This window comes from Paenibacillus sp. EB106-05-06-XG162 (assembly GCF_058791655.1).
This window is the reverse complement of record NZ_JBYTDT010000011.1, coordinates 57,672-173,014: the sequence shown is the minus strand read 5'-3', so window position 1 is coordinate 173,014 and position 115,343 is coordinate 57,672. Positions and strand designations below refer to the sequence as shown.

At 46.3% G+C, this 115,343-nt stretch carries 112 protein-coding genes, 5 tRNA genes, 3 pseudogenes, 1 riboswitch and 1 other annotated feature (2 of these 122 cut by a window edge); of the genes and pseudogenes, 29 read left to right on the top strand and 91 right to left on the bottom strand.

Features of this window, described 5'->3' with window-relative positions:
- The 15 genes from AC3WU2_RS21565 to AC3WU2_RS21495 all read right to left on the bottom strand — a co-directional run.
- Nucleotides 1-797: the 5' portion of a glycoside hydrolase family 65 protein gene (locus AC3WU2_RS21565; protein ID WP_492457090.1), read on the bottom strand. Its footprint begins 1,534 nt before the window's first position; 797 of the gene's 2,331 nt are visible here — the first part of the coding sequence; it begins with the start codon at nucleotides 795-797; its stop codon lies off the left edge, out of view.
- Between the two features lie 260 nt (nucleotides 798-1,057).
- A complete protein-coding gene (locus AC3WU2_RS21560; RefSeq protein ID WP_492457089.1) occupies nucleotides 1,058-3,280 on the bottom strand; it encodes an alpha-L-rhamnosidase-related protein in 2,223 nt (740 codons plus the stop codon).
- A gap of 150 nt (nucleotides 3,281-3,430) precedes the next feature.
- Nucleotides 3,431-4,441 (bottom strand): LacI family DNA-binding transcriptional regulator, encoded by a 1,011-nt coding sequence (locus AC3WU2_RS21555; protein WP_492457088.1) that lies wholly within the window; start codon nucleotides 4,439-4,441, stop codon nucleotides 3,431-3,433.
- A gap of 148 nt (nucleotides 4,442-4,589) precedes the next feature.
- On the bottom strand, nucleotides 4,590-5,678 hold the full coding sequence (locus AC3WU2_RS21550; protein ID WP_492457087.1) for an LLM class flavin-dependent oxidoreductase: 1,089 nt from the start codon (nucleotides 5,676-5,678) through the stop codon (nucleotides 4,590-4,592).
- Nucleotides 5,679-5,712: 34 nt separating this feature from the next.
- Nucleotides 5,713-6,285, bottom strand: a complete 573-nt coding sequence (ssuE, locus tag AC3WU2_RS21545) for an NADPH-dependent FMN reductase (RefSeq protein WP_492457086.1) — start codon at nucleotides 6,283-6,285, stop codon at nucleotides 5,713-5,715.
- 30 nt (nucleotides 6,286-6,315) lie between these two features.
- A complete protein-coding gene (locus AC3WU2_RS21540) occupies nucleotides 6,316-7,659 on the bottom strand; it encodes an LLM class flavin-dependent oxidoreductase (protein WP_492457085.1) in 1,344 nt (447 codons plus the stop codon).
- Between the two features lie 49 nt (nucleotides 7,660-7,708).
- Nucleotides 7,709-8,176 (bottom strand): DinB family protein, encoded by a 468-nt coding sequence (locus tag AC3WU2_RS21535; protein WP_492457084.1) that lies wholly within the window; start codon nucleotides 8,174-8,176, stop codon nucleotides 7,709-7,711.
- 13 nt (nucleotides 8,177-8,189) lie between these two features.
- The gene (gene solA, locus AC3WU2_RS21530) at nucleotides 8,190-9,356 is read right to left on the bottom strand and encodes an N-methyl-L-tryptophan oxidase (protein ID WP_492457105.1); all 1,167 of its coding nucleotides are present in this window, start codon (nucleotides 9,354-9,356) and stop codon (nucleotides 8,190-8,192) included.
- A complete protein-coding gene (locus tag AC3WU2_RS21525; protein WP_492457083.1) occupies nucleotides 9,353-10,534 on the bottom strand; it encodes an amidohydrolase in 1,182 nt (393 codons plus the stop codon). Before AC3WU2_RS21525 ends, solA begins: the two co-directional genes overlap by 4 nt.
- 39 nt (nucleotides 10,535-10,573) lie before the next feature.
- A complete protein-coding gene (locus AC3WU2_RS21520; protein ID WP_492457082.1) occupies nucleotides 10,574-11,590 on the bottom strand; it encodes an LLM class flavin-dependent oxidoreductase in 1,017 nt (338 codons plus the stop codon).
- Between the two features lie 12 nt (nucleotides 11,591-11,602).
- Nucleotides 11,603-12,355, bottom strand: coding sequence for an amino acid ABC transporter ATP-binding protein (locus AC3WU2_RS21515; protein WP_492457081.1), 753 nt, complete (start codon nucleotides 12,353-12,355; stop codon nucleotides 11,603-11,605).
- Complete coding sequence (locus AC3WU2_RS21510; protein ID WP_492457080.1) at nucleotides 12,352-13,062, bottom strand: amino acid ABC transporter permease; 711 nt, start codon at nucleotides 13,060-13,062, stop codon at nucleotides 12,352-12,354. The genes AC3WU2_RS21515 and AC3WU2_RS21510 overlap by 4 nt, the downstream gene beginning before the upstream one ends.
- Nucleotides 13,059-13,844 (bottom strand): amino acid ABC transporter permease, encoded by a 786-nt coding sequence (locus AC3WU2_RS21505; RefSeq protein ID WP_492457079.1) that lies wholly within the window; start codon nucleotides 13,842-13,844, stop codon nucleotides 13,059-13,061. Before AC3WU2_RS21505 ends, AC3WU2_RS21510 begins: the two co-directional genes overlap by 4 nt.
- 35 nt (nucleotides 13,845-13,879) lie before the next feature.
- Nucleotides 13,880-14,713, bottom strand: coding sequence for a transporter substrate-binding domain-containing protein (locus AC3WU2_RS21500; RefSeq protein ID WP_492457078.1), 834 nt, complete (start codon nucleotides 14,711-14,713; stop codon nucleotides 13,880-13,882).
- Between the two features lie 106 nt (nucleotides 14,714-14,819).
- Nucleotides 14,820-15,719, bottom strand: a complete 900-nt coding sequence (locus AC3WU2_RS21495) for a LysR family transcriptional regulator (RefSeq protein WP_492457077.1) — start codon at nucleotides 15,717-15,719, stop codon at nucleotides 14,820-14,822.
- A gap of 252 nt (nucleotides 15,720-15,971) precedes the next feature.
- Between AC3WU2_RS21495 and AC3WU2_RS21490 the strand changes: the two genes are divergently transcribed.
- Entirely contained in the window at nucleotides 15,972-16,514 is a 543-nt protein-coding gene (locus tag AC3WU2_RS21490; RefSeq protein ID WP_492457076.1) for a GNAT family N-acetyltransferase, read from the top strand.
- Between the two features lie 329 nt (nucleotides 16,515-16,843).
- On the opposite strand, the gene AC3WU2_RS21485 is transcribed toward AC3WU2_RS21490, so the two are convergent.
- The 3 genes from AC3WU2_RS21485 to AC3WU2_RS21475 are packed head-to-tail and all read right to left on the bottom strand — an operon-like array spanning nucleotide 16,844 to nucleotide 20,843.
- The gene (locus AC3WU2_RS21485; RefSeq protein ID WP_492457075.1) at nucleotides 16,844-17,383 is read right to left on the bottom strand and encodes a DUF1697 domain-containing protein; all 540 of its coding nucleotides are present in this window, start codon (nucleotides 17,381-17,383) and stop codon (nucleotides 16,844-16,846) included.
- Nucleotides 17,384-17,388: 5 nt separating this feature from the next.
- The gene (locus AC3WU2_RS21480) at nucleotides 17,389-19,128 is read right to left on the bottom strand and encodes an ABC transporter ATP-binding protein (protein ID WP_492457074.1); all 1,740 of its coding nucleotides are present in this window, start codon (nucleotides 19,126-19,128) and stop codon (nucleotides 17,389-17,391) included.
- Nucleotides 19,125-20,843 (bottom strand): ABC transporter ATP-binding protein, encoded by a 1,719-nt coding sequence (locus AC3WU2_RS21475; RefSeq protein ID WP_492457073.1) that lies wholly within the window; start codon nucleotides 20,841-20,843, stop codon nucleotides 19,125-19,127. The genes AC3WU2_RS21480 and AC3WU2_RS21475 overlap by 4 nt, the downstream gene beginning before the upstream one ends.
- 133 nt (nucleotides 20,844-20,976) lie before the next feature.
- Between AC3WU2_RS21475 and AC3WU2_RS21470 the strand changes: the two genes are divergently transcribed.
- Nucleotides 20,977-21,447, top strand: coding sequence for a helix-turn-helix transcriptional regulator (locus tag AC3WU2_RS21470; protein ID WP_492457072.1), 471 nt, complete (start codon nucleotides 20,977-20,979; stop codon nucleotides 21,445-21,447).
- Nucleotides 21,344-21,874 carry a GyrI-like domain-containing protein gene (locus AC3WU2_RS21465; RefSeq protein ID WP_492457071.1) on the top strand — a complete coding sequence of 177 codons (531 nt, stop codon included), beginning with the start codon at nucleotides 21,344-21,346 and terminating at the stop codon, nucleotides 21,872-21,874. The genes AC3WU2_RS21470 and AC3WU2_RS21465 overlap by 104 nt, the downstream gene beginning before the upstream one ends.
- 142 nt (nucleotides 21,875-22,016) lie before the next feature.
- On the opposite strand, the gene AC3WU2_RS21460 is transcribed toward AC3WU2_RS21465, so the two are convergent.
- The 11 genes from AC3WU2_RS21460 to AC3WU2_RS21410 form a co-directional block, all read right to left on the bottom strand.
- On the bottom strand, nucleotides 22,017-23,165 hold the full coding sequence (locus AC3WU2_RS21460; protein WP_492457070.1) for a WD40/YVTN/BNR-like repeat-containing protein: 1,149 nt from the start codon (nucleotides 23,163-23,165) through the stop codon (nucleotides 22,017-22,019).
- Between the two features lie 136 nt (nucleotides 23,166-23,301).
- Nucleotides 23,302-24,273 (bottom strand): hypothetical protein, encoded by a 972-nt coding sequence (locus AC3WU2_RS21455; protein WP_492457069.1) that lies wholly within the window; start codon nucleotides 24,271-24,273, stop codon nucleotides 23,302-23,304.
- A gap of 20 nt (nucleotides 24,274-24,293) precedes the next feature.
- Entirely contained in the window at nucleotides 24,294-25,292 is a 999-nt protein-coding gene (locus AC3WU2_RS21450) for a hypothetical protein (RefSeq protein WP_492457068.1), read from the bottom strand.
- 47 nt (nucleotides 25,293-25,339) lie between these two features.
- Nucleotides 25,340-26,242 carry a helix-turn-helix transcriptional regulator gene (locus AC3WU2_RS21445; RefSeq protein ID WP_492457104.1) on the bottom strand — a complete coding sequence of 301 codons (903 nt, stop codon included), beginning with the start codon at nucleotides 26,240-26,242 and terminating at the stop codon, nucleotides 25,340-25,342.
- Nucleotides 26,243-26,384: 142 nt separating this feature from the next.
- Entirely contained in the window at nucleotides 26,385-26,576 is a 192-nt protein-coding gene (locus tag AC3WU2_RS21440) for a hypothetical protein (RefSeq protein WP_379345018.1), read from the bottom strand.
- A gap of 128 nt (nucleotides 26,577-26,704) precedes the next feature.
- A complete protein-coding gene (locus AC3WU2_RS21435) occupies nucleotides 26,705-27,535 on the bottom strand; it encodes a sugar phosphate isomerase/epimerase family protein (RefSeq protein ID WP_492457067.1) in 831 nt (276 codons plus the stop codon).
- Between the two features lie 186 nt (nucleotides 27,536-27,721).
- A complete protein-coding gene (locus tag AC3WU2_RS21430) occupies nucleotides 27,722-29,122 on the bottom strand; it encodes an alpha-L-fucosidase (protein ID WP_492457066.1) in 1,401 nt (466 codons plus the stop codon).
- A gap of 197 nt (nucleotides 29,123-29,319) precedes the next feature.
- Nucleotides 29,320-30,246, bottom strand: coding sequence for a methyl-accepting chemotaxis protein (locus AC3WU2_RS21425; RefSeq protein ID WP_492457065.1), 927 nt, complete (start codon nucleotides 30,244-30,246; stop codon nucleotides 29,320-29,322).
- Nucleotides 30,247-30,336: 90 nt separating this feature from the next.
- Nucleotides 30,337-30,418, bottom strand: a tRNA-Leu gene (locus tag AC3WU2_RS21420).
- A 21-nt stretch (nucleotides 30,419-30,439) separates the two neighbouring features.
- Nucleotides 30,440-30,515, bottom strand: a tRNA-Lys gene (locus tag AC3WU2_RS21415).
- A 35-nt stretch (nucleotides 30,516-30,550) separates the two neighbouring features.
- Nucleotides 30,551-30,625, bottom strand: a tRNA-Glu gene (locus AC3WU2_RS21410).
- Nucleotides 30,626-30,773: 148 nt separating this feature from the next.
- Between AC3WU2_RS21410 and corA the strand changes: the two genes are divergently transcribed.
- Nucleotides 30,774-31,703, top strand: a complete 930-nt coding sequence (gene corA / locus AC3WU2_RS21405; protein WP_492457064.1) for a magnesium/cobalt transporter CorA — start codon at nucleotides 30,774-30,776, stop codon at nucleotides 31,701-31,703.
- Here the strand turns inward: corA and AC3WU2_RS21400 are convergent.
- Nucleotides 31,700-32,629, bottom strand: a complete 930-nt coding sequence (locus AC3WU2_RS21400; RefSeq protein ID WP_492457063.1) for a DNA-3-methyladenine glycosylase family protein — start codon at nucleotides 32,627-32,629, stop codon at nucleotides 31,700-31,702. The genes corA and AC3WU2_RS21400 overlap by 4 nt on opposite strands.
- 109 nt (nucleotides 32,630-32,738) lie before the next feature.
- On the opposite strand from AC3WU2_RS21400, the gene tlp reads away from it, so the two are divergent.
- Nucleotides 32,739-32,948 carry a small acid-soluble spore protein Tlp gene (gene tlp, locus AC3WU2_RS21395; RefSeq protein WP_492457062.1) on the top strand — a complete coding sequence of 70 codons (210 nt, stop codon included), beginning with the start codon at nucleotides 32,739-32,741 and terminating at the stop codon, nucleotides 32,946-32,948.
- 133 nt (nucleotides 32,949-33,081) lie between these two features.
- Here tlp and AC3WU2_RS21390 read toward each other — a convergent pair.
- From AC3WU2_RS21390 to AC3WU2_RS21380, 3 genes are all read right to left on the bottom strand, one after another.
- Nucleotides 33,082-33,173 (bottom strand) — tRNA-Ser (locus AC3WU2_RS21390).
- 9 nt (nucleotides 33,174-33,182) lie between these two features.
- Nucleotides 33,183-33,258, bottom strand: a tRNA-Asn gene (locus AC3WU2_RS21385).
- Between the two features lie 47 nt (nucleotides 33,259-33,305).
- A complete protein-coding gene (locus AC3WU2_RS21380; RefSeq protein WP_492457061.1) occupies nucleotides 33,306-33,782 on the bottom strand; it encodes a SprT family protein in 477 nt (158 codons plus the stop codon).
- 308 nt (nucleotides 33,783-34,090) lie between these two features.
- Between AC3WU2_RS21380 and AC3WU2_RS21375 the strand changes: the two genes are divergently transcribed.
- Both AC3WU2_RS21375 and cmpA read left to right on the top strand, forming a co-directional pair.
- Nucleotides 34,091-34,438 (top strand): hydrolase/acyltransferase, encoded by a 348-nt coding sequence (locus AC3WU2_RS21375; RefSeq protein WP_314586663.1) that lies wholly within the window; start codon nucleotides 34,091-34,093, stop codon nucleotides 34,436-34,438.
- A 238-nt stretch (nucleotides 34,439-34,676) separates the two neighbouring features.
- Nucleotides 34,677-34,811: a cortex morphogenetic protein CmpA gene (gene cmpA / locus AC3WU2_RS21370; protein ID WP_314586665.1), complete on the top strand. Its 135-nt coding sequence runs from the start codon at nucleotides 34,677-34,679 to the stop codon at nucleotides 34,809-34,811.
- Nucleotides 34,812-34,991: 180 nt separating this feature from the next.
- On the opposite strand, the gene AC3WU2_RS21365 is transcribed toward cmpA, so the two are convergent.
- The 6 genes from AC3WU2_RS21365 to AC3WU2_RS21340 form a co-directional block, all read right to left on the bottom strand.
- The gene (locus AC3WU2_RS21365; protein WP_492457060.1) at nucleotides 34,992-37,196 is read right to left on the bottom strand and encodes a Tex family protein; all 2,205 of its coding nucleotides are present in this window, start codon (nucleotides 37,194-37,196) and stop codon (nucleotides 34,992-34,994) included.
- Nucleotides 37,197-37,289: 93 nt separating this feature from the next.
- Nucleotides 37,290-37,640 carry a type II toxin-antitoxin system PemK/MazF family toxin gene (locus tag AC3WU2_RS21360; RefSeq protein WP_026263981.1) on the bottom strand — a complete coding sequence of 117 codons (351 nt, stop codon included), beginning with the start codon at nucleotides 37,638-37,640 and terminating at the stop codon, nucleotides 37,290-37,292.
- 3 nt (nucleotides 37,641-37,643) lie between these two features.
- The gene (locus tag AC3WU2_RS21355; RefSeq protein WP_018757642.1) at nucleotides 37,644-37,925 is read right to left on the bottom strand and encodes a CopG family ribbon-helix-helix protein; all 282 of its coding nucleotides are present in this window, start codon (nucleotides 37,923-37,925) and stop codon (nucleotides 37,644-37,646) included.
- 239 nt (nucleotides 37,926-38,164) lie between these two features.
- Entirely contained in the window at nucleotides 38,165-39,343 is a 1,179-nt protein-coding gene (gene alr / locus AC3WU2_RS21350) for an alanine racemase (protein ID WP_492457059.1), read from the bottom strand.
- A 197-nt stretch (nucleotides 39,344-39,540) separates the two neighbouring features.
- A complete protein-coding gene (locus AC3WU2_RS21345) occupies nucleotides 39,541-40,644 on the bottom strand; it encodes a LolA family protein (RefSeq protein WP_492457058.1) in 1,104 nt (367 codons plus the stop codon).
- Between the two features lie 392 nt (nucleotides 40,645-41,036).
- On the bottom strand, nucleotides 41,037-41,204 hold the full coding sequence (locus tag AC3WU2_RS21340) for a hypothetical protein (protein ID WP_492457057.1): 168 nt from the start codon (nucleotides 41,202-41,204) through the stop codon (nucleotides 41,037-41,039).
- 282 nt (nucleotides 41,205-41,486) lie between these two features.
- Here AC3WU2_RS21340 and AC3WU2_RS21335 point away from each other — a divergent pair, with 282 nt between their 5' ends.
- Nucleotides 41,487-41,810 (top strand): transposase, encoded by a 324-nt coding sequence (locus AC3WU2_RS21335; protein ID WP_492457056.1) that lies wholly within the window; start codon nucleotides 41,487-41,489, stop codon nucleotides 41,808-41,810.
- Between the two features lie 35 nt (nucleotides 41,811-41,845).
- Nucleotides 41,846-42,742: an IS3 family transposase gene (locus AC3WU2_RS21330; protein ID WP_492457055.1), complete on the top strand. Its 897-nt coding sequence runs from the start codon at nucleotides 41,846-41,848 to the stop codon at nucleotides 42,740-42,742.
- A 96-nt stretch (nucleotides 42,743-42,838) separates the two neighbouring features.
- On the opposite strand, the gene AC3WU2_RS21325 is transcribed toward AC3WU2_RS21330, so the two are convergent.
- Both AC3WU2_RS21325 and AC3WU2_RS21320 read right to left on the bottom strand, forming a co-directional pair.
- Nucleotides 42,839-43,513, bottom strand: a complete 675-nt coding sequence (locus AC3WU2_RS21325) for a DUF559 domain-containing protein (protein WP_492457054.1) — start codon at nucleotides 43,511-43,513, stop codon at nucleotides 42,839-42,841.
- A 177-nt stretch (nucleotides 43,514-43,690) separates the two neighbouring features.
- Nucleotides 43,691-44,242, bottom strand: a complete 552-nt coding sequence (locus AC3WU2_RS21320) for a GbsR/MarR family transcriptional regulator (protein WP_492457053.1) — start codon at nucleotides 44,240-44,242, stop codon at nucleotides 43,691-43,693.
- A 362-nt stretch (nucleotides 44,243-44,604) separates the two neighbouring features.
- Between AC3WU2_RS21320 and AC3WU2_RS21315 the strand changes: the two genes are divergently transcribed.
- The 4 genes and pseudogenes from AC3WU2_RS21315 (at nucleotide 44,605) to mgtA (ending at nucleotide 50,888) form a co-directional block, all read left to right on the top strand.
- Nucleotides 44,605-45,807 (top strand): quaternary amine ABC transporter ATP-binding protein, encoded by a 1,203-nt coding sequence (locus AC3WU2_RS21315; RefSeq protein ID WP_492457052.1) that lies wholly within the window; start codon nucleotides 44,605-44,607, stop codon nucleotides 45,805-45,807.
- Nucleotides 45,797-46,622, top strand: a pseudogene (locus AC3WU2_RS21310) (ABC transporter permease); the annotation flags it as partial. The gene AC3WU2_RS21315 and the pseudogene AC3WU2_RS21310, both read left to right, overlap by 11 nt.
- Nucleotides 46,623-46,663: 41 nt before the next feature.
- A complete protein-coding gene (locus AC3WU2_RS21305) occupies nucleotides 46,664-47,596 on the top strand; it encodes a glycine betaine ABC transporter substrate-binding protein (RefSeq protein ID WP_492457051.1) in 933 nt (310 codons plus the stop codon).
- A gap of 140 nt (nucleotides 47,597-47,736) precedes the next feature.
- A riboswitch (M-box (ykoK) riboswitch) is annotated at nucleotides 47,737-47,911 on the top strand.
- A gap of 343 nt (nucleotides 47,912-48,254) precedes the next feature.
- Nucleotides 48,255-50,888, top strand: a complete 2,634-nt coding sequence (gene mgtA / locus AC3WU2_RS21300; RefSeq protein ID WP_492457050.1) for a magnesium-translocating P-type ATPase — start codon at nucleotides 48,255-48,257, stop codon at nucleotides 50,886-50,888.
- 53 nt (nucleotides 50,889-50,941) lie between these two features.
- Here the strand turns inward: mgtA and AC3WU2_RS21295 are convergent, their stop codons facing one another.
- A complete protein-coding gene (locus tag AC3WU2_RS21295; RefSeq protein WP_492457049.1) occupies nucleotides 50,942-51,124 on the bottom strand; it encodes an H-type small acid-soluble spore protein in 183 nt (60 codons plus the stop codon).
- Nucleotides 51,125-51,556 carry a CBS domain-containing protein gene (locus AC3WU2_RS21290; protein WP_492457048.1) on the bottom strand — a complete coding sequence of 144 codons (432 nt, stop codon included), beginning with the start codon at nucleotides 51,554-51,556 and terminating at the stop codon, nucleotides 51,125-51,127.
- Between the two features lie 133 nt (nucleotides 51,557-51,689).
- Between AC3WU2_RS21290 and AC3WU2_RS21285 the strand changes: the two genes are divergently transcribed.
- Nucleotides 51,690-52,745 carry a glycosyl hydrolase family 18 protein gene (locus tag AC3WU2_RS21285; protein WP_492457047.1) on the top strand — a complete coding sequence of 352 codons (1,056 nt, stop codon included), beginning with the start codon at nucleotides 51,690-51,692 and terminating at the stop codon, nucleotides 52,743-52,745.
- 41 nt (nucleotides 52,746-52,786) lie between these two features.
- Here AC3WU2_RS21285 and AC3WU2_RS21280 read toward each other — a convergent pair whose 3' ends face one another.
- The 9 genes from AC3WU2_RS21280 to AC3WU2_RS21240 form a co-directional block, all read right to left on the bottom strand.
- Nucleotides 52,787-53,494, bottom strand: coding sequence for a DUF421 domain-containing protein (locus AC3WU2_RS21280; RefSeq protein WP_492457046.1), 708 nt, complete (start codon nucleotides 53,492-53,494; stop codon nucleotides 52,787-52,789).
- A gap of 103 nt (nucleotides 53,495-53,597) precedes the next feature.
- Nucleotides 53,598-54,119 (bottom strand): hypothetical protein, encoded by a 522-nt coding sequence (locus tag AC3WU2_RS21275; RefSeq protein WP_492457045.1) that lies wholly within the window; start codon nucleotides 54,117-54,119, stop codon nucleotides 53,598-53,600.
- A 28-nt stretch (nucleotides 54,120-54,147) separates the two neighbouring features.
- Nucleotides 54,148-55,476, bottom strand: coding sequence for an alpha/beta hydrolase (locus AC3WU2_RS21270; RefSeq protein WP_492457044.1), 1,329 nt, complete (start codon nucleotides 55,474-55,476; stop codon nucleotides 54,148-54,150).
- 2 nt (nucleotides 55,477-55,478) lie between these two features.
- Nucleotides 55,479-56,822 (bottom strand): alpha/beta hydrolase, encoded by a 1,344-nt coding sequence (locus AC3WU2_RS21265; RefSeq protein WP_492457043.1) that lies wholly within the window; start codon nucleotides 56,820-56,822, stop codon nucleotides 55,479-55,481.
- Nucleotides 56,823-56,848: 26 nt separating this feature from the next.
- Nucleotides 56,849-57,763 carry a LacI family DNA-binding transcriptional regulator gene (locus AC3WU2_RS21260; RefSeq protein ID WP_492457042.1) on the bottom strand — a complete coding sequence of 305 codons (915 nt, stop codon included), beginning with the start codon at nucleotides 57,761-57,763 and terminating at the stop codon, nucleotides 56,849-56,851.
- Between the two features lie 95 nt (nucleotides 57,764-57,858).
- Nucleotides 57,859-58,692 carry a sugar ABC transporter permease gene (locus tag AC3WU2_RS21255; protein ID WP_492457041.1) on the bottom strand — a complete coding sequence of 278 codons (834 nt, stop codon included), beginning with the start codon at nucleotides 58,690-58,692 and terminating at the stop codon, nucleotides 57,859-57,861.
- A complete protein-coding gene (locus AC3WU2_RS21250) occupies nucleotides 58,693-60,009 on the bottom strand; it encodes a sugar ABC transporter permease (protein WP_492457040.1) in 1,317 nt (438 codons plus the stop codon).
- Nucleotides 60,010-60,046: 37 nt separating this feature from the next.
- Nucleotides 60,047-61,342, bottom strand: coding sequence for a sugar ABC transporter substrate-binding protein (locus AC3WU2_RS21245; protein WP_492457039.1), 1,296 nt, complete (start codon nucleotides 61,340-61,342; stop codon nucleotides 60,047-60,049).
- A 149-nt stretch (nucleotides 61,343-61,491) separates the two neighbouring features.
- Entirely contained in the window at nucleotides 61,492-63,096 is a 1,605-nt protein-coding gene (locus AC3WU2_RS21240; protein ID WP_492457038.1) for an S-layer homology domain-containing protein, read from the bottom strand.
- Nucleotides 63,097-63,401: 305 nt separating this feature from the next.
- Between AC3WU2_RS21240 and cysK the strand changes: the two genes are divergently transcribed.
- The 5 genes from cysK (at nucleotide 63,402) to qoxD (ending at nucleotide 68,818) form a co-directional block, all read left to right on the top strand.
- Entirely contained in the window at nucleotides 63,402-64,337 is a 936-nt protein-coding gene (gene cysK / locus AC3WU2_RS21235) for a cysteine synthase A (RefSeq protein ID WP_018757621.1), read from the top strand.
- 660 nt (nucleotides 64,338-64,997) lie between these two features.
- Nucleotides 64,998-65,960 (top strand): cytochrome aa3 quinol oxidase subunit II, encoded by a 963-nt coding sequence (gene qoxA / locus AC3WU2_RS21230; RefSeq protein WP_018757620.1) that lies wholly within the window; start codon nucleotides 64,998-65,000, stop codon nucleotides 65,958-65,960.
- Nucleotides 65,961-65,989: 29 nt separating this feature from the next.
- Nucleotides 65,990-67,936, top strand: a complete 1,947-nt coding sequence (qoxB, locus tag AC3WU2_RS21225; RefSeq protein WP_314586687.1) for a cytochrome aa3 quinol oxidase subunit I — start codon at nucleotides 65,990-65,992, stop codon at nucleotides 67,934-67,936.
- Complete coding sequence (gene qoxC, locus AC3WU2_RS21220) at nucleotides 67,933-68,529, top strand: cytochrome aa3 quinol oxidase subunit III (protein ID WP_492457037.1); 597 nt, start codon at nucleotides 67,933-67,935, stop codon at nucleotides 68,527-68,529. The genes qoxB and qoxC overlap by 4 nt, the downstream gene beginning before the upstream one ends.
- A 4-nt stretch (nucleotides 68,530-68,533) precedes the next feature.
- Nucleotides 68,534-68,818 carry a cytochrome aa3 quinol oxidase subunit IV gene (qoxD, locus tag AC3WU2_RS21215; protein ID WP_026263979.1) on the top strand — a complete coding sequence of 95 codons (285 nt, stop codon included), beginning with the start codon at nucleotides 68,534-68,536 and terminating at the stop codon, nucleotides 68,816-68,818.
- 359 nt (nucleotides 68,819-69,177) lie between these two features.
- Here the strand turns inward: qoxD and AC3WU2_RS21210 are convergent, their stop codons facing one another.
- On the bottom strand, nucleotides 69,178-69,882 hold the full coding sequence (locus tag AC3WU2_RS21210; protein WP_492457036.1) for a hypothetical protein: 705 nt from the start codon (nucleotides 69,880-69,882) through the stop codon (nucleotides 69,178-69,180).
- Nucleotides 69,815-70,501 carry an HD-GYP domain-containing protein gene (locus AC3WU2_RS21205; RefSeq protein WP_018757615.1) on the bottom strand — a complete coding sequence of 229 codons (687 nt, stop codon included), beginning with the start codon at nucleotides 70,499-70,501 and terminating at the stop codon, nucleotides 69,815-69,817. The genes AC3WU2_RS21210 and AC3WU2_RS21205 overlap by 68 nt, the downstream gene beginning before the upstream one ends.
- Before the next feature lie 187 nt (nucleotides 70,502-70,688).
- Between AC3WU2_RS21205 and AC3WU2_RS21200 the strand changes: the two genes are divergently transcribed.
- Nucleotides 70,689-71,639, top strand: a complete 951-nt coding sequence (locus tag AC3WU2_RS21200; protein ID WP_492457035.1) for a tyrosine-type recombinase/integrase — start codon at nucleotides 70,689-70,691, stop codon at nucleotides 71,637-71,639.
- A 299-nt stretch (nucleotides 71,640-71,938) separates the two neighbouring features.
- On the opposite strand, the gene AC3WU2_RS21195 is transcribed toward AC3WU2_RS21200, so the two are convergent.
- The 7 genes from AC3WU2_RS21195 to tyrS form a co-directional block, all read right to left on the bottom strand.
- A complete protein-coding gene (locus AC3WU2_RS21195) occupies nucleotides 71,939-72,862 on the bottom strand; it encodes an LCP family glycopolymer transferase (protein ID WP_018757613.1) in 924 nt (307 codons plus the stop codon).
- Nucleotides 72,859-73,251: a cupin domain-containing protein gene (locus AC3WU2_RS21190; protein ID WP_492457034.1), complete on the bottom strand. Its 393-nt coding sequence runs from the start codon at nucleotides 73,249-73,251 to the stop codon at nucleotides 72,859-72,861. Before AC3WU2_RS21190 ends, AC3WU2_RS21195 begins: the two co-directional genes overlap by 4 nt.
- A 53-nt stretch (nucleotides 73,252-73,304) precedes the next feature.
- Nucleotides 73,305-73,601, bottom strand: coding sequence for a hypothetical protein (locus AC3WU2_RS21185; RefSeq protein ID WP_492457033.1), 297 nt, complete (start codon nucleotides 73,599-73,601; stop codon nucleotides 73,305-73,307).
- Between the two features lie 242 nt (nucleotides 73,602-73,843).
- Entirely contained in the window at nucleotides 73,844-74,890 is a 1,047-nt protein-coding gene (locus AC3WU2_RS21180; protein ID WP_492457032.1) for an NAD-dependent epimerase/dehydratase family protein, read from the bottom strand.
- 108 nt (nucleotides 74,891-74,998) lie between these two features.
- Entirely contained in the window at nucleotides 74,999-76,837 is a 1,839-nt protein-coding gene (locus tag AC3WU2_RS21175; protein WP_492457031.1) for a bifunctional diguanylate cyclase/phosphohydrolase, read from the bottom strand.
- A gap of 227 nt (nucleotides 76,838-77,064) precedes the next feature.
- Nucleotides 77,065-77,646: a DUF5317 domain-containing protein gene (locus AC3WU2_RS21170; protein WP_492457103.1), complete on the bottom strand. Its 582-nt coding sequence runs from the start codon at nucleotides 77,644-77,646 to the stop codon at nucleotides 77,065-77,067.
- A gap of 180 nt (nucleotides 77,647-77,826) precedes the next feature.
- The gene (tyrS, locus tag AC3WU2_RS21165; protein WP_026263974.1) at nucleotides 77,827-79,086 is read right to left on the bottom strand and encodes a tyrosine--tRNA ligase; all 1,260 of its coding nucleotides are present in this window, start codon (nucleotides 79,084-79,086) and stop codon (nucleotides 77,827-77,829) included.
- Nucleotides 79,087-79,165: 79 nt separating this feature from the next.
- Nucleotides 79,166-79,388, bottom strand: a binding site (T-box leader).
- Nucleotides 79,389-79,550: 162 nt separating this feature from the next.
- On the opposite strand from tyrS, the gene AC3WU2_RS21160 reads away from it, so the two are divergent.
- Nucleotides 79,551-79,913, top strand: a complete 363-nt coding sequence (locus AC3WU2_RS21160; RefSeq protein ID WP_492457030.1) for an HsmA family protein — start codon at nucleotides 79,551-79,553, stop codon at nucleotides 79,911-79,913.
- Between the two features lie 134 nt (nucleotides 79,914-80,047).
- Here the strand turns inward: AC3WU2_RS21160 and groEL are convergent.
- From groEL to AC3WU2_RS21130, 6 genes and pseudogenes are all read right to left on the bottom strand, one after another.
- A pseudogene (gene groEL, locus AC3WU2_RS21155) lies at nucleotides 80,048-80,215 on the bottom strand (chaperonin GroEL); the annotation flags it as partial.
- Between the two features lie 160 nt (nucleotides 80,216-80,375).
- On the bottom strand, nucleotides 80,376-80,966 hold the full coding sequence (locus AC3WU2_RS21150) for a pentapeptide repeat-containing protein (protein WP_492457029.1): 591 nt from the start codon (nucleotides 80,964-80,966) through the stop codon (nucleotides 80,376-80,378).
- A gap of 254 nt (nucleotides 80,967-81,220) precedes the next feature.
- On the bottom strand, nucleotides 81,221-81,850 hold the full coding sequence (locus tag AC3WU2_RS21145) for a recombinase family protein (protein ID WP_492457028.1): 630 nt from the start codon (nucleotides 81,848-81,850) through the stop codon (nucleotides 81,221-81,223).
- 276 nt (nucleotides 81,851-82,126) lie between these two features.
- Nucleotides 82,127-82,429 (bottom strand): hypothetical protein, encoded by a 303-nt coding sequence (locus AC3WU2_RS21140; protein WP_492457027.1) that lies wholly within the window; start codon nucleotides 82,427-82,429, stop codon nucleotides 82,127-82,129.
- Nucleotides 82,430-82,450: 21 nt separating this feature from the next.
- On the bottom strand, nucleotides 82,451-82,780 hold the full coding sequence (locus AC3WU2_RS21135; RefSeq protein ID WP_492457026.1) for a hypothetical protein: 330 nt from the start codon (nucleotides 82,778-82,780) through the stop codon (nucleotides 82,451-82,453).
- A 97-nt stretch (nucleotides 82,781-82,877) separates the two neighbouring features.
- A complete protein-coding gene (locus AC3WU2_RS21130) occupies nucleotides 82,878-83,078 on the bottom strand; it encodes a hypothetical protein (RefSeq protein ID WP_492457025.1) in 201 nt (66 codons plus the stop codon).
- A 762-nt stretch (nucleotides 83,079-83,840) separates the two neighbouring features.
- Here AC3WU2_RS21130 and AC3WU2_RS21125 point away from each other — a divergent pair.
- From AC3WU2_RS21125 to AC3WU2_RS21115, 3 genes are all read left to right on the top strand, one after another.
- Nucleotides 83,841-85,133, top strand: coding sequence for a YonV family putative phage-derived protein (locus tag AC3WU2_RS21125; protein WP_492457024.1), 1,293 nt, complete (start codon nucleotides 83,841-83,843; stop codon nucleotides 85,131-85,133).
- A gap of 551 nt (nucleotides 85,134-85,684) precedes the next feature.
- Nucleotides 85,685-86,407: a GIY-YIG nuclease family protein gene (locus AC3WU2_RS21120; RefSeq protein WP_492457023.1), complete on the top strand. Its 723-nt coding sequence runs from the start codon at nucleotides 85,685-85,687 to the stop codon at nucleotides 86,405-86,407.
- A 35-nt stretch (nucleotides 86,408-86,442) separates the two neighbouring features.
- Nucleotides 86,443-86,799, top strand: coding sequence for a YgiT-type zinc finger protein (locus AC3WU2_RS21115; RefSeq protein WP_492457022.1), 357 nt, complete (start codon nucleotides 86,443-86,445; stop codon nucleotides 86,797-86,799).
- 204 nt (nucleotides 86,800-87,003) lie between these two features.
- Here AC3WU2_RS21115 and AC3WU2_RS21110 read toward each other — a convergent pair whose 3' ends face one another.
- From AC3WU2_RS21110 to groES, 3 genes are all read right to left on the bottom strand, one after another.
- Nucleotides 87,004-87,915 (bottom strand): tyrosine-type recombinase/integrase, encoded by a 912-nt coding sequence (locus AC3WU2_RS21110; RefSeq protein ID WP_492457021.1) that lies wholly within the window; start codon nucleotides 87,913-87,915, stop codon nucleotides 87,004-87,006.
- Between the two features lie 160 nt (nucleotides 87,916-88,075).
- Complete coding sequence (gene groL, locus AC3WU2_RS21105) at nucleotides 88,076-89,704, bottom strand: chaperonin GroEL (protein WP_379351435.1); 1,629 nt, start codon at nucleotides 89,702-89,704, stop codon at nucleotides 88,076-88,078.
- A gap of 52 nt (nucleotides 89,705-89,756) precedes the next feature.
- Nucleotides 89,757-90,038 (bottom strand): co-chaperone GroES, encoded by a 282-nt coding sequence (groES, locus tag AC3WU2_RS21100; protein ID WP_018757602.1) that lies wholly within the window; start codon nucleotides 90,036-90,038, stop codon nucleotides 89,757-89,759.
- Nucleotides 90,039-90,368: 330 nt separating this feature from the next.
- Here groES and AC3WU2_RS21095 point away from each other — a divergent pair, with 330 nt between their 5' ends.
- Complete coding sequence (locus tag AC3WU2_RS21095) at nucleotides 90,369-90,728, top strand: transporter (RefSeq protein WP_492457020.1); 360 nt, start codon at nucleotides 90,369-90,371, stop codon at nucleotides 90,726-90,728.
- Between the two features lie 70 nt (nucleotides 90,729-90,798).
- On the opposite strand, the gene tatC is transcribed toward AC3WU2_RS21095, so the two are convergent.
- From tatC to AC3WU2_RS21070, 5 genes and pseudogenes are all read right to left on the bottom strand, one after another.
- A complete protein-coding gene (gene tatC / locus AC3WU2_RS21090) occupies nucleotides 90,799-91,572 on the bottom strand; it encodes a twin-arginine translocase subunit TatC (RefSeq protein WP_379351433.1) in 774 nt (257 codons plus the stop codon).
- 18 nt (nucleotides 91,573-91,590) lie between these two features.
- The gene (locus AC3WU2_RS21085; protein WP_492457019.1) at nucleotides 91,591-91,848 is read right to left on the bottom strand and encodes a twin-arginine translocase TatA/TatE family subunit; all 258 of its coding nucleotides are present in this window, start codon (nucleotides 91,846-91,848) and stop codon (nucleotides 91,591-91,593) included.
- Between the two features lie 56 nt (nucleotides 91,849-91,904).
- A pseudogene (locus AC3WU2_RS21080) lies at nucleotides 91,905-92,102 on the bottom strand (molybdopterin-binding protein); the annotation flags it as partial.
- A 50-nt stretch (nucleotides 92,103-92,152) separates the two neighbouring features.
- Nucleotides 92,153-92,650 carry a MogA/MoaB family molybdenum cofactor biosynthesis protein gene (locus AC3WU2_RS21075; RefSeq protein WP_018757598.1) on the bottom strand — a complete coding sequence of 166 codons (498 nt, stop codon included), beginning with the start codon at nucleotides 92,648-92,650 and terminating at the stop codon, nucleotides 92,153-92,155.
- 106 nt (nucleotides 92,651-92,756) lie between these two features.
- The gene (locus AC3WU2_RS21070; RefSeq protein WP_492457018.1) at nucleotides 92,757-93,398 is read right to left on the bottom strand and encodes a 5-formyltetrahydrofolate cyclo-ligase; all 642 of its coding nucleotides are present in this window, start codon (nucleotides 93,396-93,398) and stop codon (nucleotides 92,757-92,759) included.
- A 147-nt stretch (nucleotides 93,399-93,545) separates the two neighbouring features.
- On the opposite strand from AC3WU2_RS21070, the gene abc-f reads away from it, so the two are divergent.
- Nucleotides 93,546-95,489 carry a ribosomal protection-like ABC-F family protein gene (gene abc-f / locus AC3WU2_RS21065; protein ID WP_492457017.1) on the top strand — a complete coding sequence of 648 codons (1,944 nt, stop codon included), beginning with the start codon at nucleotides 93,546-93,548 and terminating at the stop codon, nucleotides 95,487-95,489.
- Nucleotides 95,490-95,875: 386 nt separating this feature from the next.
- Nucleotides 95,876-96,364 carry a CcdC family protein gene (locus tag AC3WU2_RS21060; RefSeq protein ID WP_492457016.1) on the top strand — a complete coding sequence of 163 codons (489 nt, stop codon included), beginning with the start codon at nucleotides 95,876-95,878 and terminating at the stop codon, nucleotides 96,362-96,364.
- A gap of 61 nt (nucleotides 96,365-96,425) precedes the next feature.
- Here the strand turns inward: AC3WU2_RS21060 and tsaD are convergent, their stop codons facing one another.
- From tsaD to cls, 6 genes are all read right to left on the bottom strand, one after another.
- On the bottom strand, nucleotides 96,426-97,472 hold the full coding sequence (gene tsaD / locus AC3WU2_RS21055; protein ID WP_314590583.1) for a tRNA (adenosine(37)-N6)-threonylcarbamoyltransferase complex transferase subunit TsaD: 1,047 nt from the start codon (nucleotides 97,470-97,472) through the stop codon (nucleotides 96,426-96,428).
- Complete coding sequence (gene rimI / locus AC3WU2_RS21050; RefSeq protein ID WP_492457015.1) at nucleotides 97,465-98,007, bottom strand: ribosomal protein S18-alanine N-acetyltransferase; 543 nt, start codon at nucleotides 98,005-98,007, stop codon at nucleotides 97,465-97,467. The genes tsaD and rimI overlap by 8 nt, the downstream gene beginning before the upstream one ends.
- A 15-nt stretch (nucleotides 98,008-98,022) precedes the next feature.
- Nucleotides 98,023-98,853 carry a tRNA (adenosine(37)-N6)-threonylcarbamoyltransferase complex dimerization subunit type 1 TsaB gene (gene tsaB, locus AC3WU2_RS21045; protein ID WP_492457014.1) on the bottom strand — a complete coding sequence of 277 codons (831 nt, stop codon included), beginning with the start codon at nucleotides 98,851-98,853 and terminating at the stop codon, nucleotides 98,023-98,025.
- Entirely contained in the window at nucleotides 98,850-99,368 is a 519-nt protein-coding gene (gene tsaE, locus AC3WU2_RS21040) for a tRNA (adenosine(37)-N6)-threonylcarbamoyltransferase complex ATPase subunit type 1 TsaE (protein WP_492457013.1), read from the bottom strand. Before tsaE ends, tsaB begins: the two co-directional genes overlap by 4 nt.
- 175 nt (nucleotides 99,369-99,543) lie before the next feature.
- Nucleotides 99,544-99,726: an H-type small acid-soluble spore protein gene (locus AC3WU2_RS21035; RefSeq protein ID WP_492457012.1), complete on the bottom strand. Its 183-nt coding sequence runs from the start codon at nucleotides 99,724-99,726 to the stop codon at nucleotides 99,544-99,546.
- A gap of 84 nt (nucleotides 99,727-99,810) precedes the next feature.
- Nucleotides 99,811-101,241, bottom strand: coding sequence for a cardiolipin synthase (cls, locus tag AC3WU2_RS21030; protein ID WP_492457011.1), 1,431 nt, complete (start codon nucleotides 101,239-101,241; stop codon nucleotides 99,811-99,813).
- A 231-nt stretch (nucleotides 101,242-101,472) separates the two neighbouring features.
- Between cls and AC3WU2_RS21025 the strand changes: the two genes are divergently transcribed.
- A complete protein-coding gene (locus tag AC3WU2_RS21025) occupies nucleotides 101,473-102,453 on the top strand; it encodes a M23 family metallopeptidase (RefSeq protein ID WP_492457010.1) in 981 nt (326 codons plus the stop codon).
- A 3-nt stretch (nucleotides 102,454-102,456) separates the two neighbouring features.
- Entirely contained in the window at nucleotides 102,457-102,867 is a 411-nt protein-coding gene (locus AC3WU2_RS21020; RefSeq protein WP_492457009.1) for a bactofilin family protein, read from the top strand.
- Nucleotides 102,868-103,269: 402 nt separating this feature from the next.
- On the opposite strand, the gene AC3WU2_RS21015 is transcribed toward AC3WU2_RS21020, so the two are convergent.
- The 10 genes from AC3WU2_RS21015 to AC3WU2_RS20970 form a co-directional block, all read right to left on the bottom strand.
- Nucleotides 103,270-104,121, bottom strand: a complete 852-nt coding sequence (locus tag AC3WU2_RS21015; protein ID WP_492457008.1) for an SDR family oxidoreductase — start codon at nucleotides 104,119-104,121, stop codon at nucleotides 103,270-103,272.
- Nucleotides 104,118-104,678 (bottom strand): dTDP-4-dehydrorhamnose 3,5-epimerase, encoded by a 561-nt coding sequence (gene rfbC / locus AC3WU2_RS21010; RefSeq protein ID WP_492457007.1) that lies wholly within the window; start codon nucleotides 104,676-104,678, stop codon nucleotides 104,118-104,120. Before rfbC ends, AC3WU2_RS21015 begins: the two co-directional genes overlap by 4 nt.
- A gap of 17 nt (nucleotides 104,679-104,695) precedes the next feature.
- Nucleotides 104,696-105,802 (bottom strand): L-threonine 3-dehydrogenase, encoded by a 1,107-nt coding sequence (tdh, locus tag AC3WU2_RS21005; protein ID WP_492457006.1) that lies wholly within the window; start codon nucleotides 105,800-105,802, stop codon nucleotides 104,696-104,698.
- 113 nt (nucleotides 105,803-105,915) lie between these two features.
- Nucleotides 105,916-108,111, bottom strand: coding sequence for a right-handed parallel beta-helix repeat-containing protein (locus tag AC3WU2_RS21000; protein ID WP_492457005.1), 2,196 nt, complete (start codon nucleotides 108,109-108,111; stop codon nucleotides 105,916-105,918).
- 173 nt (nucleotides 108,112-108,284) lie between these two features.
- A complete protein-coding gene (gene cps2T, locus AC3WU2_RS20995) occupies nucleotides 108,285-109,523 on the bottom strand; it encodes a beta 1-4 rhamnosyltransferase Cps2T (RefSeq protein WP_492457004.1) in 1,239 nt (412 codons plus the stop codon).
- Complete coding sequence (locus tag AC3WU2_RS20990; protein WP_492457003.1) at nucleotides 109,520-110,905, bottom strand: glycosyltransferase; 1,386 nt, start codon at nucleotides 110,903-110,905, stop codon at nucleotides 109,520-109,522. Before AC3WU2_RS20990 ends, cps2T begins: the two co-directional genes overlap by 4 nt.
- A gap of 4 nt (nucleotides 110,906-110,909) precedes the next feature.
- Nucleotides 110,910-112,049: an acyltransferase family protein gene (locus tag AC3WU2_RS20985; protein ID WP_492457002.1), complete on the bottom strand. Its 1,140-nt coding sequence runs from the start codon at nucleotides 112,047-112,049 to the stop codon at nucleotides 110,910-110,912.
- The gene (locus AC3WU2_RS20980) at nucleotides 112,033-113,262 is read right to left on the bottom strand and encodes a hypothetical protein (RefSeq protein WP_492457001.1); all 1,230 of its coding nucleotides are present in this window, start codon (nucleotides 113,260-113,262) and stop codon (nucleotides 112,033-112,035) included. The genes AC3WU2_RS20985 and AC3WU2_RS20980 overlap by 17 nt, the downstream gene beginning before the upstream one ends.
- Before the next feature lie 39 nt (nucleotides 113,263-113,301).
- The gene (locus AC3WU2_RS20975; RefSeq protein ID WP_492457000.1) at nucleotides 113,302-114,537 is read right to left on the bottom strand and encodes a glycosyltransferase; all 1,236 of its coding nucleotides are present in this window, start codon (nucleotides 114,535-114,537) and stop codon (nucleotides 113,302-113,304) included.
- A protein-coding gene (locus tag AC3WU2_RS20970) for a hypothetical protein (protein ID WP_492456999.1) crosses the window boundary here: on the bottom strand, nucleotides 114,538-115,343 show its 3' portion. It continues 403 nt past the right edge of the window; 806 of the gene's 1,209 nt are visible here — the last part of the coding sequence; the start codon falls outside the window, past its right edge — the gene reads right to left on this strand; the stop codon is at nucleotides 114,538-114,540. It abuts the gene before it with no gap.

The window sequence follows — 115,343 nt, the reverse complement described above, 5'->3', positions numbered from 1 at the left end:
AGCTCTTGACCTTCGAACGCTTTATCCCGACTCGTATGCACGCTGCTGATTTTCTCCATCACCAGTGTCTCACCGCTACCGATCCTGCATGAATACTCCATTGCAATTTTACGTCGATCAATATCCATCTTCGGTGTCAATTCAACCAACTTACCATTCAACGTAAATTGATGACTTGCATGAACAACGAAGTCAACTTTTGATTCGGTCGTTGTCTGTAATAGCTGCAAGTATTTCTTGTCAAAAATCCGTTTCTCGCCCTCATGGAAATGTTGGCTTCCCGTATTCGATAACTGAGCATTGATGCCTGAACGAACCGTAAAGTCGATCTCGCCATTCAATGGCGTCACTTCTAATTTCATTCCGATCAGATGGACTTGATCCAGCGATACGAACCGGCGGAATGTATATCGGATTTGCTTGCCTTCCGGGCTCTCCCAGACAAATGATCTTACGAGTTCCGCATGCCGCAGGTCGAGTACACGGGAATATTCTTGCGTACTGCCTTGTTCTAAGGAGAACTGTCTGCCATCGACGAACAGCTCTAATCTGGTTACATCAGCTGCATTCGGAAGTTCTGTAACTTCGTTCTCATCGAACTTGTTGAACGTTCCATTAACGAATAAGTTACGAGTCTCTCCGAGATAAGGCTCTTCTGTCGCTGATCTCAGTCCCATATACCCATTTCCTAGCGACATGATCGATTCACATTTCCCTAGAAGCAACGGTTCAAATTTCTCTTCGCTAAAAGCCCAGTTTTTCAAGGATTCTGTTAATGTCTTGTTGTAATTAAGCATATAAACCTCCTACCCCGAAAACGATTTCGATTTAACCCTTAAAAAACGAAAACGATTTCGGTGTAGTCAAAAAAATAATGTACTGTTTCTCGAAAACGTTTTCATAGGGATTATAGCACTCGAAAGTTTTGGGTGTCAATATTTTGTTTAAATTTTATTGTTTCTTAGAATAAGCAGTGAAGGGGCAGCGATACGATCTGCCAGTGCCCCCAGAATAACTACGATAAGATGACGTCGGGAAACCCATCTTAACTCAATTACTACAGGACCGCTTCAACGATAGCATCGTTGAACGAATACGTCTTCCCATTCCAATCGACTTGAATATTCCATTGCGATTCATTCTTCACGTTCAGTGTCAACTGTCCTTGATCCACACGAATCTTAATATCGATCCATGCATCACCGACACGAACGCGGTTCAATTGAATGTCTTTGCCCTGCCAAGCGGTCGGAATCTTCGGAGCGATCGTTACCTTGCGGCGATGCGCTTCCGGTTGAACCCCGATCATGTGTCCGATTGTCGGCACCATCATGGCGTAGACCGTCCAAGCCTGTACGGCGCAGCCATAATCCGGGGACATCTCATTCATCGAACCAGGCAATACGCGAGAGAAGGATTGATTCATCCGCAGCAATAAATCGAGTGCTGCATCGATATCGCCGTACATCGCTTCGGCTACGGCGTGGACACCCGTACTAATGGTCATCGTGCCCTGCTGGAATGTGCCCGACAGATATGAACCGTAAGGTCCGATAAAGTCTGCGTTGCGCATATGGTGGATGGCACTCTCGCCTTTGGCGCGATCCGCAATCCCGGCTTCCATCGGCGTGGAGATTACCCAGTTCTTATTGATTAACCAACCTTGATCGACGGTCTCATCCTGGACGCGTACCAGTTGGTGCTCTAGATATTCGCGATAGCCTTGAATGCCGTTCTGCTCCGCCATGCCGATCAGGAATTCGACCTTCGGAAGAACATCCCGCTTCGCTGCTACCGCATCGGCATAAAGCTGCTGTTCTTCGCTCCAGAAGGTTGTATTGATGGCTTCGACGGCACGTTCAGCCAATGTTGTGTACTGTGCTGCACGTTCCTGTTCTCCGAGCTCGCGGCTCATCTGAACGAGCGATTGCATCGCTTTAGCCGTATACACGGCAGAATCGATCAGCTCCATATTGAGCCCTGCGATCTCAATGATGCCATAGCCTGACGGGAAGAGATCGCCGTCCGGATCCATCTCATGCAAGAGCCAGTCCATCCCTTGCACGCAATAGGCGTAATGTTCCTCAAGGAATGTACGATCGCCAGTCCAGCGATACATATCCCATACCATGCTGATATAGTGCGCTGTTTCTTGCGTGTTCCCCGGGTTCGAGACCGCGCCCATCGTCGTAATCTCATGCACGACTCGGCCATTGCCGTTCTGCTTCTTCGAGCTGTCGAGCAGAATACGCATCGTATCCTTCGCTAACTCATGATCCCCAATCGCGAGTACGCCTTGCAAGGAATACGAATTATCGCAACCGAACCACCAAGGATAATGCGGGCTGCCCGCCGTTAATCCGCGCCCGATGCCATCGACTTGTTGAACAAGCCACTGATTGTTCCATTTCACCCATGTGAAAATATCGCTGAATGCCGACTCGCCTTCAATCTTCAACTCCGCACGCTCACGGATCGCGTCGTACGTCGCTTTCTTCTCCGCGAGCAGGCGCTCATGATCACGCACAAGTGTCTCATAGGTCGCCTCGCACTCCTGCTTCGAAGCATACGAACCCGCCACGAAGAGATGGAAGGATAGACGCGCACCCGCTTCGAGCGTCATCGTCGTCTCGAACTTCATGCCGCAGCCTTGACCGCTCGTGAATTCCGGCCCGAATAACGATTCACCGATCTCGTAGTCCTCACCCGGCAAGCTCGTCCCAATCATCGCATGCCATTCATGATCGCAATCCTTCGCATGCATCACACGATTCGTACGCGCTTCCACCACGTCCTTCGCGCCGTCCAGAATGCCGATCTCATCCGAGAACCAGACCGGACGCAAATCTGTACGAGCTAATAGTTCCAACTTCAGGCGCGTAGGACGATCTGCGTAATTATGCAGGTCGTAGCGAACGACTAAGCCTTTCTCGTGTTCCGGCGCGAATTGCTCGCGTTCGATCGCAACCGGAATATGCCCCAGACCGTGATCGTAGCGGAATCCGTTGCCCCACGGGTAAGTTATATATTCATCGGACTTCGACCATACGGAAATATTACGGTCCAGATCGGTTACCCGAAGCCAGAATCCGTCTAACAACTTAATGGGATGCAGCCATATGCCTCCCATTTCGTTCGCAACATGATGCCCGAAATCCGGGAAATAACCATCTTGCGTTCCAATCGCTTTTACATACTCACCTGCCGTCAGGTATACATTAAACGGATGTTTACTCTTTACGGCCTGCGTCGATGATAATTGACTATTGCTGTTATACATAGCTCGACCAACTCTCCTTACAACTCCAAGGTACATTCTCTAAACTATGATTCTGCGCCTTCGTTCGAAAACGTTTTCGATTATCGTCAAAAAAAGAAATGTTTTCGAGATTCAATAAAAAATGAATACATGAAAGCATTTGCACAATGATTATAGTTCTTTGATTGTCTCTCTGTCAACTATTTTGAAAGGCATCATAATATGCCGGCCTTTCTCCTCTTTCTCTAAAATATGAATGACCTGTTCGCAGGCTTGATAGGCAAGCTTATGGAAATTCTGACGCACAGTCGACAGCTTCGGCGTCGTATAACTCGATAATACAATATCATCGAAACCAAGAATCGAAATATCCTCTGGAATCCGTACACCGATCTCGCGGCACCGATTCATGAAACCAATCGCCATCAGATCACTCGCGAAGAAGATCGCTGTGACATCACGATGCTCCTGCAAGTAAGAATCTGCTAGCTCGTAGGCCGATTCTTCCGAATAGTCCGAATTGACAACGATCGCAGTATCGAAAACGATGCCTTGTTCGGATAGAGCTGCCTTATACCCCTCTAGACGTTGACGGCTGACGACCGCGAATTCATGGCCGTTAATCATGCCGATCTTCCGGTGATTTTTCGAGATCAAAAACTCGACAGCCATCTTAGCCGCACCCACATTGTCCGTAGATACCGAGCCAGTATGTTCGCTAGCCAGATCCGTATCGAGGACGACGCACGGGAAATCGCTATTTACGATTTCTTGGAAATAAGGGTCCGTTGTCTTCAATCCAGTGACGACTGCACCCGCTATTTTATGGTCTTTGCAAAATTTCCAATACGATATATTCTGCTGCTCAGACAAGCTGCGTGTGTAGATCACAACCTCATACTTGAAATCTACAGCAGCTGCGTAAATTCCACTCATAATCTGGAATAAGACGCCATCCTTGCCGTTAGCGCGTTCGAAGTTCGAGAAAATCAATGCGATGGACTTCGTTACTTTTTGTTTTAAGTTCTTCGCTAGCATATTCGGCGTGTATTTGAGCTCTTCAGCTACTTTTAACACTTTGCGCCGTGTGTCCTCATTGACATCCGAGTAGCCGTTTAACGTTTTCGATACAACTGTGACGGATACATTAGCCGCTTTAGCTACATCTTTAATTGTTACCATCCATTTCCCACCACCGTATCCATACTCTCACAAACAATAGCAAGTCCTTATATATGTGTCAAGCAGGTTACGGCTGAACAGCACGATAGGGGAGATACGATTCCCCCCTATTGCATCTTCTCCGCTATCCAATTGTCCCTCTGAGTACTCAGCTTGAGGCAGGAGAAGGAATTGCTGTATCGTCTTCCGTTAGAGCAGGTGGCTTATTCCACACGGTACTTGGGATTTCCCGCCTCAGCACAGGAAGCACTTCCTCGGCAAAACGATGCAGCTGTTCCTCTTGCTCCGATTCTGTCAATCCATCGACGCTGATGCTCAGCACCTGATGGCCAAAGGCCTCGTGATAATGCAGAATTTTCTCAATGACCTGCTCCGGGCTCCCGATCAGCGCCGGACCATTCGCGATGATATCTTCCAGATTTATGAAAGGCGATTGATTATGCTTCGACGATTCCGTTACGCTGAATGCATTGTAGTAGGGTCGATACCGCCGGATGGCTTCCTCGCCAGTGGTACCGAGATATAGACTGCCTGAGCCCGCACCGACGACGGCTTGAGACGGATCATGCCCATAAAAGGCTAGCCGCTCGCGGTAATGATCAATCAATGCTTTGTATTTGGCCTGCGGATGGAACGAATTTGAGGAGAAAATCGGCTCTCCGAACTGGGCCGCTAGCTCCGTCGAGAGCGTGCTGGAGGCGCTGCCGTGCCATACGGGGATCGATTTCTGGTAAGGTCGCGGATAGGTCGTCACATGCTCAATCGGCGGACGGTAACGGCCTTCCCAAGTGACGCCTTCTTCCGTCCACAACCTTTTCAGCAGCCGATAGCGTTCAGCCATGGATTCCCACTGCTCCTCCTCGTTGATCCCGAAGAGCGGATAGTGCCGCGGATCATTGCCTTTCCCGATGATCATTTCCAGCCGGCCTCCCGAGAGATGATCCAGCGTCGCATAATCCTCTGCAACCCGTACCGGATCGAGCACGCTCAGCACCGTCACCGTGGTCAACAAGCGAATGCGTGAGGTCTGGGCTGCAATCGCGGTCAATACGACCGGCGGCGACGAGGACAGAAATGGCGCCCCGTGTCTCTCGCCTACCCCATAAGCATCGAACCCTAACTTTTCCGCAAGAACGGCTTGGCGGATGACGTTCCTGAATTTTTGCTGCGCTGTCCATGATTCTCCTGTCACGGCATTCGGGAGATTCATCATCAAGCTAAATAATGCAACCTTCATGATCCTGAGCCCCCTTTCGAACGAAACTGATCAATCAGTCTATCGGTTCCTGTCTGTCTTGATTCCGAAACACGGCTTCGCGTTCCAGCTCTAGGGTCAGTTCGCTGATGGAGGCGTCAATACGCTCCTTCAGCTCTTCGGTCAGTTCAAATCCCCCATGCTCCGTGCGGCTAATCCATTGGTCGACTGCATACACACCGCTAAGAATATTCGTTCCTCCTAACGCGGCAACAACCGGCTTCAGGGCATAATCAATAGCCAGCAAATGAGCAATCGTCCCGCCAATAAAGAGCGGCAGCACCACTTTTCCTTGGAACCCTTTCTGCGGGACAAGGTCAAGAATGGTCTTCAACGCGCCCGAATACGAAGCCTTGTAGACGGGGCTGGCGATAATAACAGCGTCCGCCTGCGATATCGTTGCAAGCGCCTGCTGAATGGACGGGCTGTTAAAATTCGCGTGGAGCAGATCCTCTGCCGGAAGCTCGGCAGCCGAGATCACATCGACGTCAAAGCCAGACAACGCGAGATGATCCGTGGCGTATTGCGTCAATCCGAATAATCTCGATCCGTTCGTAGGACTTCCTGCAATCAAAACGATTTTGCTCATCTTCATCCTCCTTAGGTTTGCATAACTATGCTAGGAGCGAACTTCTTCCGCTTCGGCTCTGGCCTTCGTATACCGGTTCTCTGGCACGGATAAGCCCAGATTCCCTCGTAGCGTGTCGCTCTCGTATTCCGTTCTGAAAATTCCGCGCTCCTGTAAGATCGGCACCACTTGCTCCACGAAATCCTCCAGTCCGCGCGGCACGGCAGCGGCTAACATGAACCCGTCGGCTGCGCCCGCTTCGAACCATTCCTGCACGCGGTCCGCGACCTGCTCAGCTGTTCCGATGAAGCTGCTGCGCGGCGTTGCCGACTGTAGGGCTACTTGTCTCAGCGTCAACCCTTTCTCCTTCGCGTCCTTCTTGATTTTGTCCGTACCACTCTGGAAGCTGTTCTTGCCCAGATCCCCGAGTTCCGGGAACGGTTCATCCAGCGGATACTGCGAGAAGTCATGATGCTCGAAGAAACGTCCCAAATAATTGAGCGCATTCTCGATCGTGACGAGGCTCGCCACCTCTTGGTATTTGCGTTCCGCCTCTTCCTCCGTGCTGCCGATAATCGGTCCGATTCCAGGGAAGATCAACACATCATCTGGATTGCGACCGAAGCTGGCAGCACGGGCTTTCACATCCTGCGCGAACCGAATGGCTTCCTCCAGGTTTTCGGCGCCAGTGAAGATGGCATCAGCTTCCTTCGCAGCATAATTTCTGCCGACTTCTGAGGCTCCTGCTTGGAAAATAACCGGACCACCTTGCTTCGAACGGGCAATATTAAGCGGTCCTTTTACCGAGAAGAACTCGCCTTCATGACTCAGCGTATGCACTTTCTCAGGGTCAAAGAAAATCCCCTTCTCCTTGTCGCGGACAAAAGCATCGTCCTCCCAGGAATCCCACAGCCCCCGTGTCACCTCAAGATATTCCGTCGCGATCTTGTACCGCTTATCATGCTCTGGATGCTCCTTCTTCCCGTAATTCAGAGCAGAGCCCTCGAGCGGGGAAGTTACCACGTTCCAGCCGGCGCGTCCACCGCTGAGAACATCCAAAGAACCGAACTGACGGGCGACCGTAAACGGTTCGCTGTACGAAGTCGACAAGGTGCCGACCAGACCGATATGCTTGCTGACCGAAGCCAGCGCACTTAATAGCGTGAGCGGCTCGAACCGGTTCAGAAAGTGGGGAATGGACTTCTCGTTAATATACAATCCGTCCGCAATGAAGATGAGGTCCAGCTTGCCTTGCTCCGCTTTATGCACCCAGCTCTTGTAGATCTCGAAATTAACGCTTGCCCCCGGATCCACATCCGGATGCCTCCATAGGGAGGTCCCTCCACCGACGCCATGCAGAAGCGCCCCGAGCTTTAACTGTTTTTTCTTTGCCATGATTCCATCCTCCTTATCTGAAATGCTCCAGATTAACATCAATTGTGATCTATACTGCGACGGCAGCCTGTTTCGTCCTTTCAATTTGTCCGAGATGACCTTGGACATGCCGGATAAAGCCTTGAATGATCGTCTTAATACTAACCGTCTCGCCTTTGAAATTAACGCCCGTCTTCTCCAGCTCCTCATCGCTTAACCGTTCAATGAGCAGGCTGTTGTATTCCAAGATCGCGTGAAAAGCATCCAAAATATCCGACAATTGACCCCGGTTCGAATGCTGACCGCTAACCCAAGCATCCTGCCCAAAAGCCGGAAGCTGCGCCGATGTGCCGGCGAGAATATCCCTAATCCGGAACGAGATCACGAAGCTGTGATCCACAAGATGGGATACCACCTCCTGCACGCTCCATGCCTCCGGCGATGGCTTCCATTTCAGCTGTTCCTCGCTCAGTCCTTGGACGGCATTCACCAGCTGACCATGGGTATTTAATAAGGCTTCTAAATTGATCTCGCTCATTTCCTTCTCCTCCTTATGACAAGTTTGGTGCAGACACGGCCTGCTGTGTAAAACGTGAGAGCGCGAATGGGCGAACATCCAGTTGCGGCGCTTCATCCAATGCAAGCTGCGAGCATATTTCCCCTACGATGCTCGAAAATTTAAATCCATGGCCCGAGAACCCTCCGGCCACAAGGATATGTGAATATTGCGGGTGCCGGTCAATGATGAAGTCTTCGTCGGGCGTCAGCTCGTATTTGCACACCGCGCCTTGGACCAACCTACCCGCTGCACCGGGCATATACCTCAGCAGTGCGCCGCGCAGATCTTCTTCATCCTCTGTCAGGCTGCCGAATGGAAAGACCGGATCGCCCGGCTTCCAATCGAGTCCGGTATCATGGCGGCCGATCTTGAGTCCGGCACCACCAATGTCCGGAAAGCCGTAATAGATGCCCTCCTTCGTATGCAGCGTAAATCCGGGGAATCGTCCGGCATGAAAATCGGAGCCGCTCGTCTCGAACCATCCGACGACTTTGCGGACGGCTCGGATGGGAAGCGTGATGAACGGCGCCAACGTGCCGAACCACGCACCCGCCGTCAGAATTAACTTCGCCCCGTAGTAATCGGCATCCCGTGTATGAACCACGACGCTGTCTTGCTGGGCCGTAATCCCGCTAACCGTGGTATACGTCAACAATTCTGCACCGTGTCTTAACGCTAACGCTTTATATGCATCGATGCAGGCTTCGCTGCGTAAGTATCCGGCAGCAGGCTCATACATCGCTTCGAAATGGTCGGGAAGCTGAATCCCCTTCCAGCGGTTCTGTATTTCGTTCGCATTCAGCCACTCCGTAAGAACGCCTCGCTTCGCGGCTTTTGGTGTACGTTCCTTCAAAGAATAGAGCGCCGGGTCCGTTATGTTCAGGACGCCGGACTGAATTAGCAACTGCCTTTCCGTCTGTAATTCCAGTTCATTCCACAGCTGATGGGCGCGTACCGCCATGTCTGTGTAGACAGCATGACCGCCGTAAGCATGCCGGATCAATCGCGGCTCCCCGTGATGGCTGCCCTCCCGGTGTGGCGGATCAAAGGCGTCAATGAGCAGTGTTCGTACGCCTTGCTTGGCAAGATGATATCCAGCGCTCATGCCCATGGAGCCCGCCCCGACAATGATGACGTCATAACTTTTCGCAGATGTTATGGCTGTTCACCTCCGCCAGCCCCAAGCTGCTTCAGAGCACGTTCCGCAAGCTCCGTGAAGAATCGGATGCTGATGGGAATTGCAGCTTCATCCAGCGTAAAAGCGGGGTGATGCCATTCCTGCGTCCCTGCCGTGCCCATAAAGACGAATAATCCCGGAATGTCCCGTTGATAGACGGCGAAATCCTCACCCGCAGGCGAAGGCATAGGCACCACCGCCTTGAGCCCGGCGGCAGCCGCCGCTTCATTGCCGAGCTGCGCAAGCGCATCGTCATTATTCACCGGAGGCGGGCCTTCAATCCAACGTACACCGCCGCTGGTGCCAAAAGCCGTCGTGACTCCTTCCACCACTTGGCTGAACCGTTCCAGCACCTGCTGACGTACCTGCTCGTCAAAGGTTCGAACCGTTCCTTCCAGCACAGCTTTATCGGGAATGACGTTCCATGCCGTGCCGCTGTGGAGCTGGGTTACACTGATGACAGCACTTTGCAGGGCACTCACGTTCCGGCTCACGATCGACTGCAGCGCCGTAATGACATGGGCCGCGGTGACGATCGGGTCTAGTCCCGCTTCCGGTACCGCGGCATGCGAGCCTTTGCCCTCGATCTCTACGCGGAAGCCGTCTGCCGCCGCCATGAGCGGACCGCTCTTAATACCTACCGTTCCGACAGCAAGATCCGGTTTGTTATGCATCCCGAAGATCGCCTGCACACCTTCAAGTGCACCGCTGTCGATGACTTGTCTCGCCCCTTTGGCTCGCTCCTCAGCAGGCTGGAAGATGAGCCGAACCGTTCCTTCAAGCTCGCCTTCCCTTGCTTTCAAAGCATAAGCCGAACCGATCAAGGATGCGGTATGGAAATCATGCCCGCAGGCATGCATTTTTCCAGGAATCTTCGAAACAAAATCAAGGTCCGTCTCTTCCTGAATCGGCAGCGCATCGATATCCGCACGCAGCGCAATCACAGGTCCCGGACGGAGTCCTCCGACTTCAGCAATGATGCCGGTTGCCAAGGGATAGTCGAGAACTCGGATATCCGCCTCCTCAAGCCATCCGCGGATCGATCTCGTCGTCTCGAATTCCTCGTTCGACAGCTCTGGATATTGATGCAGATGGCGGCGAATTTGAATGAATTTTGCTTCGTCAATGCCATATATGGACTCTAGTTGATGACCAGACAACCCATCACCCTCCTTCGCATATTTGATAAGCCGCTATGCCTACACCTCAGCTACCGTGCCGCTAAGTGCCTCACTTAGTAGCTCGAACGAGCGGAGACGTTTATCGAACGGAGCAATGTTGCTCGTCACAATAAATTCCTCTACGCCGGATGCTTTATGCAGCGCCTCGAACTTCTCACGAACCATCGCCTTCGTTCCCTTGGTGATAAATGGTTCCAGCTCTTCGATCGTATACTCTTCATTTGCTTGCCGTCCGAACTCCTCCGCCTGCTCGCGTGTTCCGAGCGTGAGCGTCTTCCCACTGGCAAGGTGAATCTTCACTAGCTTTTGAGATCCGACAAGGCTTGCTGCCTCTTCCTCGGTATCGGCAACGGCCACCGCTAGCGCGATAATCGCCTGCGGCTGTGTGTCGTGCGCTCCATTGAAGCGATTGCGATAGCTGCGGATGGCTTCCAATGCCACCGCCTCATCTCCGTTGATAAATAAGGAGAAGACGTATGGTAGCCCCAAATCAGCCGCTATCTCTGCACTCCCAACGCTAGCGCCCAATACGTATAGTTCAGGTGGAACCTCCGGCGAAGGAGATGCCTTCAATCCGATCAACGGATGATCGGCCGGAAGACGATGATGCACATACTGATCTAGCTCCGCGATTTTATCCGTCAGTGATGCCGGATCAGAACCCCCGCGCTGCAGCGCTTGTGTGCTGCGGGGCAGCCCGCCCGGTGCGCGTCCGATGCCTAGATCGATGCGTCCCGGCGCCAAGGATGCCAGCACGTTAAAGTTCTCAGCCACCTTATAGGGGCTGTAATGCTGAAGCATAACGCCGCCGGAGCCGATACGGATCTTCTCCGTTCTAGCCAGCAGGTAGGAGATCAGCACCTCCGGCGATGATCCTGCCAGCAGCTCCGAATCGTGATGTTCGGATACCCAGAAGCGCCGAAATCCAAGCTGCTCTGACTTTTGTGCCAGCTGGACCGTATGCGCCAGCGCCTCTGCGGCCGTCTCCCCCGGATAGATTGGACTTTGATCAAGAACGCTGATTGTAATGGTCATACCCTATGCCTCCTAAATACTATAGTTAAGTTCCGGGGTAATCCGTTTCAAGAACTGCTTCGTCCGTTCTTCCTGCGGATTATTGAACAGCTCCACAGGCGTCCCCTCCTCGACAATGACGCCCCCATCCATGAACACCACATGATTCGCCACATCTCGTGCAAATCCCATCTCATGGGTGACTACGATCATCGTGATGCCTTCCTTCGCAATTTTACGAATAACCGCTAATACTTCGCCGACCAGCTCCGGATCGAGCGCCGATGTCGGCTCATCGAATAGAATCACTTCCGGCTCAAGCGCGAGCGCCCGGGCAATACCCACACGCTGCTGCTGCCCGCCAGAGAGCTGACTTGGGTAAGCTTCCAATTTGCTGCCAAGCCCCACCTTCTCGAGCAGTGCAATACTCCGCGTCTTCGCCTCCTCCTTCGACAGCTTCTTCACAACCACAAGTCCTTCCATGACGTTCCCAAGCGCTGTTTTATGTTTGAACAGATTATATTGCTGGAACACCATCGCTGATTTCTGCCGGAGCTGGTAAATGTCTTTCTTACTCGCGTGCTTGCAGTTCAATCGGTAATCGCCAATGACGATCTCGCCGTCATTTGGCTTCTCCAAATAGTTCACGCAGCGCAGCAGCGTCGTTTTGCCGGAACCGCTAGGGCCCAGAATGACGACCACCTCGCCTTTCTGCACGGTTAAATCAATCTTATTCAGCACCTGGTGGCGTCCGAACGATTTCGATATATTCGTTAGTTGGATCATGCAACTCCACCTCGATTGTACAAATTGATTCGTTTCTCGATGACAGCGGTAATCCGTTCGATCAGGAGCGTCAATCCCCAGAAAATGACGGCCGCCGCCATATATGCCTCGAAAAACTTCCAGTTAGTCGACGCCACAATCTGCGCCTTCGCGTTAATATCTACGACCGATACGGTAAAAACAAGCGTAGAACCGTGCAGCATCCCAATGACCGAATTGGACAAGTTCGGCAGGCTGACTGCCAAGGCTTGCGGGAAGACGATTCGGCGCAACGCCTGCGACGTTGTCATCCCCACCGAATAGGCCGCTTCCAGCTGACCCCGATTGACAGCGAGCAGTCCGGAGCGAATGACCTCCGCCATATAGGCGCCCGCCGTGAGCGAGAACGAGATAAAAGCGAAGCCAATCATCGGAATCGACGAGGATTTGAAGCCCCATCCGAACTGCGCGGACATGGCATCCACCAGCATCGGAAGCCCGAAATAAATCAGCAGTAAATGCGTTAGCATCGGCGTTCCGCGAATGAAAGTCACATAACCCGCCGCAATCTGGCTCAGCACTGGGATTTTATAAATCCGCAGCAGCGCGGTAATTAACCCAATAATAAAGCCTATGGTGACCGATACGGCCGTAATCACCAATGTCGTAGGAATTGCTGACAGCAGCTGGATCAGCGCCGTCCAGATAAAGGATGGATCCAGTTTCATACTTCTGTTCCTCCTTTTCCGGCATCCACGCTGGCAACCATGCGGCGATACGAACTTTTCCGCTCAAGCCGAAATCTTCGATGTCCTGTGGAATCCGTTTCTTCATGTCTTAACAAGCGTCGTTCCGCAATGAGAAGCAGCTTCTCGAGCGTTATGCTAACGACGAGGTAAATCAATGCAAGCGAGATATAAGCTTCGATAAAATGCTGCGTGAGCGATCCAAGCGTCTGCGCCTTGCCCGTCATCTCCATCACGCCAAGTGAGAAGGCAAGTGACGTATCCTTCAGCAGCGCGATGACCAGATTCGAGAACACCGGCACCGCGATCGCCATCGCCTGCGGTAGCACAATTCGGGTAAAAGCCTGATAGCTCGTCATGCCTACAGCATAGGCCGCTTCCACTTGTCCGCGATCCACCGCCGTCACTGATGCCCGTATCGTCTCCGACATAAATGCGCCGGTATGAAGACCGTATGTGATGATGACGAACACCAGCACCGGGGCTTTTGAAATATCAAGATGCACCAACTTTAAGATTTCAGGCAACCCGTAATAGAACAGGAACAGCTGGATCAAGATCGGCGTCCCGCGGAAAAAAGAAACGTATATTCTAGCCAGCGTGTTCAGCACCGGAATCCGGTATAGACGGGGAAGGGCGATGAGAAATCCCACGACAATCCCCACCAGTAGCGAACCTCCCACGATCAGCAAAGTCATGCCCAGCGTCGATAGCAGCTTCGGTAAGTAGCCAAACACATACGTCATATCAAACGGGGCTCCCATGAGCTTCCTCCTCCCCTTTTAGGACCTGTAATGCCTTATTTCTTATCCACGGTAAAATCTGAGCCGAGCCACTGCTTGCTGAGCTCGCCCAGCGTACCATCCGACTTCAGCTCCTTAATCGCTCCGTCAATGTCATCCGCCAGCTTCTGCGATGCCGGATCATCCTTACGGAACACGAAGAGGATATCGGCTTCCGAGAGGTCGTTGCCCGTTGTCTTAAGCTTGCCTTGCGGATCGATAAGCGGTAGCGAGAAGTCTGCGCCAACCGTGGCTTCCACGCGCCCGTTCGTAATCTGATTAACCGCATCCTTTGCTGCGCCGCTCTGATAGACAATGTTGATGGCGTTGTTATTCGCTTTGTTGTAATTCTCCAAGATCTGAGCCTCGGCGCTTGTCGCTCCGGTCAGCACCTTTTTACCTTTCAAATCATCCAGCGATTGGATGGCATTGTTATCCTTCGCGACGATAATCTTATTTCTCCAGTGCGCATAGGGCTCTTTATTGAACAGATACTTTTGTTCGCGTTCCGGGTTCTTCTCCATCTCATGCGCGACAAAATCGATTTTCTTTGTCTCTAGACTTAAAAGGAGATTCGCGAATTCTTGGGTTTGCAGCTCGAATTCATATTGTGGAAGCCGCTTATCGATTTCTCTGACCAATTCCACATCAAAGCCCGTCAGTTTACCATTCTCGTCGATGAAGCAGATTTTAGGAAAATTCGTGCCTGTGCCGACCACAATTTTTTTAACCCCCGCAGATGCATTGACAGTACCTTCTTTCTCCGGATCCGCTGTCTTTGCACTTGTGCCGCAACCAGCAATCACCCCCGTGAGCAGTAACGTTGCAACGAATAGCCATGATTTACGCATGATCTCATCCCCTTTTCACTAAAGTTAGATAATTCCTATCTGTTTAGTATGAATTTGTTGAAACTAACTTTACCGCGATTTGCCCTTCGCGTCTAATAGAGTTTTTCTATTCGTATATGCAATTCCTTAATGGAGCACATCCGCTCCCCCATTCCAGCAATGACTCCGCGAATTCCGTATGGACATCATGTAATGTAATCAGGTTGGTCTGAAGCGCAATGCCCATTGTCTCTGTAATATTCACAGGGACGAGCACACCCGCCTCGACTTCCTCTTGCACGCATAGCCCAGGGAGGAAGCAAATACCTGCCTGGCGCAAAACTAGCTTCTTCGCAGTCTCCGAATTATCGACCTGAAACACAATGTTAGGAGGCTGTTCCAGGCTCTCGAATACCCGGTGAATCCGCAGCCAATCGAGCGATCCGCATTCGAAGAAGATCAGCTTCTCATGACGAATCTCACGAATATCCGCTCTTCCTGCAGCAGCCAGCGGATGGTCCTGATAGACATACAAGCGGATCGGATCTTCAAAAAAAGAATAGGACTGAAAAGCAGGGTTCACCAATTTGCGCACGATGGCCAAATCCAGCTCCTTGGAAGACAGCTTGGCAGCCAGTTCATCCGTTGTCGCGGTCGTAATTTTAAATCGCATATCCGTGAACCGTTCTTGGAGCCGCATCAGCAGATGGGGCATCAAATAATTCGACACCGACACGGTGCATCCGATCCGCAGCTCGTTAGGTGTTGCACTCTTGGCGTGTAGATGATGTTTGCCTTTCTGATACGTCTGAACAATTTGCTGCGCAAAAGGGAGGAACTGCTTGCCTTTGTCCGTCAAATGAATTTGCTTGCCGAAGCGGTCGAACAACCGGCAGTCCAGCTCACGCTCCAGTGACTGAATGCGGGCTGTAACCGTCGGCTGGGACAAGAACAGCACATCCGCCACCTTATTAAAGCTCCCGTAATGATTGATGTAGACAAAGGCTTCAATATTCTCAATATTCAATGAACCCACCTCCATATTCACATTATTCATATAAAAATAGACGGTTTTATAACAGTCGTAAGGGACATAAATTATTTTTATCTTATGGAGTTGAATTTTTATTGTCAATCCAAATTTACGGTGAGTACGGCGCTTTATCATTAAATTTTTCAATAACGTTATCGATATTTGTTATTTCCTATATGTTTAATCGGAATATAAAGTTATACTGGATTACAAATTTGATGAAATCGATGAGAGGGAGTGACCGAGATGACAGCACCACAAGACATTCGTATCCGTGATGCAGAGGAATTCGAACAAGAGGCGATCGCGCAAGTCATGATTGAAGCCTATCAGCAATATGCGCATGATCTGCCACAGCCTCGTTGGGAGGAATACCGGGATTCCATTCGGAACTCCGTCTACGGTAATGCGACTTATGCCCGAATTGTCGCTGAACTCGATGGGGAGATCATCGGCAGCGTCCAGATGTTCCTCTCCTCGGAAGCCGCCTATGGCAAGCCAGAACTGGGAATTCATTCGCCCATTATACGGTTGCTAGCCGTATCGCCTGACTACCGCGGACGCGGCATCGCCACGCTTTTGATTCAAGAAGCCGCACGCCGATCGGTACTGCTGGGTTATTCCACGCTCCATTTGCATACATCGGACATGATGGCTTCCGCCGTGCAGCTGTATGAACATCTTGGGTTTAAGCGTGCATATGAAGCGGATACCCGTAACGGCGACACGCTCGTGAAGAGCTATTGGCTCGATTTACGCAAGGCATCCCTACTGGAGCGTGTGGTATAGCTCAAAATTCTGAGCCAACAATCTAAAGGGTTATTCCGTAAGAAATGACATCCAATCGTGCCACTCGCGCCATTCTTGACTCCTATCGTGGATTCCATCCATCATAGCGAAGCGTACTACGTGATGTGTCGTACCTATAGTGGATTCCTGCAGGGTAGGGCACTCAAATCATCTCTCATTCGCCCAAACCGACCAAAATTATTGCAAAGTTCCACTATAGGAGTCCAACTGCGGCATTATTAGCCGAAGTTACTGCAAATATCCAATATGGCTATGTGTGGTGAATGAAAGAAAAAGAGGGGGCGCATTACCCCCTCCTGTATTTCCCCCTATGTCATCGCCTTCACCATCTCCGACAGCTTCTTCATAGTGTTCCAATTACGCGTCGTTACGCGGTCACCGAGCTTCTGTAGATTCGTTGCGAGCTTGGAATCCAGAACGCTCTGGCGGAATAAGAAGTAGATCTCGCACCCTTGCAGCTGAAATTCATCGATTTCACTCTTCCCATGCGATAAGATTTCCGCGATCTGCTGATCCGGCTTTTCCGTTAATACCGAGACTTGTATCGTCTGCCCTTCGGTTAGGCTTTCTGCCGCATAAGGGCAGTCTGCTATGATCTTCTCCATTTGCTCTGCCGTGCGGAGTACAACCGTCGGCGAGACGCCGAATTGCTCGCTTATCTTAAGCTCGATCCGCTTGCGCAGCGCCTCCGCCGTATCATCGGAATGGAACAAAATATTCCCCGTCTGCAAATACGTCTCCGCACCAGCAAAGCCCATCGCCTCCAGCGACTTCTTGAGCTCAGCCATCTTAATCTTGTTTTTGCCGCCAACGTTAATGCCACGTAGGAATCCAATATAGACCGTCATCGTCATCATCCTCTATTCGTAAATAGTCGAACATAATGTCCCTGCTTCTTCATGAGCTCCTCATGCGTACCCGCTTCAACCAGTCTACCCTGATCTAGCACAAGAATTCGATGGGCTCGTCTCGCCAATTCAACGTGATGCGTCACGATGACCGCCGACTTGCCGTCTAGGAATCGAAATAATTGTTGGATGACCTCTTGTTCAGTATGAATATCTAACGAAGAGGTCGGTTCATCCAAGATATACAGCTCCGAATCTCTTAAAAATACACGAGATAACGCGAGTCGTTGGCGCTGCCCGCCAGATAGATTCATCCCTCGTTCATCCAATAAGGAATCGTATTGATCGTCCAGTTCCTCGATATAAGAATGCAATGCCGCAGACTTCGTAGCTTGTATCATCTCTTCCTCTGTAACGTGCTCAAGGTCCAGCTTGATATTCTCTCTGATGGTTCCCGCAAAAAATGCAGGATGCTGGGTGAGATACGTTACGGCATTGCTCTCTTCCATCAGTCGATCGGATGCCGGTCCACCTGATAACATCACTTGTCCTGATGTCGGTTCATAAAGTCCGGCGAGGAGCCTGCACAATGTTGTTTTACCTGAACCGCTGGAACCGACGATTGCCACGACTTCACCAGGGTGGATTTCCATCGTCATACCATTCAACACTGGAGCCTCTAATTCCTCCGGCTGAAACTGAACATTCATCATCTTCACAACGGGCTCCCCTGTTGATGAAATATCAGATGGCGTGGCTAACGGCTTGCGATGCGGTTCCATCTTAAACCAATCATAAATCCGATGAAATGCGCCCGCTCCTTCCTGCATTCGACTCCACTGACGAGATAGTCCCAAGATCGGCCATACGACGAGTTCAAACAATAAGCTGCAAGTCACAACCATACCTGGCGTCAGATGATGCCTTGCAGCTGCTAATGCAATAATAATCAGGGCAGCGAGCTGCGTGACGCTAAATACAGCCAGTGCCGTATTATCCGATACACTTTCCGTGATGGCCAGCGTCAATCTTCGTTGATTCAAACGTTGCTGATGGTTCATCAACCGATCCAGAAGCCACGGCGCTGCTTCATACTGCTGAACTACCCCTAGCCCACGCACATATTCCTGCATGTGACCTTGAACGACCGCTTCGCTGGATTCCACCTGATCGGATTCCGAACGCAGTCGACGATCGAAGAAGCGACTGGAGAAGAATACCCCTATAACGCTAGCAACGGCTATCATAGCAAGGATTGCGTCTACTTTCAGCAAGTATCCGAAAGAAAAGACAATAATCAGAATGACTGTCATCATTTCCGCTGCCGAATCAATCAGTTCCGAGCCGTGCTCAGTATCTTCCTTCACGCGGAGCTGGATATCCCCCGAAGATTGCTTCTGAATGAATCCGAAAGGCATCTTATTCACCACACCGAATAGATGCGATGACATACCTTTGTACACAGCCCCATGTAACCAGACAAGCAAATATCTATGTATCCCCAGCAGCGTAACGAACCCGATCAGCGCGGCCATGGCGATAAGTGCTATGCCATGAAATTGTGCCACACCCTTATCCCGAATCGCATCAATGAAGAACCCTTGTCCAAGCGCAACGCTGATCTCGAACAACCCATCGACAGTAATCAGAATCAGAATGAACACCACGACAATCCAATAGGGCTTCAGAAATTGAAAAATAATCGGCCATTGTTGTGATAGCTTTGTTGTTTCTTGCTGCTTCATACCCATTCCTCCACCCGTCCATCATGCTCCATCATAAACCGATCATACTCGCTTCGACGTCTTAGCAGCTCCTCATGAGAGCCAACATCAACAATTCGCCCCCGCTCCATAAACATAACGTGGTCCGCAAGCTGAATGAGAGGTAAGCGATGCGTCACGACAATCACAGTCATTCGTGCGGCACATTCCTGCAGAGTTTGAATGACCTGACGTTCGTGTACTGGATCGAGGGATGAAGTAGGCTCATCGAGTACAAGTACAGATGGATTTCTTAGAAATACCCTAGCGAGTGTAATCCGCTGCTTCTCTCCTCCCGACAATGGAACGCCTTGATCCCCAATGAGGGTGTCATACCCATTTGAATGCTCCATAATCCTGTCATGAATCGATGCGCGTTGTGCAGCCTCAATCCATTGATCTTCGGTCGCCCCATTACACCCGAATATGATATTCTCACGAAATGTGCCGGAAAGAATAAACGCTTCTTGGGGGACGTAGGTCCGATTTCCCGCCATATAGACGTTTCCTTCATCCACCTCATATCCACCCATCAGGATCTGGAGTAATGTCGTCTTGCCGCAGCCGCTCGGGCCCGTAATCACGGTCATTCGGCCAGCTGTAGCCGCAAATGAGAGATTCGTTAGCGTTCTTTCCTCTGCATGAGGATAGGTAAAACTGACTCGTTCAACCGATACACCGCTGCTGATCGAATCCGTTGCAATAGATGTGTTCGACACGTTCTTATTCGGTTGATCCAGTATCGTAAATACACGATCTGCCTGCGAAATCGCTCCCATCAGTCCTGCCCAAATCCCGCTTAGCGACTCAATCGGCCGGGTTAATTGACTGCTCGCAACGAGAAATGTAGCTAAGCCGCCGACATCCATATGGCCCGAATACACTTGTAGCCCACCGACATACAGGATAAAGATCATCCCGCCAAACGTAGAGAGTCTTCCTGAAGCATCCAAAAGACGCTCAATGATCGAGACACGTAATGCGGCAGCGAATACACGATTCAGCTTCTGCTCGAATTTAATCTGAATATAGGAGCCTAATGCATAGGTTTTTATTTCTTCAGAGGCATGGACCGTATCTGTTAGGAATGAATCTCTGTCCGCAGCTGCTGCATTTCGCTCGTCATATCTCCGCCGAAGCACCCTGCTGATCGGAACAGCAACGAAGGAAAAGAATATCGTATACCCAATCACGCCCAAGGACAGCGGAATATTAATCCAACTGAAATATAGAAATGCAATACCAAGCTGAATCACGCCTTGAAGCATGGATAAGAGCTTATCGTTGATCCCGAGCTGCGCTTCCCTTGCAGAATCCCATACGCGACTCGTGAGGTCTCCCGAATGAACCTGCTGGATGGTCGGCATCGAAATTTTCGATAGCTTCTCTAACATCGTCCATTGTAGATGGGTTACCGAAACATTGTTCAGTAATGCACTTATTCGTGAGGCAAACGCCGCAATAACGAATCGAATCACAATGATCCCTGCCCCTAGCATCGCTCCGCTATAGACCATTCCCACGTTCGTCTCAACCGCACCATTTACGAGTCTTCGGATCGACTCCATGTATCCCGTCTCCATGATGGCCGTCAGGACAGAGAGTACTAGAATCCCGACCATATAATTCCAATGCTTACTAGAAAGCCGCATCATTCGCCGTAATGCTGCGTAGGATGTGTAAGTTTGTTTCTTCATTTCAACCACGTTCTCTTCCCCATTCTTGTCAATAACTAGAGTTAAAGGTTACTATACCAGAATAAGGAATCTAATAATGAACTTTTCTTGCTACCTTTCACATTCAACTTTAGAAAAATGGAGATTCACAATCATGAGATCCGATTTACAGCAAGCTTTTGACGATATTTTCGACTATATCGAGGAACACATTACGGACAAGCTCACGCTTGAGAAGATTGCGAGTACAGCCAATATTTCCAAATATCATCTACATCGACTGATCAAAGCACTCAGCGGTCAGCCCCTTGGCGAATATATAAGAGCCCGCAAACTCGCTCGAAGCTTCGAGCAACTCATGAATCCAGCATATAAAATCATTGAGATCAGCCAGCACTACGGATTCGAGCATGAACAAACGTATATCCGTGCATTTAAAAAAGCTTACGGGATTACGCCGGCACAATATCGCAAACAAGATAACGTTGATTTGAACATCCACTGCGAAAATAACCACGTCCATGATCACACCGCTCCAAGAGGGGTATATCTTCTCGCCGACCTATGTTCGCAAACCATCGATGAAGCTCATTGGACGCCTCAGTACCATTCGTTATATCGATAACGAGCTCTATCATGAAGCGAACACGGCGGGGAATCATTTTTTCGAACAAGATTTCCACCGTATTCAACATCAATTGGAGCCTGTTCGGTATATTGGTTTAACGAAAGAAATCGATAACACCTACAGTACGTATCTCACTTCCACGGAAGTGCACACCTTGGATCAAGTCTCTGAAGGCTGGGACTGGGACGAACTGCCTGCGAATCAATATGCGGTCTTCCGGTATGTATGCGACTTTCACCCAAGTACCATTACGATCGATCATCTCGATCAAATATGGACCTACATTGATGAATATTGGCAACATTATTCCGGTTATCAGATATCGGAGCCTTACTACTTCGAATCGATCGATCTTAACTTAGCACGCGAGGATTATGGAGAGATGGAAATCTATATTCCAGCCAGACAGGTGGCGCGTGAATAGGATGTAAAAGAGAACAAAGGGGAAGACCGAAGTCCTCCCCTTACCGCAATCCGATATCATGGAACCGATTGATTGATTCCTTCTATACGGCATATGCTTAATCACTTTCCATTTATAAGTTACGTTGATACAATTGGAATAACTAATTATTTGGGAAGACAGATTCCCAAGTTAATTGATCTTTGGAAGTTAATATTGTCCCAAAATACCCAATCCCAAGAACAATATCTTTGTCAGCATATATCCTTTTGACATCTGTATAGATCCCTTTCTCTATATGAAATTTCCAAATATCGAACGTGAATTTCTCATAAATTTGATCAATTGAAGGAGAGAATTCCCAATTTATTGCATCCTTTGAATACATAATCAGCCCATACTTCCCGCTTACTAAATATCTGTCACCTGTCCATGCGATCGACATGAAAGGTTTTGATAGAAACATATCCTTTTCTTGTGAACTCCAATTCATACCGTCTTTTGATGTATAAATGACACCCTTGGGTTCTGAAAATCTACCATCCCAACCCACTGCAATCCATTGTTTCTCACGATATATTAAATCACGAATATCCCCTTGAATATTACTGGAAGATGTCCATTGGTTTAAATCTTTTGAAGTGAAAATAAGATCATCTCCAGTAACTACATAACGATCCCCGTTCCAATATATAGCGTTTAGATCTGCATTTGATCTACTCGCATCTGCCTTATTTGAAATCAGATTCGTAACCTCGAATTTTCTAAGCTTCCAATTTATCCCGTCTGTTGATTGAACAATTATTTGATAAACATAATTCCGATTCTCAGCATCTGGTTTTATGATTTTTCCTATAGCTACATACTGCTTGCCGGTCCAAATGATATCTCTTAAAGAAACATTTGCATTCGTTATCGTTAAGCTAAGATCTTTTTTGGAGTAATTAGCGATATAACGTTTATTCACCATATCCTTCAAGGTCAAATTAACCTTGAATTTAACATTCTCCCATTTGTCTCCACCTACGGAACGAAGAATATTTCCCTTATCCCCTACTGCATAAAATGCACTCTTGTTACTTACGACAGCATTAATATTTTCTTTTTGGTTAATATTAACTTTCTCCCATTCCTCACCATCCACGCTCTTTACGATAGTACCTGATTCGCCCACTGCAATAAAGACGCCATTGTCAGCACGTGTAATGTCGTGAAGATTACCCACATCACCATTTTTAGATGAAGAAGCGAAAACAGACTGCGAAATTGCAAATAACATTACCATGCTTATTACTATAAATTTTTTACACATAAGTCCACTCCTACATTTTTCTATTTATTTCCTTATTCTTCTTTTATCGACATAACCCCTTTTCAATTCAATACATTTCATTCATTCGCCGTCTTTATGGATAACTAGAAAAAAAGGGAAGACCGAAGTCCTCCCCTTAGCGCAAACCGATATCATCGAACCGATTGTGAATCGTCTCTCGCATCAAGCGCTTGAGCGTTTGAACAGCATTCCGCTCTGCCGTCTGGGCATCTCGGAAGAGATCGATGAACGTGTTGATGGGGGCAAGGTCATCGCTTCGGTCCACGGCAACGAGCAACCGCACCGCTTCTCCCCACTGCTGTGCTACGACGCGATATTGCTCAGATGCGTCACACAGCTCCGGCCAATAACGTTCCAAGGCGGCGACATAGACGGCAATATCTTCTTTCGAAGCCGCGTAATAGGAGAGCACTTCCCTAACCCCTGTCAGATCATAGTTCCCCGTTCGAAATGCTTCGATCATCGCATCATAGGCCGCTTCACCGCAGGCATACTCGGCTTCAGGCAGCATCAGTTCATGCGTCTCCCATTTGAAAATCGCTTGGACCAATGATTCTTGATAAACTGCAATCTCATCCAATACGACATGACCTTCAAGAATTTGATAGTACCAATAAGGACTATCACCCTTGCCGAACTGCGCATAAGGGAGCACTCGATAACCTTTGACCTGCCCGTCCGAGATGTAGAGCATTTGCTGGTCTTCATCATACCCCGCTACGACCACGAACCGATCCTGCCAGATGGTGCAGCCGATCCCGCGGTCTAGAGATTTCCGAATATCGCTCAGCGCCTGCTTCTGATATAACGGAAACGTCGGTTCGAAATGGAATCCGGCAGCTGACGAGGCGGTAACCCCGATGAAGTCCGCAGCTAGAAAGTTCTCCGCTATCCAGTTATAGGCCGATGTGGATTCAGCTGTGAGTCTACAATCTACGGTAAATCGAAAAGCCGTTGCAGTCATCCCGGCGAGCATCGATTTCGAACAGGTGATCCACCCTTGATGCGTTAGGATCGCATGCAAGGCATCGATATAGCTGTTCGCACGCTGCGGCAACGTCAAATTTTCCAATAATACCTTCTGCAACACCATCCCTCCCTCTCTGTTCAACGTGGCGAATGGGCTCCCCATCTGGGAAGCGTGGTCCTCTTCAGATCAGGATACCGATCACTAATCACTTGGAAAAGGCGAATCGCCTGATCTTCTAGCACCTCCGCCACCCCAAATTCAGCGACGAGCACCGCGATTCGATCCGAATCAATCTGACGTACGCCTTGATTCTCCTGCATACAACACATCATGTTCGGAAGCATCTTCACAATCTCCTCGTAACAATTCTGCGCTCCCAGCAGCTCGGGCCACATCCCTTGGACATCTCTCAGATAATCTCGAATTTCCGTTCTTGAGACCGCATAAGCATCCAAAATATAGACCGCACCGCCTGCATCATACGCTCCGCCATGCAGCCCCTCCCGAAGAAAGGTGTAGGCAAGCTTACCTGAAGCGATGTCGGTGTTCGGCAATGTTTTATAAGGCGTATGCCAATCCTGGATCGCAAGCCGCAGTGATTCAAGAACCATATCCTGAAGCGCAATCGCTACCCGATCCCCGAAAGTTTCATAGTACCAGAACGGTGTGAAGTTCAGCCCAAAATTATCATACAATACGACCTGACTCTCCGCGTTCCATCCATCCTGGACAAAAAACACCTGATCCGCATCATCATACCCCTGAATCACCCCGAACTCGGGAATCCAATAGATGGCGCCTACCCCACGATCTAGACTTTGTTTGACGGCGATCACAGCTTGCTCTTGATACCATCGAAAAGTAGGATGCCTCGTTCGTCCTGCATCGGTCTCCGACAAGAGACCAAGATTTGTAACCGCCGGTTTATGCTCATTACCCCACTGCCCATAGGCAGATACCGAGAGAGGAAGAAGATGCTCATGGACTGACATTTTGAAAGCCATTCCGGTTAGTCCAGAGAGCATATATTTGGGACCTTGAAACAGCCCCGCCGCAGTTAAGATCGCATATAGACTATCGATATAGGATTTCGATTCACGTTGTAGACAGATATTATGTAAAAAGACGTTAGACACACCGGTTAATCTCCTTTCCGTTTATTCATGAAATCATCGCACACGATTCACTCATCACGTCTTAATCGATCGACTGTATCTTGACATCGGGCTAACAGTTTCTGTCGCAGCCATTTCGGAGATCGCAGCGACTCCCATGGTGATGTCAATAAATGCTGCAGGAATGCGTCAATATCATGGAACTCCACATCCATCGCTGCCTCATCTTGGGCGACAATGCGGTAACCGTGCCAAGAATCACCTAGATGTGGGCGAGTAAGAATGACGCGGGCGACAAAGGGTTTGCGACGCAGAGCTTGATGTCCTCCAACGCCATCCATATCCAAAGTCGAGCTAAGTTCGAATCGCTCCTTCAGCACCTGGATTTGCAGCAATTGATCGAGCCGAATCGTGCGCTGTGAACGCGCCGTTTCACAATAGACAACAACATAATCCGCGTTAAAGCGAGAGATAAATTTCAGCGGGTACATACGAGCATGTTGCGAACTGCCTGCATCGTCTAAATAAGTCACATCCACCTTCACAGCATCTTTGATCGCCTGTGACAACTTTTCAAAATGCTGAATTATTCGGGGATTCAACTCAAACTGCGGCAATCGGTTATTCATGTCGTAGGCTTCGTTATCCGTAAACCGATCGAGCACATGGGCGATGCGCTGCACCGTCTCCCCATTATCATAATCATATTGCCGATAGCGGTAAGCCAGATATTTCAGCACCTTCTGCTCTTCTTCCGTCATATAGAGGTGCGGCAGCACATACGTCTTATCCTCATAGCTGTAACCTCGATGCCGTGCGATATAGAGTAGTGGAGCTCGCAGGGACGCTGCCATATATTCAATATCACGCTGGGCCTGTCGCCGAGAGATCTCGAATTGTTCAGCGATATGACCGCTGTTCGGATACTTCCCCTCACGAATCCGTTGATCGAACCAGTGAATGCGATGCATATGGCTCAAGATTTCCCCTTCCTTCCTTTTGTTGTCAAAAACAAAGATAACTCTATTACATCACTCGGATATCTTGCTTGGCAAGCCCGAATCAATCGAAAAGCCCGTCCCCTTCGGGACGGGCCTCACTTATCTGCACGCATTAAATTAACACGGCGGAATCCACTCTGCTCTGTTCTGCTTTGGAGCACTTCTTACAGACGGTCACGGCTGTACCATCCGACTTCGTACGTGGATAGAGCAATTTAATTCTTGTGCTGCTGCAGACCGGACAAGTACCTCGACTGCGGGATGGGAGTCTCCACAAGGAGCGTCCTCTTTTTGGTTTTGACATGGCTATTAGGCCCCTTTTCTATTTTTTTCCATTATAAAATAACTCCTACGACATATGATGTCGTAGCACACCACGAATTGGAGAACATGAAAAAAAGCCCCTCGAAATGGGCTTAAGGGGATGTTCTGTCATCGAAATGATTTCACGAGTGCTTCATAGGCCGCTACAATCGCATGGAAGCTAGCAACGACATCCTTCGGATCTTGGTATTCAGCTTCGAACATAAAGGGGCCTTCATACCCGATATCCACGAGTGCTTGCAGCACTTCCGCCCAATTGACAATACCTCGACCTGGAATCCAGTGCTTCTCATCGATGCCATCATAGTCTGATACATGCAGCGTCTGAATACGAGATCCGACTGTTCGAATAAAATATTCTGGAGTTTCGCCTAGTAGATGATTCGTGTCGCAGCATACGACGGCTTCTGACGCATCTGCGATCAAAGCCAGAATCTCCTCTGCATGCTTCCCTAAGCAGGAGCGCGGAAGATCCTCCACTGCAAGACATAACCTCCGTTCTGCCGCCTTCCCACTCAAGATGCGAATGGAGTCACTCGCAGCCTCTAGACGGCCTGCATGCTCTTCATCACTGATCGGCTCGAAGCTGGGATGAATGACGACGCAGTTCGCTCCCCAGCCCTGTGCCCAATCCATAACTTGCACATTCGCTTCGACGATCGCCGCGCGGGCAACCTCATCGGTGAGTGAGATGTCCCATAGATCGCCGAACGGCAAATGGACCGACCAAATTTCAAGGCCTACTTCCTTCGCCGCCAATACCGCTTGATTGTAACGATCATAATTTTCTTGCTTCAGCGTCTCCGATAACGATTGATAATTATCCAAATTCAGTTCAATGCAATCGAATCCCGTTTCTTTCAGCGCTGTCAGCGAATGGGACTCTCGGTCCGACCAATACGTGCCTAGTCGCCACGATGCAGGTTGTACTGTTTGCATGATTACATTCCCTCCTTATACCGCAATGAAATGAAATATCGATTTGGAGTATATAGTTTTTAGTATATATTTCCATTTATCAAAATTCATTCAACATCCCCTATCCCATTCTCTATATTTAATAAGAAAAGGCCGATTTCACCCTCTTCCCAAGGCGCATCGGCTTGATCTAATCGTTCAATACGTCTATTCAGTCACGATTCGAATCACATGGGCAATCGGACAGGAGCCCTGTACGGCTTGTTCTGGCAGCACAACTTTTAACCCTGTATCTGTATGTGTGTAATCTAACACCTCACTATTATCGAACCATTGTACGTCCAAGACCGCTTCGTCATATGGAATGTGTATTTCTTGTTCCATTGCAGCATCTGCTGTCTTGTATAGCTTGAAGCAGAAGATCTCGCCGCCCTTCCGTGTGAACGCATATCCATCTCGGAAATAAGGCTCCGCAATCCGTGTGCCATATACAGCTTCACCGTATTGCGCCAGCCATGCGCCCAATTCCTTCATTCCCCGAATTGCGCCCTCAGGCAGTCTGCCATCCGGCTGCGGACCGACGTTTAATGCTAGATTCCCACCCTTAGACACAATTTCGAGCAGAAGATGTACGATCTCACGACCGGATTTGTAGGTATCCTCATATTTGAATGAAAATGACGTGCCCAACGTAATACAGCTCTCCCAAGGGATATGCATCGCCCGCTTCGGAATCGTCTGCTCTGGCGTAACTACATTCTCATACGGCCCTCCAACGGTACGATCCACAGCTAACAACCAAGGCTGATGCTCGCGCATTCGATCCACAATTTCATCCAGCCGAATGTCCTGCTTCCGCTCTCCACCGCGAACCCATCCCGCATCGAGCCACAACATATCAATGCGGCCGTAACGCGTCAGCAATTCTTCAATTTGGTCGTGCGTGAACTTCACGAATTTCTCCCATAGCCACGGATACTCGGTCGGATCATAGGATGGCCCCCGCCACATATGCTGCCCGCGTTCCATCCCAGGCGCCCAATAATATGGTGTGTTCCAGTCGGCTTTGGAGAAATAAGCCGATATCGCGAGACCTCTGCTGCGGAATGCATCAAAGATGTGCTTACATAAGTCCGCATATCGATGCGCATGAAAAGGCGTCTCTGATCCGGTAATCCGATAATCTGTTGTCCGTGTATCCCACATGCAGAAGCCGTCATGATGCTTGGTCGTGAAGGTCAAATATTTGAATCCGCCCTCCGCCGCAAGATCGGCCCATAACTCCGGTTGCACGCGAATCGGATTGAAGGTCTTATTCAAATCAACATATTCTCTTTTGAAGTTCTCCATATCTTCAGTCCAGTCCACGCCGCCACGGGACCAATCGCCATCTGCATCACTTAAAGCCCACGATTCGACTAATCCGAGTTGTGAATAAGGACCCCAGTGCATCATCAGGCCAATTTTCTGATCTTTGAACCATTCCAATCGCTCCAGCAGAACCGGGTCAGTCGGCTTCACCCATTCCGATTCAGCACTATAGTTATGAACTCCTTCTTCAACCTCCGATTCGTTCACAACGTTTTGATCTGATTCTAATGCATCCATTTGATACCCTCCCATAACTTCGCTTTAAGTTGAATTGAAATGTTGTGCATGCCCCCATTGTAGATCCCCACGTGTTAACCAACAACAAACAAGAATAACCCGGTTTAACCTTTTTCACTTGCCTATATAACAAGAAAAAGCAGCGATCCTCATCGCTGCTTTCACTGTTTTCTACTACCAAACTATTTTCAACAGAACTATACCAATTGGCTGAGCGCCTTTGCCTGCACTTCAAGCTTACCTGTCGCTTCACCAATCCCTGCAAAGACATCCACAGCGTACTGAATTTGTTCCCGGCTATCTTGAATGGCCGCTTGGGAGCTTTTCGTACTGACGTCAATCAGCTCGACTTGCTTGGAAATGCCTTCAACCGTGTCCTGTATCTCTTTCGCGGCTTCTTGAACCTGGTGCGCAAGCTTCCGTACTTCTGTCGCTACAACATTGAAGCCACGTCCATGTTCACCGGCATGCGCAGCTTCGATGGCTGCATTCAGAGCAAGAAGGTTCGTACGGGAGGCAAAATCATGTATCATTCGAACAATACCCCCAACAGCTTCTGTCCGCTGCTCCAAGTCTCGAAGAAAATCCAAATTGCTCTCATTCTCACGAACGACCCGTGAAATGGCCGATACCACTTGTCTACTACGATGAATTCCTTCTTCCGTCCGTTCCAATAATTCTTCCGCCATTTGATGCAGCTCACTCGTTACCCTGGCTGCAGCAGCTTCTCGTTCTGTAATATCTGTAGCAACTTTAAGAACCGCCACGACCTCTGCATTCTCATTATGTATCGGCATATACGTAGCTTCGAGACAAAGAATCCTCCCGTCTTTCGCCACGCGAATGATCTTCTCTTGAAATTTCTTACCTCGCCGTAAATTATCCCACAGCATATTGTACTCTGCGCTCTTTGCGAAGCTTGGTGTACAAAATTGACGATGATGAATGCCCTGTAACTCCGAAACCTGATATCCCATCGCCTGAGCAAAATGTTGATTCGCCCATAGAACCTCCCCCTGCACATTAAACTCGATCATAGCCAAGGATTGCTCTAATGCTGACAACACCGCTTCGACATCTAATACCTGCGTACTTTTATGGACCACACGTGTCTCTATACTCAAGCTTCATCTTCCTTTCCGTGCCGAATCAAACCGTTCTATTGATACGAAAAAACCTGGAATCCTCTAGGAATTCCAGGTTGCTTCATGTAATGCGGTCGGCGGGATTTGAACCCGCACACCCTATGGGCGCCACCCCCTCAAGATGGTGTGTCTGCCGTTCCACCACGACCGCATGTTACGAGGGATATAAAACTGGTGAGCCATGAAGGACTCGAACCTTCGACACCCTGATTAAAAGTCAGGTGCTCTACCAACTGAGCTAATGGCTCTTACTGACTGAACATGATGAGCTCAGTATAAGAAATGGTGACCCGTAGGGGATTCGAACCCCTGTTACCTCCGTGAAAGGGAGGTGTCTTAACCCCTTGACCAACGGGCCTTGCGTATTAATTTCGTTCACGATCTTCCGTGACAACAGAATTTATATTATCAGATATTCTTGGACATGGCAAGTGTTTTTTTTAACTTTTTTTCATGAACAGTCGATATGGTATAATTATTCCAATTCCAGGAGGTGTACAAGCATCATGCTAATTTACAATCAAGCAACACACCAAGTCTCAAAAGCCCCCCTCCGCATGCCGGAGGACCACGAAATCGTATGGATTAATATGATTCAACCTTCGAGTGAAGAGATTCACCATGTGCTCCAAAATATGTTCAATTGCCACCCGCTATTGATTGAAGACTGTATCAAACAGAACCAACGTCCCAAGATCGATCAATATCGCGATAATGTACTCATCACATTCTATACGCTAGTGAACCCACTCAAGCTGATTGAACTCGATATTGTCATCGGTGCGAATTACATTATTACCATTTGTCAGACACCACTGCCCTTGCTGCACGAGCTATACGAGAAGCTTCAACAAATTGAAGGACGAATCGACCATACCGGTCGGATTCTGTACTTCATTCTCGATCGATGCGTAGACCAATTCGTAGATAGCATCTCTGTCATTGAAAATAAGTTGGAGAGTTACGAAGAAGCCGTGTACAAGGACCCCTATGTCCGTATATCGCAGCAGGTCTTCAAACAAAAGCGCGCGCTCCATCATATCCGCCAAGTGCTCGCTGATCAGAAGACCTTGATCAGCACGATCAGCCACCGTCAGTTCCCTTATACGAAGGAAGAATCGAACGCCTACTATATGGACATATACGACCATATCTCCCGGGCAATTGATTCGATTGATATCTACCGTGAATCGCTTAACAGCCTGGTGGAAATGCAGATGAGTATGAAATCTGACCGGATGAATGAGATCATGAAGACGTTGACGATTTTCAGCGCCATTTTCCTGCCTCTCATGTTCATGTCCAGCTTATACGGCATGAATTTCGAATATATGCCCGAATTGAAGTTCAAGCTCAGCTACCCGATTATTCTCATCATCATGGCGATCATTGCCGGAAGCCTCTATATTTATTTCAAAAGAAAGAAATGGCTCTAACTGCCGGCCCGTTCCTTCAACTTATCATTGAGCGTCTCCCACAGATAGAACGTGACATAACTGGACCACGGAGCCCAAGCGGCTCCGATCCGACGCACTTCCGCTTCGGTCGGTTTGTCCTCCATCCCGTAGAGCTTCTTCACCCCATTGCGAAGACCGATGTCGGCTGCAGGCAGCAGATCCGTCCGCCCCATTCCGAACATCAGGAAGCATTCAACGGTCCAACGTCCAATCCCGCGCAGACGACTAAGCTCCGTAACAATCTCATCATTTGTCTTCGTGAAGAGTCCATTCAAATCAATCTGTCCCTCTGCCACCAATCGTGCAAAATCAATAACGTACTCTGCTTTACGCTGGCTATACTGCAATTCGCGAAGCTGACCGTAATCAAGACGCGCCACATCTTGTGCCGAAGGAAACACAGGCAGCTCTAGCCCCTCCCACATGACGGGTTTCGCTGTCAGCTCCATCAGTCGCCGATTAAGCGTCGATGCGAACGCCAAATTCAACTGCTGTCCAATAATCGTCTTCGTCATGCATTCGAACAAGTCTGCTTCAAGAATGAATCGTAAGCCGTAGAAGCGTTCCACTAAAGGTTGATATAGCACATCCGCTGCCATCTGATCGTAGAAAGATTGGATATCCAAATCCGCCGATAACATAACACGAATGTATTGCTTGAACCCCTCCACATCGTTGATATGTCTAAGCCCCTCCCCATACAACGCAATTTGCAGCTTCGGGTTCTCGATACTTCCAATCGAATCGACCGCAAGCACAAGAACCTGATCATCGAACCGGATCGTTCGCAATAGTCGATCACCCTGGAAGCGGAACATTTCGTGATTCACACCTTGCACACGACGTATCATTTTGCCAAAATCATAAGGCGCACGGGGTTCCATTTCGTACATCAATCTATCCATTCATACGAACCGCCTTTCAAATTTACAGAATAATAATCCAATGCATGAGAATCCTCCGTCCAAGGTATCTTATAGGATGGATTCAATAAACAACGAGGAGGCACACCACATGGCTAAACCAGATGACCGTTCTGATAACGCAGAGAAAATTCAAAACGCAATTCAGAACACCAAACAGAACATGGAAGAGACGAATCAATATCTCGACGAGCATGCCGACGAGATTTCCAGCAAGGAGAACCGTCAGTTAGAGCATAAAAATGAGAAGCGTAAAGCCGCGATCCGTGGACTGGCTGATGAGCTGCAAGACGAACAATAATGAGCGTATGAAAAATACCCCCACAAAGTGATGGATTGGCTTCGAGGTGATTCAGGTACTTTGCGGGGAAGCGAAACTTTATCAATTCTAATGAAAAAAAGAGCCTTCACAGGCTCTTTCTAATTGTTATGTATGGCGGAGAGAGAGGGATTCGAACCCTCGCACCGCTTACGCAGTCTAACCCCTTAGCAGAGGGTCCCCTTATAGCCACTTGGGTATCTCTCCAGATAAGAATGGCTCCCCGAACAGGACTCGAACCTGTGACAACTCGATTAACAGTCGAGTGCTCTACCAACTGAGCTATCAGGGAATATTCAAAAGTGACATGATTTAATTTATCACGAAATGTAAGCGAAGTCAAGTCACTTCAAGCAAAAAAAGTTCAAGCCTCCCTCTACACTTTCCACAAGCATATTTTCGCGGATCCATACGCCGTTTGCGCTTATACGACATCCCGCATCGTCCACATCGCAGCTCATAGCGATAGGGCTCAACACGTCGCTTTGGCTTCATTGTCGTCGGCAGATGACTGCAGAATCGACTCCCGCCAACCTGCTCGAGTAAAGTCTTAAACTCTGCATCTCGATGCTGATAACCTCGCTTCTGAATATGCAGATGATAGTGGCATAATTCATGCTTAATAATCTTTTCAACCTCATCCACTCCATGGGCCTCCAGTTGATGGGGATTGATCTCAATATCATGGCTCTTCAGAAAATAACGCCCGCCCGTCGAACGCAGCCTGGGGTTGAATCTGGCGCGATGCCGGAATGGGATCCCGAAAAACTCTAATGAAATGCGTTCAATCCAAGCTTGTAATTCCGCGTCATCCACTGTCCATCTCCCCTTCCAATGCTCGTCCGCCAACTCTTAAATTGTAACGCCTACTTAGGCTGCACTGTCAAGTAGTGATTGCTTTGAATTCTCTGGATATCCCCTATGCGATGGCAGCTCGCCGGATCAATTATCACGTAAGAATGGCGGATATACCGATCAGCGCCGTCAATCCAAATGCCTGTATTTCCGAGTCATTCTACCGTCCTTTTCCCTTCCGCATGCCCTCCCTATAATGCTTGAATTGTAACGCCTACTTAGGCTACACTGTCAATTAGGATCGTAAATTGAGGGGAGATTTACTACAAATGTCGAAGATGCGTTACATCATTCTACAGCATGAGAGCAGCCTTGAATTTATCGAGATGCCTAGCGATTATGCTTATCAACTTAGTGCATTGAATCTACGCCTGAACAAAGAAGTAAGCAAACTTACCGCCGAAGAGGTTCCCGTTCTTCCATTAGCGATTGCAGAATGCGATTCGCTGGAGCTGCTGCAAGAGACTTCAAAAATCGAGGGCGGCCTTGATTATTTGAATCGTCTGGAGCAATCCTTCGCATCCATTCAAGAGAAGAGCTATCCGCTCATCTCGCTGCTTACGGAAATCCGCGCCTTGCAAGCGCAATTAGAACAATGGTACGAAGAGGAAGCATAAAAGTACCCCACAAAGTGGAGCAATGGCTTCGAAGCGGAATCAGGTACTTTGCGGGGACCCCGGGAACATACAAAACAACTCACAAATTGAGGCCTTGGCTGTGATGTCAATTCAGTTGCTTTGCGGGGACCACAAAGGCATATAAGTTTTATTCCTTGTCATCTGCAACAGGACGTGCACAGGATCGCCTTTCCGCCCATATGGTAATATTACACCAGGTTTGGGAGGAGGAAGGGCAATGCCGCAATGGCTGTGCAATCAACTCATGAAAGCCTTCCACAAGAAAGACCGTCGGCAAATCAAGTTATTAAATGATTGTTGGTTCTTCTATTCACGAAGATCCATGTCCACTCACGAAGAGACGCAAGCATAAGCGACTTCGTCGTCCTTGTAAGGACGGGAAGCGTTTAAGCGAGACATATAAGAACAGTTTATTCGTGAAACTAATAAATTCTTATATTTTCGAAAATGCAACAGGGTAGCGCCCAGGACATCATCAACTGAAGTCCCACGGGCCGCTACCCTGTTTTATGCTATAAGCGCTCTGTAATGGTTAAGATGGCTTGCGCATCGTTAACCCAACACGCCCCTTCTTCTCATCCACATGAAGTACCCATACTGTCACATTATCTCCGACCGAGACCACGTCCATCGGATGCTTCACGAACTTGTCGCTGAGCTGTGAAATATGGACAAGCCCGTCGTTCTTGATTCCAATATCCACGAAGGCTCCGAAGTCGATTACATTACGAACCGTTCCGTGCAACTCCATCCCTGGCGTTAGATCTTCCAGCTTGAGTACGTCCGTACGGAAAATCGGCGGCGGCAGCTCCTCACGTGGATCACGGCCTGGACGCTGCAAGCTGTCTAGAATATCACGGAGCGTCGGAACCCCAACCCCAAGCTGATCCGCTACACCCGAGGGATCAACGGTCGAGAGCGCCGCTGCAAGTTCCTTCGAGCCCACTTGATCAAGTTCATAACGCAGCTCTTTGAACAATTGATCCACGACATTGTAGGATTCCGGGTGAATCGGCGTCCGATCGAGTGGATTCTCTCCATCACTAATTCGCATGAAGCCAATACACTGCTCATACGTCTTCGCCCCGAGACGTGGTACCTTCTGCAATTGCTTCCGTGAGGTGAATTTGCCATTCTCTTCGCGATACTTCACGATATTCTTCGCAATCGTGCTGTTCACGCCTGCCACGTACGACAGGAGGGACGGTGACGCTGTATTCACATCGACGCCTACGTGGTTCACGGCCGACTCGACGACTGCGCCTAAGCTCTCTTCTAATCGTTTCTGCGTTACATCATGCTGATATTGTCCAACCCCAATTGCCTTCGGATCAATCTTCACCAATTCCGCGAGCGGATCTTGCATCCGGCGTGCAATCGATACGGCGCTGCGCTCAGCGACATCCAGATCTGGGAACTCTTCCTGGGCAATCTTCGATGCGGAATACACGCTGGCACCCGCTTCACTAACGATCAGATATTGCAATCCGCGTCCTTTATTCTTGCTCATCACATCTACAACGAACTGCTCCGTCTCCCGCGATGCCGTGCCGTTGCCAATGACAATAAGCTCAATGTCATATTTGCTAATCAATCGGTTGAAGATGGCCTCGGCTTCAGCTACTTTATTGTTCGGCGCTGTAGGGTACGTCACCGCTACCTCGAGCAGCTTGCCCGTCTCATCCACGACAGCTAGCTTGCAGCCAGTCCGGAATGCCGGATCGACACCTAACACGCACTTCCCTTTTACTGGGGGTTGTAAGAGCAGATTCCGAAGGTTGCCTGCGAAGATCTGAATCGCCTGTTCCTCCGCCTTCACCGTTAATTCATTACGAACCTCACGCTCGATCGAAGGTGCAATGAGACGCTTATAAGCATCCTCAATGACCACCATCAATATGTCTTGAACGACGGAGGCACCTCGAATTACTTGTTTGCCTATATATTGATGTATACGATCTGTCTGTACATCAATCGATACTTTGAGGATATCTTCTCGTTCTCCACGGTTAATCGCGAGTGTACGGTGGGGCGGAAGCTTCTTGATCGGTTCCTGATAGGCATAATACATCTCATAGACCGATTCCAGCGCCGCATCCTTCGTTTCCGAACGAAGGAGTCCTTGATCCACTGTGTATTGACGCACCCACGCTCGAATTTTCGCATCATCCGCAATGATTTCTGCCAGGATATCCATTGCGCCTTGTAATGCTTCCTCTGCTCTTGCTACCCCTTTTTCGGCGTCTACGTATGCAGCAGCCTCTTGCAGGGCATCCCCTTGTTTCGGCTGTGCCCAAATCCATGCAGACAAAGGCTCTAGCCCTTTCTCCTTCGCCACACTCGCTCTCGTCTTCCGCTTCTGACGGTATGGACGATACAAATCTTCAACCTCTTGCAGCTTCTCTGCGCTTACAATCGCCTTCTGCAGCTCTTCCGTCAACTTCCCTTGCTCATCAATGATACGGATCACTTCACGCTTCCGCTCTTCTAAGTTACGCAAATAATTCAGTCGTTCTTCAATGGAGCGAAGCTGATTCTCATCCAGCTCTCCCGTCATTTCTTTTCGGTAACGTGCTATGAACGGGATTGTATTCCCTTCGTCAAGCAATTGGACGGTCGTCCGCACCTGCTTCAGCGCGAGCCCAATCTCCTTCGCCATCTGCTTCATTATACGTTCGAGTTCCGCGGCTTTCATTGCTCCTTCTGCTGTTCCAGCCACCGCTGTCTGTTCCGTCATTCACAATCCCTCACTTTGTTAACATACTTCTTCTATTGTCTCAAAATGACAAAAAAAAACAAGGGCTCGAAGAACCCTCGCAAGTCTAGTACTTCAAAATTCGATTAATCCGATGCTGATCTGGAGACCATCGTCTACCTTGCGCATCGTTTCCTCATCAAGATGAGTGATTTTATCGGTAAGCCGCTGCTTATCGATGGTTCGAATCTGTTCGAGCAAAATAACAGAGTCCCTGTCAAATCCGTGGGTCTCTGCATCAATTTCCACATGCGTCGGCAGCTTTGCCTTCTGAATTTGCGCTGTAATAGCCGCGACGATGACGGTTGGGCTGAAGCGATTGCCGATGTCATTCTGGATAATCAATACAGGTCTTACCCCACCTTGCTCCGAACCGACGACAGGCGAGAGATCCGCAAAAAATACGTCGCCACGCTTCACTATCAATGGTTACACCCCGCTCACTAGACGACCAAGAGTGCCCTCCGCATCTTCCTCCGCGTAAAATGCTTCCGATGCCATGGTCAAATTAATTTTGGCCATCTCCATATAGCCACGTTGCATCGATTCCCGAATATACCGTTTCTTCCGATCCATTAAATACAACTTCATTGCTTGCCGAATAAATTCACTTCGGTTGGAATTTTCCTTTGCCACGATCCCATCCACTTCTTGCAGCAGATTGTCCGGCAGACTGATCATGATCCTTTTCGTGTTCTGAACATTGGACACTTTTACTCGCACCCCCACAAACTTTCAACAACAATTAATACCAGTATGTCGATAACCGAGGAAATTTATACAAAAGAATATATATGCTTGATATATACCAAGTATGATCACTGGATTAGCATATGCCCGCGAATCGGGTGTTATCGGCTGCTATACTCATGTACTTATTCGAGAATAGGATGCGAAAACCCTTTAAATACGACAATGAAATTATTGGTAAATATTGCTGTAGTTCACTTTTATATCAATCGATTGTCAATTTCGACTGGCACACCGTCACGCATATAGATACGCGGTACACGATTGGCCAGCATACAGATGATCTCATAGTTGATAGTACCTGTATGTACTGCAATTTCTTCAACACGAATCTGTTCTTCGCCTTGTGAGCCGATCAGGACAACCTCTTCCCCAGCCTGAATCTCCTCTGCATCAGCTTCCAGATTGCTTAACTGCACCATGCATTGATCCATACAAATCGTACCTACGACAGGTACACGTTGACCTCGGATCAATACTTCCACTTTACCGCTCATCATGCGTGAAAATCCGTCAGCATAACCGACAGGCAACGTTCCGATGCACTCATCTTCCTGCTCGGTGATATATCGTTTGCCATAACTAATCCCGATATCTTTCGGCAGCCGTTTCACTCGTGTGAGTCTCGTCCGCACCGTCATTATCGGCTCGAGCTCTACCCGCTCCTTGAGCACTTCTTCGGAAGGATAAAGTCCGTATAAGCTAATTCCTAGACGCAGCATATTACCTGTCAATTCAGGCAGATCAATCCCTGTTGCACTATTCCCTGTATGAATGATGGGAAGCGTGATGCCGCGCTCTTGCAACATATCAACCGTTGCTTGAAAACGCCGATGCTGCCCCATTGTATATTCCTTATCTACCTCGTCTGCACAGGAGAAATGTGTGTACATGCCTTCGACTTCAACCTGCGGCAAAGCAAGCATCTGTTCCACAAAATCTGCTGCTTCCTTACCATATAAAAGTCCGAGTCTGCCCATTCCTGAGTCCACTTTGATGTGAACCTTAAGCTGCTGTGGGTCTTGAGGTAAGGCTGCAATTGCCGCTGCAACCTCTTCACTGAACACGGTTAGTGTAACACCATGTTGTCTTGCAACAGCAACCCCTTCGGGGCCTGTATATCCTAGGACGAGTATTGGCGTCTGTATTCCTGCATCACGCAGTTGAAGGGCTTCATCCAAAAACGCTACGCTCAAATAATCGATACCGAGCCGCTCCGCTTCGCGTGAAACGCCAACCGCTCCATGTCCGTACGCATTCGCTTTGACACAAGCGAGAAGCTTCGTGTCTGCTGGAATCAAGCTGCGGAATGCCTCGATGTTATGCTGCAATGCGTTTAATGAAATCTCAGCCCGTGTCGGGCGATAATATGAATTCAATAACTCCACCTTCTCTTCAAGCGTCACTAAGTCCGATTCTAATACACATTATTTAATCCTAACGGCCTGGAACTGTCAATGCAATGCACTTAATCATGGGATATAATATATATTTTTCCAATTGAATAGGTTCAAAAAGAAAAAGCTGTGCTTCGGGCATTGGTTTACCCTTCACACAGCTTCATCCTATAAGGTTCTTATTTACCCGATTGGTCGATCAAGGAAGTTGCAATGCTGACCATCTCGGGCTGCGGCAGGTCTGCACTGGAGAGACGGTATTCGATACCTTCATCCGTCATCCAAGTTAATGTGCGCTGTTCTGTGCCTGTCAGATGACCAATCGTGAAACCAAGGTCCACGCTCTCGCCGTCCATAATCGCCACTTTACGATCTTGAGGTCTAGATTCGCGAAGGCTGAAGTTATAATCGCCTGAATATCTGAGAAGCACGGCATAATCTGGCGCTTCCGAAATTTCTTTGGCATCCTGCAGCGTCACATTTGCTGGAATATAACCTGGCTCAATCATACCGAATGGACCCAAATCTTGTGTTGGTTCAGTCGTTGTCTCCTTGCTCGGCTCCGTGGATGGTTCTCCTTCCTTCGTGGAAGCTGCAGGATCACCCTTCTCGGTTACTTCACCCGTCGTAGGCAAGACCTCGATGTTCATGCCTGTTGTCATGTTGCGCTGCATCTCGAAGGAATCCTTCTCGAATTTCGCATTGAAATCGAATTGGTCGAATTTCACCTCGACGACGACATTCGAATTTGCATCGGTCACTTGAACTTGTTTAGGCGCATACGTCTCTTTATTTAACCAAATCTTCTGGCGAACCAGTGCACTCGTCTGATAATTCGCTAGCACATCGAACACGTAAGATTCTTTCTCCGATGCGAACTGGCGCGTATTGTCTTGAAGGATGCTATGTACCAAGGTTTGGTAAAGGTAGACCTGACCTTGTTTCTCCGGCCAATCGCTCTGGAAGCGGAAGCTCTTGTTCAAGCTAGGCGTCAAGACGAACACGCCTTCATCGTTGCGCAAGACGATTTGAGTAATATCTTTCTTGGCATTTTTGAGCGCAATGCGGTAGTACGATGGATTCTGATACCACACTTCAACCTGATACTCCTGCGGCTGCTGTCCCGTATGCAGTGTCATCGTACCTAATCCTTGATAACTCGATAGTTTGCTGACCACATGATCCAAATCCTTGACAATCGCTGCTGCATCTTTTGTCCCACACCCTGATAGCAAAAATGTTACACACATCACTATGGCCGTTATCCATGTGATCCGACGCATGAAATCATCCCCTCTGCACAATTGTTAATTCATTGATACATGTCTATGAGAGACCTTGGCCAATTATGCAGACTAGCATGACAAGCGTGACAACCTCTTTGGAGAGCTTGTCCGGGGGATTGGGCTGGTGGTGTGGGCGGCGGCGAGGGAAATAACTGTTTTTTAGCAGTTATTTCGGACGGGACGCAGCATGGAGTGCCATTTAACTGCATTTGTGCAGTTATTTAACGCGTTCCGCGGCCGCTCGGGCTATTTAGCTCCATTTGTGCAGTTATTTCGCTCGTTCCACCGCTGGTCGGGCTATTTAGCTGCATTTGTGCAGTTATTTCACGCCATTCGGGACATTTAACTGCATTTGTGCAGTTATTTAACTCGTTCCGCGGCCAGTTGGGCTATTTAACTGCATTTGTGCAGTTATTTAACCTCGTTCCACCGCCGCTCGGGCCTAATAACTGCATTTGTGCAGTTATTTCGCTCGTTCCGCGGCCGCTCAGGCCATTTAACTGCATTTGTGCAGTTATTTCACTCGTTCCGCCGCCAGTCGGGCCATTTAACTGCATTTGCGCAGTTATTTCGCTCTTTCCGCAGCCGTTCGGGCCATTTAACTAGATTTGTGCAGTTATTTCTCTCGTTCCGCAGCCGCTCGGGCCATTTAACTGCATTTGTGCAGTTATTTCGCTCGTTCCGCAGCCGCTCGGGCCATTTAACTGCATTTGTGCAGTTATTTAGCTCATTCCGCTGCCGATCGGGCTAATTAACTGCATTTACTCCAAGGCCCCCTAATTAAATTGGAGTCTCCCTACCCAAATAATTTAGAATAGAAATAAGGGAGATGATTTGGTATGGGTGGTAAGAGGCTGAAAGAGGAAATACGTATGAAAATTGTTCGAGAGGCGCTATCTGGTATTAAGGTTGGGGTGCTCGCCCGCATGTACGACGTCCATCCTGAAACCATTCGTTTATGGGTTAGAGATCACCGTGACACCATTCCACCAGAGGAGATACCTGTGACAGACGAGCACTTGCAAGAGCTCCAGCGACTGCAGGAAGTGGAAGAACGTTACGAAAAAGCGGTTAAGGTTCTTGGTGAGAAGGAGCTCGAGATCGAGATTCTTCGTGAGTTACTAAAAAAGAAAAACCCTGCTTATCCGAAAAATTTGAAGTAGCAGAACCATTCATTAAGCGGGGTGAAAGAGCAGCATTGGTTCTGCGTATCCTTGGTATCTCAGAATCCACTTATTACGATCGTAAAAAGAGAGCTGTTAATCCAGGGCCGGAACGTTCCACAAAAAGCCGGAGAGGCCGCCCAGTACCTGGATGTTCTTATACGTTTACGGGTGAGGTAGTGAGTGATGAACAAATTAATGAATGGCTGCTTGAGCTCATCGAGGGCGAAGAGCATGTTTATGGCTACAAGCTTCTTGCGCAGTGCATTCGTGACCAACATAACGTTAAGTTGAATAAAAAGAAGTCGTATCGTCTATGTAAAGAGCTAGGCATTCTCCAAAAACCGCGGGAGCGAGTACAGACGCACCCACGCAGACTGCCGAAGAACCAAGTAGTAACAGGATCCAACCAATTGTGGCAAATGGATATTAAGTACGGCTACGCCATCAAACAGAAGCGTTTCTTTTTTATGCTCAGCATCATCGATGTGTTTGATCGCGTCGTTGTTGGACAGTACAAGGGGCGGGTATGTGAGGCAAAGCTTGCCGTCCAAACGCTTTGTTATGCACTACAGAGTCGAGTTATACCGGATGAAGAGAAGCCTGTGATCCGCACAGATAATGGACCGCAATTTGTCAGCAAACTGTTTGGAGACATGTGTGAGTGCCTGGACATCGTCCATGAACGCATCCCACCACGGACGCCTAATATGAATGCTTATATTGAGTCGTTCCACAGCCTGTTAGAGCGCGATATATTCAGTAAAAGAGAGTTCATGACCTTTGAAGAGGCTTGTGAGGCACTCGATAAGTACATGGATTTCTACAATAACCGTAAAATGCACGGTAGCTTGAAGAGGATGCCTCCAACGGTATTTTCTAAGTGGGTCAAGACGCTGGAGGACTCCTCGGCATTTCATAAAGCGATGTAATGGCTCGAAATAAAGAGCTATGCTACGAATGAGTAATTTTTGTAGGGCAAGACTCCGGATTTAGGGGGCCTAGCCGTTTATGCAGTTAATTCACGCTCACCACATCACCTCATTCAACGATTTTGCGGCTAAACCGTACTTCGTCACTCTGATCCCATCCCTGCTTCGTACTGGGGTGAGCCAACCTTGCGCGCAGAGACCTCGCAGAACGCTTACTGCTGTGCGGTGGTTCAGATGCAATTGTGTTTCAATATCCTTCGGCCGAATCGGCCGTGCCAGCTGAAACGCCAATCGAATCACCTCTCTCTCAGCCCGCATCGCAAGATCATTCGATTCCACAACTGCATGGTATCGACTGAGGATCATGCGCAACAAAGTCATACATAGCTCAGGTCGATCTGCCACATCATCATAGGCGAATGATATAATGCGATACCCCATCGCTTGCAGAAATGTCTCCCGATTCAGTTCGTGACAGTATCGTTTACGATCCATATCCCTAACATGAGGGCCAAACCCCTTAATCTCAATGATCATTTTCAGCTCGCCTATGATCCAAGCAAAATCCGCGAAATACGACCTTCCCCTCCAATCCATCACTTCATACTCCGGATGTAGATTCTCTAGATTCCCTAATATAGGCCACCATACCTGGCGCAAAAAGAGCTCTTCTCCATGCTGATGCCCGCGTTCCAATCGCCCTTTTCGCTCGCCCGATCGTCGTCTCAGATGTGAGTTCAGCCAAACCTCATGCGCTTTTTCAAAATCCAATTTCCATCATCTCCGCTTCTGTACACAACAAAAAAAAAAAAAACGCCCCTGACCTTATCAATCGATAAGCAGAGACGTTCTTCGTCATGTCTTTCATATTTCATTCTTAAATGTGATCTTGATTTCTTTCATCATACCTGCCACACAACATCATTTCAACTACCCACTTACTGCGGCCTACTCCTTCGGTACCAACTGATAGATGTCCCCATTCTCTAAGCAGTCAATCAATCGATTCAACCAGGTGTAGTACCGAACCGCACCCTCCATCTTCCGCTTGTCCACTTCGAGAACACCGCGAATAGCCGTATCTTCAGGAATCTCCCGCATCATCCGACTGATCTCCTCAATCGAACGCCGAATGATCTGGATGTTCGTCTCCACCGCTTTGCGCCACTCGATGGCAAAATAGTCCGTAAACGTCTGGTACCAATCATATTCCACCTCATAGAGGTCCTTGCGGGAGCCTTTCTCCCACACTTTATTCACCATATTCAAATCAAGCAGCGTACGCATACTGGTACTCATGCTTGTTTTACTCATACTCATTTCCCGACCCATCTCATCGAGGGTCATCGGCTTGTCCGCGAAAAAAAGAAGGCCGTACAAATGCCCGGTAGATAACGTAACGCCGTATAAATCCATATTACGCCCGATCGCCTCGATGACACGTTTGCGTACGCGAAGCACAGCGCTTTGTTCCTCTTGACTTAACTGGTCCAAGCTCATTGCTTGTAACCTCCTATTCTCAATCCATCATAAAGCAGGCTCCGTTCTCCGTCCTGCAATGATCTCGCTACATTATTATGAATGATATTGGTAATTATAGTTATACCGTACTGTTTGTGATTTATGCCAAACGGCAGATCATTGTCTATTTTAAGGAAAGGGAAATTAAATGTAAAGGACCGCAAGTGTGCATTAGATCAAGAAAAATCAGGGAATATCAAGCAAGTATACTTTGTACAGTTTTTTCTGTACATACCAAATATACAGAATTTACGGTTGATCAATTGTGACTATCTCTGTTACAATGGGTAGCACATTATACATGCACCGAAGCTACCTATCAACTCAAAGGGGTGAATCGTATGGCTATATTAGAAATTAAAGATGTGATTAAACTGTTCGGACCTAACCAGGAGCAAGGCGTTGCTCTCCTGAAGCAAGGCTATACCAAACAACAGCTTGCCAAAGAAAAGCAGATTACGGTCGGGGTTAATCGCGTCAATCTCGATATTCAGCAAGGTGAAATCTTCGTCATTATGGGTCTCTCCGGTAGTGGTAAATCGACGCTCGTACGGATGTTCAACCGTCTTATCGAGCCGACATCCGGTCAAATCCTCGTGCATGGCAAAGACCTGATGAAGATGAACAAAGAACAACTCCGCCATGTTCGCCGCAAGACGATCAGCATGGTATTCCAGAAATTCGCACTCTTTCCGCATCGCTCCGTCATAGAGAATGTGGAGTATGGGCTAGAAATCCAGAAGGTCGATAAAAAGACACGTCGAGAAAAAGCATTACAATCATTAGAACTCGTCGGTCTTAAAGGTTGGGGAGACAAGAAGCCCGATGAGCTCAGCGGCGGGATGCAGCAGCGTGTCGGTCTCGCACGGGCGCTCGCCAACGATCCCGAAGTGCTGCTCATGGATGAAGCCTTCAGCGCGCTTGATCCCCTCATCCGCCGGGATATGCAAGATGAGCTGCTGGAGCTGCAGTTACGAATGAAAAAGACGATTATCTTCATCACGCATGACCTTGATGAGGCCTTGCGTATCGGAGATCGGATTGCGCTCATGCGCGAAGGTTCGGTCGTCCAAGTCGGTACGCCCGAGGAAATTCTGATGCAGCCGGCGAACCGGTTCGTAGAACGTTTCGTAGAAGATGTAGACTTGTCCAAAGTCTTAACCGCCTCCCATGTGATGCGACGTCCCGAGACAATCACGCTCGATCGGGGTCCAAGAACGGCACTACAGCTCATGCGTGAACGCGGTATCTCCAACCTCTTCGTCATTGACCGCTCCAAGCATTTGCTCGGCGTCATTACGGCCGAAGATGCGTCGAACGCTTATAAGCATCATCAGTCTCTCCAAGATATTCTGATCACCGACGGCCCGAAGGTCACGCCTGAACGCTTGATTGGCGAGTTATTCGAAATTACCAGCTCTGCGAAAGTACCGCTGGCCGTTGTAGACAGTGATAACCGATTGCTCGGCGTCATTGTCCGTGGGGCGCTTCTCGGTGCATTAGCCGGCGATTTCGACTTAAAGGAGGTGACCGATCATGCCTAAAATTCCTATTGCGGAGTGGGTGCAGAGTCTTGTGGAATGGATGAGCGATCATCTCTCCGTTCTATTCGATGCCATCTCACTCATCATTGCAACCGTCGTCGATTTTATTGCGTGGCTGTTCTTGCTCCCGCATCCGATTATTTTCATTCTCATTCTAGGGGTCATTGCGTACTGGGCTGGCCGCATCCCGCTCGCACTTTTCTCCATGGTCGGATTCCTATTGATCTATAACCTGGACTATTGGACTCAAACGATGGATAGTCTCGCCCTTGTCATTACGTCCGGGCTCGTCTCTATTTTACTTGGGGTACCGATCGGCATTCTAACAGCCTACAATCGTACAGCATCTCGCATTATCATTCCGATTCTGGATTTCATGCAGACGATGCCTGCCTTTGTATACTTACTGCCTGCGGTTACCTTTTTCAGCCTTGGCGTCGTGCCTGGGGTTATTGCATCGGTTATCTTCTCCATCCCCCCTACCATTCGGTTAACGCAGCTTGGTATCAAGCAAGTACCGGAGGAACTGGTCGAGGCATCGAATGCCTTTGGATCGACTGCATTTCAGAAGTTATTCAAGGTTCAATTGCCTTTGGCGATGCCAACGCTCATGGCAGGCGTGAACCAGACCATCATGCTCTCGCTATCTATGGTCGTTATTGCATCCATGATCGGAGCACAAGGGATCGGAGCGGAAGTCTATCGCGCCGTTACGCAGCTCCAGATCGGTAAAGGCTTCGAGGCTGGTCTTGTCGTTGTTGTTCTAGCGATTGTGCTCGACCGTCTGAGTCAGAATATATTCAAGACGAAGAAGAGATAAGTACGCTCTTCCTATTCGCGAAAGGAGTGAACAGACATGCGCAATTTAAAAACGATCCAAGTCGTTCTGGTTAGTCTCCTGATGGTCACATTGCTATCGGGTTGTCTTAATCCAGACCGACGAACATTAGGTGAGACTATACCGAAGAGCAATAAATCAATAACTTCCGATGAATCCGTAGGGGCACAGACGAACTATCAGATTATTGGAATTGATCCCGGTGCAGGGATTATGAAGGCGGCGCATAAAGCCCTCCAGGATTATCAATTAACGGATTGGAGTCTTGTGGAAGGATCAGGTGCAGCCATGACTGCTACGCTTGATAAAGCCATTAAGCAGCAAAGCCCCATCATTATTACGGGATGGACACCGCATTGGATGTTCTCGAAATATGAGCTCAAATATTTGGAGGATCCAAAAAAATCTTTCGGAGAAGCGGAAGAAATCCATACCATTGCCCGTAAAGGCTTAAAGAAGGATCACCCTGTCGCGTATACCTTTCTGGATCGATTCGAATGGACACCGGAAGAGATGGGTCAGATCATGACTGCCATTCAAGAAGGGGTCTCACCTGCTGACGCAGCAAAAAAATGGGCCGAAGCCAATCCAGGGCGCATTAAACCATGGATTGAAGGGCTTCAGCCGGTCAAAGGCGATTCGATAAAAATCGGATATGTCGCATGGGATTCAGAGATTGCCAGCACAAATCTACTCAAATATGTGCTTGAGACCAAGCTTGGATATAAGGTTAACGCCTTACAAGTCGAGGCTGGACCCATGTTCACGGGTGTAGCGAATGGCGATGTCGATGTCTCGGCTGCGGCATGGCTGCCATTAACACATGCGGATTACTGGGCGAAGTATAAGGATAAGCTCGATGATCTCGGACCGAATATGACCGGTGTGAAGACGGGATTTGTTGTACCAGCCTATATGAATATCAACTCTATTGAAGATTTGCATTCGTAAGCAAAAGCAGGCTTAATAAGATAGGCTGATTTCATGTAGCAAGTTCAATCATGCAACATAAAATGATGTAAAATAATCGATATGAAGTAAAAAAAAGGTTTGACACTTCCTTTCATCGGGAGTATCATTCGGAAGTATTCATATGTCCTCGTTAGGTGAGGCTCCTATACAAATACAGGCCACTGCCCGGAAACATCGAAAGATGCCAATGGGTAGAACAGGGATTGCCGGATTAAGGCTTTTCATAAGGTGGCTAAGAGATGTATCCATCTCTTTACGTTGTATAGTGCCAAAACTCGACTAGGGGGAACGGATGTTTATTTGCGCGTCCTTAAACCCTCTAGTCCTGCTAGAGGGTTTTTTGTTTTCATTTGAAACTAGGGGGGAACTTCCACATGGACGGTAGTCCGAGTTGTAATTGTTACAGTCATAATCTTCGTACAATGAGGGAGAACGATGTTCTCATCGCTCACATTTATACTCCATGCGTTCGTTCTCGGCGTTCCCTAGCATTAGGGCAGGTCTATTTAACGATGCGTATGTGAACTGTAAGCGAATGACATCACGCTTAATCGGGCGGCTCTCCCTCATCCCGGGGAGAGCTTTTTTAATGCCTATGTATAGCACAATCATTGTGCAGTAATTGGAGGGATGACCGATGAAACAACAAAAAACAAATGTAGAAACATGGAACAAAGAAATCGCATCACGGCTTATCGAGGCATCAACATGCCACTTGGACGACTTAATGGAGGATCTGAATTCAAATACACAAGGACTCAGAGAATCCGAGGCTTCACTTAAATTAGAACAGATCGGCAAAAATCAAATTGCGCATGATAAGCCACCTGCATGGTTCATTCAGCTGCTATCCTGCTTCAAGAACCCATTCATTCTCATTCTGCTCGGCCTTGATCTTTTCTCATATTGTACGAATGATACCGTAGCCGTCCTCATTATCAGCACCATGGTATCGATCAGTGTCCTTATCACGTTCACGCAAGAATTCCGCTCGATTCGAACGGCTGAGAAACTGAAAGCCATGGTCAAAACAACGGTTACCGTCACACGGGATCACGTCAAACAAGAAATCGATATGGAGCAGCTCGTGCCCGGCGATTTGATTCACTTCTCGGCAGGAGATCTGGTTCCAGCGGATGTTAGACTGATTGCGTCTAAAGATTTGTTCGTTGCCGAATCTGCACTGACGGGAGAAGCCTTACCCGTTGAGAAACAAGATACCCTGTCACGGGGAAATATCATCAAGAAACGGACACATCGTCCCATTAATGCGCTTGAACTTCCGAATATGTGCTATATGGGAACGAACATTATAAGTGGTACTGCATCAGCTATCGTCGTATCGACAGGCACATCCACCTATTTTGGCTCGATGACGAAAACTTTAGTCGGCAAGCGCCCAATGACAAGCTTTGACAAAGGAGTCAATAGTGTAACCTTCGTCATCATTCGTTTTATGCTCGTGATGGTCCCTATTATCTTCTTCATCAATGGCTTTACCAAAGGCGATTGGATGGAGGCCTTCTTCTTCGGTCTATCCGTCGCCGTCGGCTTAACACCTGAAATGCTTCCGATGATTGTAACAGCCAATCTAGCGAAAGGTGCTGCCGTTATGGCTCGCAATCAGGTTGTTGTTAAAAAACTCAACGCCATTCAGAACTTCGGCGCGATGAACATTCTATGTACTGACAAAACAGGCACCCTGACGAAAGATAAAATCATCCTCAAACGGCATCTCGATATCTATGGCAATGATGATGAGGAAGTATTGAAGTACGCCTACTTGAACAGCTACCATCAGACGGGATTAAAAAATTTGCTTGATGTCGCCGTGCTGGAGCATGCGGAGTTGTCTGATGTGCTTGGAGTGGCGGATAACTACATGAAAATCGATGAAATTCCGTTCGACTTCAACCGGCGTCGGATGTCTGTCGTATTAGAGAAAAGCGGCAATGGACATATCTTGATCTGCAAAGGCGCGATGGAAGAAATACTAACTCATTGTACCTATGCACTGGACCATCAAGAAATCGTTCCGCTTACAGTGGAGATGACTGACAACGTTAAAAAGCTTGTGGACAATTTAAATATGGATGGACTGCGAGTTATTGCCGTTGCGATGAAGAAATCTGCACCGAAGCAGGATCCATATGGCGTGCAGGACGAGAGCGATATGATCCTTGTCGGTTACATTGGGTTCCTGGATCCGCCAAAGGAAAGTGCCGCAACTGCAATTCGGGCGTTGCATGAAAACGGCGTTGCTGTCAAGGTGCTTACAGGCGATAATGCCGCGGTCACACGCAGAGTGTGCCAAGAAGTGGGACTGGAAACTGGCCAAATCATCCTAGGAAACGATATCGATCAGCTCTCCGAGGACCAGCTCGCCAATTTGGCTGAGCAGACAACCGTGTTCGCCAAGCTCAATCCGATGCAAAAATCGCGAATCGTCAGAGCACTTCAGAGCAAGGGACATACCGTCGGGTTCATGGGTGACGGCATCAACGACGCCGCTTCACTCAAAGATGCCGATGTTGGGATTTCTGTGGACACGGCTGTCGATATTGCGAAAGAATCGGCAGACATTATTTTGCTCGAAAAAAGTTTGATGGTCCTGGAAAAAGGCATGATCGAAGGCCGTAGAACATTCGGCAATATCATCAAATATATCAAGATGACCGCAAGCTCCAATTTCGGCAATATGTTCAGCGTGCTCGGCGCTAGTATTTTCTTGCCATTCTTGCCAATGCTACCAATTCATCTGCTAATTCAGAACCTGTTCTATGATATCTCACAGCTATCGCTTCCGTGGGATCACATGGATAAAGAATTCTTGGCGCGGCCGAAAAAATGGGATGCCAAATCCGTCGGCAGATTTATGATCTTCATTGGACCGATCAGCTCTATCTTTGATTATGTCACATTCTTCGTCATGTTCCATGTATTCTCGGCTAGCACTGTAGGGGATCAATCCTTGTTCCAATCCGGCTGGTTCATCGAAGGGCTCTTATCGCAGACATTAATCGTGCATATGATTCGAACAGAGAAAGTTCCATTTATTCAGAGCAAGGCGAGCTTACCTGTTATATTGCTCACAAGCGTCATTATGATGGTTGGTATTTACATCCCGTTCTCCGCTTTTGGCAGCAGTATCGGATTACAACCATTGCCAATGAGCTATTTCCCTTGGCTTGTTGGGATACTTCTCAGCTATTGCGTGCTTACGCAATGGGTCAAAAAATGGTATATCCGTAGATTTAACGAATGGCTATAAGACAAAAAAGCAGACTGACGACTATAAAACTATAGCGTCAGCCTGCTTTTTTGTTATTCGTGCTCAATAAGCATGTGTACTGGAACGTTCTGCTCATGTTGCGGATGATCAAGGGGGTATATTCTTGCCATATTATTTTCTTCATTCACATGCTGAATGTATACCCGCTCCCCTTCGTAGATCACATTTGCCATGACCGGTGATACAGAAATTTCAACAGCTCTTTGTGTATTCATTTAATGATGCGGCACATCCGTATGCTGGGAAATATCACTTAGCGCACCGCTGGCTAAATGATCGTAATGATCCTCAATAGCCAAATCTCCAATTGCAACAATACCGACAAGATTACCGTTCTCGACGACCGCTAAGCGGCGAATCATTTCTTGTGACATGATCTTGGCAGCTTCATCGACGGTTGTATCCGGCGTTGCTGTGACAATGTTCTTCGTCATCACTTCTTCCGCCTGTGCAGAGCCTGGTCGCTTGGCAGCATATCCACGTACCGCTAGATCGCGGTCTGTTACGACACCAATCAGCTTGTCATTTTTCACAACGGGGACGAAACCGATATCATTCTGCTCCATCATCACTGCGATCTGATGAATGTTCTGATCCGGTGCAACGGTTTCAACATCGGTTGACATAATCTCACGTAAAGTTTTCATTAGATCCCTCCTTATTCAGTGGTTAGAATGGCCTGAAACCGTGCTTCTTATTCGGATGAATTCCAGTGAGTACGTACGAGGCCGCAAGGGAAATATACAATTCGTAAACATCATTTGATGAAGGGATTGTTATATGATGCGACGCTTTATCATCCCCCTGCTGTTCTTCGCAGTCATCCTACTGACCTCATGTAATGCTTCAACACAGCCACCCCCACCAACACAACCACCCAAACAGAAACAAGCTTCGAACTGCGGGAATCGCATCGTCTTGGGATGGAATGCCTTCGGTACAACCGAGAAGTATATAGAACAAAACAATACCGCCCCCAGCCTTAATGTGGTATCTCCTAGCTGGTTCCGATTGGAGGCAGAGCAATTCGTTCAATCAACAGTTGACCCTAAGTACATCCGCTGGGCGCATCAATCAGGCCACCAAGTATGGCCATTGTTCGGTAATCGATTTGATCCCGAGTTAACGCATCTCGTCCTAAGCAATACGAAGAAACGCGAAAAACTGATTCATCGCCTGCGCAATATTCTCGTTCATAACGATATCGATGGGATTAATGTTGATTTCGAAAATATAGACATCAAGGATAAAAAAATCTATGTATCCTTTATCCAAGAACTTCAAGAGACTCTTCATCCCCACGGCATTCTCGTCTCTGTCGATGTCAGTCGTGAGAACCCTGATCCATTCTGGTCTGGCAGTTTTGATCGACATGAACTGGGCAAAGCAGCAGATTATATCATTATGATGGGGTATGATGAGGATTTAGGCGGCGGAGGGAAAGTCAGTTCCGTTGCATCTCTACCTTGGGTAGAGAAAGGGATCCAGCTATTATTGCGAGATGTACCTGCGCGCAAAGTTATTCTTGCTGTTCCCTTCTACACAAGAGATTGGGTTACCGATCTAAAAACGCAAAAAACCGAACAAAAAGATCTTACTTTAATCGAAGTGAAGAAGATTATTGCGGACAAAGGATTAAAGAAGAAATGGGATCCGCAATCCAAACAAAATGTTATCGAGTATACAGAAGAGAATAAAAAACATCAAATATGGGTTGAGGATGAACAATCGATGCAACAGCGACTAGGCCTTGTTGATCAATATAAGTTACGGGGTACCGCCATATGGTTTATAGGTCAAGAATCGCCAGAAATTTGGGATGTATTCCGCAAGTAACAACGACAAAATGCTTATTACGCAAAGCTCGTTCCTTTGGGCTATTCCTTGTCGATTGGATGTTTAATCTGATCCGTATAAGGATCCAAGAACAAATGGCCGTTCGAGCTTTTCACCGCGTAATTGATATCTTTAACCGTGAGGCCTCGCTTCTTCACTTGCTGCAAGAGCCATTCCTTATTTACGTCGCTCAATTTCAGATTATCGTCAATAAGTTCACCATCCATAATGAGCTCAGTCGGAAAGGATTGCTTCTTGCTTTTCATCTTGAAATCTTTACGCGTGACAGGCAGATACTCCTCTTTGCGCAGCACGGACAATTTGCCGTTCAGTTCCAACACCGCATATTCGACTTCTTCGATATTGAATATATTTTTTTCGCGCAGCTCCTGATTTAAGGTATCGAGCGTAAATTTCATCTTTCGCATATTGTTCTCTAATATTTGCCCTTCTTGAATAATGATTGTCGGCTGACCGGAGATCCATTTGCGAATCGTCCGGTTTTTCATTGCCAGCACAAGGAACAAATAAGCAATACTGCCGAAAATAAATAGCGAAACGAGCAGCTGCCAACCGTTCATTTTCACATTAAATGCAAGATTGGCGGTTATCGCACCGAGTGTGATCGCTGCAACAAAATCGTGATAGGTCATCTGTGAAATCGTCGCTTTGCCTAAAATCCGAGCGATAACCATCATAATTCCAAAGGAGGCTATTGATCGAATCACAATCTCGAACATCTGGTTCATCTCTTATTCTCCTTATCCCGTTCATTTACCTTATAAGCATGCTGCTAATATGCCCATAACCATGGAGAAATAAACAGATATTACCAGATGTTCGTCATTGGATTTATAGCGCACGGAATTTAAGATCTTTACAATCGATATAGAAGGAGAACTTTCTCTGTTTGTTTTTCCCCTCTACAGAAAAGCTTAACGTCATATTTCTAACCTTTTTATCTGATAGGGCTTTATAGCTTAACCAACCATACTTTTCTTTGTTCGGTTTGATCGCGCTATCGCCAAAGTCGGGATTATCTGATATGCCCACTGTTTCCTTGGTTTTACCTTGGATCTGAACATTCGCACCTGCGATGCTATGAACCAATTCCGGTGTAATCGTCTCATCATCCGTGTTGTTCTTGATCGTGATTTCGAAATCCGTCGTCTCTTCCGTCAACCTCACGGCATGAATCGTAACCTCGACATCGTTTATTTTTTGCGTGATGGGTAACTTCTGAAAATTGTAAATCTGCTTACTGCTAGCCTTGGCTTTAGGCTGTTCACCCTTCGCCGGTAAGCTCGACGCCGCATACGCAGCCCCTGAGAATAAAATCACGCTGCAAATCAATCCTATGAGTACTTTTCTCATGTTCTATCTTTCCTTTTCTGTTGCTCACCTAAGACCATCGCTCTACATATATTTCGACGGTCCCATTAGCAGCAGCCTTATATTTGTGCTCTACCGGATTCCCATTCCGATCTAACTCGATACGCCCATCCGTTCTTGTCACTTGAAACACAAGCTCCGTGTGCAGAGGAAGACGCAAATGATTCGTATACGTTCCATGACCCGCATCAGCCAATGGAAACCACGCGTAGATCCTAACAACCTCCGGCGTGTTCGGCGGAACGTGAACGATGATGTCCAGCGTTACATGTTCTGGGGTCTCCGGAATAACTCGAATGGTTCTGCTCGCTTGAAGCCCCTGATATTGCACGGTGACCGTAGTTTCTCCTGTAGATTTCGGAACAAGGGTACCATCCGCCCGAACATCGAGTATTTCAGGATTCAAGACTTGATAATCTGCACGCAACAAGGTCATCTGAAGCCCATTCTCCATCTCGACAATCGGATTGAGTCGGCTCTTCATACCCATCATGCCCACCTCATCGTTACCGTGTAAAGTAATTGCACGTGCCTTTCCCTTATCTCCAAAGAAATGAATGAGCGGTGAAATCAATCTTGCCGCCCAATCCTTCTCTACATGAGCCGCTTCGGGCGCGTACAGATAGAGCAGTTCGTTGTCTGCTTCATATCCGAGCTCCACCAGCTTCTCGGCCGCTTCGCGCACATGCTTCTCAATAATCAGCAGGCCTTCGCTGCTGCCCAAATCGATCCAGATGCGGGAAATCGGCTGCTTGCTCTGAAAAGAGTGATATTGCGGGAATTCCTCCAATGTCAGCGGATCGACGTAATACAAATACGGTGAGATAATGCCGAGCTTGCTGAAAATATCTGGACGGCGAAGCCCGATATGATATGTGACCTGTCCCCCACGGGAAGAGCCCATCAATGCGGTATGCTCGGCACCTGGTTTTGTACGAAAAATCCTGTCGACATAAGGTTTTACCTCTTCGATGAGGAATTTCTCATACAAGTGCCCCAATGGCCGAATATCAACCTTATCATCCAGATAGCGTATGCCGTCCATATCGTGGGTAAATTCATTCGACCGCTCCATGCCCATATTGGAGATGCCGACAACAATGATTTCTTCCATCTTGTTATCCTGAACCAACTGATCGATGGTCTCCTGGACGTTCCATGAATACCCGTTAAATGCCGGATGAAAAATGTTCTGACCATCATGCATATACAGCACCGGATACCGTCTACTTGAGTCTTGGTCATAACTAGGCGGCAGATAGACAAACAAATCTCTTTGATTATCTAGATAAGACGAATAGAAACCTTCAATTCTAAGCATGCTTGAACGATGCTTCATCTTTATTGCACCTCCCTCGCTGGTACACAATCCACCCAATTCTCCACGACGTAATTCAGGATTAACCCATCCGTGACCGTAAATTTGCGATAAGGGACCTCGTGGCCATAGCGATCCGTCTCGTGCTTACCCAGTCCTCTGGAAATACGGAATTCGAAAGACATATCTCGCGGTACTTCGAACGTGCCTCCGAAGAGTCGATTATGAATCATCGGCAATTCAATGCCTGCATATAAGGAATCCGTCTGCGGCGTCGTAGTCGGCACTTTCACGAAGACATTCACAGTAGCGGTCGGGGACAGATGAGGGATAACGCTCAGCTCTAACGAAGCCGTCAAATGCGCATAGTGATAGGTCACCTTTGTCTGCCCTATTTTCTTGGCAAGGAGTCTTCCATCCACCGTCACATCCAGCAGTTCAGGATCAGCCACTTCATAGGTCCCCTGTAAATCGGTCATCATAAAACCACTGTCGAAGTGAACGATCGCATTTAAATTACGCTTAGCCCCTTGCAGCCCAACCGTCTCAGGCCCATGCAATTCCACACGGATCGGCTTGCCAATCTCCCCGAAAAAGTAAAGGAGCGGCGCGTGAACTCTAGCTGCCCAATCTTTCTGCGAATGACCGGAGTCTACGGCATAGTAATACATCAAGTCCTCACCAGGCTGATAACCCGTGTTGATCAGGATATCCGCCACCTGGCGCACATGCTTCTCCATCACGGTAAAGCCTTCAGCATCGCCGACATCCATCCATATCTTCAAATCCTTCTTCTCCGTGTACACATGGCTTAACCAGCGGTCTTCCATCGTATTCGGGTCAACACTGACAAAGAAAGGACATAACGCGCCGATCATGCCGAATATATCCGATTTTCGAAATCCAATATTGTAGGACACTAATCCTCCAGCTGACGAGCCCATGAGCGCTGTATGCTCTCTACCCGGCAACGTACGGTAGGTTGTATCGATGTAGGGCTTTACTTCTCGAACGAGAAATTCCTCGTATAATTCCCCTTGATTGGTTGTGCCAAAAATATTATGTCCTTGCGGATTCGCATGCATATATTCGGCAATTCTAGCATCTTCAATATGCGAGATCGCGACCACAATGATTTCTCTCATTTTCCCTTCCGCAACCAACCGATCTACGGCCGTATGCACATCCCAGGATTCGCCCTTCTGATCCGCGAAGAAAACATGCTGACCGTCATGCATATATAAGACTGGATACCGCTCTTGATCATTCAGGTTATAGCTTGGCGGCAAATATATGAACACTTCTCTCGTATTCTTTAATATCTTCGATTCGAAATTTTTAAGTTGTATGAACCGCGAAACATCCACTCCGCATTCTCCTCACCACATAAGAATCATGATGTGGCGGTCAATAAGAAAAACTTCTCCTCTTTGACATACGCCGCATCATTAATATAACTGTCCATCATATTAACAACTTCCGTGTAGCCATTGAGATTAAATGATATCTTCATCATGTCGTCCGGAAATAACTCCTCGCAATGGGATGTACAGCATGCCACCAGATTCTTATGCGTCTTCCATGCTCCATTCGCCAAGAACTCGTTGATTACGATCCCAGGCTTACCCGCAAACTTTGATAAAAAAGCTTGCATCCCATCACGATTTTCATAGACATAAATTCGATCTTCGTCCAATCCCGATTGCTGCTTGATGACTTCTCTTAATTCTGTATTGTTATAGGCATCCATCACGAGAAACTCCGGCGCTTGCCCCAGTAACGTCTGGGCCGCTGCAAAGCCTTGCCCGAAGTTCGGCATAATTTTGTGAAACAACGAATCTTCGATATAGCTATCGATGACGAATACCGGAATCCCGAACCCAAATTGATTCGAGATCGCATAGAATTTCTCCCGATCCGCATTAATTAAGAACACACCATCCAAATTCCGTTCCATAATGACCTTATAGGATAAGGATGCGCTGTCCAATTGCATAAAAATCACATGATATCCGAGATTTCTGCACAGCTCCTCCAGCTTGTAGATCGTCTTGGCATATTTCAAGGCCGATCCAGGGCTTTGATAGGCGTCCTTGAACAACAGAATACCCATCAGTCCTGTTTTCTTGATCTTTAACGATTGAGCAGAACGGTTCGCCACATACTTCAGCTGCTGCGCGACTTTGAGCACTTTGACACGGGTTTCATCCGAGATGGATTGTGTCTTCACATCATTCAGAATGTAAGACACGGTTGCTATGGATACATCTGCTGCTTTCGCAATATCTTTAATCGTAGTTTTTTTCATATGAATCCGACCTCTCACCATGACTTAAACGTTTAAGTTAATTTAAGCATACTGCCTTTTCAGAGTCAATTTTGCAAGTCATGAGAGGGTCAGATTTATCCTTTGTCTGCGCCTGCTGTCATGCCGTGGATTAAATACTTCTGGAAGTACATGTACAAGAGCGTGATCGGCAAGGCCACTAATACCGCGCCAGCAGCGAATACCGTAAAACTCGAATTGGTCTCATTCGCGACCATGCTGTATAGCCCCTGCGCTAACGTCATTTTCTCCGATGACCGCAATACAATTTGCGGCAGTATGAAGTCCATGAACGGTGTAATGAAGCTATTCAGGGCGACAAAGGTAATCGACGGCAAGGATAAAGGTAGAATAATTCGGAAAAACGCATCTTTATTGCTCGCGCCATCGATAAAAGAAGCTTCCTCTAGACTTCTAGGAATGGTATCAAAATGACCTTTCATCACCCAAGTCCCCATCGAAATCGAACCGCCGACATAGATGAGAATCAGCCCTAGATGCGTATCGAGCAATTTGGTCTGCAGCAGCAGCACAAAGATCGCCATAATCGATAAGAAGCCCGGGAACATCTGCAAAACAAGCAAAGTCATGAGTCCCTGCTGCCGTCCTTTGAATCGAAATCTGGAGAAAGCATATGCCGTCATCGCAACGAGGATGGTCGATAGAAATGCATTCGCCACAGCAATCTTAAGTGTATTGCCGAACCATAGCATAAAATCGGTATTCCGAATCAACTCAACATAATGCAGCAACGACGGATTGTCCGGGAACATCTTGCTGACCAATAAGGTATTCCCTGGATTGAGCGAGGTTCCGACAACCCAGATCATTGGATAAATGGTCGTGATCAACAGCACGATAAATACCATATAAATCCCTGTGACGACTAAATTGCTTTTTAATTTAGACATTTAGACCCAATCCTCTTCTTGATTTGACTTCATTCGCTTGTAGTTCCATAAAGAGAACCCTGCTATGAGTATAAACATGATGATGGATACAGCGGAAGCCATGTTGAACTGGCTCTGATTCAGCGTCATTTTGAATATCCACGAAATCAGAATATCCGTACTTCCGGCGTAGAAGTAATCCGGTTGATTCGGGTTACCATCCGTTAGTAAATAAATCAAATTGAAATTATTAAAGTTAAACGCAAATTGCATAATCAATATGGGCGCAGTAGCTAAGAGCACAAGCGGAAGCGTAATTTTGCTAAACTTCTGCCTCCATGATGCACCGTCAACCTCTGCAGCTTCGTACAGATCGCGCGGCATCGTTGTGAGCACGCCCGACATAAGCGCCATGAGAAATGGCGTCGAGAACCACAGATTCACAAGAATAATCGATACTTTTGCCATGGTTGGATCCGAGAGCCAAGGTACTGGCGAAAATCCAAGTTTGACAATCAGATCATTAATCGGACCGAACGACCCATTCAGAAGCACCCGAAATACAAGGATCGAGATAAATTGTGGAACCGCCCATGGCAGGATGAACGCCGTGCGCCAGAACTTCTTGAACTTTACTCTCGGATGATTCACCATCATCGCGAGGATCAGACCACTTAAGAAAACCGAAATGGTAGACACGGTAGCCCAAATGATGTTCCATACCGCAATGCCTACAAAAGTAGATCGCCATGCCTCTTGCGTAAATAAATCGTAGAACGATGCGAAGCCGATCCAATCAACCAAGGAACGGTCAGGAATATGATCCGGAGCCGAATAGTTCGTAAATGCAATCAATACATTAAAGACTAATGGCATGACTGTCACGAATAGTACGAAGAAGGAGGCTGGCAGCAAGAGTAAATAAGGAAAGTTCCGAAATTTAGCCCTCTTCAGGGATGCAATAAATCCGAGCACTTGGCCCCCTTCATCCCGAATCTCGCCATTTTTCTTCGCGTCAACAATATTCATGATGTACATGCCCAAGAACAATAGAATGATCACAACGGTGATAAGTCCATTAATAAGCAAAAAGATCGAATGATCGCCTTGGACCACTTTCCCCTTCATGATTCGTGAAGGCACGTCGCCTAACGTGATCAGGCCGGTTATGCCTTTAAAGGCAATGGGATAATACGTCCAGAAGAACAGTTGGGCTACGACCATCCATAGGAAGCCCTTCACATATTGCCGATTATAAAGCTGTCCTAACCCGATAAATAGTGCGGAAAAAATAGCAGCTTTGGTCCGATAGCGACGAGCGTCTAGGTTTACATGCATTCTGCAGACCGCCTTAGAAATAATTTAAAAAATTCATTTAGTGCTTCGTTTTCATTGCCGTTTTGATCTGTTCTACCGCCTTATTGAGGGCTGCCGCAGGGTCTTGATTGTCATTCCAGATCGAAGCAATTGCTGCGCTGGCCGGCTGCCACACATTCCCCATTTCCGGAATGGAAGGCATCGGAGTAGAATACTTCGCTTGCTCTAGGAATGCGAGTGCATTCGGATTCTCCGTCAGAATCGGATCATTCGTTAGATCATTCCGCGGTGGCAGCTGCGTCGTCATTTCGAAACGTAATTTCAAATTCTCCTTGTTCGTTGCAAAGCTAGCGAACAGCTTCGCAGCAGCTGGATACTTCGTATAGGAATTGACATACAATGCTCTGATCCCGGAGAAGCTCTTCGGATGTTCGCCATTCGGCAGCAGTGGCAGCGGTGCGACTCCATAATCCAGGTTGTCTTTGGATAGACTGGAAATCAGCCACGGCCCGTTAATGATTGCCGCCGTTTTACCCTCTTGGAAGAAACCCGTGATGATATTGTCATTCATATCATTGACGTTAATCGGAAGAATTTGCTTAAGCGACTGTAGGAATTTCGCCCCTTCGATCGCTTTCACATTGTTCAAACCAATATCATTCGCGTCTGCACCCTCATTGCCGAATATATACCCACCATAGCCCGCTAGGAACGAATAGGATTGATACAGCTGTGCGACATCCCACATGAAGGCAAACTTCTTATTGGCTGGATCATTATAGGTCACTGCGAAGTTGATGATATCCTCATAGGTTTGAGGGGCTTTATCCATCAGCTTCTTGTTATAGAATAACGCATACGTATCGATCGCCGTCGGGAAGCCATAGAGCACGCCTTGATACTTGACGCCGCTGATGGCACTGGACATAAATTCATTCGTCGTCTTCTCGTCGAACACATCATTCTCCAGCATGAGACCTGCCGTAACGGCATTTCCTAATTGATCATGCGGTGCAGAGAAGACATCGGCTCCGATTCCTGCCGGGCCGTCTGTCGTCAGCTTCTTAACACTGTCTATCGCCGGAACCGCTTCGACTTTTACTTTCACACCGTATTTCTTCTCAAATTCCACTGAGATCGCTTTCAAAAAATCGAATTCAGGACCTTTCGATTCCCAGACAAGCAATTCTGCGCCTGGTTCAGGCTGCAATCCTTCAGAGCTATTACTTTGTTGTTGCGCTTCGTTACTCTGCTCTTCCTTCCCAGGTGAGTTCTCTGCCTTGTCGCATGCAGCAAGAAATGAAAAACTGAAAAGAACAGCAATAACTGCAGTCATCATCAACCGTCTTGACATGTATTTGCCCCCTCCATTTGGACCTTAAACGTTTAAGTGCTGAAACGTTTAAGTAACTTCAGTAATATGATAACTTCAATTTCCTCGTTATGTCAACCCATATCAAAATGAAAAAAAGGAGCCTTAGAAGGCCCCTTATTATCCATGATTTATGGTTGCATTGACGCTCCAGCTTGCAGCATCACAGCCAGTTCAGCACGTGTCACCGCACGTGTCGGACGGAACGTTCCGTCTTCATAACCGCTAACGACACCGCGTTGTGCTAAGCTAGCGATCGCAGATGCCGACCAGCGGCTGCTGCTCACATCCTTGAACGATGCAGTGGTCAACGATGTTGGCTGCTGCAGCACCTTAGCCAGCATTACAGCCAGTTCCTCCCGTGTTACGGATTGATTAGGTAGGAATCGACCGTCTTCATAGCCGTTAATCAGTCCGCGCTGCTTCGCAATCTGAATGTCCGCTGCTGCCCAATAGTTCGATGGAACATCTTTGAACAAGGTGGTCTGGCTCCCTGCTTGCAGTTTCGCGCCTGACATTCGTACGAGTACGGATGCCGCTTGTGCGCGCGTTAATGGCGTTTTAGGCTGGAAAAGCCGATTCCCCGTCCCTGTCATCCATCCTTTATCCGATACAAATTGTATAGATGCGTCTGCCCAATGGCCGATCGTATCCAGATATGAAGAATTGTTCAGCCAGGTCGAATAATAATCCCACGTGTTGCCGGACTCTTCATTCAGACTCCAGTTGCCTGCGCCTTTCAGATTGTACTTCTGGACAAGACCCAGCTTCGCCTTAATCGATTGCTCATTCTCATACCAGACCGTATAATTGCCTGCTGTGATTCGCTTCCCATGGACCGTTGTTCCCGGATCACCGGCTGGAATCGTGAAGGTCGCTTTCGGCGATTGACTCGCAGCATCAAAGACAACTTTCCCGTTGTATTTCTCAATGAGACTGGTTACAACCGTGTTCTGAATTCCAAGCCCTTGAATGCTGCCATCCGATTTCCAGTAACGACTGTAGAACGGGATCCCCATCACAATCTTGTCGCTTGGCACATGCTTAAGCGCATACGCAATGGATTTCTGTACAAATGGTAAGCTTGCAACAGGACCAGGATCTCCGCCCTCATAGCTCTCATCATACGTCATGATCATGAGATAATCACTTACCTTCGCGAGCTCGGCATAATCGTAGGACCCATGCCACCCCGTATCCCAACCATCTGGGTTCGCCGCTACAGCGACCGAGACCTCTTTATGGGCAGGAATGGCTGCACGAAGCATCTTCACGAAGGCAGTATAATCATCACGCTGTTTCTCTGTGACATTCTCAATGTCGACATTTACACCGTCTAGGTTATATTTCTCTATCGCCTCAGCAATTTGCTTCGTTAATGCTTCTCGATTATATAGCGCAGCAACGCCCAACTTCCGATCCCAGTGATTGCTTAGGAACGGGACGACCTTCATCCCTTGCTTGTGCATCTCCGCAACAAACTTCGGATCCACCGCTTCAGTCAACTTCAAGGAACCATTCTCGTTCAAATCAAAATAACTCGGCGATACCATATCCAGACTGCCCTTGGTCTGGTTCACGGCTTGAAGATATTGATCCGGCTTACCAAAATAAATATAAGACATAGCGAATCGATGACTATCCGCTTCCGCTTCCATCTTCGGTATGCTCGTTAACGTGACTGCAGCAATGGAAAGCCCAATCACCGCACCCTTTATGTATTTTGAAACACTCATCCACACTTCATCTCCTTCACTAGCAAAATTTGATAGATTCGCATAATTATCATGACATCCGTGAATGATATGGGACAATATATAAATAATGGTAATCACGAAGAAAACCTGTCTCCGCACCGCTAAAATTGTGTTTTGAACGCATTCATGATACGGTTATATAACCGATTAATCTTATAGGAACAAGCATAAGCGACTTCGTCGTCCTCTATAGGACAATAAGCGTTTAAGCGAGAAATATAAGAACAGTTTATTCGTGAAACTTATAAATTCTTATATTTGAACATATTTTGGAGGGAATTGCATTGCCGAATATCTATAAAAACTTAACGGAACTTATTGGCAATACACCGTTGTTGGAATTGTCCAACTACAATAAAATACACCAACTAGAAGCGTCAATTATTGCGAAGCTCGAATACTTCAACCCTGCGGGTAGTGTCAAAGACCGTATTGGATTCGCGATGATCAAGGATGCCGAGGAGCGCGGATTGCTAAAACCCGATTCAGTCATTATTGAATCCACGAGTGGGAACACGGGGATCGGACTTGCCTTTGCGGCAGCCGCTCTCGGTTACAGACTCATCATTACTTTGCCAGAGACGTTCAGTATTGAGCGGAGAAAATTGCTCAAAGCGCTCGGCGCAGAACTCGTACTAACCCCTGCTACAGAAGGCATGACCGGAGCTATTCGCAGAGCGGATGAGCTAGCCAAGGAAATCCCCGGCGCATTCATTCCGGAGCAGTTCGATAATCCTGCGAACCCTGCCATTCATCGCAAGACGACGGCGGAGGAAATCTGGCGGGATACGGATGGTCAAGTCGATATCTTTATTGGAGGCGTGGGTACAGGAGGTACGGTTAGCGGTGTAGGCGAAGCGCTCAAAGCCAAAAACCCTGCCATTCAAGTCATCGCTGTTGAGCCCTTTGACTCGGCTGTTCTTTCTGGCGGCAAACGTGGCCTCCATGCGATTCAAGGTCTTGGCGCAGGATTCGTTCCAGGAAACTTCAAAGCAGAAGTGGTTGATGAGATCATTACCGTCAAAAATCACGAAGCGATCAATACCGCACGCATTCTCGCGAAACGTGAAGGCTTGCTCGTCGGCATCTCTTCTGGTGCTGCTGCCTATGCTGCAATGCTCGTCGCTAAACGTCCTGAGAACAAAGGCAAGAACATCGTCGTGGTTCTACCAGATACAGGTGAACGTTACCTATCCACGCCATTATTTGATGAAGAATAAAAGATAACCCCACAAAGTGAGGACTTGACTTCGAAGCTGATTCAGGTACTTTGAGGGGGACTCGACAATGATAAATGGAAGGAGACCATACTGGGCATGTGCCTGGCATGGTCTTTATTTGTTCACATATTGTGAATTTCGTCACAAAAAATTCAAAAATGAAAAACGAAGAAAATCGGAGATTTTAGGCGATATTTCAAATTTCCTTTTATTAGAAAACACCATCCAATGCCAAACAGATCCTGCTGCCGCCTTATTTTGATCACAGATCAGACACGTAATAGTCAAAATTTTAACTTCTTTTTCCTCTCATTTTCGCTTATTTTCTCATGAATACCTCATTTTTTCTGGTCATTACTTCCAAAAAACCGTGATTTACCGCTTTCAATTGTGACGAATATTTGATATTTGTACTTTCTATCACATTTATGAATAAAAATCAAAATCGGCGAATTTGGCGCTTTTCAGTGATATTTAACACATTTTCGGCTTTTATTATGAAATCGTCATCTTTTTTTGTTAGAAATAAAACCATTAAATTCCATTATTGGTTCTCAATAGGGTTTGTTATTAACTGAATATCTTAATAAGATAAAAGAAAATTAAGTTCTCTTGAAATACATCAACATGTGAATTGCATTGTTAAGGAAGGGGTTACTTATGAAAAAGAGAGGACCGCTATTATTATTGTTCATCTCACTCATTATGCTATTAAGTGGGTGTAGTTCGAAACTGCTGGTACTGGATCCAAAAGGTCCGGTAGCGAAGACGCAATCGAGCACGATTATTTTCTCCATGATCATCATGGCTGTCGTACTGCTTGTCGTCTACGTCTTGTACATTTACATGCTGACGAAGTATCGCGCTACGAAAGCGAATGAAGGTTATGAACCGCCTCATATTGAAGGCAGCAAGTGGTTGGAGCTGATCTGGACGATAATCCCGATCATTATCGTCGTGATTCTATCCGTCGTAACGGTTCGTTCGACCAATGCGGTCGAGAATGTTCCCGTCGGGTATGAAGATCAGAAGCCACTTGTTATTTATGCGTCATCTTCCGATTGGAAATGGCACTTCAGTTATCCGGAAGAAGGCATTGAGACGGTTAACTATGTCAATATCCCTACGAACCGCCCGATCGAATTCCGTCTCTATGCATTCGGACCGATCACAAGCTTCTGGGTTCCACAGCTTGGCGGCCAGAAATATGCGATGAGCGATATGGTGAATAAACTCAATCTTGTCGCTGAACATGAAGGATCATTCTATGGTAGGAACTCGAACTTCTCGGGTAAAGGATTCGCACATATGGAATTCGAAGTTTTGGCTCAATCCCCTGCGGATTACACCAAATGGGTTGACGATGTTAAGAAAACAGCTTCGAAATTAACGCCGGAAGAGTTCGATAAATTACTGGCTACACCGGTTGTCGGACGTAAGACATACTCTTCTACGCATCTTGAATTCCGTCCAGCACCTGAAGGTGCAAATGGTGGACATCATCATGGCGGCGGCGACGCAGATGCCAAGAACAACACAGGATCGATGGATCATTCGAACATGGACATGGATGGCATGAACATGGATGATATGGGATCGATGGATCATTCGCAGCACGAATAAGCGATGGGACAGGAAGGAGTATTAACCGTATGAAACTCGATGAATTTTTCGTTACTGGAGAACCGATGATCTACGCCGCTATGGTGAGTATCGTCGTTGCATCTCTAGCAATCCTCATCGGTCTGACCTATTTCAAGAAATGGGGCTACCTTTGGAGAGAATGGTTAACGACCGTCGATCATAAACGAATCGGCGTCATGTATATTATCGCAGCACTCCTCATGTTATTCCGTGGAGGCGTCGATGCCTTACTGATGCGTGCTCAGCTTGCAGTTCCTGAGAATGGACTGCTCGACGCACAGCATTATAATGAAATTTTCACAACGCATGGTGTTGTCATGATCCTATTCATGGCCATGCCATTCATTATCGGACTTATGAACGTCGTCGTTCCACTGCAAATTGGCGCGCGTGACGTTGCATTCCCAAGACTAAATGCAGTCAGCTTCTGGCTATTCTTCGCTGGAGCGATGTTATTCAACATATCCTTCGTCATCGGGGGCTCCCCAGATGCAGGATGGACAGCGTACTTCCCGCTCGCGAGTCTGGAATTCAGTCCGACCGTCGGGAATAACTTCTATTCGATTTCATTACAGATTGCCGGTATCGGTACCCTGCTGACAGGGGTTAACTTTATCGTTACGATTCTTAAAATGCGTGCGCCAGGCATGAAGCTAATGCAAATGCCAATGTTCACATGGTCTATCTTGATCACAAGTGTTATTATTGTGTTCGCATTCCCGGTTCTTACCGTAGCACTTGCACTAATGATGTTCGACCGGATGTTCGGAGGCCAATTCTTCACGATGGCCAACGGAGGGATGGATATGCTCTGGGCGAACTTGTTCTGGGTATGGGGTCATCCAGAGGTTTATATCGTTATTTTGCCGGCCTTCGGTATTTATAGTGAAATTATCGCGACATTCTCCAAAAAGAATTTGTACGGTTATAAATCAATGGTTGCGAGTATGGTTGTCATTTCGTTACTTTCCTTCGTCGTATGGGCGCATCACTTCTATACGATGGGTCATGGTTCGATGGTCAACAGCGTCTTCTCGATTACAACGATGGCCATTGCAGTTCCTACCGGGGTCAAGATATTCAACTGGTTATTCACCTTGCAGAAAGGCCGAATATCCTTCACGACACCTATGCTGTACACGTTAGCGTTCATTCCGATCTTTACAATCGGTGGGGTTACTGGGGTTATGCTTGCTATGGCTTCCGCGGACTATCAGTATCATAATACGATGTTCCTGGTTGCGCATTTCCACTACGTATTGATTCCAGGTACAGTATTTGCCGTGATCGCAGGTTTCCATTACTGGTTCCCGAAAGTTTTCGGATTCCGTCTGAACGAACGTCTTGGTAAACTTGCATTCTGGTTAATTACGATTTTCTTCAACGTGACTTTCCTTCCGCTCTTCTTCTTGGGATTGAACGGCATGTCGCGTCGGATGTACACCTATTCCGAAGGTTCCGGATTCGGGCCGCTAAATATGGTCGCATCGATCGGTGCTGTCGGACTTGCACTTGGCTTCGTTGTCCTATGCTACAACATCTATTGGAGCTTCCGTTATGCACCACGTGAAAATGTAAACGATCCATGGGGTGGCGGTCGTACGCTTGAATGGGCTACACACAGTCCAGTTCCTGAATACAACTTTGCACGTACACCGAACGTTAAAGGTATGGATGCTTACTGGCATTCGAAGAAAGAAAACCAACCACTATTTGAAGGTAAAATTGAACCGATTCATATGCCGAATAACAGCGGCCAACCGTTCATTCTCGGCGTAATCTTCTTCTTCTTAGGTTTCTTCTTGGTCTTCAGCTGGTGGATTCCATCGATCATCGCGGGTATCGCGGTTATCATTATGCTTGCAGCTCGTACATTCGAGCGCGATCATGGTCGACACATCCCTGTCAAAGAGATCATGGAGATAGAGAAGAAACATGGAGGTGAACTCGTATGAAAATAAATACGAATGTACCGCTCGAGTACAGCACAGAAGAGAACAGTAACCGAATCTTCGGGTTCTGGTTGTTCCTAGGTGCGGAGATCGCCCTCTTCTCTACGTTGTTCGCCGTTTATTTCACACTCTGGAATCGTGCGGGCAGCGGTCCGACAGCCAGTGAGATTTTCGAATTAAAAGGGGTTCTTGTTGAGACATTCCTACTCTTAACGAGTAGTTTCACTTGTGGACTTGCGATTCATGCAATGCGCCACGGCTTCAAAAAAGCAACACTCGTGTTCTTCGCCATTACCTTACTCATGGGTCTTGGATTCTTGGGCGTCGAAATCACAGAGTTCGTTACGTATGTACATGATGGAGCAACACTATCGACTAGTGCATTCTTATCCAGCTTGTTCGTCCTGCTGGGTACGCATGGTCTCCACGTTACGATGGGCTTCCTCTGGGGAGCTGCCATCATGATTCAAATCAAACGTGAAGGCTTCACGCCAGATACAACGAATAAATCGTTTATTTTCTCTTTGTACTGGCATTTCCTTGATGTGGTCTGGATCTTCATCTTCAGCTTTGTCTACTTGAAAGGAATGATGTGATATGATGAAGCAGCTATTCCCGATCAAGCATGTCATGGGGTATATCTTCTCACTTGTCCTTTCGGTCGTCGCGCTGGCGGTTCTGATGGATGGTATCACCTACACCGTAGGACTTGCAATCCTACTTATCTGTGCCATCTTGCAAGCCGGAACGCAACTGTTCCTGTTCATGCACATCAATGAATCGAAGGATACGAAAACGAGCCTTTACCTCAACATTGCTTATGCCCTCTTCGTGGGTCTTGTCACGATCTTCGGTACGTTGTTCACGATGATTTGGGGTTACTAATAAGAAGAAACCGTCAGAGAGAAATCTCTGGCGGTTTCTTTGTTGTGGGGAAAGGCGGGGGATTTCAAATGAATTTGGCCGATTCCACGGTAGACCTCTCTCCAACCGGTTCATGTTCGCCCATTTCCTTGATTGGATGAGGTGGATGAAATGGGCTGCCAAAGACCGGACGTAGACTTTTCCGTGAGTTCTACCCTTCCATCTTAGATTCATTTGAAATAACCTGACCAACCCCACGAACTCCAAAAATCAACCGCCAAGGATTCTCTCTGCGGTTTCTGGGGGCGGGAGGAAAACCGAAAGCGCCGCATCTTGATAGATGGCGGCGCTTTTTCCTACACGAAACCGTGACGGATTAGTTAAACCTTGAAGTGAACATCGACATAGGTGACATCCCCCATGGATCGTATCCATTCTTGGATATCATCCACTTGGACCGGATCAACAACGATATATCGGACCTGGCTGTAGGAGTCCTCCCCCGCCTCGACACTGCTCGGCTCCATATACAGCACCTCACCGACCAAGGAACCGATCTGATCCAGTATAACCATCGCACAGGCCATCTTCATCATACACCGGGAAGCGAATCCCACTTGGATCTGAAGCACCCGAATCCCCTCATGCTGAATCCGATGGATGATGCTCTCCACATTAAACGCTTTGCTGGCCTCCGCGGATATCGCGCTCATTATGTCCTGCCGCATGCTCGTATTCTTCTCACTCGCCAGCGCATAGCCTCTTAATTCGCATAGCAACGACGTCACATCCGCAGTGACGGTACTCCCGAGCAGAATCGCATCCTTCAGCATTCGCATTTGATCCATACAGCGAAAAATCAAATTAATAATATCGTGAGTCATGTTCAGCTTCCAATGCCGTACAAGGTTCAACAACCGTTCCATTTCATATCTGAGTTGTTTCATTTGCTCAACTTCTAATAATCGATTGGACTTGTGCGACAAATCTACCTTTTTGATTTCTTGACCTACATAATTAATTTGTGCTGTAGCTTCGTCTAGAAACTCGCTTTGCATCACTGGAAATAAAGTTGAAATTGTCATGTTGTTCCTCCTTCACTCCCATGTCTTTTAGCAGCTCTAGAATATCAATCTCCTTCCTCAATAATTCTTCATCTGGGATTCGTAGACATGCTGCAACGTATTTTTTATCAAATTGACTATTGGTGTTGCGAATTAATTCAGCCTTAGCCTCCTCAAGCGTCATTGCCGGTCGATAAGGTTGATCTGATATCATCCTGTCCAAGGCATCAATGACTGCGCATATCCGTGCAAACGGAGGGATATTATCCCACATTAATCCGGAAGGATAACCCTCGCCATTCCACCGTTCATGATGATATTTGACGATATCCATGACCGTACGACTACCGAGCTGGAGTAACGATAGTCGTTCTGCCCCAAGGATCGGGTGTTGTCTCATGACATCCCATTCATACGCCGTCAATTGCGTATCCTTCGTCAGAATCTCCGTCGGAATTAGAATTTTACCGATATCATGAAGACAACAACCCATAATCAGCTGACTCGCTTGCGTCTTGGTTAGTTGTAATTGCTTCGCTATACATTTCGCTAAATATCCCACCCGGATACTATGCTCATACGTGATCTTGTCTTTCTCCAACAAGTCATGCAGCACTTCCGAGATGTGAACGTATCGCAATACCTCACCTTCTTCGCCATGTTATGCATAAGAAATTGAAGACCACCCGTTCAATTGAGGATCTTCAACATTTTTTAACAATCCATCCCATATTCCTGTCCGCATCCATCCCCTTTACCTCCATTACATGGTAAAATGGTTAGTACGTACAATTTGTGTTGTTCGCATAATAAAGGAGACCATAAGATTGAAAACACAACCCATCTTATCTCAAAGCATTATACAAATGGATCACAACAACGCTTATTCGGATGATCAAATCGTTAACATATTTCTGGCTTCGTTTCATCATTCGGCCTACACGATACGAAATTATCGGAACGCCATTAATAAATTCAGGGATTTCCTCGGAAATAAAACGCTTAAAGAAGCGACGTGGAAAGAACTTGAGATGTATAAACTCGGGTTAATTCAGGGGTATTTAAGTAAAGGGAATAAGCCGCAAGCTCCTGCAACGGTAGCAGCACTTATTGCACCTCTAAGATCGCTCTATAAATGGGGGAATGATCCGAACATTGGAATTTTCGCGAACAATCCGACGACAAGTCTTCGTATTCCGAAAATAACAATCACCAGTAAGAACCACTATCTCACTGAAACGGAATTGGTTCACCTTATCAATCAACTTAAGAAGCAGAGTTTAAGGAATTATTTGATTGGATTAACCCTTGTCTTACTAGGGTTGCGGGTATCTGAGCTCATATCGATTATGAAAGAGGATTTTCATACCGATCCGGGAGGAACTACCATGTGGTTGACCGTATTCGGCAAAGGCGGTAAAGAACGTGAAGTGAAAGTTCCGAAACGATTGTGGACGTTACTCTCGCAATACTTCATGATGCTGGAACAAAAATCCCCTGCTAAAGACTCGCGCATCTTCCCTATCTCTGTACGCTATATTGAGAAAATCATTCAAAATGCACGAATAGAATGCGGTCTAACCAAAGTGGTAACCCCCCACTGGCTCAGACATACGAATGCGACATTAGCCCTTCTACGCGGTGCGACCCTCCAGCAGGTACAAGAGTCCCTTGGGCATACGCATATCAATACAACACAAAGATATCTACATACTGTGCAGCAAATTCAGAAAGCAGCTCCCGATTACGTTGAAGAATGCTTAAAAGATATCTTATAGGTAAATAAGACTATTATTTCGTTCAAGTCACTTGAATTAATAGGAAAAGTTTACTATAATTAAATCGATATTTGTATAAAGATGTCGAACAACACAAATTGTACGTACTTCATTGGCACTATACAATTCTATGTCTAATAGGGTCGCAAAATTTTCGTCTCTTGATGTTAATCTATATCTAAAATATGGACACGAACGCATCTAATTATTCCGCGTCATGCTTTAAAGGAAAGTATAAGATACTGTTAAAATAACACAATTTATCCCGCCAAGAAAGACTTGGCGGGTTTGCTGTATCGTCACTGATTTGATTTTAACAGATCATGCAGCCGTTTACGTTCCTTGTCATTCACGAGGTAATAGTAAATGTTACTAATCCGTGTTCCCGTCCCCTGCACCTCGGTTGTATCAATGGTATTAAACGCAGGCAGATAGTTCTTGTACATATACTTCATCTCGTCGAATGAAATGTTTGTCTTCACATTTCGGCCAAGAGCCTTTAATATGCTCGGAATCCGATCGATACTACCCCACTGCATCGCGGTATGCATCAGCTTAAGTAATACCTGACGCTGACGATCATTCCGTCCCTTATCCCCGCGTGGATCATCATACCGCATCCTAGTATAGAGCAGCGCATGCTCCCCGTCCAGCTGCAGAGTTCCTTTATTGAAATGAACCCCTTCCTGATTAAATGCGAACGGATTCTCGACCTCCACACCGCCTACCAAATCGACGAGCTGCACGAAGCCCTCCATGTTAATTTTAACGACATAATCTATCGGCATATCGAGGAACTTCTCTACGGTCGCAAGCGCCATCTCAACGCCTCCAAAGGCATAAGCATGATTCATCTTATCCACTGAATGATGACCCACAATTTCGGTTCTTGTATCACGAGGGAGATTGAACATTAGCATTGATGGCTTATTCGGATTTACAGAAACCACAATAATGGTGTCGGACCGACCTCGGTCATGTTCACGTTCATCCACACCCATGACGAGTACGTTGAAGGGTTCGAGCTTCTCCACCGCTACAGGTTCTGTCTTTGGCTTCACGGTCGTATCTTGGCTCACATATACCGGCTTATTGGCTTTCACAGGGATGTACATTTGCTCCGCCGTCTCTTTGACCGAGCTGTAGACATAATAGGCAACGCCACCTGCGCCACACAGCAGCAGAAAGACGGTTATCGAGACAATCCATACCCAACGTTTCATTGTAATAAGACCCCTTCATCCATCAGCTCCAATTCGCCCCACCAGACCTTAAGCTGCTCCTCCACTTCATTGAAACCGCCTATTCCCACTTGGACTTCAGCCCACTTCATTTCGGTCACCGCACGAATGCAATGTGGTTTACCGGCCATAATTTGCAAGACATCACCCGCACGTACTTGTCGGCTTTCCCCGTTATGTATGAACTCGCCATCGCCATGCGTAACAACCCACACTTTGGATCGCATCGAGTGATTCGCATAAGCCAGCTGATAGCTCGGCTCCAGCACATACTTGCTCGACATCACGATATGTCCTGAGGGCTCCTGTCTACAATCCAAAATCCAATACCGTCCACCATCAAAATCATATTCAGCAGTTAAGCGATTCATGCTTTCCATCCTGCACCGTCCCAGTCCCATTCTTCGAATGCCTCTGAAATCCTTCAAGCAGACACTACCGATACAATCACTTGTGCCAAAACAACCATCATACCCGTGACCTTAAGCAGCATATATCCTTCTCGCAATACGGCGATTGCGATGAGCGTCATCATTCCCCATCCCGCTGCCGAACGCCCCGATTTGGAGTGGACTCTACCTTTCTTGCGCTGAACGATGCGGAATAATCCGTAACTGATGATACTAAGAATCAGAATCCCTAATAGAATTGGATCTACGACATCCTCTACTACTGATCCGGATTGCCAGACCTTGCTGTACAACCATTCGAAGTTCAACATGACTAGATCCTCCTCTACTCTCTCATCTATGAATTTTTGTATATTAAATTTATGATACAATATGTATCCTTGTCAATCACAAATCTACCAAAAAGATACATTTTGTTTTGTGTCATTTTTCCCCTTAAAAACCTTGCTATTGCTGCATTTCTCGACATCTGTCCGATCAACAAATTGAGACAGATAGTGCTGATCTTCGTCCATGAATCAATAAAAAAAGCCTCCTTACGGAGACCTAACAATTACTGCTCGTCACGATATAAACGAATCAATTCCACTTCTCTATCAGAGGTTAGTCCTGCCTTAAGCGGCTTCCCCTCCTGCAATCGTTGCCGATCCCAATTCCATAAATCTGCAATCGTGGCTTCCAGAGGTCTAAAGGTGAGTCCTGCTTCCAACGCGCATGTTATATCCACCGAACCTGCACCGCGCCATGGCTCTTTACCTTCTGCGAGCGGGAAGTTATGCGGTATCCATAACGGAAAATCTCGCCATGGCTGAACCCCATGATCGAGTAAAAATTGCTCCTTCGTCCATACCCATTCCGCATCGCTGTTCGTGACGCTTCGGCACGTGTTCAGGAATTGCTCCATCGTTAGCGGTCTAGCGGGACCTGTCGCGTTATAAATCCCGGTAATCTGTTGTTCTACACCATGCAGAATCCAACAAGCAAGATCACGGCCATCAATGAATTGAATCTGCTGCTCCGGAAATTCTGGCGCAAGCACAGCCTCACCTTCACCTACACGTCTTACCCAATAAGTCAATCGATCTGATTCATCATGAGGTCCAACAATCAAACCAGGACGAACATGCAAGACTTGATTCGGCATGATACGCTCCGCTTCCATCTCACACATTCGTTTCAAGTGACCATAGTGCTCTCCTGGTAAAGTAACCGAAGGATCACTTAGAAGCTCTTGTAACTTCTCCTCCGATAGCGTTGGCGTTGTATACGACTCATCAATGCCGACAGGAACCCAATCCTGATACACAGAAATACTGGAGATGAACGTATAGTGTTTGATATTGCCCTTGAGCATATCCAATAGCCCTGTAACATCACCCGGGAGATAGGCGCATGTATCCACAACCGCATCCCAAGATCGATTGCGCAGCAGTAATAGATCCTGTTGTCGATCTCCAATCAGCTGTTCTACAGGCTGTCCTTCAAAAATCCCATTATGTTGCCCTCGATTAAATACCGTTACCTGATAGCCTTTACGCAGCGCCTCTTCGACGACAAATCTGCCAAGAAATCGTGATCCACCGATGACAAGAATATTCATTTCCTGTCCCTCCCTTAATATGGTTATAGGTCATAGACTTCCATCATTCTGATTATACGAAGAAGACCTCATATCACACAAATAAAAAATGCCGACTCCTAATCATGATTAGGAAGTCAGCACTTGAGAAGTGTCGATGGTATATTTCTTTTCAATATAAGCGATAAAATACCCAGCAAGCTCCGGATCAAACTGACTGCCTGTACATCGTCTGATCTCATTCAACGCTTCCTCATACGATTTCGTTGCTTGATAAGGCCGCTCTGTCGTCATCGCATCAAAGGAATCGATGATACAGAGCATTCGAGCAAGTCTTGGTATTTCATTTTCTTTTAAGCCATGCGGGTAACCCTTGCCGTCGTAACGTTCGTGATGCAACTCAATAAGTGGAATAAGCTCTTTATACTTGCCTGTCGCAAGTACAATTTCTTTGCCCCATAGAACATGCTTCTTGACCATTTCCCATTCATCCGGAGTCAGCTTCGTCTTCTTATTCAGCACATCTCGTGGAATCTCGAGCTTACCAATATCATGAATCAACGCACCTAAAATCAGTGTTCGACGATCTTCTTCATTCAACTGCAAGACTTCCGCCATATCTACCGCATAGGAGTAGACACGTTTCGAGTGTTTGTAGGTGTAGATGTCTTTGGATAGGAAGATCTTGACCTGCTGTTCAAGTTCGTGGATGTCATATTCCAAACGCTGTGGAGGCGCATCCTGTTCTCCATAGATTGACACCATATTTTTTCCCTTTGATTTAGCCATATATAATGCACGATCCGCCGCATCGACCAATTGCGACTTATCGTAATGGACCTTATTAATTTCAAGTAAGCCTGCCGAAAAAGATATACAGCCATGTGGGAACACATCTACACCATCGTAAGGCGTATGGTTCACGAGCTTTCTTAAGCCATTAATAAATCCCTTTGCTTGATCCAACGTATAATCTGGCATAATTATCGCGAACTCTTCGCCGCCGTATCGCGCCGCTAAGAATTGATGGGGCTCGCACTCCTCCTTTACGAGATTGCCAAAAAAACTTAGTAACTTGTCTCCTTCAGGGTGCCCATAAGCATCATTGTATTTTTTGAAATCATCTAGGTCGAGCATGGCCAGTGAAAAGGTACGCTCTTGTGATCGATATTGCTTAATATATTCATCCAGCTTCTCTTCAAAATAACTATGATTATAGAGTCCGGTTCGCTGGTCAATGTTCGCTTTTTCAGTTACTTGATTGTAGATCAAATATAATTTTTTGAAGGAAAAGGATAACAAAAGAGTGATTGCTGAAATCAATAACAATCCAAAAAACCCGTTTTTCTCCAATAGCATCACTAAAACAAGTGACAACAACATGGTGCTAACATATGCAAATATCGCATCTTTTACAAAACCAACTACGATATCATGAAGCTTAACTTTGGACACAATAAAAAAATAACAACTCATGAAGATAACATTAATTAATGAATACATAGATAGTGACGCTATATATGCAAACAGATGATTCAATTCAAATATTCCTGTATGGCCTCCTGAAAAATGAAAGAAAGCTTCAGCACCAAGCAACATCATCGTATAAGCACTGAAATTCAATAAATGTTTCCAAAGTGTCGTAGTATTCTTATCAATAAATACAAGAACAATAGAACTAATAAATAAGACTGAAAGTGCATATCCTCCACCATATACAAAAAGAACTGCCATCAGTACAGCGGAATCCATAGATTCATAGTTCCCTTCAGGAGGAACTCGAAACATAAAACATTGAAGCAATAATACTGATGCAATAAATGCGTAAAACATCACCCAGTCTGATGGTGATTTAGAAAACAGAGTTTTATCAAAATTCCAGACAAAGAGTGCGAAACCTACTAGGGAAACCAACAACGCATAAATAAACCCAGGTTGTCTTAACTGTAGTTTAAAATTATGTAACAAAGATTCTCCCTACCTTCTCTCTCTTAGTCTCTTCAAACAAAAAGGAAGCAGGCAATCCTACCTCCTTTCCGTCTTAATATTAATCTCCTACTCTAAAGCCCGATGTTAATGCAATAACAACCGATGCTACAATCACAACATTTAGCAAAATGCCCGCAACGTTGATGCCTTTAATTTTTTTCATCGTATGTATCCCCTTTCACTTTAGTCTAGTATGATATTAATAGTCATTGTGTCTCGACTAAAGAAGTACGAATTTTCTCCTCCAACATAATCTTCTGAAGGTAGATAAACATCCCAAAATTCATAATAACATCTCCCACACTGATCGCCTGCGTTCTGGGGTAGGGTGATGATAAAGGTATAATATCACCAAGGAATGGTAAATTGGTTGAACTATCCATTAGAAAATGCTTCGTAACAACCGTACCACTTTGAAGCATCTGTAGATATATCGGTTCTAGTACTGAGGCCGCTTCTAAGGACACCGGCATACGCCCACCGTTCACTATCATAACGAGGAAGTTTAATACTACGCCAGCAGTAATAAATCCAAAACCTTTCTCATGTCGATTAAGCCACAATAGATAGAGTCCTGTAATATAAACGACAATATAGAAATATCCACTAATATCAGCAATAAACTGAATCCTCTCTTGTATGTAGAACATAGCAAATTGAAGAATCAGTAGGACTGGAAAGATTAGCCCGCCTTTTATTCGAACATTCGAGAGCGCGATGAGACCATTTCGAAAACCTGCTCGTATAAACCCAACAATTAACCCGATTAAAATCCCATCGTAAACCATCTCATAGATCCCCTTTATGTTACTAAAAATGACAATAATCTTACCATCATTTACCGACATTATAAGACTTCCAGCCTTTAACGTCAATATTTCCCTAATATACCGTACCTTGCTAGATACCAAAAAACTCCCCACAAGTTCATAAAAAAATGTGAGGAGTTCTTGCTAACACAAACCTTATTAAGTCAATCGAACTAAACTATAATTCTTCTTCCCTTTGCGGATAATGATGAATCGGCCATCGAAAGAGTTCTCTACGGTTACTTCCATCTCAAGATCCGTAACGCGTTCGCCATTCATGGAAATCGCGCCTTTGGTAATATCCTCACGCGCCTGGCGTTTGGAAGGCTCGATGCCCAGGTCGACCAGCCATTCTACGATATTCTTCGATTCTTTGGTCGCGTGGAAAGTCGGCATTTCTTTGAAGCCTTGCTCGATCTCGTCCGCGGTCAATGATTTGATATCTCCACTGAACAATGCTGCGGTGATTTTCTTCGCTTGCTCCAGCATTTCCTCACCGTGCACGAACTTCGTCATTTCTTCAGCCAACGTCTTCTGCGCTTCACGTTTATGCGGTTCTGTCTGGACCTTCTCCACTAATGCATCAATCGCTTCTTTATCCAGGAACGTAAAGAATTTCAGGTACTTAATGACATCGCGATCATCCGTGTTCGCCCAGAATTGGTAGAATTCGAATGGGGTTGTTTTGTTCGGATCAAGCCATACCGCGCCACCAGCCGTTTTGCCAAATTTCGTACCATCGGATTTCAGCATAAGTGGAATCGTTAAGCCATAAGCTTTTGCTTCCGATCCTTCTTTCTTACGAATCAAATCCAAGCCACTCGTGATATTCCCCCATTGATCAGAACCGCCAATTTGCAGTTGAACATCCTCTTCCTTGAACAAATGAAGGAAGTCGAGGGATTGAAGAATCTGATACGAGAACTCCGTAAAAGAAATTCCGCTCTCAAGACGGCTTGCTACAACATCCTTTGCGAGCATCGCATTGATACTGAAATTCTTCCCATAATCGCGCAAGAAGTCGATGACATTGATTTTATGTGTCCAATCATAGTTATTCACCATTCGAAGCTGGTTGCTGCCATCCGTATCGAACAGCTTCTTCATCTGTGCAGTTAACGCTTCAACGTTCGCTTGTACTTGCTCCATCGTCTGTAGAGAGCGCTCCGATTGGCGGCCACTTGGATCCCCAATCGTTCCTGTTGCTCCACCAATTAGAATGACAGGACGGTGTCCAGCGAGCTGGAAGCGTCTTAGCATCATGAAAGGAATTAAGTGTCCAATATGCATACTGTCGCCTGTCGGGTCAACGCCGCAGTACAAGGAGATTGATTTCTCATTCGTCAATTGACGCAATCCTTCTGCATCCGTCTGTTGGTTAATGGCGTCGCGCCATTCGAGTTCGTCGATAATGTTCATCGTCATGTTCTCCATCTCCTTTTTATCGTTAAAAATTCTCCGAATAAACAACAAAAAATCGTCCCCTGTCTATTCTAGACATCGGGACGATTGAATAACCGTGTTACCACCCAAATTGCATTTACAGCGCGTACGTCGCCATAAATACCACTCTCAGCGATATTATCGATCGCTACTCCGCTTAGGGACACCTAAGATACTCCAGAGTGTAATTCGCAGGATTTGTGTGTACTGGGTCTCATCAACCCCCAGCTTTCTGAGAACAGGGACAAGCTGCTACTTCGCTCTTTCAACGTATAAGACATATAAGATTACAGACATTATAGAGAATTCAGATTGCAATGTCAACAACACGCCCATTCTCCTCCATCCTAGCCGTAATGTCCTGTTCACACTGCATTCATATTGGCATGATAGGATCCATGTACGAAGAAACAACAACTCACAATAAGAGGTGAACCTACATGCTAGCAGCTGCAATTATTTTCATTAATTGTGCCCTTATATTCTACACCATCGGTGTCTGGGGCGAAAAACGTTCCGGTACACTTCAAACCAAACATCTGATTTATTTCCTACTCGGTCTCGTCTGCGATACCACAGGTACAACCCTCATGAGCACGCTCGCTTCGAATGGCGGGAATGTTGTTCATGCGCTAACCGGTGGTGCTGCCCTCATCCTGATGCTAATTCACGCGGTCTGGGCTGCACTCGTCAAATGGAGAGGATCCGCGAATGCTCAGCACACCTTCCATCGCTTTAGCTTGATCGTCTGGATCCTATGGTTGATTCCTTATTTCATCGGAGTTGGCATGAGCATGCTATAACGGCTAAACTGGCTCAGCCGAGACGCTTCCTTGGATTTGTATCATTATTTCGTGACACAAATGTGATTTTCATTAAAAAAAGGACCCTCGCGGGTCCTTTTTTTGTTGATACATCAAGGTTTTTGGCCTGATTATTACATCATGCCGCCCATACCGCCCATGCCGCCCATATCAGGCATAGCTGGTTTGTTCGGTTCTGGCTTGTCAGCGATCACCGCTTCTGTTGTCAAGAACATTGCTGCAACAGATGCTGCGTTTTGCAATGCGGAACGCGTTACTTTCGCTGGGTCAACGATACCTGACAAGGACTTACGGGTATATTCATCACTGTTATTAATAACAAATTTAGAGCAATGACCACTTCTTATAAATGTGCTTACCATTACAGTATAAAGTGGTGGTTGCTTGATGTAAAGATTGTTAATGTACACTATTATCGTTATTAAAAACAAACTCCATGTTTTATTGACCTTTAACTTTAACTGCGCCCTTTTTAATTGGATCGAACCCAATAGGGAATATTGTTTCATCGTTAAAGTACGCTCCATCAAGTATTGCATCAACTAAACCTTCACATTTCATATTTATTCCAAATAACCTTGCTTCCCTAAAATCTGCCCCTTTTACGATAGCATCTGAAAAATCTGCTCCTTCGAGATTACTATGGTTGAAAAGTACATAAGAACAATTTGCTTTAATCAGTTTTGCATCACGCAAGTTTGCATTTTTAAGTTCAGCCATTACCATTAATGTATTGCTCATATTACAATTACTTAAATCTGAGCCATCCATATGAGCGTTTCGCAAGCTAGCTTGAATGAAACTTGCGCCTTGTAAATTTGTATTGTAAAGCAAAGCCCTATGTAAGTTTAATCCATCTAGCTTAGCATTTAATAAATTGGGAGCATTTATAATTATTGGTTCGTTCGCAAGACTTTTTATTATAACCATAAACAATGCCCCTTTTATTAGATTGCTCATTAATTTAGTATTTCCTATCGAAAGGATAGTGTTTACATCTTGGACAAACTTCTTTGGCTTTTGATATGTCAATTCTAACCTCAAATTGTTTCGCAATAATTTTTAGAATATCTTCTATAACCCATTCTACCGCAACAGCATTTATATCGTAACATGCACCCTCGTCTATTTTTCTTTTCAACAGTAGACAGTCACAGTTAAGTTCATCGTTCACATTCTCACCCCAAAAAAAATCGTTCTTTCAAATCCAAAGAACTCTCACACACACTATACCATACACTGGGATTAACTGTAATTGTCATCCATAGTCAGCGTTTATTTGTTGTTTATACAGACTCCTGTTGCTCTCTGATTAATCTGTCGAGTGTTGGTCTTGATATGTTCAACTCTTTAGCCAAAGCTGACTTGCTCACTTCGCGCTTCATATAACGCTCATAGTGTGTTTCAAAACCTTTAACCTCTACTTCCTTGCGCCCCTTGTATTTGCCATCCTTCTTAGCTTCTGCAATGCCTTCACGTTGACGCTCCAACATGTTTGCTCGCTCAAACTCATTGATTGCACCGATCATCGTTAGCATTAGTTTACCCGTTGCCGTTGAAGTATCTAAGTTCTCTTTCAAAGAGACAAGTTTAACCTTCTTCGCTTCCAACTGTTCAACGATATTCAGTAAGTCCTTTGTACTTCGTGCAAGTCGAGAGAAGTCATGAACGTAAATTGTATCGCACTCCTTACAAAGCCTATTGCCTTTGTCTTTGCTGTTCTCGATACATGGCTCACATTCTTCACATTCAACCGTCCGTACATAATTCAGCATCTCTTGCAACTGTGGTCTATCCGTATCTTTAGCTGATACCTTCTCTGTATATGTCTTATTAATCTTATACGCTTTCATAGCTTCAACTTGCCTTGCTTCATTCTGTTCAGCAGTACTTACTCGTATATAAGAAATATTCATGTTGTTCAATCACTCCATATCGTTAGATTCTATATTGTTATTGTACTAAATCGTAAATATAGAGTCTATAATATTGAATATATTATGTAAATTAAATCAAAAATAAATCCTAAATTTACACAAAATCATTGCACTGGACTTGTAAAGATAGGTTACGCTCTAAACTTCAATCACTAAAGACTCGTATTCGTATGATATTAATTTTCGACCACAAGAAAAACCGCTCTGTTGAGCGGTTCATTGATCTATCGTTCACCGTTAGTTCAGCTAACTTAGCTACTCAAAAAGGACAAATGTATCTTCAAGTCCCATCATATCTTTCAAAGTTTTACCTAGTGCATAATGGTTTGGTGTATCTTTCTTAATAACACAAAGAATATTTCCAGCCTTGCCTTGCGTGAGATTGGTTAGTTGAAGATGCTCTTCATTATCATAGATAAAAGACACTAAGTATTCGTAATAGTCATCATCCTTATCAATAACATTCAAACCAACATTATATAGCCTAACTTTTGTCCCCGCCCAAATCTTTTCATTATCACTTATGTTCCGTATTGGAATCCAATCAAGTCTCTCCATATTACACCTCTTACGGTTGAACTATCGTTCCTCGAACGTTAAATATTCAGTGTACCAATCCGTCCGATTTTCTCTGATTGACCCTATAGCTTCGTTCAATGCCGTTCCTTCAAGTTGGGAAAGTAATTCAAAATCAATTTTCCCTGTCCGAATCCAAATCGAAGCAAGGGACTCACCACAACTACCTTTAACCATTTCGCTGAGAAACGACTCATCCGTAGCGACAGAGAATAAAGCTTGTACAACTTCGTTTCCCTCGAAATAACCCAAATCAATTGCGGCATCATCGCGTTCATCTTCCCTAGCCGTTGCATCCAAGAGGATATTTATGAGTTTTGTCTTTTGTTCCATTTTCACGCCTCCTTTGGGCGTATTTTCTTTTGCCGTAAGCTATCCTGCTTGTCGTTGACTAATGTTCTACGTTAGTTTAGTCAATAAGTGTAACAACTTACGGTTTTAACCCCGTCTGTAGTACATGGAAAAATTGCTCTAATATCTCATTGAAATCAGATTCATAAATAACGCCTGTAGAAGGGTCTGGAATACGGCTCTCATCAGGTTTTTTATGCTTTACATATTCCATCTTTATATATACCTTTTCAAGTTCATTCTTTTTGCTTTCTACCCATAGTTGAAACTTAGTCCGCATTCTTCCGATCTCCTCCTCTTACCACTCTATCCATGCCGATAGTTTAACAAGCAATCTCAACAATAAATTTTATGATAATGTTACCATAAAAGGAAGCGGGAAAACGCTTGTGTTTTACTACATTTAATCCAAGACACCTCTATCGAATGTACGATAGAAATGCACCCCGAGGTGGTTTACAGCCTGAGTTGATACTGAGACGAATTAGATTGCCCCAACACTTACATCCACAAACCCTACAAACAGATTTTACGACACGAGTACTATGTTCATATTATTCAAATCAATCCCTCTCTATTTCTTTAATAAATCATAACTAACCCCAGGTTAGGCGATCTTAAAAAAATCGTGAAATCGAAAATGCTCTCTCGTGGAGCATATTATTTGCCAAACTGTGTGTTTTTCAACACCTTCTGTATAACTATATATTAGAGATATTTTACTCCTGCCAAAAGGATAGAAATCTATTGGATATTAAAACTATAAGAAGTGAACCAAAAACTCTCCGTTTAGTCAGAGAGTTTTTTATTTTGCTTAATACATCACACTTTCGTGAAAGGAGGTGACAGTTAATGAATGATAATGATTTGCGGTCAGCCTTATTTAGTTTCCAGAAAAGATACGGAACATCAATCACATTTATTGCTAATAAGTGTTGTGTTTCCAGAGAGCATTTAAGCAGATGGCTTCACAATAATTCATATGTAATTTCAGAACGACTAAAAGCTAAAATAATCAAGCTAATTAAAGGGGAAATGCTTAATGACAACTGTTAATATTATCGATGCACCTTGTGGTTATGGGAAAACTTCTTGGGCAATTCAATTCATGAACTCAGTCCCATATGATGAGTACAAGTTTATTTATGTCACTCCGTTTCTTGAAGAGGTTTCTAGGGTCAAAGACTCAGTAACAAACTCTATCTTTTATGAGCCTCATGATGTTAATGGCGAAACTAAATTGGATGACCTCCACAGATTACTAGAGGAAGGCAAAAATATTTGTACTACACATAATCTGTTTATGAGAGTTAATGAAACAACAAGAAGTTTACTGCAACAAAATAAATATATACTCATACTGGATGAGGTTCTTAATGTCATACGTCAAGTGGAATTAAAGAAAAACGACCTTGGGCTACTACAGAAAGCAGGGGCGATTAGTTATGAGATGAAAGAAAACGGAGTCGAGTACATCAAGTGGCATGAACATGTAACTCACGACAGTAGATTTAATGATATAAAGAGAATGGCTCTGTCTAACTCCTTATTACATTATGAGAACTCAGCATTGATATGGTCATTTCCAGTGGAAGTGTTCGATTTATTTCAAGATGTTTATATACTGACGTATCTGTTTAAAGGACAACTCCAAAGATATTACTTTGATTTGTTCCAGATAAAATACAAATACTTGTCTGTTGCTTTCTTAGATGGAATCTACCAACTGGTTCCTTATAAAAATAGAGTCAGGTCAAATAAGCCCTTATTAGCAGAGAAAATTAATATCTATGAAGGTAACCTCAATGATATTGGAGAAAAGAGCAATGTAATGTCATACAGCTGGTTTGGAAACTCCAAAAACAAAAAGGATATTAAGACACTGCAAAACAATGCCTATAACTATCTTACAAATAAAAATAAAGCAAATAACAGCAATAGTATCTGGACGACATACAAGGGAAGTAAAGCAAAATATCAAAAGCTTATTGCACCAAGAGGATTTGCTAATTCCTTCGTAGCTGTTACATCAAGAGCAACGAATGAATACAGAGAGAAATACAATCTAGTATATTTAGCAAATAGATACATGAGGCCGATAGAGATTGGATTTTTCAGACAAATGGGTATTACGGTAGATGCAGATGCTTGGGCATTATCAGAACTAATCCAGTGGATTTGGAGAAGTCGCATTCGCGAAGGTCATCCCATAAATATTTTTATTCCAAGTAGTCGAATGCGTGGATTATTGAAGCGATATTTAGCCAGTGAATATTTTGAGGAAGCACCTGCTACTGCGATCATAAACGAACCCCCAAGTGACTGGCATCTTTAAGACTTAGGTAGATATACTTCCTAAGAACCCTTAATAAAGCCAATAAAACAAAGGCTTATTTTTCAAAGTCCTTATAAGAAGAAAAGTTAAATGGTAAAAAACAAGCACTCGATGCATGGATATGTATTCTGCGAAGCTATAACCCAAATGATTCGATGAGCGAAGCGTTCGAATCATGACAAGGACTAAAGCGAAGCGTAGTCCGCGTCAGCAAGAAATCTGTAATGCCAAAGAAAGTACTAACGAAATTATAGCTACTTTACACAATTTTCTTTTCGTGCTAAGTTCATATCAGTTATTTGTTTTAGCTTTTACATATATAAGGAGTGCGATAAACATGTGCAATAATCCTATCAAAGAAATACGACGTTATCATATATTTACCTTAACAGAGTGGCTACCAAGCCACTCTGTTTTTTTGTTCGAAAAATGTGCCAGTACTTTCTTTGACATTAATAACTTGAAGGGAGAGGAATGCCTATAGTCCATCAACAAAAGTCGAATATCAAACTACTGGATTGAATAGCAAATTTTATGAATGGAGGATTACCATGAACGTTTGTAAGTATCTAACTGCGGATTTTCATCAACATACTTTAGAAAGCAAACTTTATCGGATTGACTTATATGTTGCAAGAGATAAAGTTCTACTTGGAGATACACCAATTTTCTTTGTGAAAATAGCGTTTACCAAAACAAAATGGGTTGAAGTAGCAAAAATCAGTTTTGTATTGGAGAATCAGAAAATGTTGCAACAAAAACTACTCAAACAATGGATGCCATCAATAAGATGGTATTATCTCAACGGAGAAAACAAAGGTAGAAAATACAAAAGCGAAAATGAAAGCTTGGTTCTGGAAGTTTTAGACAAATATTTATTAGAGCATCCAGATGTTGATTACAGGTATCAGTCAGCTAAAGAAGTTCAAAATAATGTAGTTTCGAAGCTTTATGAGAAGGAACCATCACAAATATATTTGATTTGGGATGAGTCACATAAAGTGGTGAAGATAGGTCAGTCTGGACGTCCGAGAATTAGGTATAACCAGATCAATTCGGACACAGCATCTCAGATCAAAATGCTTGCCACAATCCAAAGCGATTATGCGAAAGTGCTTGATATTATGCTAAAAAATCACTTCAAATCCAAAAAGTATAAGAATGAATGGTTTAAGCTTAATCCTTCGGATATTGAAATGATTGTAAGCAGGAGATTACCACCACCAATCTGCAACCTAATGGGGGAAGTGCAAACCATATTCAGTTTCAATTGAATCTGAGTTTTATTTATTCGTAAAGGAGCGGGAACATGAAAGAAAATAAGAAAAATAGATACTACGATGAGTCCCTTCAAGGCAAGACCCTTGATGATTTATGGATAATGGCATATGGAGAGAAGGACTTAGAAGAACGAAAAGCAAAATACGAAGCACGAAAGCTAAAGCCTGATTATGGAGAAGACGAACTCAATATATGTGAGTGCCCCATGTGCGGTTCTGATGATGTACCGAATGTGGATATTGACGTTGACCTAAAGTCGAAAGACGACAGAATCAAGAGCATCAAAGTGCGCGGCGGTAAGTGTTCTGGATGCGGCGAGACTTTTTACGATTCTGAGGTTACAGACCTAATCCTAAAGATAAGTAAGCTGATTGACGATAAATAAATCCTTCAAGTCCTTCAAGAAAACAAACCAGAAATGGCAGTTATCCACTTCTGGTTTGTTTCAATTCCGATTATCCAATCAGCTTTTTCTTCTGTGATTCAAATTCATCTTCGCTGATTATCCCCCACTCGCTCTCAGACGCTTAATTCCGGCTCATATGGTTCCTCTGCATTTACCTAAGGGCATTAGGAGCATCTTTTAAATCTAAATATCCAAGTGATTCAACGGGTTGTATTTATCATTTTGCTCCCTAAGTTCATTGCCCCACATTGCAACATAACGCATGGTTACAGTAATATTTTGATGGCGCATTAGCTTTTGAATTGCAAAAGCACTCATTCCTGACATAGCAAGTCTATGACAAAACGTGTGTCTAAACGTATGTGGTGATACTCTCACATTTGGGAAATTCATTTTTTGTCCTAGATACTTAAAAACCAACATTAAAGAATTTTCTGTTAATTGTGTATAATCACGCTTTGTAAATACATACTCATTTACACTACACCACTTTTGTTTACAAAAGGCTTGATATGCTCTTAATTCTTTTGTAAGCTTCAATGTTATTGGAATAGATTCTTTTCTTCTCGTCTTTCCAAACACTGATAAAGATTGATTTTCAAAGTCTACATCAGACCATTTCAACCCAATAATTTCACCACGTCTAATGCCAGTACCTAGTATCGCAACTATAATCATGTAATCTCGATAGGCAACGTAACTGTTTTCTCTTCGCTTACTACGTCTATAAAAATTAAGCATCTGATTGATTTGTTCATCAGAGAATACATCAATCTTAACATCTGTCTTTTGGAATTTTACTTTGTGGGCTGGATTATTTTTAATGACTTCACATTCTACCATGTAATTGAGGAATGCTCTTATTCTCAACAGCTTAGTATTGATTGTGCCAGCTTGGTTGCCTTTGTCCTGACAAAACATCAAATAATCCCTCACATGACTTTGTGCAATGTCCTCAACATTCACTATCTCATTATCTTTGCAATAGATAACAAATTCACCTAGCAAAGTTTGATAATTTCTGATGTTCTTCTGTGTAGTATTCTTAAACTTACGGTCATCAAGAAAATCCTTAAATGCAAACTTTAACAACACAAAAAACCACTCCCTAATAGAATTATTAAGAAGTGGTCATTGCTTGATTTATTATTTATAACTGTGACTGCTTCTTAAATCATGGTTAAAATAACCTCATTTTAAGGAGCAATTTGGTCTGACGTTTTAGAACAGAAAGGCTGGGAATCCTTGTCAGTCCTTACATCATGCCGCCCATACCGCCCATGCCACCCATATCAGGCATAGCTGGTTTGTTCGGTTCTGGCTTGTCAGCGATAACCGCTTCTGTAGTCAAGAACATCGCTGCAACAGATGCTGCGTTTTGCAATGCGGAACGCGTTACTTTCGCTGGGTCAACGATACCTGTTTCGATCATGTTCACCCATTCGCCAGTTGCTGCGTTATAGCCGATGCCTACCGCCTCTTTTTTCAGACGCTCAACGATAACAGATCCTTCTTGACCTGCGTTCGCTGCGATTGTACGAACTGGCTCTTCAAGAGCGCGCAAGATGATGTTCACACCTGTCTGCTCGTCGCCTTTCGCTTGAACTGCTGCTACAGCATTGTAGATGCTTACAAGTGCTGTACCACCACCTGCAACGATGCCTTCTTCAACCGCTGCACGTGTTGCGTTCAATGCATCTTCAATACGCAATTTGCGCTCTTTCAATTCTGTTTCAGTAGCTGCACCAACTTTGATTACCGCTACACCGCCAGCCAATTTAGCCAGACGCTCTTGCAATTTCTCTTTATCGAATTCGGAAGTTGTTTCTTCCAATTGCGCACGGATTTGGTTCACGCGTGCTTCGATATCTTCTTTTGCACCGTTGCCATCAACGATGATTGTATTATCTTTCGTTACGCGGATTTGACGCGCAGTACCCAATTGCCCAACTGTAGTCGATTTCAGATCAAGACCCAATTCTTCTGTGATCACTTGACCACCAGTCAATGCAGCGATGTCAGCAAGCATTGCTTTGCGGCGATCGCCGAAGCCTGGAGCTTTGACGGATACGCAAGTGAATGTACCGCGAAGTTTGTTCATGATCAGTGTCGCTTGTGCTTCACCTTCAACATCTTCAGCGATGATTAGAAGCTGCTTACCTGCTTGAACCACTTTCTCAAGCACTGGCAAGATTTCTTGGATGTTCGAGATCTTCTTATCTGTGATCAAGATATAAGGGTTGTCTAGGACAGCTTCCATCTTGTCTGTATCAGTAATCATGTACGGGGAAGTGTATCCACGGTCGAATTGCATACCTTCAACCACTTCAAGTTCTGTTAAGAAACCTTTGGATTCTTCAACCGTGATCACGCCGTCTTTGCCGACTTTCTCCATTGCTTCTGCGATCAATTCACCAACTTCATCGTCAGCAGCCGAGATTGCAGCAACTTGTGCGATCGATTGTTTACCTTCGATTGGTTTTGCAATTTTTTGCAATTCTTCAACCGCTGCACGAACCGCTTTATCGATCCCTTTACGGATGACCATTGGGTTGGCACCTGCAGTTACGTTCTTCAAACCTTCGCGAATCATCGCTTGAGCAAGAACGGTAGCTGTTGTTGTACCGTCACCGGCAACATCATTTGTTTTTGTAGCTACTTCTTTAACAAGTTGTGCACCCATGTTCTCGAATGCATCTTCAAGTTCGATTTCTTTCGCAATCGTAACACCGTCATTCGTGATGAGCGGGCTTCCGAATTTTTTCTCAAGAACAACGTTACGACCTTTAGGTCCAAGCGTCACTTTTACTGCGTTTGCTAATGTATCTACACCACGAAGCATCGCACGGCGTGCGTCTTCACTGAATTTAATTTCCTTTGCCATCGTGAAAAACCTCCCTAAATAATTGTTATTATGGATTCACTGATTGGATCAATTAGCCGATAATCGCGTGGATATCGCTTTCTTTCATAATCAAGTATTCTTTACCTTCGAATTTCACTTCAGTGCCAGCGTATTTCGAGAAGATTACGCGGTCGCCTTCTTTCACTTCAAGCGGAATACGAACGCCATCTTTCACCGCGCCGATTCCTACCGCAATAACTTTACCCTCTTGTGGTTTGTCTTTCGCGGAGTCTGGCAATACGATACCGAATGCTGTTGTCTCTTCTTTCTCTACTGCTTCAACTAATACGCGTTCACCTAAAGGTCTGATCATGAAAAATAGCCTCCTTTAAATATGTTTTTTAAGCATTAACCATTATGTGTAATGTATTAGCACTCGTTCACCATTAGTGCTAATAACAATTTTTATGATACCTATTTTGGAAGAACATTTCAAGTCCTTTTCTCTAAATTTACATGAACTTTTCAAACATTCTTCCGCTTCGGCACACCTACCCATTCTATCCAATTTCAACCAAATTATGCCAAACGATACTCGCAAGAAAAATAAATACACGTACCAAGACACGTGCCCAAGCCGATAGTCATCCGCCCCCATACGTTAAGGATAAGATTGCTAAAATAACGATAAGGAGTGAACTTCATGGCATTTATACCTCCACGACGCCCACCAGGCGGACGCTCTTTCTTTCCCTTCGGAGGACCGCCTGGACTGCCGCCGGTTACACCTGGACCCTCCGGAGCCCAAGCTCCAACCTCACCGCCACCACAATTCACACCGGCTATGCCCCAAGCGCAAGCAGGTGTCTTCGCCGTAGATCCAGGAGCCATTAGCCGTTGTCTGTTCCGAAATACGTATGTATGGCTGAACAACGGCCAGCAATTCTGGTTCTTCCCTGTATTCGTCGGACGCGACTCCGTAGCCGGGTTCCGCTGGAATGGCTTCTTCTGGATGTATTTCGGCATAGACTTGAGACAGATCGCATCTTTTACATGCTTCTAAAATATGAAAACTTACGATCCTAGTCAAAAAGACGCCTATCGGTTCATCCGATAAGCGTCTTCTATTGTTCCTACGATTCGTATTCGAACTCTTCTTCCCAAGCTTGTTCTCGTGCAAGCTGCTTCCGATAGACAAGCGAAGACAACCATACGCTGAATTCATACAACAGGATCAATGGTACAGCAACGAGCGAGTCTGAGATCAAATCCGGCGGTGTAATTAGTACACCGATGAAGATCAATACAAAATAGGCTAACTTTCGCATTTTACGCAATCTCTTCGGATTCACAATTCGAATCTTGGTCAAGAACATAATGATAATCGGCAATTCGAACAAGAGCGAGATCGGAATGAGAATATTGAATAAGAATGAAAAGTATTGTGTAACCCCATAGGTCTCCACGAGTCCCATATGCTTCGTCATTTCCGTCGTAAACGAGAATGCGAGTGGAAATACAACATAATAGGAGAAAGCAAGTCCAGCTAGAAATAATAGCAGAACAAACGGAATGTATTGCACGGCACCCTTGCGTTCAACATCGCGTAACCCCGGGCGTACGAACAACCAGACCTGGTAGACCGTGAACGGCAGACCTACGATTAAACCAATCACAAAAGCAAATTTCATATAGATACCGATTGCATCCCACATCGAAAAAGCATGAAAATTCATGTCTTTTACCGGCGCAATGGCAATTAGATAATTATAGATTGGGTCTGTAACGACAAACCCGAGAATCATCCCAAGGACCAATACAATCAGAATATAGAAGATTCGTCTGCGCAGCTCGCCGATATGCTCCCATATCGTCATGTCGTCTGCTTCGATATGCTGCTCTGTCATACAACCACCACGCTAATATTAATCAGGTAAACGTTTATCATTCGCGTGCTTCTGATCCAGTACAGGCTGCGATGTGCTGTCCATACTGCGAATTTCTTGCTTCGCGGGTTTGCGATCATCATACTCATCGTCTGAGATAATATCACGCGCTCCCTCTTTGAACTCACGCAATGTCCGACCAAATGCGCGACCTAATTGAGGCAGCTTATTCGGGCCGAACAATAACAATGCGACGATAATCAGCAAAATAAAGCCTGTAACGCCTATGCCTCCCACCTTGCATATCCCCCTTCGTTCACTTCATCAGCGAAAATAATATCGATTCTGTTCTAGCCCATTAATAACATGGAACCTGGCAGCATTGGCGTCCCATAGCGGACAATTTCTGCGCCTGCTTGCCGGATTGCTTCAGGCGTCCGATCATCGGGATCTACAGACGTCCCGCCTGTCAGCAGTATCATATCACACATTTGTTCCTTCAATTAGGGAATTTTCGTGACAATTATCACCATATCGTCCGGTACAAATCGATGCGATCTACAGTAGGCTTCGGAAAAGAAGCGAAGAAGAAATACTTCGATTATTCATCTTGGTGTTCCTTGTAACGGCCTGTGATGATGTCGAGTGCGTGCGGAAGTTGGTCCATGACCGCATTGAGATTCTCGTGCACACCTTTCGGGCTCCCCGGTAAGTTCAGAATTAATGTCTTTCCACGAATCCCGCATACTCCGCGCGATAACATTGCCCGTCTTGTCTTCACCATAGATGCTGCGCGCATGGCCTCCGCCATCCCCGGTACCTCACGGTCAACTACCTTCAACGTTGCTTCCGGTGTGACATCACGCTCGGCTAGGCCTGTCCCGCCTGTCGTCAAGATCAAATGAGTCTGGAAATAATCGGCCATCTCGATCAATCCCGCCATAATCTCATCCTTCTCATCCGGTACAATGCGATACTCGACAATTTCACCGCCAAGCTCCTCTTCGATCATCTCGCGAATGACTTGCGCACTCGTATCCTCGCGTTCGCCTCTTGAGCCCTTATCGCTAGCGGTTAGGATTCCTACTCTCCAGATCATTTCGCACTCCTCCCTCGAATGTCGAACTTCAATATATAGTTTTTCCATGTAGTACTTCTATCGTATATAAAAGAAAAATTCATGTATTATATCAATCATCATCAAGCTAGCCATTATAACTGGCTGAGTCTATAACGAGTGTCATGTCTTCCGTAATTAAGCAATCTACACGCAAATCATGGACCTCCATTGGCACATGATCAATCACCTGTAACCCGAATGCCAACGCAATACATAGCGGCCTTCGATCGGATTCTTCTGGATGTGACGCAGCAACTCTTGCCATAAAACGATCGTAATAGCCACCGCCGTATCCCATCCGCCCCCCATGCTGATCAAAGGCGAGCCCTGGTACGACAACCCAATCAAGCATTGCCCACCCAGTCGCAGGTAGTAGAGGAAGCGATAATTTCGGTTCCCGAATGCCGTAGCTGCCAACTTCTACATCGGATAACGATCGGATCTGGAACAACTGCATCTGTCCAGCGGCTTGATCCACATGTGGTGCATATACCGCATATCCCCGGTCCCAGCAATGTTGAATGAAAGGAATGACATCGATCTCGTGTTCATAGGGAAGATAGACGAAAACGCTACGATTCGCGGATTGTTCTCCCGACAGGGCCTTATGATCAACCCACCTCGCAGCTTCTCTACATATTCGTTCGGATTTCACCCGATGCTCACTCGCGGACAGGGCCTTTCGCAAGGTCCTGATTCGCTTGCGAATCTCTTGTTTCTCGCTCATTTAACGAAATCACACCCTTAGTTTACCATTGTTCATTTACTTTCGCTAGTTTTCAACGTTATCCTTCCATTTCTTCGCACTTTCCTCAAAATTCATGTACAATATGTACTAATGAAACCGTGAACATGTGTTGGAGGTATCGACGAAATGCTGCTTCAAGCTTCAGGAATAACGAAAAATTATGGTGTAACCAATATTCTGTCAAATATTAACCTGATGGTCAATGATCGAGAACGAATCGGTCTTGTAGGTGTGAACGGCGCGGGCAAATCTACACTGCTTAAGATTATCGCCGGTGAAATCCGTCCAGATCAAGGGCAAATTTTCAAAGCCAAAGAGACACGCCTTGGGTATCTTGCCCAGAACAGCGGCCTGCAATCCGATCGGTCGATCTGGGATGAAATGCTGCAGGTCTTCGCGCATTTGATTGATGCAGAGAAAGAACTGCGTGATCTAGAACAACAAATCGCCGATCCGACGTTGATGGCAGATGATAAGAAATATGCGGACACGTTGAACCGCTATGCCACACGCTCAGATTGGTTCCGCGAACAAGGCGGCTATGAAGTTGAGACCAAGATCAAATCTATTCTACATGGGATGGGATTCGGGAACTTCTCCTTCGATACGCCCATTCATACGTTAAGCGGCGGCCAGCGGACCCGACTTGCCCTTGCTCGCATCCTGCTGCAAGCCCCAGATGTGCTCATGTTGGACGAGCCAACGAACCATCTGGATATCGAAACATTAACTTGGCTTGAAGATTATTTGCGCGGATACGCCGGCGCCATCGTCGTTGTATCGCATGATCGCTACTTCCTCGACGCCCTAGTCACGAACATCGTCGAAATCGAGCGGCATCAATCGAAGCGATATACCGGCAATTACAGCAAGTATATCGAGCTTAAGGCAGCTGACTACGAAATCGAGAGCAAGCACTATGAACGTCAACAGACTGAAATCGCGAAGATGGAAGATTTCATCCGTAAAAATATCGTACGCGCAACGACGACCAAACGCGCGCAGAGCCGCCGTAAAGCACTCGAGAAGATAGATCGTCTAGAGAAACCGCTTGGTGATATGAAGAAAGCGTCCTTCACCTTCGAAGTGGAGCTCACATCCGGGAAGGAAGTGCTGCAGGTTAGTGATCTTGCCATGGGTTTTCCGAATAAAGGAACCCTATTCAAGAATGTCTCGCTCGACTTGCGGCGGGGGGAGACGGTTGCCCTCATTGGTCCGAACGGGATTGGCAAATCCACTTTATTGAAGGCTCTTGTCGGACAGATGGAACCGTTAAGCGGATCCTTTAACTGGGGAACGAATGTCAAACTGGGGTATTACGATCAAGAACAGACAGGACTTAGTCCGAATAATACCGTACTCGAGGAGCTCTGGTCTGCCTATCCTCATCTAGAGGAAGCACGGATCCGTACCGTGTTAGGCAATTTCTTATTTAGCGGAGAAGATGTGCTTAAGAAAGTCATGTCGTTGAGCGGTGGGGAGAAAGCTCGCGTCTCGCTCGCTAAACTTATGCTCTTAAAAGCTAACATGCTGATCCTGGATGAGCCGACGAACCATCTGGATCTCTTCAGCAAAGAAGTGTTGGAATCCGCACTCATGGATTATGAAGGAACGTTACTATTTATCTCGCATGACCGTTACTTCTTGAACAAAATGGCCGAGCGTATCGTAGAACTTGGTCCGACTGGCACGCAACATTTCCTAGGAAATTACGATGATTATGTCGAGAAAAAGCAAGAAATTGCTGAAATGTTAGCCGAAGCTGCAGCTGCGACTAGCAAAGAATCCGTAACAAATAACGGATCGGTAGACAAATCATCCGGCGGTGCCTCTTCCTTCGAAGACAACAAACAAGCAAAACGCGATGAACGAAACAGACAGCGCAAACAAGAACAGCTCGAAGCCGATATCGCACAGCTTGAAACGGAAATTACGGAGCTGGAGCACAAACTCACGCTTCCTGAGGTCTATCAAGATTACGTTGCCGTACAGGAAACTCAGACCCAAATCGATGAGAAAAAGTCCCGTCTGGCTCTAACGTACGAGCAATGGGAAGAGACAATGGCTTAAGCATACGCTTGTACACAGCCTTATCCACAAATAAAGTGAATAACTTTATCCTTCTTGCGGCCTATATGGCCGCTTTTTTTATTGATATACGAGGGGGTAACATGCAATTTCCATAATTATTCACTTTTTTATCCACATTATCCACAGAAATAACCGATTCGACATGAAAAAGCTATCCCCGATTTCCATAAAACCCGCACCACTGCGCGCCATAGCGTTATAGCAGTTATGCACAACTCTCGTCGGATATGTGGATAACTTTGTCCACAAGGTTGAAGTCACCTCCCCTAATCAGCTCTAAGGAAGAGGAGATTTCTCCAGATGCTTTGTGCTATAATACGACTTAATGCATTGAACGCACTATATTCCACAATGAGGTGATTGTCTTGGCTGGCTCTATATTCTCTATGCACGGCCTTTCCATTCTTGCAACCATATTAGGCGGGTCCGCCGTTATCTTCCTACGACTGCGCGCTACGAACAAACCTACGAATATGAAAAAAATTATTATGCCGCCGATCGGTATGGTATCCGGCTTCCTCATGTTCGTAGTACCTGAGTTTCGAGTCCCGCTAACTTGGGCTCTAGCCTCATTTCTCGTCGGGGCAATTCTCTTCTCTTATCCGCTGATCCTTACATCACGATTTGAGCAAAAGGATGAGCTGATCTATTTGAAACGCTCCAATATGTTCATCTTCGTCATTGTCGGACTCCTTGTGCTTCGCGTCATCCTTCATGATGTGCTTGAAAAATACATCACGGTCCCACAAAGCGCAGGTCTCTTCTTCATTCTCGCGTTCGGCATGCTGCTTCCATGGCGTATCGCCATGTTGATGCAGTACCGTAAGCTACAGCATACAAATGTTCGTATTTAACAAAAAAGGCTGTATCGACACTCTTCCATGAAGAGAATCGATACAGCCTTTCGTATATGGACTAGCTTTGAACGGACCAAGCTTCGAGCGACAATGTCGGCTCCCCCTTCAGATCCAGCGCTGTAAACTCACCGCGCTTCCACTTCAGGTACGCCGCCGCACCAATCATCGCCGCATTATCACTGCATAGCGCGAACGGCGGAATAAGCAGCGGCAAGCCTTCTGCTGCGCATCGAGCCGTCAACGCTTCGCGTAAACCTCGATTGGCGGCTACGCCACCGCATATGAGCAGCTGCTTTACTTCGAACTCCTTCGCCGCGCGAATCGCTTTCTCTGTCAAGACGTCAATGACCGACTCTTGGAATCCACGTGCAACATGCGCGAAGTTTAATTCTTCGTTCCGCATCTTCGTCTGATTAATCACATTCAGCACCGCAGACTTCAGACCACTGAAGCTGAAATCATAGGAATCCGGTTCCAACCAGGAACGCGGCAATGGAACTGCTGCTTCCGCTTCATGCGCAAGACGGTCCACATGCGGGCCCCCCGGATATGGGAACTGCAGCGCACGTGCGACTTTATCATACGCTTCGCCCACCGCATCATCTCGCGTCCGCCCGATCACACGAAATACGCCTTCGCTCTCGAGCAGCACAAGTTCCGTATGCCCACCGGATACAACGAGCGCCATACACGGATATTCCATCTCATGTACGAGCTGATTCGCGTAAATGTGCCCTGCAATATGATGCGTTCCGATCAACGGCAAATCCAATGCCATTGCGAGCGCTTTGGCCGCTACAATCCCGACGAGCAGCGCCCCGACAAGGCCAGGTCCCATGGTCACCGCAATCGCAGACAAATCGGTTAAGGCGATGCCTGCCTCCTCCACCGCTTCCTCCGTCGTGATCGTAATGGTCTCCACATGCTTGCGTGAAGCCACCTCCGGCACGACACCACCGAAGCGTTTGTGCGTCTCGATCTGACTCGCAACGATATTCGACAATATTTCTTTGCCGTCTTTAATGATTGCCACGCTTGTCTCGTCACAGCTTGTCTCTATGGCTAATATATAATTCGGCTTTCCTTCGCCGCCTAGATTACTCATGACTGTCACCTGCTTCCTTCGATCCAGGGGTTGTTTCCCCAGATTCGATGGATTCCCAATGCTCTGGAATATCCGCCCACATAATAAGTGCATCTTCATTATTATCGGAATAGTAACCAGGACGAACGCCCGCTTGCGAGAAACCAAATTTATGATATAAATTTTGCGCGATATGATTCGACACCCTGACTTCAAGTGTCATCTTCTTCATCCCGACAAAACTTGCTGTCTTCATCATTTCCTTAAGCAGTCTAGCGCCCAACTTCCGACCGCGATACCCCGAACGAACGGCAATATTCGTAATATGCGCTTCATCCATGATGAACCACATCCCGCCATAGCCAATAATCTGGTTATTCCATTCCATAACCATATATTTAGCAAAATGATTGTGCGCTAACTCATTTCGGAACGCTTTTGCTGTCCAAGGCAGCGTAAACGCTTGTCTTTCTAATTCGACGACATCCGGAATATCATTCAGCTGCATTAGCCGAAAGCAAAGCCCGTCTGTTGCCTGGTCCTTATACTCATCCATGATTCGCATTCCCCCCTACGATTTCCCGAGCAGCTTCGCTTCCGCTTCTGCAAGCTGTGTATAATTCGGCTCCAATCGATGCGCATCATCATACTCCCCTTGCATCAGCCTCTTGCCGCCCGTAAGGCCAATCCATCTTGCTTCTATTGTATGACCAACGATCTGCACCGGACAACGGACTAGCGTACCTAGACGCTCCGCTTCAGCTCGATGCAATTCCACGTCACCCACGACCCATATCGAAGATGGCGTTCCTTCAACTTCAGCCTTTTCCGCTAGCTGATTGACCCACTCCTTCATAAGCCGAACCCGATCCTCTTCGAGATTGGCCCATGGGGTCGAATCCGCAGCCACCTCGCCGCACCACAGGGAAGTATAGACTTGTCCTCTGCGGGCATCCATCAACGGGACGATCCAGTGCTGATCCTGCTTCGCATCGATTGAACTTAATGGGAGCATGTCCAATTCACCATCCGAAGTTTCGGCTCCTTCCGCATGCAATCCGTGCTGCCACCCCGCGAGTGCTAGACCTTCCAAACTTGAGACCCCGACAATCGGCTTTTTCCATACCCATGCCAGTGTCTTTCCAACCGTCACGCCAATGCGTACACCGGTATAGGAGCCAGGTCCGCGGCCTATGATAATGCCATCCAAATCCTGCTCTCCCAGATCCAATGCATGAAGGACCTCTTTCACCGTCGGGATTAAATAAAGTGAATGATTGCGTTCTGCTGATGAAGAGACCTCTTTCAGTACACGTGTACCTTCAACAACAGCAACACTTAACATCGCAGTCGATGTATCGATTGCCAAAAACCGCTTGCGCGGTGCTTCTTTGCTCATCATGATGACGCCCCCTCCTTGTTCAGTTCCTCACACCATGTCTCATAGGGAGAGCCATATGCACGCACATGGAATACCCGTTCTGTCATCCCGGCGTATTCAATATAAATGTGCAAGTACGCTGCAGGCAGCAGCTCCGTAATCAAACTCGACCATTCCACAACCGTCAGCCCTTGCCCGAAGAAGTAGTCATCGAGTCCAAGCTCGTCTGCTTCTTCGATGGACAGACGGTAGACATCCATATGATAGAAAGGAAGTGTTGTTCCTTCATATTCTTTGATAATCGTAAATGTCGGACTATTCACGACATCAGGCACGCCAATCGCGCGAGCTAGCGCCTGAGAGAATCGCGTCTTCCCCGCTCCCAAATCACCGTCCAGCGCAATAACAGTCCCCGGCTGAATCCAATCCGCCAGCCTTGCAGCAAGCCGTTCAGTGTCTGCTTCTTGCATGGAACGGAATGTATACGTATTAAACACCACTTTCAACTCCAGTTCTTCTCCGTATGATTCAAACATACCTGTCTGCCTGATTCATATTGCATAATGCTCTTATTATATCGGCCCTCTTCCCTGCCTGCAATATTCAGGCACAGCCCATGCGATTCGAAAAAGGCCCGAACCATAAGACTGCGTGCTTGCTCGCATCTTGGGTTCGGGCCGGTTCACCATCTTCTTATTTCAGCATTCCTGCTTAATGCTCACTCAGCCGTTTCACGGACACCGTCTGCGTATCCGTCGAACGAGAGCCGATTTGTACGGTCGCCATCTGATTGGCTTCATCTACATTTTCAATCCAGACGGATTCACCAGTATCAAGCTTCACCGCAATGGTATCTTGGCTCTTATAAATTTCTTGCGCACGACGTGCATCCATTGTTACTAGTCCTCCTTGATGGTTCTTCGTAGTCCTCTACAATATACCCGTTTCACCCAGTTCCCATTCAATTCGGTGTAAGTGCTATAACAACGGTGACAGCATGCGTGCCAACACTTCTTTGCCCTTCTGAATCCGGGAACGCTGCTCGAATTCCTTCAGAATCAATTCCTTGCTATCTTTCAAATCCTGCTCGAAATCGGCATAGAGCCGGTCAATCGTAACGCGATCGAACAATACCGCATTTAACTCAAAGTTGCTAAATAGACTCCGCATATCCATATTCGCTGTTCCAACGGAAGCCAGCATCCGATCGATCAGGACAACCTTGGCATGCATGAATCCTTTTTTATACTGATAGAACCGAACACCCGCCTGCATCAGCTCTTCTACATAAGACAAGGTCGCAAGATTCACCAGCTTCGAATCATTTACACCCGGAATAATAACACGAACGTCTACCTTACTTACTGCGGCAGTCTTCAGCGCCGTAAAAATGCTCAGATCGGGAATGAAATAAGGCGTCTGTATGTAGATTCGATGCTTCGCCACCGATATTCCCCCGAAGAACATCTCCTGAATGGCATCCCAATGGGAATCTGGGCCACTCGCAATCATCTGCACCTGCTCGGAGCCTTGGCATTCATGCTGCGGATATAAGTCAGGATCACTGAGTTCTCGATTCGATACGACAAACCAGTCATTTACGAACGAATTTTGTAGAAAATAGACGGCATCGCCGCGTACCTGAATCTGTGTGTCTCGCCAAAATCCGAGCTTTTTATCATTTCCTAAATATTCATCACCGATATTGATGCCGCCGACAAAACCAATTTTCCCGTCAACCACGACGATTTTACGATGATTCCTAAAGTTCAGCTTCTTATGATACAAGGCGAACAGCGGCGGCAGGAAGCTATAGAATTCAATCCCACTGTCCTTCAGCGGCTTCACAAACCGATCATTCAATCCATAACTCCCAAGGCCGTCCACGATAATTCGTACTTTCACGCCCTGCTTAGCCTTCTCCAACAGCAGTTGTTGAAATCTTGTACCGATCCGATCACCGCGAAAAATATAAAATTCCAAATGAATATGATGCTTAGCCTGCTCCATCGCCTTAAACATCGCCTCATAGGTTGCCTCACCATTCGTGAGCACCACCGTCTCATTACAGCCGCTAATCGGGCTTTCGGATAAATGCGTCAGCAGCCGGAACAATCGTCCTTCTCGGCGCAGTTCATAATTATTGCTCTGGAAATGCCGCGTCACAATGGAAGAATTCTGCCAGATGAGCTTTCTTTTTTTCCGAAAAATCGAAGTCCCTTTCTTCCGAACCTTCCTCCGATTCTTATAATCTTGGGCTACGAAATAATAGACCGCAAATCCAATCACCGGAAAACAGAATAGAATGAGCAGCCACGCCACCGTCTTCGATGGATGCCGGAATTCCACAATAAGGATCGTCGCGATTTGAAATATAAATACAACTAACGCCAGTGCGAGCCATGCCATACTTCTGATTCCCCCTCGCCTTCGTCCCCGCTCAGAGGATATGATCGCTTTCGATCACGCTACTCTTATTTATAACAACAATTCCCTTAACCTATACGCAGGTACAATCATCTTTGCACAGGATTCACAATATTTTTTTGGCATGTTTTGGCGGACAACCGAATAGAATCCCATCTATAGCAGTCTATTCCAATCGAATCGGTGCTTTTCTTCCGGTAGAAAGGAGAACCCTTGAAGAAACGATGGTTTACTAGCAAGATAACGCTGCTCGTGATTCGTAATGCCGATCAGTCGGTCAGACAAATCGAAGTGCCGAAGTTGCTAGTCATCTCCGTTCCTCTCATTACTGCTGTGTCCCTAACAAGTTTTGTCCTCGGACTCCAAATGCGCTCTTCATCTCAGATTGAAGGGCTGCAAGGAAGAATTTCTGCCAATGCTACTGCAAGCGCAAATACCATTCAGCAAAAAGACCACGCCATTACTTCTCTCCAAAATGAAGTCATTGAACTTTCTTCGGATGCGCAAATGATGAAAGAAGGCATGGAACGTATACATAAGATGGAGAAGACACTGCAAGGTCTAATCCGCAAATACGGCAAGACGGAGTCAACAAGCGATTCAAGCGTTACGCAGCTGCCATGGGATGCTATGGAAGATGTCGGCGGTGAATATTTTCCGGTTAGCAATGAAGAGGTTATTCGGCTCGCACAGGATACAGCCATTGATTTGGAGCAAATGGAAGCCGTCATTGCGATCATGCAGCAGAACGTCTCGAAGACCGTTGAGCGAGTACAGGATGTGTTCCAGAATATGCCTACAGGCTGGCCGACGACATCCCATCGACTGACCTCGAATTTCGGGTACCGTCGTGATCCCATGACAGGAAGAGCAGCCTATCATGCCGGTGTCGATATTGCGGGTAAAGTAGGGGATCCTGTCTTTGCAGCGGCAGATGGGAAAGTGATTACGACCGGGTCCGACAATTCCCGCGGCAAATATATTGTGATAGCGCATGCGAAGGGCTATGACACCTGGTATATGCATTTAAATCGGATTGAAGTGAATGAACAGGACGTTGTTGTCAAAGGGGATCGGATTGGGCGGCTCGGCAATACGGGACGAAGCACAGGCCCTCATCTTCATTTTCAAATTGCTCGGGAAGATCAGCTCATCGATCCATTGCCTTACATTACGAATCCGGAGGAGGAATAATTCATGATGCGGCGACAGAAGAAATTACGTCTCACCGATACATTAATCGGACAAGGAACGACAATGGATGGACATCTGACATGTCAGACCAATTTACGAATCGAAGGACATTTCCAAGGGGAGATTGAAGCGAGCGGGACGATCACCATCGGGGAGCAAGGCGTTGCGACGGCCAACATTCAGGCCAGAGAACTTATGATTGCGGGCAAAGTCTATGGCGATGTGACGACAAAGGGAAAATTAATCATTACCAGCAAGGGCCAATTTCACGGTAATTACCATGGCTCTTCCATTATTATTCATGAGGGTGGAATCTTCAGTGGTGAAAGTCGGATGGAGAAACTAGAACCTCGGTCCATTGTCCAAGATTCGGAATTACCGGTTGCGAAGAAGAATAAGAAGCAAGCCGGATAGAGAGTCAGAGAGACTGCTAGCTGGGCAAGACCTCCCGGTTCCCGCCATAACTGCTTAGGAGGTCTTGGTTCACTTCAGGACAGGGGGACTCTGGTGATTCACAAAATTTACGAACTGCTCTTGAATCTGAGAAAGAGAATAACACGCCTCGCAGCAGCCGAGTGGTACGCCAACACGATAATACCCTGTTGTGAAAACAATACGCTGTCGCTGTACACTTTGTCTCGTATTGCATGCCAAACAATAGATGGATTCCACGGAATCCGTATGGATGGTTCTCACCTTCACTCAACCCCCAATGAGCAGACTTCCAATGATACTTACAATGTTTTAATGTTACAATATGTATCGTATCAACGTTACACCATTTCTCTCAAATTGTCAATTCATTGGGAGAAAGTTTCATATATTTCGATTCATCCAGTCCGCTAATGCTTCATACCAATGACGCATCGGCGGGATTCCTGTTCGCATTAGCGCTGCGGGTTCTAATACAACCCGTTCAGGCCGTCTAGCGCGCCGCTGCGCTTGATCAGATGAGCTCTGCTGCCAATCAATCGCGGGGGTAAGCGCCCCAATAGCATCTCTGAACTCTTGCATGGAACAGGAACCGCTACTTGTAACATGGTAGAGACCGTGACAACGTTGCCCTAGCATCTCTTCGACATGGTGGATCAAATCTGGCACATAGGTCGGACAACCAATTACAGTAGATTCGGCGTGCCATATCGATGAACGGCTGGAGCTTGCTGCACTGCTGATCTCTTCCTTAATCGGAGAAATTCCGAACAGCCAGGCTGTTCGAACGATCAAATGCTGGGGATGAATAGCCTGTACGAATCGATCGCCAGCCACTTTGGAAGCCCCATAAGTATGCACTGGCAGTGGATAAGATGTCTCCTCATACGACTGCTCCGATGACCCTTGGAAGACTTGATCGGTGCTGAAATGTACCAATTGTGCATCGACCGCTCTCGCAGCCAGTGCAACATGCCTTGCACCATAAGCATTGACGCGATACGCTTCCTCCGGCTCCTCCTCCGCAAGATCGATATCGGTGTATCCAGCCGTATGAATGATAATGTTCGGCTGATACCGCTCGCATTGCTTCATGACCGACCCCGCGTCTTTCACATCAAACTCTTGTCTGCTTAATGCAATCACCTCATCATCATGAGACGTCCAAGCTTTAAGGAAAGCTGTGCCTAGTCGTCCCTGTGCTCCGGTTATTAACACTCTTCTTCGAGAACTCATCCGTCTTCCCCCTCCAGTTCGAGCTGCGCATCCGCAAAGTAAGGGTGCAGTTCGTCTTTGGGTGACAACAGCGGGCGATCCGTCGGCCATGGAATGGCGAGTGCGGGATCATCCCAGCGAATGCCCCGATCATGTGCAGGCGCGTAGAACTGATCCACTTTATAACTAACTTCGGTGTTCGGAACAATCGTACAGAAGCCATGCGCGAACCCTTGAGGGACGAGCAGTTGGCGTTTATTCGCAGCGCTCAGCACATATCCAACCCATTGACCGAATGTCTCTGAACCTGACCGAATATCAACAGCCACATCATAAATCGCCCCTGCCAACACACGCACCAGCTTCGTCTGTGCTTTTGGTGATAGTTGATAGTGAAGGCCTCGCAGCGTCCCTGCAGGTTCAGATAAGGAATGATTGTCTTGAATGAACTGATAGGGAAGTCCAGCTGCTGCATACTTCTCCGCATGATAGCTCTCCATGAAGAATCCTCGTGCATCGCCGAAGACAGCCGGTTCAATCAATACGACGCCTTCTAATTTGCTAGGAATAACTCGCAAGGTTCACCCCTCCTCCGCTATATCGATGAGATAGCCTGCAATGCAGGGTCTGTACTGTTATATGCGATACCTCCCGGCTTTGATAACTCATGAAGGAAAACTACTTTGCCGCAGCGCCCCTCGCGCATGAGTTCGAAGGCTTCTTCATAACGGTCCAGTGTGAACGTATGTGTCACCAATCGATCCAAATGAAGCACGTCGCGATCCAGCAGCCCTTTCATCTGATACCATGTCTCATACATCCGGCGGCCTGTAATGCCTTCAACACGAATCCCTTTGAAGATGATCTGCCCCATATCCAGAGGAACATCCTGCGTCGGAATCCCTAACAACGATACACGCGCTCCGTTCGCTGCACCCTCGAAACCTTCGCGAATTGCATCCGGGTGGCCTGACATTTCAAGCACAACCTCCGCGCCTTCGCCGTTCGTATGATCAAGGATCGCCTGCGACAGCTTCACCTCTCCGCTATGTATCAATACATCCGCGCCCATACGATGTGCCATGTCCAATCGATATGGATTAATATCTGCCGCGATGATCTGCGCCGCACCGCATGCCTTCGCTACGGCAATCGACATCAATCCGATTAACCCCGCTCCAATAATGACAACCGACTTGCCTACAATGTCGCCCGTCAGTACCGTCTGTACCGCATTACCAAGAGGGTCCTGCAGACAGGCAATCTCGAATGGCATATCCTTACGGTTCTGTATCACATTGCTCGCCTTCACGGCCGCATATTCCGCAAAACATCCTGATGCCGTAATGCCGAAACTCCGCGTATTCAAGCATACATGTGACTTTCCCGTCCGACACGGCTTACAAATCCCGCATACTATATGCCCTTCCGCAGACACGTGATCGCCTACCTTCACATGAGAGACCCCGCTGCCGATCTCTTCTACGATCCCTGCGAACTCATGTCCGAATACATTGCCCGTTACCACGGACTTCTCCGCCCACGCATCCCAGTTATAGATGTGCATATCCGTTCCGCAGATTGAGCTCGCTACGACACGTACGAGCACCTCGTCCGGTCCGATCACTGGTACGGGAACTTCCTTCAGCACCGCGCCGGGCCCTCGGTGTTCTTTGACTAAGCCGATCATTGTTCTATTCAAGGAAGATCTCTCCTTTATTTCACCACCGCTGCGGCGAGTAATAAATTCAATAGAAAAAAAACCGATTCTATTCGAAGCATTCGCTTCATAGTCTCGGTTCTGTGTGTTCATTCTTATGGGTTTACACTGATAATATTCCCCGCATAGTCTCTCCAGTTTGCACCATCATAATATACAGGTTTTTTCTTCGTTGTATCGTAATACGTATCGCCTTCAATCGGCGTTTTCGACACTTCGGTACTTCGCTTTAAATTGATGAATTTATCCTTCAGCACCACTTCAGTATATTTGCCATTCGAATTGCTTGGTTTGCTTCTGAAAAATAAGCGGCCCGTCAATGTCTGATACGTGTAATACCCTGGCGTATAATCTGCTGTAGGATATCCAGTGGTGCTGCTCTCATCGATAATCATCGGAGTCAGCATCGTCTTGTCATAACCTTTGAAGTATAAGGCGTATTTGTTCGCATTATACCACACAGAACCGGGGTCGATCGCAGACATTACACCATTATTCAAATCTCCTTGCAACTGTGACATCCGCAGCATCGGAATGCGTTCTCCAATCTGTCTTCCTACCCATGTCATGTCCGCTTCAGTATGATCATCGACAGGCAAATTGCCGGGGTTCACATTCCCTTGGATATAATGATGGCCTTGTACGACCGATACAGCTTTAATGCCATACTTTCTACCTGTTTTTGTATCCAAAAATATATTACCACGCACCACAGTGTAATCCCCGCCGAATAAGTTGATTGCGCATATTTGATCATGATTCGTGGCCGGGTTTAAATCGAGATTATTCCAGTTCTGAATACGGTTATTCGTAATAATAATATTCGAACAAATGGGTTGCGAATAATTATAGCCGTATGCTGTTGCAATGCCTGAATTGGGAACATTCTCAACCGAGTTGCCGTTTATAATAATATCCTTGGCTCCATACAGATTAATGGCACCAAAACTATAATCCGTCATAGTCGGCGCGCTTATGCTGTTGCCCTCCACTAGACATTGTCTAACACCCCATATTTCTATGCCATCAAATCGATTGTTAATACAAATATTGCTCATGATGGTGATATCGTAGGTTTCATATTGATTGGAGGCAAAGGCCGTAATTCCTTCTTGACCATTCCCAATCACGATATTGCCGATCGCAATGTTGCTGAAGCATTGTCGTTCCGTGGCATCGGTAATGCCGATGTTCGTATCGAAGCAAATGCCTTGACCGCCGCAATTCTCGACATGGTTGTTGCTGACTTTGCAATACTTCGATGACGACACGTTAATCCCAATGTTACTGTTCGGCGTGACATTATTGAATAGTGTGTTATTTTTGATTCGATTGCCGTCTACAAGAATCGTCGAGCAATCGTTCAAGTAGATGATTCTTTCCGTCGTATTCAAAGTATTCTCGATCTGATTGTTCAGAATCATACCATCGGATGTCTGATAGAAGTACCAGTTCGCCGTATTGCCTACCACCCGAAGATTGCGAATGACGAAATCAGAGCATCCATTGCAGACGAAGCTGATTTTACCTTCAAGATCCGCAACTTCGAAGTTGGATGCGCCGACAGCGTTCAATAACGTATCCGGACTTGTCACCGAGGTCGATTGAAGCACTGCCCCTTTCGACCCTACCAATCTGACATTCGATTTCATATTTATGGTACCTACATTGTACATTCCTGGCGGGAATACAACCGTCCCTCCTAACGACGATGCCGTATTTACCGCTGCTTGAATCCCTTTAGAGTCGTCGTTCTTCCCATCCGCGACAGCCCCGAACCACTGCGGATAGAGCTCCTTCACTTGCGGGTCCCCTGCAATGACTCCATCTCCTGTGAAAATCTGCGTTAATCCCGCTTCAATATTACCGTTCAGAATCAATTTCTTCCCACTGGCAATATTCAATTTGGCCCCATTCATGAAGTGTAGCGTAATGCTGACATCCACCGTTGTATCAGCATTCACCGCATACGTGCCGCTCGGGAGCATGAGAACTCCGCCTCCGTTCGCCTTCAAATTCGCGAGCGCATCCGCTAGACGGGTTGGATCCGTCACCGTGAACCACGGGATGCCTAGTTTATCCACCGTAACGGAACCACTCCCAAGTTTCGGGTTGGTCACTGCACCATCAACGATCGATGCTGTCGTAACAGAGTTATTCGGTATACTGCTCGATGCAGATATCGTCGCTTGAGCCAATACAGAATTTTCTTCATCGCTTTCTACCGCATCAGTCTTGTTTGGAAGGATGGATTGTTTAATCTTTCTGAACATATCTTTCAATCCTGACATATCGAACAACCTCCCTATTCTATGATGATTCATCATCTCTAGTTTCTCTAATAGCATATTCAGGTCCATTCCCTGTTGCTATAGTCAAATCTATTAGTTTCGATTTGTTGATCGACTAGAACGTAATTAGACTCATAATAGAAAAAAGAAGCCTGATTCCTTAATGCCTACTCTTACCTACTTATCTCATTGATTGAGACAGGCTTGCTACCCACCGAAGCAACAGTCCAATCCTGCACAACATGCGGCAAATATTCTCCTGTGAAGATTCGCTCATATTGGTCTACGATGCGCTCCCATCCATATTCATGTATGATTCGATTCCTCGCATTCGTTTCCAGCTGAGATATCCTCTCCTCTGTATATTTATCCGCCTCATCAATCAATGCAGCAAGGGATGCCTTTTCTTTCGTAAAATAAACCGCGCCCTCTGCACCAACCTCGCGGTTAAAGACAACATCATACAGCAAATTTATAGAGGTTGAGGCCAGCGCCTCCAACAAAGAAGGATTCGTCCCTCCCACCTCATGCCCGTGCAAATATCCATAAGCCTGTTCCCGAATCTTCTTAAGCAGCTGAGCGTCATAGACCGTTCCAACAAATTTGATGCGCGGATCTTGCTCATATTGTGTCCGCTCACGCAAAGCTTGGTAGAACCGATTTTCTTCTACACCTGTAATAATCACCAAATCTTTATCCGTATTGGATTGCATAAACTCGGTGATCATGAGCTCATAATTGTTCTCCGGAACGAAGCGCCCGATGACAACGTAGTAGGATTTCGGCCAGATCTGGAATTGATCCATCCAACGAATGAGCCCCTCATCGTTATCTGCTAACCTAGATTTGGTGACATCTGCACCATAGGCGATGAAGGTGGTATTCGGCTGATAGGCCTTGTAATCTTCCCGGATATATTGCTCGATGCCTTTCGAATCACAGACGAGCAAGTCGGCATGCTTAACCATAAGCCTTTCGGACATTTTCCAATAACGTTTGATCAACGCGTTCCACTTCCCACGCTTCCACTCATGGCCATCCGGGTTCACGAACACTTGAACACCCATCTTGGATAATTTTCTTTTATACGCATAAAAAAAAGGCCCGATGCGACAGGCCAAAATATACACCGTGCTGTTATATAATTGATGTCGCTTAATATATCGATTGCACTCGCGCAGACTCCATACATCGTATAATACGGCCCTGGCACTTCCAATATACGGGACTTTCACGCCAAAGCAGCGGGCGTTATGATGCATAAATTCATGCTTATGATCCGACAGGCAAGCGACATGATATTGAATATCTTGACTTTGCCTTCGTTCTGTCAGTTGATCGACGAATGTCTCGAAACCACCATACTTGGCGGGAATTCCTTTGGATCCAATAATAAAGATATGCTTCATCATCCGATTACCTCAGCCTTCATTAGAGAATACCACTTCATTAACCGTTCTGTATGCTGCACCATAGAGAACGGAATATCCATAGCCATAATATTGCGATTGATCTCCGAGAGAACTTCCCGATCCTCTATCACATGCCGAAGTTGATTGGCTAGTTGATCTGGATGCGCTCTAACGACCAACCCGGTAAGGCCGTCTTGAATCAGATCTTGAAATCCTACCGTATCTGTGACCATCACTGGAACTCCATATGACAATGCCTCCAGCCCGATAAAGCCGAATGTCTCCTTCGATAGACTCGGGATTATCAACAGATCGGTATTCCCGAAGAGTTCGGGCAGATCTTGATAGCTGTATCGGCCATGAAATGTATATTGCGCCTCCGGAAATGGATTATCGTTGATTGCACCACCATAGACATGGAGATGCCAATCTTTATGCCCTTGCGCCTTCAACAGCTGCAAACTTTGATGCAATAGAAAAAAGCCTTTATAGTGATCCACCGGGCCTACATAGGTGAATCGTAAAGGCTTATCAGAAGGTATTGCGCGTATTGTGCGGCGATCATGGATATCGCGGTGCGTTATCGACATCACTTCGCCATTCCACGATCCATATCGGGCATACTCTTGCGCAACAATCGAGCTGTTGAAATGAATCCGATCCACCAGTTGAAGCATCTCCATGTAATAGCGGCGCAGCTCGATATAAGGGATTCCATCCGCACGTTCGACCGAACCAGCAAGCCGGGCGACCGGTTCTCTCGTGGCTTCTCCGCGTTGACGATGCTTAACGTACTGACTAAGCCGCTTAAGCGCACGGCTGCCCTTGAAATATCGATATGTCCGCGACTGCATCAGTTGAATCATCGCCATACTATAGGCGCCTTGATTGCATCCGGCGCAGCGAGTACCATCAAGATAGTCCTCGCATGAATCTCCCGTATCCGTGAACAAATTAACCTTGGGGCAGATACCAAAATAATCATGGGATGTAAATATGATTCGAATCTCCAGCTGCTTGGCTGCTTCCAGAAACTCCTTATGGATTCCCATCCATGTATGAACATGAATAATATCAGGATTCAGCATCTTAAGGAAAGCCGCATACTGCTGCCGGTTCCCTTCTCTTATAAATTTCCCAGGTGTTTTGATACCGCCTAGCAGCGGTACAGGCAGCGGATTGATCATCTCATAGACTTGAATGCCTTGATAGTCACTCCTCTTCCTGATACTCATATTCCCTGTCAGCGTATAGCGTCCTGGATACACCACAGTGACTTCATGCTGTAATTCAAGCTGCGTCAGCATCAGATCAACGCTGTATTTCGTTAGCCCTCCCGTGCGCCAAGGCGGTAATCCTAATGAAACATGTAGTATTCGCATGCATCTAGCTCCCATTATAATTTGCGACGATAAGATGCTCGCGCTTCTCGGCGTCATCCACTGTTCTTGTTCGTGAACTATAAGGCTTCAACTTTAGCGCTGGCCGCTCTACCCATCGCCACGATAATGCAGCTAGCGCCAATGTTATTAGCATCACCAACAGATGGATAACCGTAGGCGGCAAGCCCGTCTCCGCCACTTGATAATACATGAACAAATTCACGACAACCATATGCCATATGTATACGCCAAAGCTTAAGTCTCCAATCTTTTTCACGATCGTATTCAGGATCTTGGGACCATTGTAGCCGAACCACACAATCGAGTAGCTTAACGGAAGAATCCATAGCAATCTGGCATAAGGTTCAATCGGACCGCTGTACAGCGGCAGATAACGAAGAATGATATACAATAGGAGAGATAACAGCGCTAGATAGCCATTAGACTTCATGTTCCCCCAATACCTCAACCAGAAGATTCCCATCGCAAAATATATCAAATAAGGGAAGAACGTATGAATATATAAAAAGGTGAGTATATTCAGCTCTCCTAAGCTGTGGTTCAATGCCTGTAGCAGTACAATACCGAGAAAAGAGAGGGCAACTAATCCCCCGAACATTCGATTGAACCCCAATCTTCGCTCAATCCAGAATATCAATGGTACAACGAGATAGAACGAAAATTCCTGCGGGATGGTCCATAGACTTCCGTTCACGATCCCTGTTCCAAAGTCTTTGAAGATCGATGGATAAGCAATAGGGGCCAGCATAAAATGGCCTGAGAACCAAGCCATAAATTTTACAGTCAACATTGTATTAAAAGAGATAACGCCAACTGCAAGTAGCAGGATCGTCGTGATGATGGCATACACATAAATCGCAGGTGCGACGCGTAAATACCGGTTGGCCAAATAATACTTCAATGGCTTGCCTTCGTTCACATGACGTTCATACGAGTAGTATACAAGCATCCCGCTTAACACAAAAAATAAGGGGACGCCATCATTGAACCATGCTGATCCGCCCGGTTGCAGCCATAAGAAGTTTACATTGAGATGACCAACCGAGTGTTGTATAAGAACAGAAAGCGCAGCAAACAACCTGAGAAAATCAAATACATTCGTTCTTTCATGCTTGGAAGTCATGCTTCTCCCCCACTATTCGAAAATACCTTAATTGGCTGGTTGACCGTTTGACAACAACGCTGCTGCGAAGAAAATTCTGACTCATAAAGAGTTGGTTCCCAATGAGCCCGTAGATCACCCAATTGACAGGGTTCGTGAAGTAGCCACCCGCAATTTGATAGATAAAAATAAAAATAAATAGCGAATACTTCAGCATCCCCTCACCCATGCGAATACGTGAAAGGAGCAGCATATGAAAGAGCAGGAGAAGGACGATCATCACAATTCCTCCCTCTGCGATGGCATACATGAATGAATTCGAGATTACTTCAACTAATCCATAGCCTCCATAGCTGTTCTGAACCATGCTTGTATTGAGATTGCCAAAACCGATGCCTAAGAAATGTGTATTCAAGAGCATTTGCTTCATAATCATGAAGCTCGTATTCAAGCGATACACGACGGAGCTATCATTGCCCGAGAAGATGTCATTGATTCTTAAATAGAAGCTGCTGCTGCTCGTCACGAATAGGAATAAACCGATCGCGCTAATGATTAAGAGCCCCATGAACATCAACATGCGCTCAATGCTTATTTTCTCCCTTAAATAGAAGAGGTACATGACAACAATCGCCAAAGTCAGTCCAAGGATTCCGCCCATCCCCGCCGTCAGCGTGATGATGATCATATTGGATAGCATAAATATAATATTTAGACTATTTTTCCTCAGGTCCTGTTCACGCAGCGCATAGTACATCAATAAGACCATCACAATGCAGACATGGAAGGAAGCTTCACTCGGCTCAAAATAGAGCAACGAGAATCGAACCTTCTGATAAATGTTGACGGTATCGTCTAATCGCCATAATAGATGCGTCTTGTAGAACAAGCCGACCAACAGCAGAATGAGGTAACTGATGGATACGGTATTGATCATTTTCTTTAAAGACAATTGCGTCAGGAAGGTATCTCTGACTTGAAGGAATAAGAATACGTTCAGGAAGATTTTTGCGATGTTAACGACCATCCGCTGGATCTCAATCTGCTCATTCAGAAGCAGCTGTAGTAATGCATAGAGAAGGATGAGATAGATATAACCCAAGGATTTCACTGTAATTTCCTTGCGATGCAGAATATCCTTCCCGATTAACAGCACACTAACGAAATAGAATATATCTAAATTGGGTGAAATAGCTTGGTGGAACACATAAATGAGTGCAATGATAATTTCCATGTATCATTCCCCCCAACGGTTTATCTATATTAGAAAGGCTCAATGGCTTATTCGACGATCAATAAAACGAATGACTTGATGCGCCTGCGTTTCCCTTGAATAGTCGCCTCGATTCGCGAAATTATATTCGGTCTGTAACAGCCTGCTTAATCCCGCTGCGACATCTTCTTGATGATGGCTCGCACACTCACCGTACTGGCCGTGGACCAGCTGGACGAGTTCTCGATCTTGAGTCACTGCGAGAATTGGCTTACACGCGCCAATATATTCGAAAGTCTTCCCCGGAATGGCATACTCACTGCCTTTCGTATGTGTTAGGATGACGGCGATGTCCGCCTGCTTCAATTGGTCTAGCGCCTTGTGATGCGCTAAGCTTCCCATGACATCCACTTGAACCCCCGTTCCATTCAGGTCAATGCTGCGAATATCTTCATAAGCATGTTGATCGAGTAATCCAACGATACGGAATACCGTCTCGATACCGGTCCGCCGATGGAACAACACCAGTCCTTCAATCAAAGCCTTTATATTTCTTCCCTTATAGATTGATCCCACGTGGACCAGCCTCAGACGCTTCACGTCCGATGCAATAGATTTGTAAGCACACTCTAGGAAATACTGCTCATCGTATCCATTCTTAATCAATTGAATATCCAGACTAGGGTTCTGCTTCTGATAATATTGATAAATTCCTTGCGATACTGCGATAGCACCGTCTGCGAGCTTCGATATCCGCTGCTCTGCCTGTTTGTACACAAGCTTCGGATTTCCCTCGCCAATCTCGTGGTTGATAATGTCGCGAATTTCGATGATGGCTGGAATATGTGGATAGCGAGCTTTGATGTACTCCAAGATGTACAGTCCATAGACATCCGGAATCGTTACGAACACCGCTGCAACTTCCCGTTCCTGCAACAATTGGTCCAACTGGATGAATAACGTATAATTCATTTTCGTAAAAGGGTATTTACTGTACTTATAGTTCCGCCAAGCGGATAGAACCCATCGATGCCTGAGCAGTCGCTCCATCCTTCTACGTGGTAACGATGTGGCTGCTTGTGCTCCCTCCTCCATCGTCTGTGTAAATTGGCTATCCGGTGTCTTAAATGTATAGTTCCGATCCGCGTATTGGCTGGAGGCAGCACTATACTTTCTATCACTGATCATCACCAAGGAATACGCCTTACTCAAATATTGCATTAGACCCGCAAACCTTACCGATGCTACCACCGGCTGACCTTCGATATAATCCGAGACAACAATCAGCGTCTTCATCTATCTTCCACCTTTAATGATTGAATACTCCCCCCTCATGACAGGCAGGTTCACCACACCGTCGATCACCTCAACACACACTTGATTCGGGAGTTGAATTTGAAATGGCGTCTTCTCACTGCATCTTAGCGTAATCACCCCGTCGCCATACTTCGCTTCATGCTCCAAGGTGAAGACCTGCTCATTGATCCGCACGACCGATACATGATCACGAAGATTGACATACGCAGCGAGCTCCGAGCCCGTACAGTACCATACCTTCTTATTCGCAAGATAATCGAATATTCGATTCAGACTGTGACAATCATCGAATATATTCGGGCTTTGCCTTTTGCCATCATCACGCGATGGGGCAATATGCTCCTGAATGCTGATCACCAATTGATGCTCCAGCAAGTAATCTAATTCTCGCAGCTTCAAACGTATCCACGGCTTCTTCAGGATTAATTTTGCTAACCCTTTGACAGATGCATCCACATGATCAATTCCGACGAGAAGCGCCCCGTTCACCGTAGAAGGAATATCGATTACACCCTGGCTGCCGAACCGTTTCACATCATAGTTCGTCATTGGATTCCGATCTTCCCCATACGTCGCATGCGTATCGCCGTCGGCATTCCCGCGATTCCAATAGCGACACCACCAAGAGAATCCCGATTGATTAACGCTCTCATCCGAGAATTCATTACTCGTATATCCGCAATATTTGCCTCCTGTCGGGCGCCTTTCCACTGCATCCTCGAAGATCGCTATCCCTTGTGCAATCCGATCGAGCGCCTCATTCACACTGCGGAAAGTCGCCCATT

Coding starts and splice junctions, on each gene's coding strand:
- AC3WU2_RS21520 (WP_492457082.1), bottom strand. CDS start 11,590: ATGACCATTACAATCAGCGTTCTTGATCAAAGTCCAATCTATCCGGGG.
- AC3WU2_RS21020 (WP_492457009.1), top strand. CDS start 102,457: ATGATGCGGCGACAGAAGAAATTACGTCTCACCGATACATTAATCGGA.
- AC3WU2_RS21305 (WP_492457051.1), top strand. CDS start 46,664: ATGCGCAATTTAAAAACGATCCAAGTCGTTCTGGTTAGTCTCCTGATG.
- AC3WU2_RS21160 (WP_492457030.1), top strand. CDS start 79,551: ATGCTAGCAGCTGCAATTATTTTCATTAATTGTGCCCTTATATTCTAC.
- ssuE (WP_492457086.1), bottom strand. CDS start 6,285: ATGAGCAAAATCGTTTTGATTGCAGGAAGTCCTACGAACGGATCGAGA.
- cls (WP_492457011.1), bottom strand. CDS start 101,241: ATGGCATGGCTCGCACTGGCGTTAGTTGTATTTATATTTCAAATCGCG.
- AC3WU2_RS21490 (WP_492457076.1), top strand. CDS start 15,972: ATGACAGCACCACAAGACATTCGTATCCGTGATGCAGAGGAATTCGAA.
- AC3WU2_RS21095 (WP_492457020.1), top strand. CDS start 90,369: ATGGCATTTATACCTCCACGACGCCCACCAGGCGGACGCTCTTTCTTT.
- AC3WU2_RS21035 (WP_492457012.1), bottom strand. CDS start 99,726: ATGGATGCACGTCGTGCGCAAGAAATTTATAAGAGCCAAGATACCATT.
- AC3WU2_RS21195 (WP_018757613.1), bottom strand. CDS start 72,862: ATGAAACGTTGGGTATGGATTGTCTCGATAACCGTCTTTCTGCTGCTG.
- AC3WU2_RS21290 (WP_492457048.1), bottom strand. CDS start 51,556: ATGAAAACTTTACGTGAGATTATGTCAACCGATGTTGAAACCGTTGCA.
- AC3WU2_RS21250 (WP_492457040.1), bottom strand. CDS start 60,009: ATGCATGTAAACCTAGACGCTCGTCGCTATCGGACCAAAGCTGCTATT.
- AC3WU2_RS21145 (WP_492457028.1), bottom strand. CDS start 81,850: ATGAATATTTCTTATATACGAGTAAGTACTGCTGAACAGAATGAAGCA.
- AC3WU2_RS21430 (WP_492457066.1), bottom strand. CDS start 29,122: ATGGATGCATTAGAATCAGATCAAAACGTTGTGAACGAATCGGAGGTT.
- AC3WU2_RS21365 (WP_492457060.1), bottom strand. CDS start 37,196: ATGACGGAACAGACAGCGGTGGCTGGAACAGCAGAAGGAGCAATGAAA.
- AC3WU2_RS21015 (WP_492457008.1), bottom strand. CDS start 104,121: ATGAGTTCTCGAAGAAGAGTGTTAATAACCGGAGCACAGGGACGACTA.
- AC3WU2_RS21375 (WP_314586663.1), top strand. CDS start 34,091: ATGTCGAAGATGCGTTACATCATTCTACAGCATGAGAGCAGCCTTGAA.
- AC3WU2_RS21515 (WP_492457081.1), bottom strand. CDS start 12,355: ATGATCCAACTAACGAATATATCGAAATCGTTCGGACGCCACCAGGTG.
- qoxB (WP_314586687.1), top strand. CDS start 65,990: ATGAAACTCGATGAATTTTTCGTTACTGGAGAACCGATGATCTACGCC.
- AC3WU2_RS21185 (WP_492457033.1), bottom strand. CDS start 73,601: ATGTTGAACTTCGAATGGTTGTACAGCAAGGTCTGGCAATCCGGATCA.
- AC3WU2_RS21170 (WP_492457103.1), bottom strand. CDS start 77,646: ATGGTTTACGATGGGATTTTAATCGGGTTAATTGTTGGGTTTATACGA.
- AC3WU2_RS21500 (WP_492457078.1), bottom strand. CDS start 14,713: ATGCGTAAATCATGGCTATTCGTTGCAACGTTACTGCTCACGGGGGTG.
- AC3WU2_RS21470 (WP_492457072.1), top strand. CDS start 20,977: ATGAGATCCGATTTACAGCAAGCTTTTGACGATATTTTCGACTATATC.
- AC3WU2_RS21125 (WP_492457024.1), top strand. CDS start 83,841: ATGACAACTGTTAATATTATCGATGCACCTTGTGGTTATGGGAAAACT.
- AC3WU2_RS20975 (WP_492457000.1), bottom strand. CDS start 114,537: ATGAAGACGCTGATTGTTGTCTCGGATTATATCGAAGGTCAGCCGGTG.
- rimI (WP_492457015.1), bottom strand. CDS start 98,007: ATGGATGAGTATAAGGACCAGGCAACAGACGGGCTTTGCTTTCGGCTA.
- AC3WU2_RS21440 (WP_379345018.1), bottom strand. CDS start 26,576: ATGTCAAAACCAAAAAGAGGACGCTCCTTGTGGAGACTCCCATCCCGC.
- AC3WU2_RS21505 (WP_492457079.1), bottom strand. CDS start 13,844: ATGGGAGCCCCGTTTGATATGACGTATGTGTTTGGCTACTTACCGAAG.
- AC3WU2_RS21130 (WP_492457025.1), bottom strand. CDS start 83,078: ATGCGGACTAAGTTTCAACTATGGGTAGAAAGCAAAAAGAATGAACTT.
- AC3WU2_RS21140 (WP_492457027.1), bottom strand. CDS start 82,429: ATGGAGAGACTTGATTGGATTCCAATACGGAACATAAGTGATAATGAA.
- groL (WP_379351435.1), bottom strand. CDS start 89,704: ATGGCAAAGGAAATTAAATTCAGTGAAGACGCACGCCGTGCGATGCTT.
- AC3WU2_RS21435 (WP_492457067.1), bottom strand. CDS start 27,535: ATGCAAACAGTACAACCTGCATCGTGGCGACTAGGCACGTATTGGTCG.
- AC3WU2_RS21075 (WP_018757598.1), bottom strand. CDS start 92,650: ATGATCTGGAGAGTAGGAATCCTAACCGCTAGCGATAAGGGCTCAAGA.
- groES (WP_018757602.1), bottom strand. CDS start 90,038: ATGATCAGACCTTTAGGTGAACGCGTATTAGTTGAAGCAGTAGAGAAA.
- AC3WU2_RS21245 (WP_492457039.1), bottom strand. CDS start 61,342: ATGTCAAGACGGTTGATGATGACTGCAGTTATTGCTGTTCTTTTCAGT.
- AC3WU2_RS21295 (WP_492457049.1), bottom strand. CDS start 51,124: ATGAATACACAAAGAGCTGTTGAAATTTCTGTATCACCGGTCATGGCA.
- mgtA (WP_492457050.1), top strand. CDS start 48,255: ATGAAACAACAAAAAACAAATGTAGAAACATGGAACAAAGAAATCGCA.
- AC3WU2_RS21400 (WP_492457063.1), bottom strand. CDS start 32,629: ATGGATAGATTGATGTACGAAATGGAACCCCGTGCGCCTTATGATTTT.
- AC3WU2_RS20990 (WP_492457003.1), bottom strand. CDS start 110,905: ATGCGAATACTACATGTTTCATTAGGATTACCGCCTTGGCGCACGGGA.
- AC3WU2_RS21190 (WP_492457034.1), bottom strand. CDS start 73,251: ATGAATCGCTTAACTGCTGAATATGATTTTGATGGTGGACGGTATTGG.
- tsaB (WP_492457014.1), bottom strand. CDS start 98,853: ATGATGAGCAAAGAAGCACCGCGCAAGCGGTTTTTGGCAATCGATACA.
- AC3WU2_RS21270 (WP_492457044.1), bottom strand. CDS start 55,476: ATGAAGCATCGTTCAAGCATGCTTAGAATTGAAGGTTTCTATTCGTCT.
- AC3WU2_RS21320 (WP_492457053.1), bottom strand. CDS start 44,242: ATGAGCTTGGACCAGTTAAGTCAAGAGGAACAAAGCGCTGTGCTTCGC.
- AC3WU2_RS21335 (WP_492457056.1), top strand. CDS start 41,487: ATGGGTGGTAAGAGGCTGAAAGAGGAAATACGTATGAAAATTGTTCGA.
- AC3WU2_RS20980 (WP_492457001.1), bottom strand. CDS start 113,262: ATGGAAATTATCATTGCACTCATTTATGTGTTCCACCAAGCTATTTCA.
- tyrS (WP_026263974.1), bottom strand. CDS start 79,086: ATGAACATTATCGACGAACTCGAATGGCGCGACGCCATTAACCAACAG.
- AC3WU2_RS20985 (WP_492457002.1), bottom strand. CDS start 112,049: ATGACTTCCAAGCATGAAAGAACGAATGTATTTGATTTTCTCAGGTTG.
- AC3WU2_RS21510 (WP_492457080.1), bottom strand. CDS start 13,062: ATGAAACTGGATCCATCCTTTATCTGGACGGCGCTGATCCAGCTGCTG.
- tsaD (WP_314590583.1), bottom strand. CDS start 97,472: ATGAGTAATCTAGGCGGCGAAGGAAAGCCGAATTATATATTAGCCATA.
- AC3WU2_RS21485 (WP_492457075.1), bottom strand. CDS start 17,383: ATGACGGTCTATATTGGATTCCTACGTGGCATTAACGTTGGCGGCAAA.
- AC3WU2_RS21275 (WP_492457045.1), bottom strand. CDS start 54,119: ATGAGAAAAGTACTCATAGGATTGATTTGCAGCGTGATTTTATTCTCA.
- AC3WU2_RS21180 (WP_492457032.1), bottom strand. CDS start 74,890: ATGAATATTCTTGTCATCGGTGGATCACGATTTCTTGGCAGATTTGTC.
- AC3WU2_RS21475 (WP_492457073.1), bottom strand. CDS start 20,843: ATGAAGAAACAAACTTACACATCCTACGCAGCATTACGGCGAATGATG.
- AC3WU2_RS21340 (WP_492457057.1), bottom strand. CDS start 41,204: ATGCAGTTAAATGGCCCGACTGGCGGCGGAACGAGTGAAATAACTGCA.
- AC3WU2_RS21540 (WP_492457085.1), bottom strand. CDS start 7,659: ATGGCAAAGAAAAAACAGTTAAAGCTCGGGGCGCTTCTGCATGGCGTC.
- AC3WU2_RS21120 (WP_492457023.1), top strand. CDS start 85,685: ATGAACGTTTGTAAGTATCTAACTGCGGATTTTCATCAACATACTTTA.
- qoxD (WP_026263979.1), top strand. CDS start 68,534: ATGAAGCAGCTATTCCCGATCAAGCATGTCATGGGGTATATCTTCTCA.
- AC3WU2_RS21535 (WP_492457084.1), bottom strand. CDS start 8,176: ATGAGCGAGATCAATTTAGAAGCCTTATTAAATACCCATGGTCAGCTG.
- cps2T (WP_492457004.1), bottom strand. CDS start 109,523: ATGATGAAGCATATCTTTATTATTGGATCCAAAGGAATTCCCGCCAAG.
- AC3WU2_RS21345 (WP_492457058.1), bottom strand. CDS start 40,644: ATGCGTCGGATCACATGGATAACGGCCATAGTGATGTGTGTAACATTT.
- cmpA (WP_314586665.1), top strand. CDS start 34,677: ATGCCGCAATGGCTGTGCAATCAACTCATGAAAGCCTTCCACAAGAAA.
- tatC (WP_379351433.1), bottom strand. CDS start 91,572: ATGACAGAGCAGCATATCGAAGCAGACGACATGACGATATGGGAGCAT.
- AC3WU2_RS21480 (WP_492457074.1), bottom strand. CDS start 19,128: ATGAAGCAGCAAGAAACAACAAAGCTATCACAACAATGGCCGATTATT.
- tlp (WP_492457062.1), top strand. CDS start 32,739: ATGGCTAAACCAGATGACCGTTCTGATAACGCAGAGAAAATTCAAAAC.
- AC3WU2_RS21445 (WP_492457104.1), bottom strand. CDS start 26,242: ATGCATCGCATTCACTGGTTCGATCAACGGATTCGTGAGGGGAAGTAT.
- AC3WU2_RS21465 (WP_492457071.1), top strand. CDS start 21,344: ATGATCACACCGCTCCAAGAGGGGTATATCTTCTCGCCGACCTATGTT.
- AC3WU2_RS21560 (WP_492457089.1), bottom strand. CDS start 3,280: ATGTATAACAGCAATAGTCAATTATCATCGACGCAGGCCGTAAAGAGT.
- AC3WU2_RS21135 (WP_492457026.1), bottom strand. CDS start 82,780: ATGGAACAAAAGACAAAACTCATAAATATCCTCTTGGATGCAACGGCT.
- AC3WU2_RS21315 (WP_492457052.1), top strand. CDS start 44,605: ATGGCTATATTAGAAATTAAAGATGTGATTAAACTGTTCGGACCTAAC.
- qoxA (WP_018757620.1), top strand. CDS start 64,998: ATGAAAAAGAGAGGACCGCTATTATTATTGTTCATCTCACTCATTATG.
- AC3WU2_RS21255 (WP_492457041.1), bottom strand. CDS start 58,692: ATGTCTAAATTAAAAAGCAATTTAGTCGTCACAGGGATTTATATGGTA.
- AC3WU2_RS21280 (WP_492457046.1), bottom strand. CDS start 53,494: ATGAACCAGATGTTCGAGATTGTGATTCGATCAATAGCCTCCTTTGGA.
- qoxC (WP_492457037.1), top strand. CDS start 67,933: ATGAAAATAAATACGAATGTACCGCTCGAGTACAGCACAGAAGAGAAC.
- AC3WU2_RS21555 (WP_492457088.1), bottom strand. CDS start 4,441: ATGGTAACAATTAAAGATGTAGCTAAAGCGGCTAATGTATCCGTCACA.
- AC3WU2_RS21070 (WP_492457018.1), bottom strand. CDS start 93,398: ATGAGCGAGAAACAAGAGATTCGCAAGCGAATCAGGACCTTGCGAAAG.
- AC3WU2_RS21000 (WP_492457005.1), bottom strand. CDS start 108,111: ATGTCAGGATTGAAAGATATGTTCAGAAAGATTAAACAATCCATCCTT.
- AC3WU2_RS21115 (WP_492457022.1), top strand. CDS start 86,443: ATGAAAGAAAATAAGAAAAATAGATACTACGATGAGTCCCTTCAAGGC.
- AC3WU2_RS21240 (WP_492457038.1), bottom strand. CDS start 63,096: ATGAGTGTTTCAAAATACATAAAGGGTGCGGTGATTGGGCTTTCCATT.
- tsaE (WP_492457013.1), bottom strand. CDS start 99,368: ATGTTTGAATCATACGGAGAAGAACTGGAGTTGAAAGTGGTGTTTAAT.
- AC3WU2_RS21285 (WP_492457047.1), top strand. CDS start 51,690: ATGATGCGACGCTTTATCATCCCCCTGCTGTTCTTCGCAGTCATCCTA.
- corA (WP_492457064.1), top strand. CDS start 30,774: ATGCTAATTTACAATCAAGCAACACACCAAGTCTCAAAAGCCCCCCTC.
- AC3WU2_RS21460 (WP_492457070.1), bottom strand. CDS start 23,165: ATGTGTAAAAAATTTATAGTAATAAGCATGGTAATGTTATTTGCAATT.
- AC3WU2_RS21210 (WP_492457036.1), bottom strand. CDS start 69,882: ATGACAATTTCAACTTTATTTCCAGTGATGCAAAGCGAGTTTCTAGAC.
- AC3WU2_RS21550 (WP_492457087.1), bottom strand. CDS start 5,678: ATGAAGGTTGCATTATTTAGCTTGATGATGAATCTCCCGAATGCCGTG.
- AC3WU2_RS21260 (WP_492457042.1), bottom strand. CDS start 57,763: ATGAAAAAAACTACGATTAAAGATATTGCGAAAGCAGCAGATGTATCC.
- abc-f (WP_492457017.1), top strand. CDS start 93,546: ATGCTGCTTCAAGCTTCAGGAATAACGAAAAATTATGGTGTAACCAAT.